Annotated in this window: 115 protein-coding genes, 2 tRNA genes and 1 pseudogene (1 of these 118 running past the window's edge); 48 read left to right on the plus strand and 70 right to left on the minus strand. The window is 62.0% G+C overall.

Features of this window, described 5'->3' with window-relative positions; all coding sequences use genetic code 11:
• Positions 1-261 carry the end of a nucleoside phosphorylase gene (locus P1M51_RS06070; protein WP_369685318.1) on the plus strand. 558 nt of this gene lie to the left of the window's left edge, so 261 of the gene's 819 nt are visible here — the last part of the coding sequence; its start codon lies off the left edge, out of view; its stop codon occupies positions 259-261.
• Between the two features lie 9 nt (positions 262-270).
• On the opposite strand, the gene P1M51_RS06075 is transcribed toward P1M51_RS06070, so the two are convergent.
• The 3 genes from P1M51_RS06075 to P1M51_RS06085 form a co-directional block, all read right to left on the minus strand.
• Complete coding sequence (locus P1M51_RS06075) at positions 271-1,263, minus strand: SMP-30/gluconolactonase/LRE family protein (protein WP_276247289.1); 993 nt, start codon at positions 1,261-1,263, stop codon at positions 271-273.
• A 281-nt stretch (positions 1,264-1,544) separates the two neighbouring features.
• On the minus strand, positions 1,545-2,702 hold the full coding sequence (locus tag P1M51_RS06080) for an NAD(P)/FAD-dependent oxidoreductase (RefSeq protein WP_276247290.1): 1,158 nt from the start codon (positions 2,700-2,702) through the stop codon (positions 1,545-1,547).
• A gap of 142 nt (positions 2,703-2,844) precedes the next feature.
• Positions 2,845-3,378: an Rrf2 family transcriptional regulator gene (locus tag P1M51_RS06085; RefSeq protein ID WP_276247291.1), complete on the minus strand. Its 534-nt coding sequence runs from the start codon at positions 3,376-3,378 to the stop codon at positions 2,845-2,847.
• A 166-nt stretch (positions 3,379-3,544) separates the two neighbouring features.
• Between P1M51_RS06085 and P1M51_RS06090 the strand changes: the two genes are divergently transcribed.
• Both P1M51_RS06090 and rocF read left to right on the plus strand, forming a co-directional pair.
• Complete coding sequence (locus P1M51_RS06090) at positions 3,545-4,462, plus strand: NAD-dependent epimerase/dehydratase family protein (protein ID WP_276247292.1); 918 nt, start codon at positions 3,545-3,547, stop codon at positions 4,460-4,462.
• A gap of 39 nt (positions 4,463-4,501) precedes the next feature.
• Positions 4,502-5,422: an arginase gene (rocF, locus tag P1M51_RS06095; protein WP_276247293.1), complete on the plus strand. Its 921-nt coding sequence runs from the start codon at positions 4,502-4,504 to the stop codon at positions 5,420-5,422.
• Positions 5,423-5,424: 2 nt separating this feature from the next.
• Here the strand turns inward: rocF and P1M51_RS06100 are convergent, their stop codons facing one another.
• The 4 genes from P1M51_RS06100 to gyrB form a co-directional block, all read right to left on the minus strand.
• Positions 5,425-5,919 (minus strand): helix-turn-helix domain-containing protein, encoded by a 495-nt coding sequence (locus tag P1M51_RS06100; protein ID WP_276247294.1) that lies wholly within the window; start codon positions 5,917-5,919, stop codon positions 5,425-5,427.
• A gap of 219 nt (positions 5,920-6,138) precedes the next feature.
• Positions 6,139-7,308: a tryptophan synthase subunit beta gene (gene trpB, locus P1M51_RS06105; protein WP_276274887.1), complete on the minus strand. Its 1,170-nt coding sequence runs from the start codon at positions 7,306-7,308 to the stop codon at positions 6,139-6,141.
• 64 nt (positions 7,309-7,372) lie between these two features.
• The gene (gene gyrA, locus P1M51_RS06110; protein WP_276247296.1) at positions 7,373-9,865 is read right to left on the minus strand and encodes a DNA gyrase subunit A; all 2,493 of its coding nucleotides are present in this window, start codon (positions 9,863-9,865) and stop codon (positions 7,373-7,375) included.
• A complete protein-coding gene (gyrB, locus tag P1M51_RS06115) occupies positions 9,866-11,782 on the minus strand; it encodes a DNA topoisomerase (ATP-hydrolyzing) subunit B (RefSeq protein ID WP_276247297.1) in 1,917 nt (638 codons plus the stop codon).
• Between the two features lie 194 nt (positions 11,783-11,976).
• On the opposite strand from gyrB, the gene P1M51_RS06120 reads away from it, so the two are divergent.
• The gene (locus tag P1M51_RS06120) at positions 11,977-16,077 is read left to right on the plus strand and encodes an ATP-binding protein (protein ID WP_276274888.1); all 4,101 of its coding nucleotides are present in this window, start codon (positions 11,977-11,979) and stop codon (positions 16,075-16,077) included.
• Complete coding sequence (locus P1M51_RS06125; RefSeq protein WP_276247299.1) at positions 16,074-17,168, plus strand: DNA topoisomerase IV subunit A; 1,095 nt, start codon at positions 16,074-16,076, stop codon at positions 17,166-17,168. The genes P1M51_RS06120 and P1M51_RS06125 overlap by 4 nt, the downstream gene beginning before the upstream one ends.
• Here the strand turns inward: P1M51_RS06125 and P1M51_RS06130 are convergent.
• Both P1M51_RS06130 and P1M51_RS06135 read right to left on the minus strand, forming a co-directional pair.
• Positions 17,165-18,049 carry a halocarboxylic acid dehydrogenase DehI family protein gene (locus P1M51_RS06130; RefSeq protein ID WP_276274889.1) on the minus strand — a complete coding sequence of 295 codons (885 nt, stop codon included), beginning with the start codon at positions 18,047-18,049 and terminating at the stop codon, positions 17,165-17,167. The two genes, P1M51_RS06125 and P1M51_RS06130, sit on opposite strands and share 4 nt — an antisense overlap.
• Before the next feature lie 39 nt (positions 18,050-18,088).
• Positions 18,089-18,790: an MBL fold metallo-hydrolase gene (locus P1M51_RS06135; RefSeq protein ID WP_276247301.1), complete on the minus strand. Its 702-nt coding sequence runs from the start codon at positions 18,788-18,790 to the stop codon at positions 18,089-18,091.
• Positions 18,791-18,907: 117 nt separating this feature from the next.
• On the opposite strand from P1M51_RS06135, the gene P1M51_RS06140 reads away from it, so the two are divergent.
• Positions 18,908-19,306 (plus strand): hypothetical protein, encoded by a 399-nt coding sequence (locus P1M51_RS06140; protein WP_276247302.1) that lies wholly within the window; start codon positions 18,908-18,910, stop codon positions 19,304-19,306.
• On the opposite strand, the gene ligA is transcribed toward P1M51_RS06140, so the two are convergent.
• A complete protein-coding gene (ligA, locus tag P1M51_RS06145; protein ID WP_276247303.1) occupies positions 19,300-20,949 on the minus strand; it encodes an ATP-dependent DNA ligase LigA in 1,650 nt (549 codons plus the stop codon). The genes P1M51_RS06140 and ligA overlap by 7 nt on opposite strands.
• Positions 20,950-21,035: 86 nt before the next feature.
• On the opposite strand from ligA, the gene P1M51_RS06150 reads away from it, so the two are divergent.
• Positions 21,036-22,862 (plus strand): SLC13 family permease, encoded by a 1,827-nt coding sequence (locus P1M51_RS06150; protein WP_276247304.1) that lies wholly within the window; start codon positions 21,036-21,038, stop codon positions 22,860-22,862.
• A gap of 64 nt (positions 22,863-22,926) precedes the next feature.
• Positions 22,927-24,480, plus strand: coding sequence for a hypothetical protein (locus tag P1M51_RS06155; protein ID WP_276247305.1), 1,554 nt, complete (start codon positions 22,927-22,929; stop codon positions 24,478-24,480).
• A gap of 2 nt (positions 24,481-24,482) precedes the next feature.
• On the opposite strand, the gene P1M51_RS06160 is transcribed toward P1M51_RS06155, so the two are convergent.
• The 3 genes from P1M51_RS06160 to P1M51_RS06170 form a co-directional block, all read right to left on the minus strand.
• Positions 24,483-25,043 carry a hypothetical protein gene (locus P1M51_RS06160; protein WP_276274890.1) on the minus strand — a complete coding sequence of 187 codons (561 nt, stop codon included), beginning with the start codon at positions 25,041-25,043 and terminating at the stop codon, positions 24,483-24,485.
• 316 nt (positions 25,044-25,359) lie between these two features.
• Positions 25,360-26,085, minus strand: coding sequence for a proteasome subunit beta (locus P1M51_RS06165; protein WP_369685314.1), 726 nt, complete (start codon positions 26,083-26,085; stop codon positions 25,360-25,362).
• 118 nt (positions 26,086-26,203) lie between these two features.
• A complete protein-coding gene (locus tag P1M51_RS06170; protein ID WP_276247307.1) occupies positions 26,204-26,374 on the minus strand; it encodes a hypothetical protein in 171 nt (56 codons plus the stop codon).
• A gap of 278 nt (positions 26,375-26,652) precedes the next feature.
• On the opposite strand from P1M51_RS06170, the gene P1M51_RS06175 reads away from it, so the two are divergent.
• Both P1M51_RS06175 and P1M51_RS06180 read left to right on the plus strand, forming a co-directional pair.
• Positions 26,653-27,012: a DUF555 domain-containing protein gene (locus P1M51_RS06175; protein ID WP_276247308.1), complete on the plus strand. Its 360-nt coding sequence runs from the start codon at positions 26,653-26,655 to the stop codon at positions 27,010-27,012.
• A gap of 72 nt (positions 27,013-27,084) precedes the next feature.
• On the plus strand, positions 27,085-27,630 hold the full coding sequence (locus P1M51_RS06180) for a CBS domain-containing protein (protein ID WP_276247309.1): 546 nt from the start codon (positions 27,085-27,087) through the stop codon (positions 27,628-27,630).
• Here P1M51_RS06180 and P1M51_RS06185 read toward each other — a convergent pair.
• From P1M51_RS06185 to P1M51_RS06205, 5 genes are all read right to left on the minus strand, one after another.
• Positions 27,627-28,523 carry an alpha/beta fold hydrolase gene (locus tag P1M51_RS06185; RefSeq protein WP_276247310.1) on the minus strand — a complete coding sequence of 299 codons (897 nt, stop codon included), beginning with the start codon at positions 28,521-28,523 and terminating at the stop codon, positions 27,627-27,629. The two genes, P1M51_RS06180 and P1M51_RS06185, sit on opposite strands and share 4 nt — an antisense overlap.
• Before the next feature lie 32 nt (positions 28,524-28,555).
• Entirely contained in the window at positions 28,556-29,539 is a 984-nt protein-coding gene (purM, locus tag P1M51_RS06190; protein ID WP_276247311.1) for a phosphoribosylformylglycinamidine cyclo-ligase, read from the minus strand.
• A 51-nt stretch (positions 29,540-29,590) separates the two neighbouring features.
• Positions 29,591-30,187 carry a metalloprotease gene (locus P1M51_RS06195; RefSeq protein WP_276247312.1) on the minus strand — a complete coding sequence of 199 codons (597 nt, stop codon included), beginning with the start codon at positions 30,185-30,187 and terminating at the stop codon, positions 29,591-29,593.
• On the minus strand, positions 30,184-31,470 hold the full coding sequence (locus tag P1M51_RS06200; protein ID WP_276247313.1) for a TraB/GumN family protein: 1,287 nt from the start codon (positions 31,468-31,470) through the stop codon (positions 30,184-30,186). Before P1M51_RS06200 ends, P1M51_RS06195 begins: the two co-directional genes overlap by 4 nt.
• A gap of 100 nt (positions 31,471-31,570) precedes the next feature.
• Positions 31,571-32,119, minus strand: a complete 549-nt coding sequence (locus P1M51_RS06205) for a ribbon-helix-helix protein, CopG family (RefSeq protein WP_276247314.1) — start codon at positions 32,117-32,119, stop codon at positions 31,571-31,573.
• A gap of 113 nt (positions 32,120-32,232) precedes the next feature.
• On the opposite strand from P1M51_RS06205, the gene P1M51_RS06210 reads away from it, so the two are divergent.
• Together P1M51_RS06210 and P1M51_RS06215 are read left to right on the plus strand one after the other, a co-directional pair.
• A complete protein-coding gene (locus P1M51_RS06210; RefSeq protein ID WP_276247315.1) occupies positions 32,233-32,688 on the plus strand; it encodes an acyl-CoA thioesterase in 456 nt (151 codons plus the stop codon).
• 42 nt (positions 32,689-32,730) lie between these two features.
• Complete coding sequence (locus tag P1M51_RS06215) at positions 32,731-33,192, plus strand: hypothetical protein (RefSeq protein ID WP_276247316.1); 462 nt, start codon at positions 32,731-32,733, stop codon at positions 33,190-33,192.
• On the opposite strand, the gene P1M51_RS06220 is transcribed toward P1M51_RS06215, so the two are convergent.
• Positions 33,189-33,755 carry a class I SAM-dependent methyltransferase gene (locus P1M51_RS06220; RefSeq protein WP_276247317.1) on the minus strand — a complete coding sequence of 189 codons (567 nt, stop codon included), beginning with the start codon at positions 33,753-33,755 and terminating at the stop codon, positions 33,189-33,191. The two genes, P1M51_RS06215 and P1M51_RS06220, sit on opposite strands and share 4 nt — an antisense overlap.
• A 42-nt stretch (positions 33,756-33,797) precedes the next feature.
• On the minus strand, positions 33,798-34,802 hold the full coding sequence (locus P1M51_RS06225) for an LLM class flavin-dependent oxidoreductase (RefSeq protein WP_276247318.1): 1,005 nt from the start codon (positions 34,800-34,802) through the stop codon (positions 33,798-33,800).
• Positions 34,803-34,880: 78 nt separating this feature from the next.
• Between P1M51_RS06225 and P1M51_RS06230 the strand changes: the two genes are divergently transcribed.
• Positions 34,881-35,369 (plus strand): GNAT family N-acetyltransferase, encoded by a 489-nt coding sequence (locus P1M51_RS06230; protein WP_276247319.1) that lies wholly within the window; start codon positions 34,881-34,883, stop codon positions 35,367-35,369.
• A gap of 9 nt (positions 35,370-35,378) precedes the next feature.
• Here the strand turns inward: P1M51_RS06230 and P1M51_RS06235 are convergent, their stop codons facing one another.
• Positions 35,379-36,653 (minus strand): M24 family metallopeptidase, encoded by a 1,275-nt coding sequence (locus P1M51_RS06235; protein WP_369685090.1) that lies wholly within the window; start codon positions 36,651-36,653, stop codon positions 35,379-35,381.
• A gap of 60 nt (positions 36,654-36,713) precedes the next feature.
• Positions 36,714-37,550 (minus strand): hypothetical protein, encoded by an 837-nt coding sequence (locus P1M51_RS06240; RefSeq protein ID WP_276247321.1) that lies wholly within the window; start codon positions 37,548-37,550, stop codon positions 36,714-36,716.
• Positions 37,551-37,658: 108 nt separating this feature from the next.
• On the opposite strand from P1M51_RS06240, the gene P1M51_RS06245 reads away from it, so the two are divergent.
• From P1M51_RS06245 to P1M51_RS06255, 3 genes are read left to right on the plus strand one after another with little or no spacing between them, the layout of a single operon-like run.
• Positions 37,659-38,438 carry an EthD domain-containing protein gene (locus tag P1M51_RS06245; RefSeq protein WP_276274891.1) on the plus strand — a complete coding sequence of 260 codons (780 nt, stop codon included), beginning with the start codon at positions 37,659-37,661 and terminating at the stop codon, positions 38,436-38,438.
• Complete coding sequence (locus P1M51_RS06250; RefSeq protein ID WP_369685122.1) at positions 38,435-39,025, plus strand: HD domain-containing protein; 591 nt, start codon at positions 38,435-38,437, stop codon at positions 39,023-39,025. The genes P1M51_RS06245 and P1M51_RS06250 overlap by 4 nt, the downstream gene beginning before the upstream one ends.
• Before the next feature lie 40 nt (positions 39,026-39,065).
• Positions 39,066-39,425: a cupin domain-containing protein gene (locus tag P1M51_RS06255; RefSeq protein ID WP_276247324.1), complete on the plus strand. Its 360-nt coding sequence runs from the start codon at positions 39,066-39,068 to the stop codon at positions 39,423-39,425.
• On the opposite strand, the gene P1M51_RS06260 is transcribed toward P1M51_RS06255, so the two are convergent.
• On the minus strand, positions 39,422-40,378 hold the full coding sequence (locus P1M51_RS06260) for an NAD(P)-dependent oxidoreductase (protein ID WP_276247325.1): 957 nt from the start codon (positions 40,376-40,378) through the stop codon (positions 39,422-39,424). The two genes, P1M51_RS06255 and P1M51_RS06260, sit on opposite strands and share 4 nt — an antisense overlap.
• Positions 40,379-40,461: 83 nt before the next feature.
• Between P1M51_RS06260 and P1M51_RS06265 the strand changes: the two genes are divergently transcribed.
• Positions 40,462-43,011 carry a cation-translocating P-type ATPase gene (locus P1M51_RS06265; protein WP_276274892.1) on the plus strand — a complete coding sequence of 850 codons (2,550 nt, stop codon included), beginning with the start codon at positions 40,462-40,464 and terminating at the stop codon, positions 43,009-43,011.
• On the opposite strand, the gene P1M51_RS06270 is transcribed toward P1M51_RS06265, so the two are convergent.
• Entirely contained in the window at positions 43,002-44,687 is a 1,686-nt protein-coding gene (locus tag P1M51_RS06270; RefSeq protein ID WP_276247327.1) for a thiamine pyrophosphate-binding protein, read from the minus strand. The two genes, P1M51_RS06265 and P1M51_RS06270, sit on opposite strands and share 10 nt — an antisense overlap.
• Before the next feature lie 157 nt (positions 44,688-44,844).
• On the opposite strand from P1M51_RS06270, the gene P1M51_RS06275 reads away from it, so the two are divergent.
• The 4 genes from P1M51_RS06275 (at position 44,845) to P1M51_RS06290 (ending at position 47,232) form a co-directional block, all read left to right on the plus strand.
• Positions 44,845-45,027, plus strand: a complete 183-nt coding sequence (locus P1M51_RS06275; protein ID WP_276247328.1) for an HEWD family protein — start codon at positions 44,845-44,847, stop codon at positions 45,025-45,027.
• A 39-nt stretch (positions 45,028-45,066) separates the two neighbouring features.
• Positions 45,067-45,372: a divalent-cation tolerance protein CutA gene (cutA, locus tag P1M51_RS06280; protein ID WP_276247329.1), complete on the plus strand. Its 306-nt coding sequence runs from the start codon at positions 45,067-45,069 to the stop codon at positions 45,370-45,372.
• 366 nt (positions 45,373-45,738) lie between these two features.
• Positions 45,739-46,857, plus strand: a complete 1,119-nt coding sequence (locus tag P1M51_RS06285; RefSeq protein ID WP_276247330.1) for a pyridoxal phosphate-dependent aminotransferase — start codon at positions 45,739-45,741, stop codon at positions 46,855-46,857.
• A gap of 84 nt (positions 46,858-46,941) precedes the next feature.
• Complete coding sequence (locus P1M51_RS06290) at positions 46,942-47,232, plus strand: PRC-barrel domain-containing protein (RefSeq protein WP_276247331.1); 291 nt, start codon at positions 46,942-46,944, stop codon at positions 47,230-47,232.
• Here the strand turns inward: P1M51_RS06290 and P1M51_RS06295 are convergent.
• Positions 47,229-48,686, minus strand: coding sequence for a DHH family phosphoesterase (locus tag P1M51_RS06295; RefSeq protein ID WP_276247332.1), 1,458 nt, complete (start codon positions 48,684-48,686; stop codon positions 47,229-47,231). The two genes, P1M51_RS06290 and P1M51_RS06295, sit on opposite strands and share 4 nt — an antisense overlap.
• A 255-nt stretch (positions 48,687-48,941) precedes the next feature.
• Between P1M51_RS06295 and P1M51_RS06300 the strand changes: the two genes are divergently transcribed.
• Positions 48,942-49,015 (plus strand) — tRNA-Lys (locus P1M51_RS06300).
• Positions 49,016-49,191: 176 nt separating this feature from the next.
• On the opposite strand, the gene P1M51_RS06305 is transcribed toward P1M51_RS06300, so the two are convergent.
• From P1M51_RS06305 to P1M51_RS06315, 3 genes are all read right to left on the minus strand, one after another.
• A complete protein-coding gene (locus P1M51_RS06305; RefSeq protein WP_276247333.1) occupies positions 49,192-50,256 on the minus strand; it encodes a phosphotransferase family protein in 1,065 nt (354 codons plus the stop codon).
• 164 nt (positions 50,257-50,420) lie between these two features.
• Positions 50,421-52,598 carry an amino acid permease gene (locus P1M51_RS06310; protein WP_276274893.1) on the minus strand — a complete coding sequence of 726 codons (2,178 nt, stop codon included), beginning with the start codon at positions 52,596-52,598 and terminating at the stop codon, positions 50,421-50,423.
• A gap of 42 nt (positions 52,599-52,640) precedes the next feature.
• Entirely contained in the window at positions 52,641-53,348 is a 708-nt protein-coding gene (locus P1M51_RS06315; RefSeq protein ID WP_276274894.1) for a universal stress protein, read from the minus strand.
• A 202-nt stretch (positions 53,349-53,550) separates the two neighbouring features.
• Between P1M51_RS06315 and P1M51_RS06320 the strand changes: the two genes are divergently transcribed.
• Entirely contained in the window at positions 53,551-53,988 is a 438-nt protein-coding gene (locus P1M51_RS06320) for a hypothetical protein (RefSeq protein ID WP_276274895.1), read from the plus strand.
• Positions 53,989-54,415: 427 nt separating this feature from the next.
• Here the strand turns inward: P1M51_RS06320 and P1M51_RS06325 are convergent, their stop codons facing one another.
• The 4 genes and pseudogenes from P1M51_RS06325 to P1M51_RS20110 form a co-directional block, all read right to left on the minus strand.
• The gene (locus P1M51_RS06325; RefSeq protein ID WP_276247337.1) at positions 54,416-54,934 is read right to left on the minus strand and encodes a hypothetical protein; all 519 of its coding nucleotides are present in this window, start codon (positions 54,932-54,934) and stop codon (positions 54,416-54,418) included.
• 61 nt (positions 54,935-54,995) lie between these two features.
• Positions 54,996-55,748, minus strand: a complete 753-nt coding sequence (gene nucS, locus P1M51_RS06330; RefSeq protein ID WP_276247338.1) for an endonuclease NucS — start codon at positions 55,746-55,748, stop codon at positions 54,996-54,998.
• A gap of 114 nt (positions 55,749-55,862) precedes the next feature.
• Positions 55,863-57,014, minus strand: a complete 1,152-nt coding sequence (locus tag P1M51_RS06335; RefSeq protein WP_276274896.1) for an ATPase domain-containing protein — start codon at positions 57,012-57,014, stop codon at positions 55,863-55,865.
• Between the two features lie 133 nt (positions 57,015-57,147).
• Positions 57,148-57,315, minus strand: a pseudogene (locus P1M51_RS20110) (RAD55 family ATPase); the annotation flags it as partial.
• A gap of 111 nt (positions 57,316-57,426) precedes the next feature.
• Between P1M51_RS20110 and P1M51_RS06340 the strand changes: the two are divergent.
• Positions 57,427-57,963: a GNAT family N-acetyltransferase gene (locus P1M51_RS06340; protein WP_276247340.1), complete on the plus strand. Its 537-nt coding sequence runs from the start codon at positions 57,427-57,429 to the stop codon at positions 57,961-57,963.
• Positions 57,964-58,032: 69 nt separating this feature from the next.
• Here P1M51_RS06340 and guaB read toward each other — a convergent pair whose 3' ends face one another.
• A complete protein-coding gene (guaB, locus tag P1M51_RS06345; RefSeq protein WP_276247341.1) occupies positions 58,033-59,526 on the minus strand; it encodes an IMP dehydrogenase in 1,494 nt (497 codons plus the stop codon).
• Positions 59,527-59,999: 473 nt separating this feature from the next.
• Here guaB and P1M51_RS06350 point away from each other — a divergent pair, with 473 nt between their 5' ends.
• Together P1M51_RS06350 and P1M51_RS06355 are read left to right on the plus strand one after the other, a co-directional pair.
• Positions 60,000-60,923, plus strand: coding sequence for a DUF5794 domain-containing protein (locus P1M51_RS06350; RefSeq protein ID WP_276274897.1), 924 nt, complete (start codon positions 60,000-60,002; stop codon positions 60,921-60,923).
• Positions 60,924-60,967: 44 nt separating this feature from the next.
• Positions 60,968-61,198: a DUF5795 family protein gene (locus P1M51_RS06355; protein WP_276247343.1), complete on the plus strand. Its 231-nt coding sequence runs from the start codon at positions 60,968-60,970 to the stop codon at positions 61,196-61,198.
• A 7-nt stretch (positions 61,199-61,205) separates the two neighbouring features.
• Here P1M51_RS06355 and P1M51_RS06360 read toward each other — a convergent pair whose 3' ends face one another.
• On the minus strand, positions 61,206-61,667 hold the full coding sequence (locus tag P1M51_RS06360) for a hypothetical protein (RefSeq protein ID WP_276247344.1): 462 nt from the start codon (positions 61,665-61,667) through the stop codon (positions 61,206-61,208).
• A 142-nt stretch (positions 61,668-61,809) separates the two neighbouring features.
• Between P1M51_RS06360 and P1M51_RS06365 the strand changes: the two genes are divergently transcribed.
• A tRNA-Trp gene (locus P1M51_RS06365) sits at positions 61,810-61,987 on the plus strand.
• Between the two features lie 153 nt (positions 61,988-62,140).
• Here P1M51_RS06365 and P1M51_RS06370 read toward each other — a convergent pair.
• Both P1M51_RS06370 and P1M51_RS06375 read right to left on the minus strand, forming a co-directional pair.
• A complete protein-coding gene (locus P1M51_RS06370; protein WP_276247345.1) occupies positions 62,141-62,380 on the minus strand; it encodes a hypothetical protein in 240 nt (79 codons plus the stop codon).
• 126 nt (positions 62,381-62,506) lie between these two features.
• Complete coding sequence (locus P1M51_RS06375; RefSeq protein ID WP_276247346.1) at positions 62,507-63,214, minus strand: ferritin-like domain-containing protein; 708 nt, start codon at positions 63,212-63,214, stop codon at positions 62,507-62,509.
• A 232-nt stretch (positions 63,215-63,446) separates the two neighbouring features.
• Between P1M51_RS06375 and P1M51_RS06380 the strand changes: the two genes are divergently transcribed.
• A complete protein-coding gene (locus P1M51_RS06380) occupies positions 63,447-64,265 on the plus strand; it encodes a hypothetical protein (protein WP_276247347.1) in 819 nt (272 codons plus the stop codon).
• Positions 64,266-64,268: 3 nt separating this feature from the next.
• On the opposite strand, the gene P1M51_RS06385 is transcribed toward P1M51_RS06380, so the two are convergent.
• The 4 genes from P1M51_RS06385 to P1M51_RS06400 all read right to left on the minus strand — a co-directional run bounded on the left by P1M51_RS06385 (position 64,269) and on the right by P1M51_RS06400 (position 67,338).
• On the minus strand, positions 64,269-64,550 hold the full coding sequence (locus tag P1M51_RS06385; protein WP_276247348.1) for a hypothetical protein: 282 nt from the start codon (positions 64,548-64,550) through the stop codon (positions 64,269-64,271).
• A 58-nt stretch (positions 64,551-64,608) separates the two neighbouring features.
• Positions 64,609-65,286 (minus strand): peroxiredoxin-like family protein, encoded by a 678-nt coding sequence (locus tag P1M51_RS06390; protein ID WP_276247349.1) that lies wholly within the window; start codon positions 65,284-65,286, stop codon positions 64,609-64,611.
• Positions 65,287-65,651: 365 nt separating this feature from the next.
• Positions 65,652-66,452, minus strand: a complete 801-nt coding sequence (locus P1M51_RS06395) for an ABC transporter permease (protein WP_276247350.1) — start codon at positions 66,450-66,452, stop codon at positions 65,652-65,654.
• The gene (locus P1M51_RS06400) at positions 66,445-67,338 is read right to left on the minus strand and encodes an ABC transporter ATP-binding protein (protein WP_276247351.1); all 894 of its coding nucleotides are present in this window, start codon (positions 67,336-67,338) and stop codon (positions 66,445-66,447) included. The genes P1M51_RS06395 and P1M51_RS06400 overlap by 8 nt, the downstream gene beginning before the upstream one ends.
• Before the next feature lie 125 nt (positions 67,339-67,463).
• Here P1M51_RS06400 and P1M51_RS06405 point away from each other — a divergent pair, with 125 nt between their 5' ends.
• The gene (locus P1M51_RS06405; protein ID WP_276247352.1) at positions 67,464-69,065 is read left to right on the plus strand and encodes a COG1361 S-layer family protein; all 1,602 of its coding nucleotides are present in this window, start codon (positions 67,464-67,466) and stop codon (positions 69,063-69,065) included.
• 40 nt (positions 69,066-69,105) lie between these two features.
• On the opposite strand, the gene P1M51_RS06410 is transcribed toward P1M51_RS06405, so the two are convergent.
• Positions 69,106-69,822: a hypothetical protein gene (locus tag P1M51_RS06410; RefSeq protein ID WP_276247353.1), complete on the minus strand. Its 717-nt coding sequence runs from the start codon at positions 69,820-69,822 to the stop codon at positions 69,106-69,108.
• Between the two features lie 457 nt (positions 69,823-70,279).
• Here P1M51_RS06410 and P1M51_RS20115 point away from each other — a divergent pair, with 457 nt between their 5' ends.
• The gene (locus P1M51_RS20115; RefSeq protein WP_369685091.1) at positions 70,280-70,468 is read left to right on the plus strand and encodes a UBP-type zinc finger domain-containing protein; all 189 of its coding nucleotides are present in this window, start codon (positions 70,280-70,282) and stop codon (positions 70,466-70,468) included.
• A gap of 157 nt (positions 70,469-70,625) precedes the next feature.
• Positions 70,626-71,867, plus strand: a complete 1,242-nt coding sequence (gene dinB / locus P1M51_RS06415; RefSeq protein ID WP_276247354.1) for a DNA polymerase IV — start codon at positions 70,626-70,628, stop codon at positions 71,865-71,867.
• Between the two features lie 2 nt (positions 71,868-71,869).
• Here dinB and P1M51_RS06420 read toward each other — a convergent pair whose 3' ends face one another.
• Positions 71,870-72,688: an aldo/keto reductase gene (locus P1M51_RS06420; protein WP_276247355.1), complete on the minus strand. Its 819-nt coding sequence runs from the start codon at positions 72,686-72,688 to the stop codon at positions 71,870-71,872.
• An 80-nt stretch (positions 72,689-72,768) separates the two neighbouring features.
• Between P1M51_RS06420 and P1M51_RS06425 the strand changes: the two genes are divergently transcribed.
• Positions 72,769-73,041 (plus strand): hypothetical protein, encoded by a 273-nt coding sequence (locus tag P1M51_RS06425; protein WP_276247356.1) that lies wholly within the window; start codon positions 72,769-72,771, stop codon positions 73,039-73,041.
• A 65-nt stretch (positions 73,042-73,106) separates the two neighbouring features.
• The gene (locus P1M51_RS06430) at positions 73,107-74,627 is read left to right on the plus strand and encodes a DUF87 domain-containing protein (RefSeq protein ID WP_276247357.1); all 1,521 of its coding nucleotides are present in this window, start codon (positions 73,107-73,109) and stop codon (positions 74,625-74,627) included.
• Here P1M51_RS06430 and tpiA read toward each other — a convergent pair.
• Genes tpiA through hisC form a run of 5 tightly spaced genes read right to left on the minus strand, consistent with a single transcriptional unit; the run spans position 74,624 to position 78,088 of the window.
• Positions 74,624-75,268, minus strand: a complete 645-nt coding sequence (gene tpiA / locus P1M51_RS06435) for a triose-phosphate isomerase (protein WP_276247358.1) — start codon at positions 75,266-75,268, stop codon at positions 74,624-74,626. The genes P1M51_RS06430 and tpiA overlap by 4 nt on opposite strands.
• A 48-nt stretch (positions 75,269-75,316) precedes the next feature.
• Positions 75,317-75,844, minus strand: coding sequence for a multiprotein bridging factor aMBF1 (locus P1M51_RS06440; protein WP_276247359.1), 528 nt, complete (start codon positions 75,842-75,844; stop codon positions 75,317-75,319).
• 59 nt (positions 75,845-75,903) lie between these two features.
• On the minus strand, positions 75,904-76,512 hold the full coding sequence (locus P1M51_RS06445; RefSeq protein ID WP_276248478.1) for a CDP-alcohol phosphatidyltransferase family protein: 609 nt from the start codon (positions 76,510-76,512) through the stop codon (positions 75,904-75,906).
• Positions 76,509-77,018 (minus strand): adenylate kinase family protein, encoded by a 510-nt coding sequence (locus tag P1M51_RS06450; RefSeq protein ID WP_276247360.1) that lies wholly within the window; start codon positions 77,016-77,018, stop codon positions 76,509-76,511. Before P1M51_RS06450 ends, P1M51_RS06445 begins: the two co-directional genes overlap by 4 nt.
• Positions 77,015-78,088 carry a histidinol-phosphate transaminase gene (gene hisC, locus P1M51_RS06455; protein WP_276247361.1) on the minus strand — a complete coding sequence of 358 codons (1,074 nt, stop codon included), beginning with the start codon at positions 78,086-78,088 and terminating at the stop codon, positions 77,015-77,017. The genes P1M51_RS06450 and hisC overlap by 4 nt, the downstream gene beginning before the upstream one ends.
• Before the next feature lie 209 nt (positions 78,089-78,297).
• Between hisC and P1M51_RS06460 the strand changes: the two genes are divergently transcribed.
• The gene (locus tag P1M51_RS06460) at positions 78,298-78,885 is read left to right on the plus strand and encodes a hypothetical protein (RefSeq protein ID WP_276247362.1); all 588 of its coding nucleotides are present in this window, start codon (positions 78,298-78,300) and stop codon (positions 78,883-78,885) included.
• A 3-nt stretch (positions 78,886-78,888) separates the two neighbouring features.
• Here P1M51_RS06460 and P1M51_RS06465 read toward each other — a convergent pair whose 3' ends face one another.
• Together P1M51_RS06465 and P1M51_RS06470 are read right to left on the minus strand one after the other, a co-directional pair.
• The gene (locus P1M51_RS06465) at positions 78,889-80,478 is read right to left on the minus strand and encodes a GMC family oxidoreductase (protein WP_276247363.1); all 1,590 of its coding nucleotides are present in this window, start codon (positions 80,476-80,478) and stop codon (positions 78,889-78,891) included.
• Positions 80,475-80,999 carry a gluconate 2-dehydrogenase subunit 3 family protein gene (locus P1M51_RS06470; RefSeq protein ID WP_276247364.1) on the minus strand — a complete coding sequence of 175 codons (525 nt, stop codon included), beginning with the start codon at positions 80,997-80,999 and terminating at the stop codon, positions 80,475-80,477. Before P1M51_RS06470 ends, P1M51_RS06465 begins: the two co-directional genes overlap by 4 nt.
• Positions 81,000-81,091: 92 nt before the next feature.
• Here P1M51_RS06470 and P1M51_RS06475 point away from each other — a divergent pair, with 92 nt between their 5' ends.
• Complete coding sequence (locus P1M51_RS06475) at positions 81,092-82,009, plus strand: alpha/beta fold hydrolase (protein ID WP_276247365.1); 918 nt, start codon at positions 81,092-81,094, stop codon at positions 82,007-82,009.
• A 109-nt stretch (positions 82,010-82,118) separates the two neighbouring features.
• Positions 82,119-82,688 (plus strand): DoxX family protein, encoded by a 570-nt coding sequence (locus P1M51_RS06480; protein WP_276247366.1) that lies wholly within the window; start codon positions 82,119-82,121, stop codon positions 82,686-82,688.
• A 14-nt stretch (positions 82,689-82,702) separates the two neighbouring features.
• Here the strand turns inward: P1M51_RS06480 and P1M51_RS06485 are convergent, their stop codons facing one another.
• Positions 82,703-82,978: a hypothetical protein gene (locus P1M51_RS06485; protein WP_276247367.1), complete on the minus strand. Its 276-nt coding sequence runs from the start codon at positions 82,976-82,978 to the stop codon at positions 82,703-82,705.
• Positions 82,975-83,349 (minus strand): helix-turn-helix domain-containing protein, encoded by a 375-nt coding sequence (locus tag P1M51_RS06490; protein ID WP_276247368.1) that lies wholly within the window; start codon positions 83,347-83,349, stop codon positions 82,975-82,977. Before P1M51_RS06490 ends, P1M51_RS06485 begins: the two co-directional genes overlap by 4 nt.
• 80 nt (positions 83,350-83,429) lie before the next feature.
• Here P1M51_RS06490 and P1M51_RS06495 point away from each other — a divergent pair, with 80 nt between their 5' ends.
• From P1M51_RS06495 to P1M51_RS06510, 4 genes are all read left to right on the plus strand, one after another.
• Positions 83,430-83,636 carry a hypothetical protein gene (locus P1M51_RS06495; protein WP_276247369.1) on the plus strand — a complete coding sequence of 69 codons (207 nt, stop codon included), beginning with the start codon at positions 83,430-83,432 and terminating at the stop codon, positions 83,634-83,636.
• Positions 83,637-83,690: 54 nt separating this feature from the next.
• Positions 83,691-84,413, plus strand: coding sequence for a metal-dependent hydrolase (locus tag P1M51_RS06500; RefSeq protein WP_276247370.1), 723 nt, complete (start codon positions 83,691-83,693; stop codon positions 84,411-84,413).
• A gap of 81 nt (positions 84,414-84,494) precedes the next feature.
• Entirely contained in the window at positions 84,495-84,920 is a 426-nt protein-coding gene (locus tag P1M51_RS06505; RefSeq protein WP_276247371.1) for an OsmC family peroxiredoxin, read from the plus strand.
• Positions 84,921-84,960: 40 nt separating this feature from the next.
• The gene (locus P1M51_RS06510) at positions 84,961-85,416 is read left to right on the plus strand and encodes a DUF5799 family protein (protein ID WP_276247372.1); all 456 of its coding nucleotides are present in this window, start codon (positions 84,961-84,963) and stop codon (positions 85,414-85,416) included.
• On the opposite strand, the gene P1M51_RS06515 is transcribed toward P1M51_RS06510, so the two are convergent.
• From P1M51_RS06515 to P1M51_RS06555, 9 genes are all read right to left on the minus strand, one after another.
• Entirely contained in the window at positions 85,413-85,562 is a 150-nt protein-coding gene (locus P1M51_RS06515) for a hypothetical protein (protein WP_276247373.1), read from the minus strand. The two genes, P1M51_RS06510 and P1M51_RS06515, sit on opposite strands and share 4 nt — an antisense overlap.
• A gap of 41 nt (positions 85,563-85,603) precedes the next feature.
• The gene (locus P1M51_RS06520) at positions 85,604-86,584 is read right to left on the minus strand and encodes an isocitrate/isopropylmalate dehydrogenase family protein (RefSeq protein ID WP_276274898.1); all 981 of its coding nucleotides are present in this window, start codon (positions 86,582-86,584) and stop codon (positions 85,604-85,606) included.
• The gene (gene leuD, locus P1M51_RS06525; protein ID WP_276247375.1) at positions 86,577-87,188 is read right to left on the minus strand and encodes a 3-isopropylmalate dehydratase small subunit; all 612 of its coding nucleotides are present in this window, start codon (positions 87,186-87,188) and stop codon (positions 86,577-86,579) included. The genes P1M51_RS06520 and leuD overlap by 8 nt, the downstream gene beginning before the upstream one ends.
• Complete coding sequence (gene leuC / locus P1M51_RS06530) at positions 87,185-88,606, minus strand: 3-isopropylmalate dehydratase large subunit (RefSeq protein WP_276247376.1); 1,422 nt, start codon at positions 88,604-88,606, stop codon at positions 87,185-87,187. Before leuC ends, leuD begins: the two co-directional genes overlap by 4 nt.
• Entirely contained in the window at positions 88,599-88,823 is a 225-nt protein-coding gene (locus P1M51_RS06535) for a hypothetical protein (protein WP_276247377.1), read from the minus strand. The genes leuC and P1M51_RS06535 overlap by 8 nt, the downstream gene beginning before the upstream one ends.
• Complete coding sequence (gene ilvC / locus P1M51_RS06540) at positions 88,816-89,871, minus strand: ketol-acid reductoisomerase (RefSeq protein WP_276247378.1); 1,056 nt, start codon at positions 89,869-89,871, stop codon at positions 88,816-88,818. Before ilvC ends, P1M51_RS06535 begins: the two co-directional genes overlap by 8 nt.
• Positions 89,868-90,527: an acetolactate synthase small subunit gene (gene ilvN / locus P1M51_RS06545; RefSeq protein ID WP_276247379.1), complete on the minus strand. Its 660-nt coding sequence runs from the start codon at positions 90,525-90,527 to the stop codon at positions 89,868-89,870. Before ilvN ends, ilvC begins: the two co-directional genes overlap by 4 nt.
• Positions 90,524-92,284, minus strand: a complete 1,761-nt coding sequence (ilvB, locus tag P1M51_RS06550) for a biosynthetic-type acetolactate synthase large subunit (protein WP_276247380.1) — start codon at positions 92,282-92,284, stop codon at positions 90,524-90,526. Before ilvB ends, ilvN begins: the two co-directional genes overlap by 4 nt.
• A 325-nt stretch (positions 92,285-92,609) precedes the next feature.
• Positions 92,610-93,845 (minus strand): LeuA family protein, encoded by a 1,236-nt coding sequence (locus P1M51_RS06555; protein WP_276274992.1) that lies wholly within the window; start codon positions 93,843-93,845, stop codon positions 92,610-92,612.
• Between the two features lie 350 nt (positions 93,846-94,195).
• On the opposite strand from P1M51_RS06555, the gene P1M51_RS06560 reads away from it, so the two are divergent.
• Entirely contained in the window at positions 94,196-94,648 is a 453-nt protein-coding gene (locus tag P1M51_RS06560; protein WP_276247381.1) for a ferritin-like domain-containing protein, read from the plus strand.
• 90 nt (positions 94,649-94,738) lie between these two features.
• On the plus strand, positions 94,739-95,029 hold the full coding sequence (locus tag P1M51_RS06565; protein WP_276247382.1) for a DUF5779 family protein: 291 nt from the start codon (positions 94,739-94,741) through the stop codon (positions 95,027-95,029).
• A gap of 6 nt (positions 95,030-95,035) precedes the next feature.
• On the opposite strand, the gene P1M51_RS06570 is transcribed toward P1M51_RS06565, so the two are convergent.
• Positions 95,036-95,716, minus strand: coding sequence for a VOC family protein (locus P1M51_RS06570; RefSeq protein WP_276247383.1), 681 nt, complete (start codon positions 95,714-95,716; stop codon positions 95,036-95,038).
• Positions 95,717-95,803: 87 nt separating this feature from the next.
• Here P1M51_RS06570 and P1M51_RS06575 point away from each other — a divergent pair, with 87 nt between their 5' ends.
• Both P1M51_RS06575 and P1M51_RS06580 read left to right on the plus strand, forming a co-directional pair.
• Positions 95,804-96,487, plus strand: a complete 684-nt coding sequence (locus P1M51_RS06575) for a hypothetical protein (protein ID WP_276247384.1) — start codon at positions 95,804-95,806, stop codon at positions 96,485-96,487.
• 300 nt (positions 96,488-96,787) lie between these two features.
• Positions 96,788-98,740: a hypothetical protein gene (locus P1M51_RS06580; protein ID WP_276274899.1), complete on the plus strand. Its 1,953-nt coding sequence runs from the start codon at positions 96,788-96,790 to the stop codon at positions 98,738-98,740.
• 51 nt (positions 98,741-98,791) lie between these two features.
• Here the strand turns inward: P1M51_RS06580 and P1M51_RS06585 are convergent, their stop codons facing one another.
• Complete coding sequence (locus tag P1M51_RS06585) at positions 98,792-98,926, minus strand: hypothetical protein (protein WP_276247386.1); 135 nt, start codon at positions 98,924-98,926, stop codon at positions 98,792-98,794.
• A 194-nt stretch (positions 98,927-99,120) separates the two neighbouring features.
• Here P1M51_RS06585 and P1M51_RS06590 point away from each other — a divergent pair, with 194 nt between their 5' ends.
• Positions 99,121-99,534, plus strand: a complete 414-nt coding sequence (locus P1M51_RS06590) for a hypothetical protein (protein WP_276274900.1) — start codon at positions 99,121-99,123, stop codon at positions 99,532-99,534.
• Here P1M51_RS06590 and P1M51_RS06595 read toward each other — a convergent pair whose 3' ends face one another.
• The 6 genes from P1M51_RS06595 to aglG form a co-directional block, all read right to left on the minus strand.
• Entirely contained in the window at positions 99,535-99,744 is a 210-nt protein-coding gene (locus tag P1M51_RS06595; RefSeq protein ID WP_276247388.1) for a CopG family transcriptional regulator, read from the minus strand.
• Between the two features lie 32 nt (positions 99,745-99,776).
• On the minus strand, positions 99,777-100,769 hold the full coding sequence (aglJ, locus tag P1M51_RS06600) for an S-layer glycoprotein N-glycosyltransferase AglJ (RefSeq protein WP_276274901.1): 993 nt from the start codon (positions 100,767-100,769) through the stop codon (positions 99,777-99,779).
• A 72-nt stretch (positions 100,770-100,841) separates the two neighbouring features.
• Positions 100,842-102,371 (minus strand): flippase, encoded by a 1,530-nt coding sequence (locus tag P1M51_RS06605; protein ID WP_276274902.1) that lies wholly within the window; start codon positions 102,369-102,371, stop codon positions 100,842-100,844.
• A gap of 72 nt (positions 102,372-102,443) precedes the next feature.
• On the minus strand, positions 102,444-103,331 hold the full coding sequence (locus P1M51_RS06610; protein WP_276274903.1) for a glycosyltransferase family 2 protein: 888 nt from the start codon (positions 103,329-103,331) through the stop codon (positions 102,444-102,446).
• Positions 103,328-104,335 (minus strand): glycosyltransferase, encoded by a 1,008-nt coding sequence (locus tag P1M51_RS06615; RefSeq protein WP_276274904.1) that lies wholly within the window; start codon positions 104,333-104,335, stop codon positions 103,328-103,330. Before P1M51_RS06615 ends, P1M51_RS06610 begins: the two co-directional genes overlap by 4 nt.
• Entirely contained in the window at positions 104,332-105,252 is a 921-nt protein-coding gene (gene aglG / locus P1M51_RS06620; protein ID WP_276274905.1) for a glucosyl-dolichyl phosphate glucuronosyltransferase, read from the minus strand. The genes P1M51_RS06615 and aglG overlap by 4 nt, the downstream gene beginning before the upstream one ends.
• Before the next feature lie 109 nt (positions 105,253-105,361).
• On the opposite strand from aglG, the gene P1M51_RS06625 reads away from it, so the two are divergent.
• Together P1M51_RS06625 and P1M51_RS06630 are read left to right on the plus strand one after the other, a co-directional pair.
• Entirely contained in the window at positions 105,362-108,397 is a 3,036-nt protein-coding gene (locus P1M51_RS06625) for an oligosaccharyl transferase, archaeosortase A system-associated (protein ID WP_276274906.1), read from the plus strand.
• Between the two features lie 8 nt (positions 108,398-108,405).
• Positions 108,406-109,359 carry a DUF368 domain-containing protein gene (locus P1M51_RS06630; protein WP_276247395.1) on the plus strand — a complete coding sequence of 318 codons (954 nt, stop codon included), beginning with the start codon at positions 108,406-108,408 and terminating at the stop codon, positions 109,357-109,359.
• A gap of 30 nt (positions 109,360-109,389) precedes the next feature.
• On the opposite strand, the gene P1M51_RS06635 is transcribed toward P1M51_RS06630, so the two are convergent.
• Positions 109,390-109,635, minus strand: coding sequence for a hypothetical protein (locus tag P1M51_RS06635; RefSeq protein ID WP_276247396.1), 246 nt, complete (start codon positions 109,633-109,635; stop codon positions 109,390-109,392).
• A 113-nt stretch (positions 109,636-109,748) separates the two neighbouring features.
• Between P1M51_RS06635 and P1M51_RS06640 the strand changes: the two genes are divergently transcribed.
• Positions 109,749-110,219 (plus strand): DUF4330 family protein, encoded by a 471-nt coding sequence (locus tag P1M51_RS06640; protein ID WP_276247397.1) that lies wholly within the window; start codon positions 109,749-109,751, stop codon positions 110,217-110,219.
• Here the strand turns inward: P1M51_RS06640 and P1M51_RS06645 are convergent.
• Positions 110,216-110,647 (minus strand): DCC1-like thiol-disulfide oxidoreductase family protein, encoded by a 432-nt coding sequence (locus P1M51_RS06645; protein WP_276247398.1) that lies wholly within the window; start codon positions 110,645-110,647, stop codon positions 110,216-110,218. The two genes, P1M51_RS06640 and P1M51_RS06645, sit on opposite strands and share 4 nt — an antisense overlap.
• Positions 110,648-110,692: the final 45 nt, after the last annotated feature.

The following is a 110,692-nucleotide window of genomic DNA, read 5'->3' on the forward strand; positions in this document are numbered from 1 at the left end:
ATTCAGGAACTGAAGGACGCGAACGTCAAGAACATCGAGATGGAGGCCGCCGCCATCATGACCATCGCGAACATCTACGGCCTGCGTTCGGGGGCGGTCTGTACGGTGTATGCCAACCGGACGACCGGCGAGTTCCGGACCGAGGGTGAGGGACGCGCCGCGGAGACTGCTTCACTCGCCGTGAAACTGCTCGCGAAGATGGACGAAGCCGCAAACGAGGCCGGTGCCGCCCAGTGGCACCCGGGTCTCGCGCTCGACTGAGCGTCTGGGTTACCCAGTCATCGGGCGTCCGGGCACGCCGACATCGAGTTTTGCCAATCCTGGCTTCTGATTCTCCGGCGTGAGGAACGCGAAGTTCGTGATGAACAGCGATTTCTGGTCACCACCGGTCGTCCCGAAGGCCACGTCAGAGGGCCCGTCGAGCCCGTCCTCGGCAGTCGCCAGCGTATCGACGCTCCGGTCACGATTCACCCGGACGACGGTATTCTGACCGATTACTGCGACGTAGAAGTTGCCCCGATTGTCGAGGGTAATTCCGTCGCCGCCAACCAGCTGTGGGTCTTGGGCGTACACCTCGGGCGTCCCCGCGCTGCCGTCCCGGTTGACCGGAATTCTGGCGAGGTAATCTCGCTCCGTGACGACGACGTAGATAGCGCTATCCCGGCAACTGACGAGGCCGTTGGCTCCGAGCGGGAACCCGAAGTCGAAATCGCCCGTACCCGTGAGGAGGTCTGAGACGACCCATGGGGTGGCATTCCCCTCCGTGACGTACCAGATTGCCCCAGCAGTGGTGTCGGAGACGAGGAACCCGTCTCTGAACGGCGTCAGGTCGTTCGGGAACGTGTCGGTTGGAAGCGCGGCATAGAGCGACTTCGTCCCGTCGCGTTCCACCTGCCAGATGCCGTGCGTGTCGGCTGAGTCGTCACCCTCGCCGACGCCGGTCAACAGACACAGGTGGACGGTTCCCCGAGCGTTCACGTTCACCCCGAGGATACCGAACTGGTCGCCGACCTCGAACGAGGCGAGTACCTCAGGTGTGTCGCTTCCTCGTGCAATTTTCCAGAGCTGGCCAATGGTCGCGATGCCGAGATAGATGGTTCCTCGTGGGTCGATTGCGAGGTTCTCCGGGAACTGCCCCTGCGCGGGGTCGAACTCGAAGAGAATCTTGACGTGTTCTGCCGCCTTCGCACTCCCTATCGCCAGGATGAATCCACCCGCGCCAATCGTTTTGAGAACGGTTCTCCGCGTTGTAGCTGCTGTCATTGTATCCCTCACCTCGTGGCCCCAGCGGCCGCACCAATGCTCACCTGCCCGGCGCGATTCTGGCACCTATGCTAGATGTCGGCACTAGACAGTATTGTTATGACAGGAGCACGCGAGAAACAGGCCGTTAATCGCGAGTGACCGGTTTTTCCGACGATTGCGAGTTGTCGGTCAGAAACGGTGAGAACCGTTCTGAAAGCCGTCTAATATCGAGCCAGTCCTCTATCTTGGAATGGCACTCACGAGTGGAAATAGAACCGGAAAACGTCACTTGCCGAACGTTACATGTCGCCCCAGGCGGACATCGCGCGTCCGACCGAGGTGATGTCTGCAATCCAGCGCGTCGCGATGGACTTCTTCAAAACGCGGGCGGCCGGGCCGCCGAACGTGCCGATTGGGACCATCATGACGTTGTGGGCGACGGCGTCGTCGCCGACGGAGACGACCGTCCCCTTGTCTTTGTAGCTCCAGGAGTTGAGGGCCTGCCCGCGCATCGCACGGGCAACGTTCTCGCCGACGACGCCGCCGGCCTGCCAGGCGGCCTGTGCCGTCGGTGGGGCGGGGCGCTCTGAGTTGAGTTGCTCGACGATAGCCGAGTCACCGAGCGCGAACACGCGCTCGTCGGAGGTCTGGAAGGTCGCGTCTGCATTGACGCGGTTGTGGTTCTTCTCGACGTTTGCCACTTCGAGGGCGTCCTGACCCGTGATGCCGCCAGTCCAGACGAACACGTCGAATTCGAGGGGTTCGCCTTCGTCGAAGTAGATGGTGTCCTCCGCGGCTTCCGTGATTGGGTCGTTCGTGAGGATGTTGATGTCGGCATCGAGGAGGCGCTTGCGGAGTGCGCCCTGGACCTCTGGGTCCTGCCCGGGGAAGATTTCCTCCATCGCCTCGACGAGGTAAATCTCGATTGGAGCGCGGTGCATGTCGCGGAACTCCGCGATTTCGCCCGCGGTCTGGATGCCCGACAGGCCTGCGCCGCCGATGACGATTTTCGCGGGGTCGTTGCGGGAGGCTTCGCGGGCGGCCTCCTTGACCTGGTTGTGGATTTCGAGGGCGTCGTCTAAGCCTTTCAGCGTGAGGGAGTTCTCTTCTAAGCCTGGGATGCCGTAGTAGGCCGTCTTCGACCCGAGGGCGACGACGAGGTAGTCGTATTCGACGGTGGAGTCGTCGTCCAGCGTAATCTCTCGGTCGTCTGTGTCTACGGACTCGACTTCAGCCTTGATGAATCGCGTGCGTGGCGATTTGATGTCCGCGACGGGGAGCGAAATCTTGTCTCGGACGCTCGGGTCGCGGATGCAGCGGTGGACCTCGTGGAGGACGAGGTGGTAGTCCTCCTTCGAAATCCACGTGATATCGGCGTTGTCAACCTCGGCTTCCAGGCTCTGAATCGCGGCAGCACCGGCGTATCCTGCGCCGATGACCACGATGTTCTCGGTCATGGTGGCATCTCGGAAGTCCTGCGATACAAAGGCTTTGGAATCGACACGCCGTTGTAGCCGGGTTTCTGCGAATATTGCCACCATGAACCAGGGTGTCACTACTCACTGGTTGGCGAGAAAGCAAGGAGAGAGAGAGAGAGGGTTACTTCTTCGGTTCGCCGACGGGCGCTTTCATGTCGTCGATGGTCAGGATGAGGACGTTGTCCGTGTCGTCCTTTCCGTCCACGACGCCCTCAATGACGAGTTTCGACAGCGGCGTTGGGCCGACGACGACTTCGTCGCCTTCGTGGAACTCGCGGATGGAGCCACGAAGCGAAATCTCCGCGCGGCAGAGTTCGGGGTGGTGGACGCTCGAGAGGTTAATCTGCGTGACGTTCGCGCCCTCTACGGCCTCACCGTTGTGGAACAGGGGGACCTCTGCTGGCTGGTCCATGTCCTGAATTTCGAGTGCCTCGTAGGCGTTGGCCGTCGGCTTGTAGCCGCCCTTCGGGCCAGGGACGCCCTCTACCAGTTGGAGGGCCTTCAGACTCTGCATCTGGTTACGGATAGTGCCCGGATTGCGGTCGACTTCCGCCGCGATGTCTTCGCCTTTTACAGCATCTTCCGTCTCCCGGTGGAGATTGATCAGGGCAGAAAGGATTCGTTTCTGGCTTGGGGTCAGCTCTATCGATGACATAGACGCCTTTCGTGATAGATTTCCTTAAATGCGGCGGATACTCCGTGATAAATCGGCGATTCACGGGTTGGTTTCTCGACAAGAATTGCCTGCAGGCGATGGGATACCAGTCGAGTAACATGCCGTACCGGTACTTCTTTGAGGACACACATATCTAACTTGTATAATGAACGGCAAGCGCGTTCTCGTCACGGGTGGGGCGGGATTTATCGGTTCGAACCTCGCGAATCATCTCGCGAAACACAACGACGTCGTCGCCATCGACGACCTCTATCTCGGTACGCCCGACAATCTGGATGACGCGGTCGAGTTCGTCGAAGCGAGCGCCGTAGACGACGACCTCCCGACCGACGTGGACGTGGTGTTCCACCTCGCCGCACTCTCCTCGTACGCGATGCACGAGGAGGATCCCGTCAAGGGTGCTCGGGTCAACGTCGAAGGCTTCGTGAACACAGTCGACCAGGCGCGAAACGACGGGTGTGACACCGTCGTCTACGCCTCTACGTCCTCCATCTACGGGAACCGAACGGAACCGTCGCCGGAGTCGATGGACGTCACCGCGCGAACCGGCTACGAGGCGTCGAAACTCGCCCGCGAACGCTACGCCGAGTACTTCGATTACCACTACGACATGCACATGGCCGGGATGCGATTTTTCTCGGTCTACCAGGGCTACGGCGGCGCTGAGGAGCACAAAGGCGAGTACGCGAACCTCATCGCCCAGTTCGCAGACGAACTCGCCCACGGAAACGCGCCGGTCATCTACGGCGACGGCACCCAGACGCGAGATTTCACCCACGTAGACGACATCGTCCGCGGTCTCGAACTCGCCGCAGACCACCAGCTCACCGGCATTTACAACCTTGGCACGGGTGAGAGCTACACCATCAATACCCTCGTCTCGAAACTAAACGAGATTCTCGGTACGGACATCGAGCCCGAGTACATCGAGAATCCCATCGGCGAGGACGTGTACGTCCACGACACGATGGCGGACCCATCGAAGATGCGCGAGGCGACGGACTGGGAACCGGCCATCTCCTTCGAAGACGGCCTCCGACTCGTCTGCGAGCAATATCAGTAATCGCGTCCCTTTTTGCACCCGTCCAGAGTAGTTGTCAGTATGCAGCGTACTGCACGACTTATCGGCGTTCCGATGGACCTCGGTGCGGACCGACGCGGGGTTGACATGGGCCCCTCGGCGATTCGCTACGCGGGGCTCGTCTCACGACTCGCAGACATCGACGTCACCTGCACAGACGCCGGTGACATCCTCGTCCCCCACGCACACGTCAGCGACCCGGAAGCGGGCGAACCGCAAAACAGGAAGGCGAAGTATCTAAACGAAACCGCGACGGTCTGTTCACGACTGGCAGAGGAGGTGGCAGAAACCCTTGAAAACGACGAGTTCCCGCTCGTCCTCGGCGGCGACCACTCTATCGCCATCGGGACGATGTCGGGTGCGGCCCGCGAGGCCGAGATCGGCGTCATCTGGTTCGACGCACACGGCGACTTCAACACGCCGTCTACCTCTCCGAGCGGGAACGTCCACGGGATGCCCCTCGCCGCGGTACTCGGGAACGACGAATTCGAAGGGGCAGACTGGGCGCACACGCCGGCGGTCAGCGAGGAGAACATCGTCATTGTCGGTCTTCGGAGCGTAGACGATATGGAGCGAGAAGCCATCCGCGACAGCGAGATTACGGCGTTCACCATGTCCGATATCGACGAACGTGGCGTCTCCTCGGTGGTCGAAGAGGCCCTCGAAATTGCCAGTGACGGCGTCGACGGCGTCCACGTAAGTCTCGACATGGACTGGCTCGACCCGAAGGAAGCACCCGGCGTCGGCACGCCCGTTCGTGGCGGCGTAAACTACCGTGAAGCGCACGCTGCCCTCGAGATGGTCGCCGCCCACGACAGGAAAACCGGGTTCATGCGGTCGCTCGAAATCGTCGAAGTGAATCCGATTTTAGACGAACACAACGAGACAGCAGAACTCGCGACGGAACTCGCCGCGAGTGCCCTCGGAAAAACGACGCTGTAACGTTAGCTTCGTTTTGCACCCCACTCCTGGCGCGTTTGTGCCTCGTCGGCGTAGCGCTGCAGTGGGTGTTTTGCCGCATCTGGGACGTATTCGGGGAGGAATACGACCTTCTCATTTCCAACCTGGATTCGGTTGATGTTCGACTGGTCTTCCATCTTCGTGAGGAGTCGGCTAACCGACGCTTCAGACCAGCCCGTCGCATCGACAATCTGTTGCTGGCGCATTCGGCCATCGTACTCGCCGAGGAGTTCGATGAGAAGTTCCATCGGCGTCAACCCGGTTTCGAGGACGATGTCAGCTTTGGACTTCGATTCGGCCGATTGCAACTGGTCCAGGGGCGATTCGTCGGCGCGGGGACCTGATTCGGTGGGTTCGTCACGACCACTCGCGTCGTCACTGCCCGAATCATCCTCACCGACGGGCATTTCGATGAAATCCTCTAGAACGTTGTTAAGGTCTCCCCAGAGGTCCTTAAACCGGTCCTTGTCCAGTGGCATTTTCATTACGTAGGTACGATTGCCAGAGACCGTACACCGGCGTCGGTCAGGGACTGGCGCATACTGGCGGTACCTTGAACAGTTCGTCGCAGTCCTACTACAAAAATCAAATGGGTTGCACCTTATCTGACCAACGAATGCGCCGCTGTCTGCCGTATTTCAGCAAATTGGTTAAAAACTATCTCGCAAGTAAACTAACTAGTTAGGGAGCGTGGTCGGTCAATCGCCGAGGTCCAGTAACGACGCGGCCTGCTCCATATCCTTGTCACCGCGTCCACTCAGGTTGACGACGATGGTGTCGTGGTTCTGTGCAACCTGTTTTGCGAGCGCGATGGCGTGACTGCTCTCCAATGCGGGGATGATCCCTTCTGTCTCACTCAGCGTGCGGAACGCGTCGATGGCCTCGTCGTCGGTGATGGCGCGGTACTCACACCGCCCGACCGCGCGGAACATCGCGTGCTCCGGGCCGACGCCGGGGTAATCCAGCCCCGCGGAGACGGAGTGGACCTCCACGTCATCGTCGATGACGCGGGTCGCCATTCCGTGGATGACGCCGTCTTTCCCCGACGCGAGTGGCGCGGCGTGGCGTTTCGAGTCGCCGCCCTCACCGCCACCCTCGCCGCCGTAGAATTTCACGTCATCGTCACGGAACGCGTGGAACAACCCAATCGCGTTTGACCCGCCGCCGACGCAGGCGACCGCGGCGTCCGGGAGGCCGCCGGTCTGCTCCTGAATCTGCTCGCGGGCCTCTTCGCCGATGACTGACTGAAACTCCCGCACCATCCGCGGGAAGGGGTCGGGACCGACCGCAGAGCCAACGAGGTAGTGGGTGTCGTCCATGTTGCCCGCGAAGTCTTCGAGCGCGGCGTCCACCGCGTCGGCGAGGCCTTTCCCACCTCTGGTGACCTCGTTCACCGTCGCGCCCATCAACCGCATCCGGAAGACGTTCATCTTCTGGCGCTCGACGTCTTTTTTCCCCATGTAAATCTCCGTGTCGAGGCCGAACAGCGCCCCGACCATCGCCGTCGCGGTGCCGTGCTGGCCCGCGCCCGTCTCCGCGATGAGTCGCGTCTTGCCGGCCTTCTTCGCGAGGAGCGCCTGCCCGAGGGCGTTGTTTATCTTGTGAGCACCCCCGTGGAGCAGGTCCTCACGCTTCAGGTAGATGTCCGCACCGTATTCTGCAGAGAGATTTTCCGCGTAGTAGAGCGGCGTTTCGCGGCCCGCGTACTTCGTCAACAGGTCGCGGAATTCGGCGCGGAACTCCGGGGACTTCGCAATCTCGTCGAATGCCTCCCCGAGTTGTGCGAGTGGCTCTTCGAGCGGTTCCGGGACGTGACGCCCGCCGAACGCGCCGAACGCTCCCTCGTCGTCGCCAGACTGCTGTGACATAGTAGCCTACCGATGTACAACGATGAACAAAAGTGTATTGCAACACCCAGTGGTTTCCGAGTGCTTACTCGGCGTCGTCGGCTGCGTCGTCGTCCTCTTCTGCCGGTCCCTCGCGTGCCTCAGCAGGTGGAATCACGTCCACGCTCACCACTTTGTCGCCCGCCGTGAGGCGCATCACGATGACGCCCATCGTGTTGCGGCCGACTTCGGAGATGTCGGCGACGCGGGTACGCATAATCTGGCCGTCGTCGCTCATCACGACCACGTCGTCGTCGGCGGTGACGGCCTTCACGGCCGTGACCTTCCCGTTTCGCTCGTTGGTCTTGATGTCGATGAGCCCCTTGCCGTAGCGCGACTGGGTGCGGTACTTGCTGATTGGCGTGCGCTTGCCGTAGCCATTTTCGGTAACGGTGAGCAGGTCGGCCGACTCGTCTGCGGCGATGAGTCCAGCGACGGTGTCGCCGTCAGCGAGTTTGATGCCGTTGACACCGCGAGCGGTTCGGCCCATCGCCCGGGCATCGGTCTCCTTGAACCGGATGGACATCCCGCCAGCCGTCGCGATGAGGAGGTCCTGCTTGCCGTCGGTAATCTCCACGTCCACGAGTTCGTCGCCGTCTTCCAAGCGGATGGCGCGAATGCCCGTAGAGAGGATGTTCGTGAAGTTGTTCGCACCCGTCCGTTTGACGTAGCCGTGTTTCGTCGCGAAGGTGAGGAACTCGTCTTCGCTGAAGTCGTCGGTGTTGACGACGGCGGTAATCTCTTCACCGGCGTCGAGTTTGAGCAGGTTGACGGCGGACTTCCCGCGTGCGGTCCGACTGACCTCGGGAATCTCGTAGGTCTTGAGCTGGTAGACCTGCCCGTGGTTCGTAAAGGCGAGTAGGTAGTCGTGGGTGTTCGCCATGAACACCTTGGAGACGCGGTCGCCTTCCTTGAGATTCGTCCCGATGATGCCCTTCCCGCCGCGACCCTGGGCGTCGAAGCGGTCGACGGGCATCCGTTTGACGTAGTCGTCTTCGGTGATGACGACGAGCACGTCCTCCTGTGGGATGAGGTCCTCGTGGGTGACCGTCCCGTAGTCCTCGACGATGGAGGTGCGACGGTCGTCGTCGTACTTGTCCTTGATGTCGAGCAGCTCTCCCTTGATGACCGCGAGGAGTTCGTCCTCGTCTCCGAGAATCGTCTCTAAGCGCTCGATGGTTTCGAGAACGTCCTCGTATTCCGTCTCTATTTCCTGGGCTTCGAGGGAGGTGAGGCTCCCGAGTTGCATCCGGACGATGTGCTCTGATTGTTTCTCAGAGAGGTCGAAGTTCTCCTGCAGGGCGGTTTTCGCCTTGTCCCGGTCCTCGGAGTTGCGGATGGTCTCGACGACTTCTTCGACGTTTTCGAGCGCGATAAGGCGGCCTTCTAAGATGTGGGCGCGTTCCTCTGCCTCGTTCAACTCGAACTCAGAGCGCCGACGCACCACGTCGCGGCGGTGGTCGAGGTAGTGTTCGAGCATCTCCTTCAGCGTCAGGATGCGCGGTTGGCCGTCCACCAGCGCGAGGTTGATGACGCCGAAGGTGGATTCTAGGTGGTGTTCTAACAACTGGTTGCGAACGATGTCCGTGTTCGCGTTGTGCTTCAGTTCGATGACGACGCGGATGCCTTCGCGGTCTGACTCGTCGCGGAGGTCAGAAATCCCGTCGATGGTGCCGTCGTTTACGTTGTCCGCGATGCGCTCGATGAGCCGCGACTTGTTCTCCTGATACGGAATCTCCGTGATGATGATGCGGTCGCGGCTCTTCTCGTTCTCCTCGACTTCGAACTCGGCGCGGACGCGAAGGCGACCCCGGCCCGTCGTGTAGGCGTTGTAGATGCCCTGTCGGCCGACGATGTTCGCTCCCGTCGGGAAGTCGGGCCCCTGGACGTGGTCCATGAGGTCCTCGATTTCCGCGTCGGGATTCTCGATGAGTTCGACGGTTGCGTCTATCACTTCGCCGAGGTTGTGCGGCGGAATGTTCGTGGACATCCCGACGGCGATTCCCGACGACCCGTTGAGCAGGAGGTTCGGAATCGCTGCGGGCAGCACGTCCGGTTCCTGCAAGCGGTCGTCGTAGTTGCCCGAGAAATCGACGGTGTCCTTCTCGATGTCGGCGAGCAGTTCCTCCGCGATGGAACTCATCCGCGCTTCCGTATAGCGCATCGCGGCCGGCGGGTCGCCGTCGATGGAACCGAAGTTACCCTGTCCGTCGATGAGCGGGTAGCGAAGCGAGAAGTCCTGGGCCATGCGCGCGAGGGCGTCGTAGATTGCCGAGTCGCCGTGCGGATGGTAGTTACCCATCGTCTGCCCGACGATGGAGGAGGACTTGCGGTGACTGGAGCCACTCGACAGGCCCATCTCGTGCATCGCGTAGAGGATGCGGCGGTGGACCGGCTTCAGGCCGTCCTCGACGGCGGGAAGCGCCCGACCCACGATGACGCTCATCGCGTAGTCGATGTAGGACTGCTCCATCTCGTCCTCGATGAGGACGGTGGAGTGAATCTCTGCAGGCTCGTCAGAAGGTGCTTCAGAACTCATTTAGATGTCCACCCATTCTGCGTTCTTCGCATGGTCCTGGATGAATTTCTTGCGCGGACCGACGGAGTCGCCCATCAGGACGGAGAACATGCGGTCTGCGGCGGCGGCGTCTTCGATAGTGATGCGTTTGAGAATCCGATGCTCCGGGTTCATCGTCGTCTGCCAGAGTTGTTCGGGGTTCATCTCGCCGAGGCCCTTGAACCGCTGGACGTTCTCGGCTTTCCCGTCACACTTCTCTTCTACGACCCGTTCGCGCTCTTCTTCGGTCATCACGTCGTACGTGTTGCCCTTGTACCGGATGCGGTAGAGCGGTGGTTGTGCGGCGTAGACGTAGCCCGCCTCGATGAGCGGCTTCATGTGCCGGTAGAGGAACGTGAGCAGGAGCGTCCGAATGTGCGCCCCGTCCACGTCCGCGTCGGTCATCATGATGATTTTGTGGTAGCGAGCCTTGTCGAGGTCGAACTCGTCACCGATGCCCGTCCCGATGGCGGTAATCAGCGCACGAATCTCGTTGTTCTCTAAGATGCGGTCGAGGCGGTGTTTCTCGACGTTGATAATCTTCCCGCGCAGCGGGAGGATGGCCTGGAACTCTGGGTTGCGGCCCTGCTTCGCCGAGCCACCTGCGGAGTCACCCTCCACCACGAACAGTTCTGACTTCTTCGGGTCGCGCGATTGGCAGTCGGCGAGTTTGCCCGGCAGCGACCCGGAGCCGAGTGCGTTCTTGCGGCGGGTGAGCTCTTCTGCCTTCTTCGCGGCCATCCGGGCTTTCGCGGCTTCGACGGCCTTCATCACGATAGCCTGTGCCGTGTCCGGATTTTCCTCGAAGAACGTCGAGAGTTTCTCGTGGGTGATGGACTCGACGATACCGCGGACCTCACTGTTGCCGAGTTTCGTCTTCGTTTGCCCCTCGAACTGCGGGTCGGGGTGTTTGACGCTGATGACGGCGGTGATACCCTCGCGGATGTCGCTGCCCTTCAGATTGTTATCGAGGTCGGAGATGAGGTTGTTCTTGGTCGCGTAGTCGTTCACGACGCGCGTGAGCGCCGTCTTGAACCCGGTGAGGTGGGTTCCGCCCTCGCGCGTGTTGATGTTGTTGGCGAACGCGTGAATGGACTCCTGGAGTTCCTCTGTACCCTGAACGGCAATCTCGACGTGAATGCCGTTCTGTTCGTCCTGATAGTAGATGACGTCGTTGTGGAGGTTGGTTTTCGTCTCGTTTAAGTACTCGACGAATTCGCGGATGCCACCCTCGAACATGAACGTCTCCGTACGTCCATCCTCGCGCTGGTCGACGAGCGTGATTTTGACGCCGGAGTTCAGGAATGCGAGTTCTCGGAGGCGATTTTCGAGCGTCGAGTAGTTGTACTCGTTCGTCTCGAAAATCTCGGAGTCCGGCCAGAACTGGATGGTGGTCCCCGTCTCCTCGTCCGGTTCCATGTCGCGGACGCGTTCGAGTTCCTCGACGGGCGCACCTCGCTCGTAACGCTGGCTCCAGACCGCTCCGTCGCGTTTAACTTCGACTTCGAGCGCCTCTGAAAGCGCGTTCACCACGCTCACACCGACGCCGTGCAGGCCGCCGGACACCTGGTAGGACTTGTTGTCGAACTTGCCACCAGCGTGAAGCACCGTCATGATGACTTCCAGTGCTGGACGGTCGTACTCTGCATGCGTATCGACGGGGATACCGCGTCCGTCGTCAGAGACGCTTACGGAGTTGTCTTCGTGGATGGTTACTTCGATGGTGTCACAGTACCCGGCCAGTGCTTCGTCGATAGAGTTGTCGACGACTTCGTAGACCAGGTGATGTAACCCACGAGCATCTGTCGAACCGATGTACATCGCCGGCCGTTTTTGAACGGCTTCGAGGCCCTCGAGGACCTGAATTTGGCCGGCGCCGTACTCGCCTTCATCGGACATTAGAATCTGTTTCTCGATTGGGATGGAGGGGACATAAACCCCACGCACGCGCGCAGGCGTGAAAGTAAGTTTCGTCGGTCGGTTTTGCACCTAATCTGTCACGAAATTAATCGACCTGTTAGGGGGGCAACACCTGTTCACTTTCACTCTACTATCGCGGGCGTTTTAATGCCCCCACGTCAATCTACCAGTCAATGACCTCGTTCCAATCGACGCTCGGCGAGGGCGAGGGGATCGCAGAGGAGCTGGCCCAGAGTCAGCGCGAGATCTCCATCGCCGAGTTCTTCGAGAAGAACAAGCATATGCTCGGGTTCGACAGCGGTGCCCGCGGTCTGGTCACTGCTGTCAAGGAGGCTGTCGACAACGCCCTCGACGCCACCGAGGAGGCCGGAATCCTTCCCGACATCTACGTAGAGATTGCAGAAGTCGGCGACTACTATCGCCTCATCATCGAGGACAACGGGCCCGGCATCACGGGCGAGCAGATTCCGAAAGTGTTCGGGAAACTGCTCTATGGCTCTCGCTTCCACAAACGCGAGCAATCGCTGACACCGAGTCAACGAATCCTCGTCAACCGAGACGGGACTATCGAGTTCATCCCCATCGGAGTGCTATGTGATGCCTACCTCCCACAGGAAGGAGCAGAGACTGTCCCAGTCTCAGACGACATCACGGTGCCATCGTTCACTCGTGATGATCACACCCTGTCGTGGCAGCCGATAACCCATGTGATTCGACACGAAACTACCGAACAAACCTACAAAATCACGACCGAGAAGGGGCGGACTGTCGAGGTCACGGGGAACCACAGCGTGTTTAGTGTGACTAAGGACGGTAACACGAAGGAGGTGAAAGCCAGCGAACTTGACGCGAGCGACACCATTCTCGCTCCCCGAAAGCTCCCCCGGTTCGGCGAAACTGTCGAGGAAGTGAATCTCCTTGAACACATCACCCGAGAACAGCTCACGGGCCGGAATCTCTACGTCTATGGCTTCGACGAAGAGACCTTACAGGAGCTTCAGACTGGGGATACCGTTCGGCGCAAACCGTCCTCTGACAGTTCTCGAAAGCGGTACTACTACCAGTACAACGGCGTCGAAATTCTCAAAGACAGTCTGGACCAAAACTACATCAGAAAGGGCTATCTGCCAGCTGAAAAAGTGCTTGAGTTAGGGTGGGAACACCGAGCTAGCGACTGTGAACTCAAAACGTACAAAGTCGGTGGGAAAGAGACAACCATTCCGGTGACGATTTCTGTTGACGACGCGTTCGTTGAGTTACTCGCGTACTACATCTCCGAGGGACACGTCGGCCCACGGCAGGTCGGGTTCACGTTCGGTTCGCACGAATCGGAACTGATTCAGCGTACGGAACGAGCAGTTGCAGGACTCACTGGTTCTGCTACGACAGTCGAACGAGAACGAAATTCCACGCGCGTGAAGGCGTTTGGCTCCCCACTCTCGATGTTCTTGCAGGCTGTCTGTGGAGACTCCTCCGCAAGTAAGCGCATCCCTGATTTCGTTTTCCACCTGTCTCCAGAACTTCAACAGCGGTTCATCGCCGCGCTATACGAAGGAGATGGCTCTGACTCCCACCCGGCAGATGAACTCTCACACACGACGACGAGTGAGACACTTGCGCGCCAGCTCTCGGTCCTTTGGAACATGCAAGGGGTAATTGCGAGTTCTGAAACTGTCGAAAACCACCATGGGTACGCCGATGAACCGGCCACGGTGTATCGAACGAAAGTCTACGGAGGGGATGTGAATCTCTCTTCCGTGTTTTCGGAAAAGAAACGAACGGGCGAACAACAATACAAGCGGCTTCCTGTTTCGCTCTTAGCTGACCTTCAGGTCGGACCCGTCACTTCACAAACCGTTCCGGATACCATTCCTGGACTCCTGATGGGTGCAGGTGTGGGCTCAAGCATCGAACACGCAGAAGTGTATCAGGCACTCATCGAAAAGGCGCGTTCGGGCGAATATGTGGATAAGCCACGGTACGTCCACAATCTGAAACAAAAAGGACTGCTCGACGAGGAACATAACCCGACTGCACAGCTAGAAGCGCTCTGGGGGACGATTCAGAACCTCCACGGATTCACTGAGACAGATATGTGTCTGCTCCCGGTGAAATCGGTCGAAAAAACTGAGCCACCAGCGTATGTATACGATATCTCGGTCCCTGGAGTAAGTGGCCACGACGAGAACTTCGTCGTCGCAAACGATGGTGCATTGAGCGTGAAGAACAGTCGCGGGCAGCAGGGTATCGGTATCTCCGCGGCCGTCCTCTACTCGCAACTGACCTCCGGGAAACCCGCGAAAATCACGAGTCGGACGAAGGGGAGTGCCGAGGCGAAGTACTTCGAACTCATCATCGACACCGACACGAACGAACCGGAGATTCAGACCGAACGCACCACGACGTGGGACCGGCCACACGGGACGCGCATCGAACTCGAGATGGAGGCGAACATGCGAGCGCGGGCCAACCTCCACAGCTACATCAAGCACACGGCGGTCGTGAACCCCCACGCCCGCATCGAGATGCGCGAACCCGAGGAGTCGTTCAAGTTCGAACGTGCCACTGACCAGTTGCCCGCAGAGACCGAAGAGATTCGACCCCACCCACACGGCGTGGAACTCGGGACGCTGCTCAAGATGCTCGACAACACCGCTTCTCACTCCGTCTCCGGGTTCCTCCAGGAGGAGTTCACCCGTGTCGGGAAAAAGACCACAGAGAGCATTCTCGCGAATTTCAGCGACCGCCATTTCGGCCGCGAGATGGCGTGGACGCCGCCACAGGCCCACGAACAGGAAACTCTTCACACTGCCATCGAGGAGGCCGTCGTCAACAAAGGCGAAACACCGACCGACTCGTTCGCCACAGAGGTGACGAAGCGAATCTGCGCGATGGACCGCGTCTCCTACTCGAATCTCGTGCGAGTCGTCGGCGACGTGGCCGACGAGACGGAGAACACCTTCGACCCCACATTCGGCAAAACGGTTCGCAAGAACGCCGTCGCCGCGGCGTGGGACGTTCTCACCGAGAATCGCGCTGCAGACCTCTACGGCCTCGTCGACGAGGCGACGACCAGTCGCAAGGACGACGCCGTCGTGCAGACACTCGCAGAGCGCATCGCGGCCAAGTTCGAAGCCGACGACAACGAACGGGACCGCGCGACGTTGAAAACGCTCAAATCCTACGTCGACCGGGCGGCGGACATGACCAAAGAGCGCGAAGACGCGACCGTCGGCGAGACGGCCCGCACCAACATCGTCGAGTCACTCTGGCGGGTGATGAAGCCGGTTCAGGACGACTTACCGAGCGTCAAAGAAGTCGCCGGCAACCGCGATTTCGCCAGTGAACTGCTCGAAGGGATGCGCGAAGCAGACATCATGTCCCCACCGACGACGTGTCTCTCGCCCATCACCGACGATCTGGTGCTTGCCGGACTCAAAAAGGAGTTCGAGGCCGACTTCTACTCTGCGGCGACCCGTGACGCGGATGTCCACGGCGGCGACCCGTTCATCGTCGAGGCCGGTATCGCCTACGGCGGGAACCTGCCCGCCGAGGGAACCGTCGAACTGCTTCGGTTCGCCAACCGCGTCCCGCTGGTCTACCAGCAGGGAGCGTGTACGATTACGGAAGTGACGAAATCCATTGGCTGGCGCAACTACGGCTTGGACCAGCCGGGCGGCAGCGGCCTGCCGAAAGGCCCCGCCGTCATCATGGTGCACGTCGCCTCCACGAACGTGCCGTTCACGAGCGAGTCGAAGGACGCACTCGCGAACGTGCCCGAGATTCACGACGAAATCGAACTCGCCATCCGCGAGGCGGCCCGCGAACTCAAATCCTACCTCAAAAAGCGTCGGTCGCTCCAGAAGCGCCAGCGCAAGCAGGACGTTCTCGCCAGCATCCTCCCGAAGATGGCGACGAAACTCTCCGACGTGACGGGACGCCCGCAACTGGTCATCGACGATTCGATGGCCCGCATCATGAACAACGTCCTCGTCGAGCGGTCGGTCGAAGACGGGACGGTCGAAGTGGTCGTCGAGAACCACTCGAACGTGAACGCGAACCTGGAGATAACGGACATCGTGAACGCAGAACCCACGAACGTCTCGAAAGGCGCGACCGTCATCGAGATGGACGGCGAGTGGTTCGTAAAGTGGGCCCCGGAGGTGAGCGCCGGCGACGACGCCGTGCTCAAATACACGGTGGCCGACGAAGACGCATCGTTCGACCTCAACGTGACCGGGGTCGAGAATGAACGACTAACTGTAAACGCATGAGCCCGAGCAAAAACGACGACGTGGCCCGCGAGCAACTCATCGACCTCGCTGCATCGTTCTACGACCAGTTCGCCGGGGGCGACATCCCGAAGATGAAGATCCCGACGCGGACCAAGAGCAACATCATCTACGACGAGGAGATGGGCGTCTGGGTGTACGGCGACCGAACCAGCACCCGAAGCGCCAACAGCGTCCGCGGCGCGCGCAAACTCCTCAAGGCGGTCTACACCATCGACTTCCTCGCAAAACAGCTCGAAGAAGACCGTTCTTCGACCCTTCGTGAGTTGTACTACCTCTCTGAATCGTGGAACGAGGAGGAAGCCCAGTTCTCGAATCAGGACGAATCGAACCAACTCATTGAGGACTTAGAAATCGTCTCGAACGTCACCCGCGAGGACTTCCACATGCGCCCGGAAGAGTCGGGTGCGACCCTCATGGGACCGCTGTTCCTCCGCGAACAAACCCGCCGCGGCGAACGCGACATCCACTGTCAGGAGGACGTGGGCGAAGGTGGCTACCAGATTCCGAACAACCCGGACACCATCGAGTTCCTCGACCACGACGCCGACTTCATCCTCTGCGTGGAGACCGGTGGTATGCGCGACCGGCTCGTCGAGAACGGCTTCGACGAGAAGTACAACGTCATCGTCGTCCACCTGAAGGGCCAGCCCGCCCGGGCGACCCGGCGCATCACCAAACGCCTGCACAACGAACTGGACCTGCCCGTCGTGGTCTTCACAGACGGCGACCCGTGGTCGTACCGCATCTTTGGCTCCGTCGCGTACGGGTCCATCAAGAGCGCCCATCTCTCTAAGTATCTGGCAACGCCGGACGCACAGTTCATCGGCATCCAGCCAGAGGACATCGTGAAGTACGACCTGCCGACCGACCCGCTCAGCGACTCCGACCGCAACGCCCTCGAAAGCGAACTGGACGACCCGCGATTCCAGTCTGAGTACTGGACCGAGCAAATCGAACTCCAGCTCGATATCGACAAGAAGGCAGAACAGCAGGCACTCGCGGCCCGTGGTCTCGACTTCGTGACCGACACCTACCTGCCAGAACGCCTCGAAGCGATGGGCATCATCTAAGGTCGGTCGCGTTTTCCGTCCGCATTCACCGTCGTCGCGTAGAGTGGCAACGCCGGAATCACCGTCCGAACCGGGCCGGTGTTGAACGACGCGAAGAGGTCCTGTACGTCCTCGATTGTCGCGTTCGAGAATCCCACATCGCTCAACACCGACGCGCTGAGTTGAGGTTGGTAGGCCACTCGCTCGACGAATTCTGTCTTCAGTCGCTCGCTCGAAGAAACAGCGGCCTCGAATTCGGCACTCTCGAACACCGGTTCGAGGTCACGCCACACCGTATCCAGATACGACGGCCACTGGCCGAGACACCGATAGATGCTCGGCAGACCGCCGCTGAAGCCGTGAAACTCGGTCAGGCCGTCGATGGCCGACTGGGCGTCGTTGGGGACGTATCCTTGGGGGAGCATCGTCGGAGCCAGCCCCCTGTCGCGGTCGAGGGCGTCGGGAAACGGAGCACAGGCCGCCTCCTGCTTGTCGGAATTCGTCCCCACGCCACCGCCGTTTAGCCCCCGGTCCACGAGTTCAAATAGGATGGCGAGGCGAGGTGCGACTATGTCGAACGTTGCGACCTGCCCCTGCAACTCCCGAAACTCGGCGGGCGTAAGCCCCACATCTGCCGGCCCGTACCCGGGGAGTTCGTGCCCAGATTCGACTTCCGAGAGGACGGTGTCTCGGTACGCGACGGTGAATTCGGCGAACGCTTCCGTCTCGAAAACGGGCTTCACCTGCCCCCAGGCGTACCGTAAAAATTCGGGTTCGTTCGCCATCGTCGTCCGAAAAATCCAGTTGACGAGCGGCGCGCGGAAGGTGGTCCTGATGTCTTGATACAGCCCTCGTTGCCACCCCGTCGCATCCGCCTCGTACACCTGCGCAGTGGTGTCCATACCTGAGACACGTCCCAGACTGGGATAGTCGTTCCCGCCTCAGCGTTCGTCTAGCACGACCGGAACGCTCCGGGAGGCAACGTCCGCGGCGAAGGCCTGCCCATCCGCCTCGAGTGCCTCGAAGGTGTTGTAGTGAATCGGGCAGACGAGGTCCGGGTCCATGGCTTCTGCGAGGTCTGCGGCTTCGTGGCGGTCCATCGTGTAACTCCCGCCAATTGGGGGCATGAACAGTGACACGTCGAGTTGCTCGTGGCCCTCCAGTACGTCCGTGTCGCCCGGCCAGAACACGTTCACGCCGTTGAGGGTGACGAGGTAGCCGACGCCGGTGCCCTCCTTGTGGAACGGTTCGCCACTCGACTTCGTGTGCGGGCCGTCCGGTTCGTTGTACGCGGCGAACGAGCGGATGATGACGTCACCGACGGCGATGTCGACCTCGTCGTCCACCTTCCGGACCTCGTAGGGCAGGCGATTTACGTCCAGCACATCTCGGTCGATGAACCGGTGGTTCACGTTCTCGAAGATGACGACGGTGGCGTCCTCCTTCGCCACGCGCTCGATGCCGTCAGAATCGTAGTGGTGGTTGTGGGTGACGCAAACCACGTCGCCGTCGCGGGCGTTGTAGTCGTCCAGCACGCCGTAGCGACCGGGGTCGAAGTAGACGACGGTGCCGTCCTGAGCTTCGAGCCGGACGGTCGCGTAGCCGAGCCAATCGACGAGTAGGCCATCGTGGCGGAAGGTCATAGCAGAGGGTACGAAAGCGATGACAAAGAAGGTGGCTTAATCAAAAACCCAACAATTGATAGCAGATTAAATTAAATATGAATTATGTATAATGTTTCTCGAAGATTTCTTTTTAAAATGAGTGCCGTTGGCAGCAGTAGTCTCCTTGCTGGGTGCTCATCGATTCTATCGACTGAATTCCCCCTGACCATCGATGTTTACAATTCTGACTCCAGTGCTCACCGGCTCGACATTGAAATTTGGAAAGAAGAAGAAAACGCGCTCGTGAGTACTCCTGTGGTCGATATCGAATCTGGGGCTGTGGGAGATTCAACCCACCAGCAAATTGAAGAAACGATTGAACGAACGCCACATCTGATTCGCGTGAGCCTGAATAATGGTCCCACAGAGCATTTTCACTTCGTCCCTTCGTGTGGTGATTCAGACCGCACACAAGATGGAATACGAATCGGAATCGAACCGCATGATGGTCGTCCAACCCTCTTTTTCGACCAGAGCACCTGTACCGGCTATTGAGATCCCGCAAGCCGCTCCACGCGCTCCAACGAATCCGCATCGTTCACCGTCTTGTCCTCCCGCACGGAGAGGAATCGCGGGAATCTAAGCGCGTACCCGGACGAATAGGTCGGCGAGGTCTGAATCTCCTCGTAGCCCACCTCGAAGACGACCTTCGGCTGGAGGGTTACCTTCTGGCCCTGCTGGGTCTCGATTAGCGGTTCGAGCAGTTCGCTCAATTCGGCCAATTGCTCGTCCGTAATGCCAGTTGCCACCTTCCCAATGGTCTCGAACCCGTCGTCGGTTCGGGCAGAGAGCAGAAACGTGCCGAGGAACTTCGCCCGGCGACCTTCGCCCCACTCTGCGCCGGTTACCACGAGGTCGAGCGTTTCAACGTCCGGCTTGCGCTTGAGCCAGTTCTTCCCGCGACGGCCGGGAGAGTACGTCGAATCAGGGTTCTTGAGCATGATTCCTTCGTGGCCGTCTTCGAGCGCATCTGCTTCGATTTCTGCGATTTCGTCTGCGTCGCCGGTGACCCACAGTTCCGAGACGCCCTCGTCGAGCAGGTCGATGAGCCGCGAGTGGCGTTCGGTGAGTGGCGATTCCAGTAGGTCATCACCGTCTGCGTGGAGGCAATCGAAGGCGTAGAGCGAAAGTTCGACTTCTTCCCGGGCGCGGGCCACGTCGTGCTTGCGTCGGAAGCGTTTGAGGACTTCCTGGAAGGGAAGCGGCCGGCCGTCGTCGCCAATCGCCACGACTTCGCCGTCGAGGATGGCGGGGGCGTCGAGGTGCTCGCGGACGAACTCGACAGTTTCGGGGAGCGGGTCGGTCACGTCCTCCATGTTTCGCGAGAAGATGCTGACGTCCTCGCCGTCTGAGTGAATCTGGACGCGCGCCCCGTCGAATTTGACCTCGACTGCGGCTTCGTCCCACGAGTCGAGGGCGTCTGCGACGGTTCCGGCCTGCGCGAGCATCGCCTGTACGGGCCGCCCGATTTCGAGGGTCATCTCTGCGAGTCCGTCCGCGCCCTCGTCGCGGGCAGTGACGGCGACCAGTCCGTAATCGTTCGAAACTTGCAGGGCGCGTTCGACGGCTTCGGTTTCCAAGTCGAACGCCTGGGCGATGGCGTCCCTGACTGACCCCTCGCCGACGCCAATGCGCATCTCCGAGAGGACGAGACGGGCGAGGTAGCGCGCTTCTTCCGGGTCGGTTCGATTGAATAGACCAAAGAGGATGTCCAGTTTTCGGTCCTGGCTGCCCGACCCGTCCGCGGCGGCGACCCGCCTGAGTTCTTCGTCCACCTCGGCGACGGTGAGCGCTTGCGTGCCGCCGGTTCCGAACGCGGCGAGGCCTTGCTGGCCGCCGAAATTGTAGCTTGCGGCGACCGCGCCGATTTCCCCGAGGTCGGCGAGGCGGTCTTCGACGTCCCCGGCGGAGACGTTCTGCCCCGCCGCACGGGCGATTGCCTCGTAAAGCAGGCGTGGACCGATGTCCAGCGTGGTCGAGTCGTGTGCCGGAAACACTCGCCCCTGGACGAACCGGGCGATGGTGTCGAGGTCTGTGTCGGCGTCGCGAAACAACTCGGTGACGAGGTCAACGATCGCCAGGTCTGCGGGCTCGGCTTCGATGGCGGCGGCGCGGGCGGCGAACGCGGCGAACTCCATTACCTGAGCGTTGTCGCCGTGAGGAATAAACACCCCGAACGAGTGTCGGGGTAATGGTGATATCATATCCGTGTGAATGACTGACTATGGCAATTCCGCCCCCGTCCACTGGTGTGCTCGTGGTGTTCGCGCTCATCGTCGTCACGGTGGTGCTGTTCATTACCGAGCGCCTCCCCGCGGACATCACGGCCATCGCCCTGCTGGTCACGATGGTCGTCCTCCAGCCGTGGACGCAAATCTCCGCACAGGAAGCGATCTCTGGGTTCTCGAACGCGGCGACCATCACCATCGTCGCGATGTACATCCTCAGTGCGGGTATCGAAGAGACTGGCCTCGTCCAGCAACTGGGAAGTCGGGTCGGCGAGTACACCGCCGGCAGTCAAACGAAACTCCTCGCGGCGACCATCGGCCTCACTGGCCCAGTTGCGGGCTTCATCAACAACACGCCGGTCGTGGCCGTGTTCATCCCGATGGTGACCGACCTCGCAGACCAGAGTCGCATCTCGCCGTCGAAACTCCTGATTCCGCTCTCCTACGCCGCGATGCTCGGGGGCACGCTCACGCTCATCGGCACGGCGACCAACATCCTCGCCTCCGACATCTCCGCGGACCTCATCGGCCACCCCTTCTCGATGTTCGAGTTCACGCCCCTCGGCATCCTCGTCCTCCTCGTCGGCGCACTCTACCTGATGACCGTCGGTCAGTACCTCCTGCCAGAGCGCATCCTCGCGGCGGACCTCACCGACGAGTTCGAACTGGAAGACTACCTGGTGAAGGTGACCGTCAGCCAGAACTCCCCGCTCGTCGGCCAGACAATCAGTGACGCGCTTTCAGAGCGCGTCTACGACGTGGACGTCATCCAGATTGTCCGCGGCGAGCGCCTCTACCTCGCCGAAGACACCGACCAGGAAATCGAGGTCAGAGACGTACTCACGGTTCGCGGTGACGAGAATGCCATTAGCGCCTTCGCCGCGGGAGAGTCGCTGCGCATCCTTCGCAAGGCCCCGGTGACGGAACTCGAACTCGCGCCGATGGACGGGCCGGGCACGCTCGTCGAAACCATCATCCCAGCTGAATCCTCGCTCATCGGGCAGAATCTCGCGACGGCCCGACTCCGCGAACGCTACGCGGTGACCGTGCTCGCCATCCGTCGCGGTGAAGAAATCTTCCACGACCACCTCTCGGGGCCGACGCTGCAGGAGGGTGACGGCTTCCTGCTCCACGCGACCGACGAGGCTGTCGAAATCCTCGAAGAACGCGGCGAACTGCTCATCACGGAACTCGCCCACTCCAGTCGCCTCACCGAACCGGAACCGCTTGACCGCAGACAGGTCGGCCTCGCCCTCGGCATCATCGCGGCCGTCGTGGCCGTGGCGGCGTTGAATCTACTCCCCATCGTCATCGCGGCGCTCGGCGGTGTCGTGGCGATGGTCGTGACCGACGTGATTCGCCCCTCGGAGGCGTACGACGCCGTCAACTGGGAGGTCATCTTCCTGCTCGCGGGCATCATCCCGCTCGGACTCGCGATGCAGGAGACGGGCGGGGCGACGTTCCTCGGGAGCATCATCGTCGAGTACGGCGGCGTGTTGCCCGCAATCGTCGTGCTCGCGCTGTTCTACCTCCTGACTGGGCTGCTCGCAGACGTCATCACGCCCGTCGCGAGCGTGGTCCTGACTATGCCAATCGCCGTGGACGCAGCGCTTAGAATTGGCGCGGAACCGTTCGCGTTCGTCCTCGCGGTGACGTTCGCCGCCTCGACGGCGTTCATGACGCCCGTTGGCTACCAGACCAACCTGATGGTGTACTCGCCGGGTGGCTACCGGTTTATTGACTACGTGAAAATCGGCGCTCCCCTGCAGTTGTTGCTCACGGTCGTGACGACGCTCGGAATCGCGGCCCTGTGGGGCGTTTGACAACGCGTACCGAATCGGAACTGTGGCCAAGAGATTTTATAGTATCGACCGCTGAGCCTCGGGCATGGACCTAGACCTTGCTGCGCAGGTCGACGACGTCCTCTCGGTTGACGCGGAAGCGTTCCAGAACCAGGTGGAGGAAGACGCTTCGGTCATCAAGGAGGAAGTCGCAGCAGGCACGTTCGACAATCCGCAAGCCATCATCGGCTTCGAGTACGAGTTCTACGCCGTCGCCGACGAACACGGTCGACACGACGATGGCGGGGGTGGGGGCGCACTCATGCGGGTCCCCCGTCGACTCCTCGAATTCATCGGCTTCGAGAAGGAACTCGGCCTCCACAACGCCGAGATGTCGACGAGCCCACAGCCACTCAACGAGTATGGCCTCGCCGCACAGGAGGCGGAAGTCCGCGCCCGCCTCCAGACCGCCCAGGAGTGCGTCGGCTCCGAAGGGATGCGCCTCGTGAGTGACGGGATGTGGACCATTCCGCCGGAGGGAGAAACGGCCACTGAGTACCTCACGAACAGCATCACCGACGAGAGCATCACCATCGCGACCAACATGTCCGACTCCGTGCGGTATCACGCCATGGCCAACCGCACCGATGGCCTCAATGCAGGAATGCGACTCGACGTGCCACACGTCTCCCTCGAGACGGACACGGTGATGCCGGAGAGCCTCATCACCTCGATTCAGCCCCACTACCAGGTCGCCCAGGCGCGTGACTTGCCCCGCCACTTCCGGTACGCGCTGCGCTTTGCCGGCCCGCTGCTCGCCCTCGGCGTGAACGCTCCATTCTTCCCGGCTGACCTCTACGACGACGACGCGTCGCCAGAGGACATCCTCACCGACGCCTGGATGGAGAACCGAATTAGCGTCTTCGAGACGGCGCTCAACCCGGCCACCGGCGAGAAGGGGAAGGTACGCTTCCCGCGTGACGTAGAGAGCGTAGAGGAGGCTATCGACAACATCGCGGAGGACGCGACGCTCGTCCCGATGCCGGTTTCGGCGTCCGACCGCTTCGACGACAAGTTCGCTCACTTCCGAATGAAACACGGCACGTACTGGCGATGGGTTCGACCGGTCTTCGGCGGCCCAACGCGCTCTGCGGCGAACGCTCGCATCGAATTCCGTCCGATTCCCGCTCAGCCAACCGTCCGCGACTCCATCGCGTTCCAGGCGATGTTCGCCGGCCTGATGGAAAGCCTTCCGCGCCGCGAACACCCGGTCGCCGACTTAGACTGGCAGTTTGCAGAGGAGAACTTCTACGCCGCCGTCCGCGACGGCCTCGACGCCGACCTGCGGTGGATAACGAACGACGGTCGCGAAACCACCCGCACCGACGACATCTACGAGGACATCTTCGCCCACGCCAAAGACGGCCTGAAACTCCGCGGACTCTCCGACGAGGAGGCTGCGAAGTATCTCTGGCCGCTTCGCATGCGAGCACGTCACCGATACACGCCAGCCCAGTGGAAAATCGACGACGTTAGCGAGCGCCTCGACGCTGGCGACTCGTTCGAGGACGCCCTCGCCGGGATGCAACGAAAATACATCCGCAAGCAGTCCGACACGCTCATCGAGGGCACCTTCGCGAAGTGGAGCGAAGGCGAGTAAGGTCAGACCCGGTCTTCTTCGCGTTCCCGCTCGACGAACAGCGCCGCCACGTCCCAGAGCGACGTAATCGGTTGGCGTCGTCGCCGGTCGGTCACCCAGTCGGGACGCCACTCGCCCGCAGCAGTTAGCCGAATTGGGACTGACTTGCCAATGATGTCGCCGACGTCCGCCGGGCTCGCGTCGAGGTACGACAGGAAGCGTTCGAACGACGAGGTTCCGTCGAGCGCGGCAGGCGTCCTGAACCAGAGGTTCGTGACCGTCTCGGTGGGTGTCGGGATGGCGATGACGACCTGAATGCCGGGTATCGGCGGCCCGTGAACGAGCCACTTCTTCGGTCGGCGGGCAGCCTCGAACACGTCGACAATCGTCCCCGAACGGATGTGCCGGGCGCTTTCGAGGAGGTCGAGGCGGTCCTGGAGCCGACTCAGTCGGTCACGCTCTCGCTCGCGCTGGGCGACCGAATGTGTGTGGAGCGCGTAGGCGACGTACGCGACGCTCCCGAAGATTACCGCGAGCGGTATCAGAAATGCCAGTGCGACCAATGCGACTTCGAGACTTACCATGTACTTCTCCCACGCGCCCCGTCTGCGTGAGAGACGTTTGCACCCAACCCAGATAATGATTCGCGGCGCAGTCTGCTGATTTTCTGGATAGTCTCGCGGGGAGGAATACAATTACGCAGCCAGAAACGCAGTTCTCCCGAAGATTCCGTTGTGTTCTCGCGGTGCTGTGTTTAGCTGCCCGTAGGCCACGGGCCGCCCGTGCTGTCCGCGGTGCCCGCGCTGCCCCGTTCAGGCGCACCGCGCCTGAACGGCCTTTTTCATGCAAGTTTTTCAAGGAGCGGTGCGCTTCGCGCACCCGACGCAGAAAAAGTTGCGTTTAGAGGACCTCGTCGAAGTCCTTGTGCCCGTGGATGTCGACGCCCTCCTGGGTAATCTCGGCGATGTAGACGCCGTTGCCGGAGCCGGTGTCGCGTTCGACGGCAGCTTTCACACCTGCTGCGGCGACGCCGATTGCTTCTTCGTTCGAGAGTCCCGGTTCGTAGAGGCGTTCGAGGGTCCCGTAGGCGACGGTCAGACCGGAGCCGGTGACCGTGTAGTCGTCTTTCATGACGCCGCCGGCTGGGTCGATGCTGTAGACGTGGTGGCCTTCGTCGTCGACGCCGCCGAGGATTGGCGTCGTCGGGAGGCCGCGGCACATGTGACCGGCGAGTGTGGAGAGTGCCTGCATCGACATTTCCTCGCCGCGACGCGACTGGTAGAGATTCGCCTCTGCGCGAAGTGCCCGGATGAGCGCCTGCGCACCGCCGACAGAGCCGACGAGCGTGAGTGCCCCCCGTGGGTGAATCTGCTCTACCTTCTGGACGTCTTTGTTGGAGACGAACCGGCCGCCAAGGGAGGCGCGCATGTCGGTTGCAATGATGACGCCGTCTGTCGTCGTGAGGCCGATGGTCGTCGTCCCGGTGCTGTTGACCATGTCGTTGTCGATTTTACTGGCATCGAAATCGGGAACCGGACCGAAGGAGGACGCGTATGGGTTCGTGTCCTGGGGGGCAAAGCGGTCCAGGTTCCGAGAGAACTCCGAGCCAAACATTGGGTCTCGCATTGGTGCTCCGTAGTTGCCGAGTACTGATAAAACCACCTCTTCAGGGTGAAATCACCCGGTGGCTTCCGGTTTAGCGGCGGCGCTCACCGTGAGGGCTATTAAAAAGGCGTCCGGGTCCTTACTCGTCGCTCGTGCTGTCGTAGGCCGCTCCCAGCCGGTCGATGACGCGGTGGATGGGAAGCGGGATGCCCACGCGGCGCGCGGCGAGGGCGAGTGGCAGGAGGAGGATGCCGGTGAAGATACTCAGGTTGTACAGGGCCAACAGACTTGCGCGATACAGGCGGTTCATTTCGTCTTCGGTCGATGGTGCCGATATGGGTGTATATAAACTTTCTCCACGGATTGGAACTGCTTTGTGGGGTGTGTGCACGGGCCACTGGAACGCCTGCATGCGATTCAATCTAACTTGATTTCGAACCAACAAAATTGGGTCACACGACCGAGATTTCTATCGCGGAGTCGTGAGCAATCTCGGCCCTATCCATAAGTTATGAGAATTATCTCGGTAGCGTGCGCGGGCCGCGAGGAAATCATAACCCTTCAAACCCCTCGGGACGGAGTACGGGTATGAGCGATTATTTGGTCGCGATGGAAGCAGCCTGGTTGGTCAGAGACGTCCAGCAGATCGACGACGCCATCGGCGTCGCGGTCAGCGAAGCCGGTAAGCGACTGAACCAGAAGAACATGGACTACGTCGAGGTCGAGGTCGGCGTGACCGGGTGTCCGGCCTGTGACGAGCCGTTCGATTCGGCGTTCGTCGCCGCGAACACGGCACTCGTCGGACTCCTCCTCGAGATGAAGGTGTTCAACGCGGACAGCGTCGAACACGCCCAGCGCATCGCCAAAAGCGAAGTCGGCGGTGCCCTCCGCGACGTTCCACTCAACGTCATCGAGACGTTCGAACTGGATACCGAAGACGAACAGTAATCCCTTCTCAGCGCAGTTTTCACCCCTGTTGATAACCGAAGGTTTTTCTCATAACCCATAGTAATTTCTCGTATGGAACTGCCGACCCCAGCGGACCTCCGGGAACGACGCACCGGACTGGGCCTCACGCAAAGCGAACTCGCGAACCGGGCCGGGGTGTCACAGCCACTCATCGCGCGCATCGAAGGCGGGGACGTAGACCCTCGCCTCTCGACCCTGCGTCGCATCGTCAACGCCCTGCAGGAAGCAGAGGGTGGCATCCTCCGTGCGGCGGACCTGATGCACGAGGACGTCATCAGCATCGGCCCCGACGACAGCGTCCGCAACGCGATCGAACGCATGATCGAAGCCGGCTTCTCACAGCTGCCCGTCATTCGCGACGGCTACCCGGTTGGCCTCATCAGCAACTCCGACATCCGCAAGTTCGGCGACACCGATAATGCCGCAGACCTCCCCGTCTCCGAGGTCATGCGCGAGTCCATCACCACCGTGACGCCGGACGCGACGCTCGACGAAATCGACAACCACCTCAACCACCACGACGCCGTCATCGTCATCGACTCCGGGCAGATGGTCGGCATCGTCACCGAAGCCGACATCGCCGCTCACCTGAGCTAAGCGCGCTCTTTTCCCAGGTGGGCGAGCAGCGCCTCGTTTACACCTGCAGGGTCGTCCCAGTGGACCCAGTGGCTCCCCGACGGGAACCGCCGCAGGTCGCCATCGACGCAGTACTGGAGGCTTTCTGTCGCTAATTCCGGGTCCAGCGCGATGTCCTGCTCACCCCAGCAAAGAAGGGTCGGCGGCCGAATCGACGCCTGTGAAGGAAGACCGCCCTCTAGAGGCATCGCCCGATACCAGTTCAACATCGCCGTGAGCGCCCGTGGTCTACTCCACGCCTCGTGATAGTGGTCGAGGGCGTCTGGATGGACGGATTCGGGATTCGCACTGCTGATGAGAATGCGTCCGAGGTTCTCCTGGCCGCGACGCACCAGCGCATGCTCCGGGAGGCCCGGGAGGAGGAAGGCGAAGATGTACCAACTTCGGGCCAACTGGCGCGGGTTCGTGAGCCACGACATCGCGAACACCCGTGGATGGGGCGCGTTGATAATCGAGAGGGTCTCTACGGACTCTGGATGGCGGGCGGCGAGTTCCCAGGCGACGCCACCGCCCCAGTCGTGGCCGACGACGTGGGCCGCGTCCGCGCCCGCAGAGCGAACAAGCGCCATCGCGTCGGCGACGAGTTCGGAGACGACGTACTGGCGGGACCCGCGGGGTTTTTCGCTCAAATTGTACCCGCGCTGGTCGGGAACGAGGACGCGGTAGCCGGCATCGACGAGCGCAGGAATCTGTTCGCGCCACCCGTACCAGAAGTCGGGAAAGCCGTGGAGGAGGAGAACGTGCGGGCCGTCTTCCGGTCCGGCGGTGACGATGTGCAACTGGACGCCGTTTACGTCGCGGAACTCGGAGGAGAGGGAGGGAACCGATGGGAGCAGCGAGGCATCTGTAGCCATCGTGAGAACAAACGCGACGTTGGCGGAAGAACCTAGTCGAGCGTCAGTCCGCGAATCGAGACGGTTCCCTCACCCGCTTCGACGTGGCCGATGATGCGGCCGTCCTCGGTGGCTTCGACGAGGGTTTCTGCGTCTTCCTCGGCGAGCGCGACGACGAATCCAGTCCCCATGTTGAACGTCTTGTACATTTCTTCGTCTGCGACCTTGCCCTCCTTCTGGATGAATTCGAACACCGGCTGTGGGTCGAAATCGTCCGTGATTTCGTAGTGGTGGTCACCCATCCGCGTCAGGTTCGTCCACCCGCCACCGGTGACGTGGGCCGCGGCGTGGGTGTGGTTCTCGCGAAGTGCGGGGAGGATGTCGGCGTAGATGCGCGTCGGCGTGAGCAGAACCTCGCCCACGGACTTCGATTCGTCGCCGGGGAAGGGGTCCGCGTAGTCGTGGCGGCGGGTCGCCGCCGTCCGGGCGAGGGTGAGTCCGTTCGAGTGGACGCCCGAGGAGGGGAAGCCGACGAGCGCGTCGCCGACTTCGGCTTCGCCGGGGAACATCGCGTCTTTCGATGCGAGGCCGGCGCAGGTTCCGGCGAGGTCCAGGCCCTTGATGACGTCGGGCATCACGGCGGTTTCGCCGCCGACGAGCGCCACGCCCGCCTGTTTCGCGCCTTCGGCGAGGCCGCGTCCGATCTGTTCTGCAATCTCGTCGTCGGGCACGTCGATGGCGAGATAATCGACGAATGCGACGGGTTCGATGCCCGCGGCCACGAGGTCGTTCGCGTTCATGGCCATGCAGTCGATGCCGATGGTGGAGTAATCGCCGAGCACCTCCGCGACGAGGAGTTTCGTCCCTACGCCGTCAGTGGCGAGGCCGAGATAGCGGTCGCCGATGTCGACGACGCCGGCGTAGTCGCCGGCCATGTCGCCCACTGCGCCGATGAGGGCCGCTGTCGCCTGTTCGCTCGCGTCGATGTCCACGCCCGCCTTCGAGTACGTGAGTTGGTCGTCGTCCTCGTCGGTCATGCCTGAGAGCGGGTTAGATGGAAGGAAAAGGACTCCGGTTCTTCTGCCCGGTCAGGTCAGGCCAAAGCGGAACAGCGCGAGGAGCGCGAGCGCAGCACTCGGCAGGAAGAACACGATGAAGACGATTTTGCTCCAGCGAAAGACGCTCTTGCCGTCGAGTGGACCGAAGGGCAGCATGTTGAACCCCGCAAGCAGGAGGTTGATGGTCAGGCCGAGTTGGCCGACGTAGCCGAGCGCGCCCGAGAGACCGAAGGCGAGCGGGGCGAACACTGCCGCGAGCAGGAGGTTCGTCACCGGCCCGGCGAGCGCGATGAGGCCGTTTTCGCGTTTCGTGATGTTTCGCCCGCCGTGATACACCGCACCCGGCGCGGCGAACAGGAAGCCCGCGAGGCCCGCGCCCACCGCGAGCAAGAGCATCCCGTAATCGGCACGGAACTCGGCGACCTGCCCGAACCGAATGGCCGTCACCTTGTGGGCGAGTTCGTGGAGCAGGAAGCCGATGCCCACGGTCAGCATGCTCACCCCAATGACGACCAGCAGTTGTGGCGACTGGACGATTCCCGGCCCTGCGAGGAAGAACGTAAACGCCACGCCGAGGGCGATCCATGCGACGACGAGGTCCTGGACTTCTTTCGTGCTGAATTTCATGTAAACTGTCTCACGATGAGGTCTGCGCTGTTCTGTGCGCCCTGTACCATCAACTGCACGACGCCGTCGATGCCGCCCACGTCAGCCGCCATGTACGGCAGGATGACGAAGGCGAACAGTCCGCTCGCAATCATGCTCCCGATGTTCGTCATCGCCACGATGAGGATGAGCCTGAAGAGCGGGACGGCCCGCATCCGGTCCCAGAGGTCGCCGAGTGGACTCTCCTCGTCTGCGAGAATCTCGTTCAATTTGCCGATGTCGCTGATGTTGACTGAAGTGTAGCGCAGTTCGACGTAGCCGGCGAACCACCCAGGAGCGAGCAGCGGGTTGATGCTCGTCATCCACGCGACCGCGCCGCCGACGGTCGCGCTCGACCAGTGTGCGCCCGCGATCTTCGCGAGGGCGAACGAGAAGATGCCGTTCACGAGGAAGAAGGCGACGAACAGTTCGAGCAGGAAGTCGTTTCGCACCCCGGCCATCGCGAGCAGGAGGAAGAACACGAGGAAGCCGAGGGTGAACAGGTAGCCGAACAGCTTGTAGACCGAGAATCGCTTCTTCTGGGTTCCGACGAGGCTCTCCATCGGTGGAAGCGTTCCCGGATTTTCGAGGTAGCCGAGGATGCCTTCGCGGTGGCCCGCGCCGACGATTGCGACCACGTCGAAGCCCTGCTGGCGAAGGGCCACGAGGCGGTGAGCGATGAAGGCGTCGCGCTCGTCGATGAGCGCCTCGGCCCCGCCCGGCGAGAACCGGCGGAACTCGGCCATCATCGCGGAGACGACGTCCGCGTTCGTCAGGTCGTTCATGTCGATGTCGTCCGCTTCCTCGCCGAAGCCGGCGAGCCCGATAGTCAACTGCCAGAGCATCTTTAGTTTCTCGAAGAAGGTCATCCGCGCCCAGAAGCGCTGGATGGTGACCTGGATGTCGCGGTCGACGAGCGCGACGTTGATGCCCAGCGACTCCGCCGTCTCGACTGCGGCCATCATGTCCGCGCCGGGCTTGATGTCGAAGCGTTCGCCCATCCGGGTCTGAATGTACGAAAGGAGCCAGTAGGCGAGAAATTGAAACACCGTGTTGCCGTGCAGGAGGTCGCTCGCGTCCAGGTCGTCGGGCGTTTCGCCCTTGAGCTGGCGATAGCGTCCCTCGTCGAGTTCGACGGCGACCACGTCGGGTCGCTCCTCGTCGATGACCTCCCGAACTTCGTCTACGCTGTCGGCGGAGACGTGGGCGGTCCCCACGACGCGCACGCTGCCCTCCGTGGGAGCCGACTCCGCGGTCTCACTCATCACCGCAGATACAGGGGCGTAGCTTTTACCGTTGTCGGACTTTTCGACGCAGCAGCAGAGAATACAGGGCGACGTCGGTCGCCACAGCGAGTCGAGGTGTTCACTTGGGTGTTTCTGTCATCAGTACTTTGGTCAGTCCCTCCTCTATCTCGATGGAGAACGGGAGGTTGACGCTGCTCCGTTCGACGAACCGTGTCATGAACCAACGGAGCTGTTCGGATGGGTAGACGACGTGGTAGGTGTTCTCTTCGCTGCGACGTACCGTGAGAAATCCACAGAGCGACAGCCATTCGAGCAGTTCGCCGAGGTCGTCGAACTTTCCCACGTATTCGTGGGCGTGGTAATCTGAGACCCTGTCTGCGTCTGCGAGAAACTCTGGGTCGGGTTCTCCGTTTTCTTCCTCGACGTAGTCGAGAAAGCAGTGCAGGAAGTCGATGTCGAGCAGCGCGTGTTCACCACCAGCGAGCATCTTGTGATAATCCTGTAGGTTCGCACTCGTGTCCATCGTCGCGACCTGAAAATTCGCCGCGTAGAAGGTAAGCGCCCGTCGAACAACCTCACTCTGTCCCACACCGGTGCGACTGGTCAAGTCCTCTAACGCCGCCCGGGCGTCGGTGTCCAGCGAAACTGTCACCCTGTCATGTGACATACACGCACACTCGCGGCGGAGTGCGGTAAAGGTCACGGCTCGTGTCAATACCCTGAATTCACGCCGTGTGCCCAGACAGCAGACTCTTTTTCCTGCCCCAGAAACTGGCGACTATGCCCACGTTGATGGAAACCTACATCGAGAATCGCGAACTCATCCTCCCGAACCACACCAACAACTACGAAATCGCCCACGGGGGGAACGTCATGAAGTGGATGGACGAAGTCGGCGCGATGTCCGCGATGCGCTTCGCCGGCGAAACGTGCGTTACCGCCCGCATGGACCAGGTGAACTTCCACCGGCCGATTCCCCTCGGCGAAACCGCGCTCATCCGCGCCTACGTTTACAAGGCCGGGCGAACCAGCGTCCGGGTCCGCCTTCGGGCCTACCGGGAAGACCCCCTCACCGGCGAGACGGAACTCACCACAGAGTCGTTCTTCGTCTACGTCGCCATCGACGACCACCATACGCCGACGGAAGTGCCGAAACTGGAGGTAGCGACCACGGATGGCGAACGCCTGCTCGAAGAGGCGCTCAACGCCGAAGCCGAGATGAACGCGAGCACCTAGGAGGCCTGCGGTTTTATCGGTCTCTCTGCCATATCTCTCCCTATGAGTCTCGACATCGACGCCCCACCCGCTCCCCGCATCGTCTCGAACACCGACGTCGAGAGTTACGAAGACGTCGAAGTGTTCGGGTCACAGGACTACCGCCGCGAGGAGTTACAGGAGTTCTTAGACGAAGGCGCGTGGGAACGGTCGTTCAACGAATGGGCCGAGCACACGGATGTCAGCAGCAAACAATTCGGCATCGTCGAGGACTTAGACCTCATCGCTGATTTCGATTTCTTCTGGGACGATTTTGCCAACAGAGTCGGCTACCACGCACCCGGCCTGCCGGAGAACTGGAAGGAACGAAAGCTCCACCCCAACCTTACCTCGTGGGGTGACGTGTCTGCGATAAACGCGGGACTCACCGAACTCGGGCAAATCGTGAGCGACGTACTCAAAGACGAGTACGTAGATTGGGAGGCAGAATACGAAGCGCCCGAAGACCTCCCCGACTTCAGCTAGTTCTTCTTTTTCTTCGTCGCGACGAACACGAACGTCTCGATTCGCTCACTCGCGAACGGGAGGTCGAATCCGGCGGCTTCGAGGTGTTCCTTCGCGTCGGCGAGCGAGTAGCGCTCGCCGACCGGCGGGCCGTCTGTGCCCTCCCCGCTCGCGCTCCAGTCTGCGACGACGAACTTCCCGTCGGGGCGGAGCACGCGGTGAACTTCCGCGAGCGCCGCGTCGTCTGCGAACTCGTGGTAGGTCATCGTCGAGAACGCCACGTCGAGCAGTTCGTCGTCGAACGGCAGGTCCGCGATTTCAGCCGTGACGAACTCCACGTTTTTCGGCGCACCTTTCTCACGGTAGATGTCGTGCATCGCCTCCTGGACGTCCACGGCGTACACCTTCCCGACGTAGGGCGCGACGTGGTCGGTGTAGAAGCCGGTGCCGCTGCCGAGGTCGGCGACGACCATCTTCGAACTCGGGTCGATCATGCCGAGCAGTTCCTCGACCGAGACGTATCGATAGCGCGAGTCGTCTTCGAGCGCGTCAGCGCGGTCTACGTCGTAGGTGTGAAACCCCATGGACGACCTACGAGCGGCGAGCGCAAAAGGCTAGGTGCGCGGTCAGGCGAAGTGGGGCACGACCTCGTCCCCGAGGCGCTCTACGCACTCGACCATCGCGTCGGTCCCGATGCCGGGATAGTACGTTCGGAAGATAAAGTGCACGTCGTCGCCGAGCGCCTCGCGGTACGGTTCGAGCTGGTCTATCACGTCCGCGGGCGTGCCGAAGATGGCCTGTGCTTTGAGTTTCTCTACGCGGGCTGCTGGCAGTTCTGGAATGGACTCCCCGGACCCCCATTCGGCGTACTTGCGCTGGAGGTAGAGGTAGCCGTCTTTCATCGTCTCCCACGCTTCTTCTTTCGAGTCGGCGACGAACCCGTGCTGGATGAGGTAGGTCGTGAACTCGCCATCAATCCCCTCTTTCTCACGGATTTCGTGGATGTCCTGCTGACGGACGCGCACTCCGTCGATGGAGAGCGAGGAGGGGGCAATCCAGCCGTCGGCGATGCGCGCCGCTCGCCTGACGGCCGGTTTCGCCTTCCCGCCGAGCAAGATGGGCGGTTGGGATTCCGGTTTCGGCGTCACCAGCGTATCGGCGGGCGCATCGTGAAATTCCGGCTCGAAGTCGAGTGGCCCCTCGGACCACGCCCCGCGCAGGACCCGAACGGCGTCTTCGAGGCGGGCGGTCCGCTCTTCTTTCGGTACGCCAAAGCGGTCGAACTCGTCGTCTACGTAGCCGACGGCCATCCCGAGCGAGAGACGACCGCCAGAAAGCAGCGAGACGGTGGCCGCGTCTTCCGCGAGTCGAACCGAGTCGTAGAGCGGCGCGAGGGCAATGCAGGTTCCGATGTCGATGGATTCGGTGGTTGCAGCGAGCGCGCCGAGCGCTGGCATCGTTCCTGAGAGGTACCCGTCGTCGGTGAAATGGTGTTCCGAGACCCACGCGCTCGCGAGACCCGCGTCCTCGATGGCGCGTCCGAGCGTGAGCAGCTCCTGATAGAGGTCGCGTCGAGACCGGTCGTCGTCGGGGCGGTGCTGGCAGGTGAACAGGCCCGTGCCAATCTGCATACGCCGACCCACGCGAGCGACCCACATAGGTGTGGCTTCGACGAAACACCTAATCGGCCACCAGTGGTATGCACACACATGACAGTACGGGCGGCGATGCCGGACGACACCGAGGGGATACTGGCAGTCGCACAGGCCTCCTGGGAGACGGATTATCCGACGATTCTGAGCCGTGAGACGGTCAGCGCAGGCGTGGCCGACTGGTACGACCCCGCCACCATCAGGGGCGAACTGGAGCGGACAGATACGGTGATGCTGGTGAAGACGGACGACGGGGCGGTCGAAGGCTTCGTCCACGCGCTCTGGAACCACGACGAGGGTGACATCCTCCGGCTGTACGTTCATCCTGACGCCCGCCGGAGCGGCGTGGGCACGGCCCTCCTCCAGAGCGCCGTCAACGAACTGTTCGACCGAGGGGTGGACCTCGTGCGAGCGATGGTGCTCAAGGACAACAACCTCGGAAACTCGTTCTACGAAGATTACGGCTTCAGCCTCGAAAGCGAGAGCGAGACGTACATCGGCGGGGAGCCGTACCCCGAATCCGTCTACGTCCTCCACCGCCACTGAGTTGGCGTCTCAGTAGTCGATGACGGTAATTTCGTCAGACGGCCATTGACTCAGAATCTCGACGCCGTCTTCTCTGACGACGACCATCTCCTCTAGGCGCACGCCCTGGCGCTCGGCCGGTTCCTGCGTTTCGACTGCCATCGTCATACCCTCTTCGAGTTCGATGGGGTGGTCTTCGGAGATGCCCCGCCAGATGAGTGGCACTTCGTAGAGTTGGAGGCCGAGACCGTGAGCCCAGTGGTTCGTCGTCATTTGCCAGTGGTCGGTCGCGCCGTACCAGTCTGCGTGCTCGCCTTCCATGTCGGGGAAACCCTTGCACACCTCGTCTGTGGTCGCGCCGGGTTCGATGCGGTCTAAGACGGCGTAGAGGTTCGACCGCGCGAGTTCGTAGGCCTCCTCCTGTTTCTTCGTCGGTTCCCCGAGCGAGAACGTCCGGTAGTAACACGACCGGTAGCCGAGATAGCCGATGTTGTAGAAATCGGCGTACACGAGGTCGCCAGGCCGGAGGATGCGGTCGGTGGTGTTCGCCTGGTGTTTCGGCCAGGTGTTCGGCCCGGAGGTCAGGTAACCCCCGCCGACGAACGCGCCGTGTCGCCAGAGTTCGCGGACCGCCTCGCCCCACACTTCGGATTCGCGCATCCCGGGGCGAGCGACCTCCTTGATTTTCTGGAAGCCAGCCTCGCAGATGGCTGCGACCTGTCGCAGACACTCGATTTCGTCTTTCGTCTTCGTCTTCCGGGCCGTTTCCATCGCCCGGGCGCACTTCTCGGCTTCCACCTGCACGTCGCGGTCCTCGAACGCGGCAACGAGGCCGCCATTTGCCACGTCGATACCCATCGGCTGGTCTGCGACGCCGTACTCTTCCATCGCCTCCACGACGGTTTCCGCCATGGTGTCGAGCAAGAATCGGCGGGCCGAGGGACTGCCCGAGGCACGCGGAACGTTCCCGAGGCCGGGGCAGGCGTAGCGGATGTCGTCCAACCACGAGCAGTTGAACCGCTGGTTGCTCGCGTGGTCTGCGGTGTCCCAGTGGACGACCGACCCGTCCTCGGTGAGGAGCGTGTAGTGGTCTGCACCGCTGCCGCCCGTCATGGCGAGGCCGGTCACGTACCGGACGTTCGGGTCGTCGATGAGCAGCATGCTCCCGAGTCCGGCTTCGTTGAGTTGCTCGACGGCGCGCGCGTGGCGCTCTTCACGCAGTCGCTGGGTGTTGATGCGGTCTTCCCAATCGACGGCTTGCGTGCCGCGGGTCCCCTCCATAAAATCTCGACGGTAACGCGTCATACTGCATCAAACACCAACGACCGTGAAGAAACTTCGCGCCGGACAGGTGGCACGTCCCTTTCAGTTGTTCCGCGCTCGGTCGGTCCAGTCGGGTTCCGCGACGGTGGTCTCGCCGACACCCGTAATCGTCGAAGTGACGAAGATGCGTCCCTGCCCATCGTCGTCCTCGACTTCGAAGACGATTTCGAGATACCGAACGATGCCGTCTTCGTCGACCAGCAACACCGCCTCTGCGTTCGTGAACGTCTGGTTCGTCGATGGGTCGACGTCCTCTTGCAGGTCGCGGAAACTCTCGACGCCACGCGCCTCGTAGCGCGTGACGGAGACGCCGCCGAACTCCTCTACGCCCTGCTGGGTCCACGTCGCGCCATCGACGGTATCTCGAACGATTTCGAGTTGCATCGCCTCAGATACGTTGACCGGGTCTGGTCCTTCGGGGTCGTCGTAGGGGTCACTGCCCTGCCCGTATTCGGTCACCTCAGAGTCGTTCGACAGGAAGTAGTTCCGCTCGAAGGAACGGTTACCCGTCGTGTACACCGCCGTCTCGATGACGAATTCCTCGAACACGAGACGGTTCGTCCGGAGGGCCTGCTCCGCCGTCAGGTCGGCCCGCGTCGTCGTCCAGAGGTCGAGATTGCCGTCGGTCGTCTCGAGCGTGATGTTGAGCTGGTTGGTGAAACTCCCAGCGTCGGTCAACGCCGTCTCATGGTCGGAGACGAGCGTTGCGGCGTCCAGTTCGTCGCCCGATGCCGTGTACGGGTCCCCCAGTTGCGTCGTCGTCGCTGTCGTGGTGTCACCGTTTCCCCCAGTCGTCTGCCCGTCGATAATGCCCCCAGAACACCCTCCAAGAACCATCAGCAGGCCAAGGAGGACCGACAGGTACGCAGAACGGCTCATATCCCGATATTCGATGGGCAGGGGCTTAACCGTAGAACCCACGGCATCCACACCCAGTCGCGGCCAGTACCTCACGTTTTATTGTGATAACCCGAGTCTGCTGTGCGTATGTACAAACACGTCGCGTTGCTCGTCCGGAAAGCGGGGATGACCCACGAGGAGTTCGTCGATTACTGGCAGACGAACCACGTCCCCATCGCCCGCGAAATCGAAGGCGTCGTGAAGTACGCCACCGTGCTCCCCGTCACGCCCGAAGCCGCCGAGTTCGACGGCCTCGCAGAACTCTACTTCGAGGATTTAAACGCTCTCCACGACGCCCTCGGGAGCGAGGGTTCGCGGGATTACGACCCGGCGAAAGGTAAAGCGAAGGAAGCCCGACAGGACGTTCACGAGACTCCAGTAGGGTCTCGTGAGCCAATCGGAATCTACGATTCCGATGACGCGGACAACTTCCTCAACATCCACCGTCGCCCGCGGTTCATCGGCGAGGTCGTCACCCAGCGAGACGACGTTGGGGGCGACACAGACGGCCTCTACAAGCACTCTGCGTTCCTCGTGCGCAAAGACGGGATGACCCACGAGGAGTTCGTCGACCACTGGCAGAACAACCACACGCCAATTGCCCGGGAGATTGAGGGCGTCGTCAAGTACGACACCATCCTGCCGACCGACCCCGAGAACGCCGAATTCGACGGCGTGGCTGAACTTTATTTCGACGACCTCGACGCCCTCCACGACGCCCTCGGCAGCGAAGGCTCGCGGGACTACGACCCGGCGAAGGGGAAGGCAAAAGAAGCGCGTGAGGACGTGAACAACTTCCTCTCGATTGGCGACCGCCCGCGCTTCATCGGCAAAGAGACGGTCCAGAAAGACGAGACGAGGGACTGACGATGGACCGCGAGGCGCAGGTCAGGGAGGCGTTCCCGGAGGTGGCGGAGATTCTGGACGAAGACCTCCGCCAGAAAGTGGTCGAAGCGTGGTCTCGGGGCTTAGAACGCGGCGGGTGGCGCGACATCGACGACCTCCCCTACGCGTGGAACATCCACGAGGTGAGCAACGTCGACCACACCCGCGGCGTGGTCAAAATCGCCGTCGCGAGCGCGGAAATACAGCGGGATTTCCACGACGCAGACCCCGACTTCGACGTGATTCGCGCCGCCTGCCTGCTCCACGACGTGGGCAAGTGCTACGAGTACGTCGCGCACGTGGACGACGACCTGACCGACCCCGACCCCACCTACGTCACCGAGGAGATTCCACACTCGATGTCCGGGTACGCGCTGGCCCACGAAGTCGGCGTCCCACTCGAGGTGCAACGAGCCATCCCGCACTTCATCGGCGAAATTCCAAAGCGGACGATGGAGGCCGAACTCGTCAAAAGCGCGAATTCGGCGTCCTCGAACGCCATCACGCAGGCGGAGATGGGGATTAGTCTCAAAGAGTGGGTCAAGCAGTACTCCCAGACTCAGGAGTAGCGGGCACGATTTTTTGGCGGAAGGCGGCGAAGGAGTGGGTATGCACGCGAAGGTCAACCTCGACGAAATCGACGTCCGTGAGGTCGGCGAAGAATCCCCTCGCCTGAAAGCCGTCGGCTACGAACTTCGTCCCCAGAAGATGCGCCCGAACGTCTGGGTGTTCGAGCAGGGCGACTGGCTGAACCGTCACAAGCAGAAGACCCAAGAGGAACTCTACCACGTCCTGAGCGGGACGTTCGAGATGCGCTACGAAACGGAGACGGAGGAACTGAATGCGGGCGACATCGTCGTCGTCTCACCCGAAGAAATCCGCCAACTCGTTTGCGTGAAACCCGGTGAAGTGTTCATCGTCGGTGCGCCGAACGTCAAAGACGACGGAATCGTGTTGAACGAAGATTAGAGCGGTTCCAGCCCCTCTTCCTCGCGCAGCACGTTCACGTACTCTCGAATCCCGGTTTCGAGGTCGTACTCGGGGTCGTAGCCGAGGTCCTGCTGGGCTTTGGTCATGTCCAGCACTTGCGTCCACGGCAGTTCGCCCTCGTCTGAGACAGAGAGGTCTGCGTCCGGAATGACCGTCTTCACCACGTCTGCTGCCTCGCGAATCGTGGCGAGTTGCCCGCGGACGTTGTAGACGCGCTGAGTGAGGTCTTCGTCCGGCGCAAACGCGGCGAGTCTGAAGGCTTGGGCGATGTCGCGAACGTACTGCCAGTCGATTATTTGGTCGCCGTATTCGACCGCGAAGGACTTACCGAGGGCGGGGCGCTCTATCATCTGCGCGAGGAACGCAGAGCCACCGGTTTCGCGGTAGGGACCGTAGGCCACCGTCGGGCGCAGGGCGACGTGCGAGACGCCGAACCCCTCCAGATACACCTTCGCCTGGTGTTCGTTGTACGCCTTCGTCGCGCCGTAGAGGGTGTCGGGGTAAATGAGGTCGTCTTCGGTCACCCACTCGCCGTAGTTGCTCGGCGGAGCGTAGGCAGCGGCGCTGGAGGCCCACGCGACGCGCTCGACCTGGTCTGAGAGCGTGCGAGCGGCCTCGAAGATGTTGTTCGTCCCCTGGATGTTCACGTCCATCGCGGCGCGCGGGTCGGCCTCCGCGGCCGTCGTGAGCAGCGCGGCGAGGTGGACGATGCGGGTCGCGCCCGACTCTTTGACCGCTCGGACCACAGCGGTCGGGTCGGTCACGTCGCCGCGAACCACCGTCACGTCGTCTGCGACGCCGAGTTTTGCGAGACGAGTCGTGTCTGTCGAGAGGTCGTACGCGACCACGTCGTGGCCTGCGTGGACGAGGTCCTGGGCGACGTACGCCCCGATGAAGCCGGTGCCGCCGGTGACGAGTACCGTTTCTGCCATTGTCACGAACGATGTACGGAATTGCGAAAAACGTTGCCGTGGCCGACGCTACGCCTATCTATCAGTCTGACGAACAGTAGTGTGTGGTGGGCCACGATTCGACGGTCGAGGAAACGCTCTCTGCCCTCGATGGCAGGTCGACGGGGTTAGCGAGCGAGGAGGCCGCGCGCCGACTCACGTCTCATGGCCCGAACCGCCTCGTAGATACGTCGGGGCGAGCGCCACTCACGATTCTCCTCGCGCAGTTTCGAAGCCCGCTCATTCTCGTTTTGCTCCTCGCGGCGGCGTTGTCAGCGGCCATCGGAAATGCCATCGACGCCCTGCTCATCGCCATCATCGTCGGGGCCAACGGTGTGTTTGGGTTCGCTCAGGACTATCGCGCAGAACAGAGTTTGCTTGCACTTCGTGAGTTGGCCGCACCGGACGCCGTCGTGCGCCGGGACGGAGCAGTAACGCAGATTGCGGCCTCCGACGTCGTCCCCGGCGACGTGCTCCTGCTGGCCCAGGGAGACGCCGTTACCGCGGACGCCCGCCTGATTGCTGCACAGGCACTCGCCTGCGACGAGGCCGCGCTGACCGGCGAAAGCCTGCCCGTGGAGAAATCGACGGCCGCACTTCCCGCCGCCACGCCCCTCGCAGAACGGTCGAACATGGTCTATCGAGGGACGACCGTCACTCGCGGCCGGGCCGAGGCCGTCGTCGTCGCGACGGGGATGGAAACCGAAGTCGGCCAGATTGCGGGGTCGCTCGCGACTGCCGTCGAGCCACAGACGCCACTCCAGCGCGACCTGGACGAACTCGGTCGTCGTCTCGGCCTCGGCATCCTGCTGGTGTCGTCGCTGCTCGCCCCGCTGCTCGTGGTGCTCGCGGGAACGGGACTCGTCCAGGCGGGGCTCACGGCGGTGTCCCTCGCGGTGGCCGCCATCCCGGAGGGATTGCCAGCAGTCGTGACCCTCACCCTCACCCTCGCGCTCGGCGTTCGGCGGATGGCGGGCGAATCCGCGCTCGTCCGGTCGCTTCCCGCAGTGGAAGCGCTCGGAACGGTCGACGTCATCTGTACGGACAAGACGGGCACGGTCACCGAGGGTGAGATGACCGTCAGTCGAGTCTGGGTACCGGACCGCGTCGTCGACCTTTCTGAACCTGCCGTCACGGATTCGCAACTCACCCAGTTGTTCGAAATCGGCGTCGTCTGCAACGACGCGACGGAGACGGTGGGCGACCCAACCGAACAGGCACTGCTCGCTGCGGCCCAGTGGTACGGTCTCGACCCCGATGCGGTCAGGGAAGCCCATCCGAGAGTGGACGAACAGCCATTCTCCGCCGAAACTCAGCAGATGATGACGGTCCACGACGACGTGGCGTTCGTCAAGGGGGCACCCCGCATGGTCCTCGACCGGGCGTCACACGTCCGCACCGAGGCCGGTATCGTCACCCTCGACGAACCGATGCGAGCGCGTATCCTCGAACAGACAGAGGCGTTCGCCGCACAGGCACTTCGCGTGCTGGCTTTCGCCGCTCGAACGAACGACGGTCCGCTCGTATTCGTCGGATTACAGGGGATGCTCGACCCACCCAGAGCGGAAGTGAGCGCAGCGGTGGCCGACTGTCAGCGGGCGGGCATCGACGTGAAACTCGTGACGGGGGACAACCGGACGACGGCAACGGTCATCGCAAAGCAGATTGGGCTCCGAGGGGCGACGCTCGACGGGACGGAACTCGACGCACTCTCGGACGAAGCACTCGCCGAGCGAATCGACGACGTCGCCGTCTTCGCTCGGGCGACGCCCACCCACAAGGTTCGCATCCTCGAAGCCCTGCAAGCGCGGGGGCACGTCGTCGCCATGACCGGTGACGGCGTCAACGACGCACCCGCGCTCAAACGGGCTGACGTGGGCGTTGCGATGGGAATCCGTGGAACCGACGTGGCCGCCCAGAGCAGCGACATCGTCCTGCTCGACGACAACTTCGCCACGATTCGCACCGCGATTCGAAACGGGAGGGCCGTCTTCGACAACATCTGGAAGTTCGTCGCCTACCTCCTCTCGGCCAATTTCGCGGAGGTGGTGCTGGTGTTCGTCGCGTCGCTCGCGGGCTATCTCATTCTCCCCGCCGTCCAGTTGCTGTGGATCAACCTCCTCACCGACGGCCTGCCCGCACTCGCTCTCGGCGTCGACGAACCCGGTGAGGACGTGATGGACCGGACACCACGGGCGAGTGCGACCGGCATCGTAGACCGGCCGCTTCTCGGTTTCCTCGGCGGGGCGGGCCTCGCCGCGGCGCTCGTCATGCTCGCGCTCATGGTGGTCGTCCTCGATGGCGCACCCACCGTCACCCCCTACGCGCTTACGATGGTGTTCACGGGATTCGTCCTTCTCGAATTCGTGAAACTGTTCGTCGTCCGCTGGTTGCGCGAGACACCGTTCGTGAACCTCTGGCTCTTCCTCGCCGTAGCAGGGTCACTTCTCGCACAACTCGCCGTCGTCTACTCCCCGCTTCGCACGTACTTTGGGACGGTCCGGCTCACAATTGCGGATTGGCGGCTCCTCGCTGTCACCGTCGCGGGGGGTGGCGTCCTGTTCGTCCTCGTCGCGCTCCTCGTCAAGCGATTCGACGCGCGGACTCACTCGTGAAGACCGCCGACACTGGCGTAGAACGACGACTGGAGCGTGTCGGCCATCCGTTCCTCGCGGTCGATGCGCACGTCCACGACGGTCGGGCGGTCGGCCGCTCGTCCGGCTTCCAGTCCCGCTCTGAGTTCCGCGGGCGTCGTTGCGCGAATCCCGTTCCCGCCGAGAGCGTCGGCGACGGCGACGAAATTGGTGTCCTGGAACTCGACACCGGGCATCGCTGGGTCCATCTCCCGGACCATGCCGAGGCTCGTGTCGTTGAGCACGACGTAGGTGGGCGCGACGCCGTACTCGACGGCCGTCTCGATGGAGGTCATCGTCATGGCGAACCCGCCGTCTCCGGCGACGGCGACGACGTGCTTGTCCGTCGCGAGCGCGGCACTCACGGCTGCCGGCCCGGCCCAGCCCATGCCGCCGACGCCACCGCTCCCGAAGTAGGTGCGCGGTGCGGGCGTCTGTAGGTAATTGAGCAACCAGAAGCGGTTGTTCCCCGAATCCGCGGTGACGATGGTGTCCGCGTCCACGACACGTTCGATTTCTTTGACCGCCCGCTGGGGTTTGATGGGAGAGGCATCCGACTCGCACTTGGGGGCGGTAAAGTCGCGTCTCGCTTCTTCCGCACGCTCCAGTGCCCACCCGGCGGTTGCTTCCCCGCGTGCGGCGAGCGCGGCGAGCGTCTCCTTCGCGTCCCCGATGAGGCCCACGTCCGCGGGATACACCCAGCCGGCGTTTCGCGTGTCCGCGTCGGCGTGGATGATGGTCTGTTCGTCGGGGCGGATGAAGTCCGGGGCCTGCCAGTTCGAGTCCATCGGATTCAGCCGCGAGCCAACGACGAGCAGGACGTCCGCCTCGCTTACGACACGGTTGGCTCCCTCGTGGCCGAACGACCCGATGACCCCGGCGGCCCGCGGGTGGGTCTCGGCGATGGTCGATTTCCCGAGATAGGAGGTGGTGACCGCGCAGTCGTATCGGTCGGCGACGGTGACGAGTTCCTCGTAGGCGTTTGCGGCGTGGACGCCGTTTCCGGCGACGATGACCGGTCTGTCTGCCCCTTCGAGCGCCGAGACGGCATCGTCAAGGTCCGCGTCCGTGGGCTGTGATTTCCACGTCTTCGTCTGCTCGACTGCATCCCAGAGCGGTGGAACGGGGTCGTCGGGAACCTCCTTCGAAACTGCCCCTCCGTCCAGAATGACGGCCGTCGGACCGGGTCGGCCGCTCGTCGCGTGTTTGAACGCTAGTTGGACGCTCCGCAGCGTTTCTACCGGGGTTCGGGGGAACCAGTGTTCTTTCGTAATCGCGCCGAGGATGTCGGGCAGCGAGAGGCCGCCGTAGTCCCCGCGGGCCTGCTGGTAGGGCGCGAGCGTCGAGTACTCACCACGCTCTGAGGCCTCCGTGAGGACGACCATCGGCGAGGACCCGAGTCTGGCCTCCATCTGCCCGATGGCTCCGAGGCTGCCAATCCACGGTCCCTGCCCGGCGAGGACGCCTGGCTTTCGAGTGAGACGGCCGTACATCTCTGCCATCACGCTGGCTTCGCGTTCGTCGCGGGGGCGAACGACGTCGATGGGCGCGTCTCCGAGTTCCTCGAACAGTTCGATGACGCGGCCACCCGGATAGCCAAAGACGAATTCGACGTCCAGTTCGGCGAGGGTTTCGACGATGTGAGTTGCGGTGTTCATTCGGCGAGTGAAAGTGGTGGTTCGTGGGCGAACGGTCGGACCAGTGGTCGCATGGGATGTGAGTCACCCGCACGTCACTTTGTGCTTTCGGTGGGGTGGGACGGACAGACTGGACGACAGCGAGGGATTCATTACGTCTCGTGGACTGTTACCACGCATGCCAGAAACGATAGTTCCCCCGCGCGAACGCACCTGCGAGCGGTGCGGTCGCCACGACGTGTGGGACGACGCGACGGAGAACTGGCGAATCGCGACGGTAGACGGAACGAAGGCGGCCGGAAACGCCCACTGCATCCACGAGTGGGACATAAACGGCACGTACAATCCGTTCGGCACGTAGCCCGAACGCTCATTTTGGTGCCCGCGAATAAAAATCTCGATGCCGACCGTGTACATCACCGCGCCGCCCGACGCGGCCGGAGACATCGCCCGAGTGCTGGTCGAAGAGCGCCTCGCAGCGTGCGTAAACCGGTTGCCCTGTCAGTCGGTGTATCACTGGGAGGGGACGGTTCACGAGGACGACGAAGTCGTCATGTTCGCGAAGACGACCGGCGCACGCTACGACGACCTCGTCTCGCGGGTCGTGGAACTCCATCCCTACGACGTGCCGTGTATAGAGCGGTTCGACGAAGACGGAATTCTCGACGCGTACGCTCGCTGGCGTGACGACGTCGTGAGTAAATAGCGGCGGGGAGAGTTAGTATATCGGCCCCGGGGGCGTGCCTGCCCCCAGGTCCCACCCCACCTGTCACAGAACCGCCGGTACAAGCGAGTAACGGTCGGTTTCTGTGACGAAAGTGAAACCGGGTATGGCAGCCCCGGGCAAAGCTGCCATACCGGTCATTGCCGGTTTGTCAGAGGCACCCGGCATCTGTTCATTTGCTGGCGTACCTATTTACTTCATTGCCTGCATACCTGGTCACAGGGTGAACAGGAATATATAAGAGTTTTCGTTGTTTATTAACAATTATCGACCCTGTTCGACATGTTCGCGCAGTGAAACTCCCGCTAGCGACGGAAAACTAACATTGAACCGTGACACAGGTGAGGTATGTTCCCCGTCATCTCGTATCTCGACTGGATTGCCGGTAAACCGGCACAGGTCACCCACGACCTGGGGTCGAGTGACCTGCGGTCGAGCAACCCGTCTTACACCCGCGTCACACCCGCTGTCCTCTCTGGCCTCGACGACCCGCCCGAGGACGTCACCCTCGAATCACAGATTGCCGCTGCCTACGGCGTCGAACCAGAGCGCGTCCTCCTTACCGCCGGGGCCTCGCATGCGAACTTCCTCGCCGTCGCGACGACGGTCTCAGCAGACGGAACGCCCGAGGAAGCGGCCGACGAGACTGCTCGCGACCAGCGCATCCTCGTCGAGAAGCCGGGTTACGAGCCACTGGTAGCGATGCCAACCGCCCTCGACATCCAGACCGACCGCTTTCTCCGAACCGACGAGACTGACTTCCAGCTCGACCCCGCGCGGGTCGAAGCCGCGCTCACCGAAGAGACGGACCTCGCGATCGTCACCAATCGACACAATCCGTCCGGCGTGCTGAGCAGTCGTGAATCCCTCGCGGACGTCGCTCGCCTCTGTGGAGAGTTCGACGCCCGATTGCTCGTAGATGAGGTGTACGGGTCGTTCGTCCAGGACGCGGTCGGCGACGCGGCGTTTGGCGGCGTGACGGCCGCGGGCCTCGAACACACCGTCGTCACGGGGTCGGTCACGAAGTTCTTCGGGCTCGGCGAACTGCGGGTCGGCTGGCTCATCGCGGACGAACCGTTCATAGAACGCGCCCGCCACATCTGCCAGTACGTCCCGGCAGTTGCCGGGCCGAGTGTCGCCCTCGCGCGTCGGGCGTTCCACAATGCAGAGACGCTCGCGGACCAGGCACACGCCCGCCTCGCGACGAACCACGCACAACTCAGCAGCTTCGTCGCCGACCGACCTGACCTCCGAGGGACGATTCAGCCGGGGTGTACCTACGGCCTCCTCCAACACGAGGCGCTCGACGGCGACGAACTGGCCGAGGCGGCGTGGGAGGCAGATATTCTCATCGTTCCCGGCCGATTCTTTGGCGTCCCCGAAGGCTTCAGACTCGCCGCTTCGCGGGCTCCGGAGGACGTCGAAGTCGGACTTTCAGCCTTCGGGTCGCTGCTCGACGACCTCTGACTCGCGCTGGAACACGCCCCCGGCGTCGTCGCTGCGTCAGACGCTCAGCCAAGAGTTAAGGCCCCGTGGACTGACCTCGAACATATGGACGCAATGCCGCAAGAAATTACGAGCCTTGTCGGCCGTGAAGTTTACTCCAACAACGGAGTGTTCGTGGGCGAAATCGAGGACATCCGACTCGACTTAGACCAGGAGGTCGTCACGGGGCTCGCGCTGAGCCAGCTCAACAACGACCTGTTCCGGAGCAAACTCGACGGCCACCGGGGCGTCATCATCCCCTACCGCTGGGTCCGTGCCGTCGGCGACGTAGTGCTCATCAACGACATCGTAGAGCGCCTGCGCCAGCCGGAAGAAGACGAAGAAATCGCCGCTTAATTTCCGTTTCCGCTTTCGCTGCTGCCACTTTCGACGCCCATCGCCTGGAACAGCTTCCGGCGCACCGCTTCTTCGACGAGCTGGAGCAGCGTATCCCGGTTGCTCTCTGTTGCCTCGATACCCGTGAAGATACCGAGTGGAATCGCTACGCTCGCGTCCGTCGAGTGGCCCGTGGCCTCTCCGAGTTCGCCGAAGGCGTCCTGCAGGACGTTTCGGATGTTGAGGCGAATGTCCTTCGACCGGGCTGCGAGATAGATGGTATCGTCGTCAAGGGCGAACACGGCCGTCGTCGTGATGCCCTCCAAGTTCAGGAGGTGCTGGGCGGCCTGCGTGAGGGCATCGCGGTCCCGGATGAATCCCGCATTCGAGACGAGGTGACTCCCCTTCACATCGCGGTTGCGAATCGCTTCGGCGAGCACGTCGAGCGTTTCGGGGCTCATCGACGGCGATTCGACCTGTTCGAGTGTGTCGTGGTCCGCGAACGGATAGAGGTACGCCGCCGCCGTCAGGTCCGCGGGCGTCGTGTCGCGCTTGAAGTCGAGCGTCTCTGCGCGAATGCCGTACAGCAACGCCGTGGCAACCTCCTTGCCGAGGCTCAGGTCGAATTCCTGGACGTACTTCGTGAGAATCGTCGACGTAGAGGAGACGTTCGGGCGCACGTCCATGAACGCCGCGTCGTAGTCCGGGTCCGGTTCGTAGTGGTCGATGAAGATGTCCGCGTTCAGTTGAACCGCGTTCTCCGCGGCTTTTGCGTGGTCAACGAGCGCGATGGTGTCGTAATCGTCGAGTTTCACGTCGTCCTGCGAGACGAGGTCGATGCCGAGGAGGTTCACGAACGCGCGATTCTCCTGATGGCCGATTTCCCCGTCGTAGAGGATGTCGGCCTCGACGCCGCGGGCGCTAGCGATGGCCTGCAACGCCACCGCGCTCGCGATGGAGTCCGGACCCGGGTTGTCGTGGGTTATGATGGCCATCTTCGACTGCGTGTCGTCGATGACCTCGGCCAGTTGTTCGGCCTTGTATTCGAGTTCACCGCTTTCCAGTGCGCGGAGGGCGGAATCGGCGATGACCGACGACGGGTTGATGACCACGTCTGCGCCGGCCTTCGTGAGTTCGTCAGCGGAAACGGGGTCAGATGCCCGGACGACGATAAATTGCTCCCCGCCGCGCTCGCGGATGTTCTCTACGGCCTCGCGATTCGCGGCGACGTCAGAAGAGAGAATCAGGATGACGTCCGTCTGGTCTAGGTCTGCGATGACGTCCTCCTCGCGGATGTCCGCCGTCTTCGCGTTCAGGTCCTGGTCGCGAAGGGCCTCTACGCGTCCGGGGTCCTGATCGAGAATGAGGACCTCTTTCCCCTCGCCCACCAGCTCCTCGGCGACGGCGTGCCCGACGCTACCACAGCCAAGAATCGCGTAGGACGACATCGAAGCCATCGTGATGCCTGTACTCATCGTAATCGGAATATCCAGCGGACGATACTTATAATACCCACCTTTTGTCGCTCACAGGTGACGGTTTCGTCGCCCGAGAATACTCTGATTCTCGGTTCGCGCCCCGAGTAAATCCCTCTGTCGGCGAACCGTTATAACCCCCCTCGAAAACGGTTCACGTCAGCTGAGTAACCGGCTCGCTGTCATGGGACGCCGTGGCGCTCTCTACTCGAAACACAACCTATATTAATCAACCGCCGTAAGGTGAATTTGCGTGGGCCGGTAGCTCAGTTAGGCAGAGCGTCTGACTCTTAATCAGACGGTCGCGTGTTCAAATCGCGCCCGGCCCGCTACATTCTATCGCGAGCAACTCCGCGAGCGATTGCTGTGCGGAACCGAAGCGATTTGAACTAGTCGAGTCGCAGCGGCGAGCGAAGCGAGCCGACCGTCTCGGCGTAGTTCAAATTCCGAGGAGACTCCGTCTCCTCGATGGCACACGCGGCGCGTGTGCCTCGCGTCCGGCCTCTCACTCCTCCAAAATCGCCCGTACATCGGCCCGAATCCAGTCCATCACGTCCGCCTCGAACTCGTCGGGGTGGGCGAGGTGGCGAAAGTCGTTCATGATGCGGACCATGGCGAGGAGCTCGTACAGTGGGTTCAGTTCTCGAACTTTTGCGACGCCGCTGGGTGCGGCAGACTCGTACCCGGCGAGCATCGCGTCTCGGACCAACGCCCGGCGGTCCGAAACCTCGGGGAGTCCGGCGAGGTAGGCTCCGCTGGTCAGGTACACGGCAAACTCGAAGTCGAAGGGGGCGGGGACGGCGAGCGTGTAGGCCCAGTCGAGCATCGCGGTGAGTGCGCCCGTCTCCGTGTCGATGAGGAGGTTGTGCAGGCCGTGGTCGTTGCGCCCGATAACGGAGTCGAACGGCCCGGAAAGGGCGTCGATGCCCGCGTCGAAGTGGGATTGGAGGTCGGGCGTCAGGTCGGAGAACCGAGAGTCTGCGTGTCGGTCGAGTTCGCTCTCGACGCGCTCGCGGAGGTACGTCGGCCAGTCAGAACGTGGGTTGGCGACGGTGAGGCTGTCGAGGTCGCCGCTCGGGCGGTCGTTGGTCAACTCGGGGCCACCGACTCGAACGTGGCCGAAGCCATCGACCGCGGGCAGCGAGTGCAGTTCCCCGAGGCAGGCACCCAGTTCGCGGGCCAGTCGTCGGAGGGCGTCGTCGCTCATCCGAGTGACGTGTTCGTAGGCGACGTCTTCGCCGGGCAGGGGGCGCATGAAGAAGTACGGGGTCGGGAAGGTGTCGTGGTCGTCCGTGGCCCACAGCACTTCGGGGACGGGAATCGACGTGTGCGACGTGAGCAGCGCCTGAATTCGGGCTTCGGTCGGGATGCCCCACGTCTGCCCGTCGGGTGAGATTTTCACGTACGCGACTCGCTCCGTCTCGTTCTGCGAGATAGTGGCCCGATAGACCGAGCAGAAACCCCGTTCGGCAGGCGTCGCGGTCTCGAATTCCACCCCCGACATCGCGGCGTGAACCATCTCCGCGAGCGTCGCGTCGGAAACGTCGCGGGCGTCGGGGACGTCGTCCATGCGTGAGATAACTTGTTGTCAAGTAGATAACTTTCGGAACGAACGCGGTGAGTCGACGGATTCGGTCACGGAGGCCCCGGTTCGTTCGCATGGTCGGCACTGAAGTTTTTATACGAAACCGAGGCAACGCCTGGGTATGCCCGCGAAAACGAGCGCGAAACGATCTACGACCCGCGAATCATGGCCACGTTTCCCGAGGCGTGGCTGACGACCTGCTCGGTAATCACCCCGTAAACGATTCGTGCGCCGTCGGTTCGCTGTGAGAGGCCCACGCAGACCGTTTCGAAGTCAGCGATGGCATCGAGAATCGCCGCGTCGATGTCATCTGAAACGACGACGGACGCGTCGTACTCGTCCGGTTCGAGCCCCGCCTGTGCCGCGATATCGTCGATGGCGGCCCGGCCACGGCGCTCGGCCGATGCAGGGTCGCCGCGAGGCGGGCGGACAGTGAGCAGCGTCGGCTTCGTCCCGCTGAGAGTCGCGAACTCGGCTGCACGGCGGGCGATGACCGGCGCGTTCGGGCCGGGTGCGACGAGTGCGACGGGTCGTCCAATATGCCCGTCTCTGAGCGTAACGAGCGACACGTCGCAGGGTGCGTCAGTGACAATCGGGTCGAGGACGGGGCCGAAGACGAACTGGCCGTCGTCGAGCGTCCCGTCCCAGCCGAGGAGCACCTGCGCCGCGGCTTCCGCGCTGAGCACGTCGAGAATTTCGACGGCGGTGTCCGGGGCGACGATAGCCCGCGTCCGCAGGTGAACGTTCATCGCTGTGGCGATGTCGTGGGCCGCTTCGAGCAACTCTCGTTGGTGGTCCACCCGGTCGGCTTCGACGTTCTGGAGCGGGGATGGGTCGTCTTCGATGACGTTCACGGCGACCAGTTCCGGCTCGCCATGGTCGTCGTTCGCGTGGGCACTCGCTGCGGCGAGCCTGAGAAGTCCGCCCTGCGTCTCGGGGTTTGCCACGGGAACGACGACGCGATACACGGACGCGGGGACCGTCCGGATCGCCTCACGGAGCAGTCCCTCGCCCACGACGCGCCCCCGCGCGTAGGCGAAGTACCACATTATGCCGAGGAGGATGATTCCAGAGCCGATGAGAATGATGACGGGGGCCATCTGCGAAACGACGACGGCGGCGAGAACCACTCCGAGGATGGGGACGACCGGGTACACCGGGAACGGAAGCCTGAACGAGGGGTCGTACTCGTCCGGGTCGGCCCGTCGAAACACGATGAGCGAGAGGTGGACGAGCGAGTAGGAGACGAGGAAACTGAAACTTGCCGCTTCCGCGAGGAGGGCAATGATGGCTTCGACGCGGAGGCCGAGCAGAATCAACCCGGCGGTGAGGACGCCAGTCGCGACGATGGCCCGGTGTGGCGTGCGGAATCGGTCGTGGCTCACGTTCAGCCACTCGGTGACGAGGCCGTCGCGGCCCATGGCGTAGACGACGCGGGAGGCAGCGAGAATCGAGGAGTTCGAACTCGAGATGGCGGCGATGACGGCCGCGAAGACGATGCCGAAGACGCCGGCGACACCGAGGTAGACGGCAGCCACGTCGGAGACGGGAATCGGAGAGTCTCGCAGTGTTTCGTAGGGAACCACGCCGGTGCTCACGAGCATGACGAGCACGTAGAGGATGGTCACGAGAACGACAGAGAGGAGCATCGACAAGGGAATCGTGCGACTCGGATTCTTGATTTCGCCCGCCACGGTAGCGATGATTTCGAAGCCGAGAAACGAGATGAACACGACGCCAGTGGTCGCAATGATGCCGCTCGGTCCGGTGGGAGCGAATGGTTCCAGGTTCACCGGGTCGATAAAAAAGATGCCGACGGCGACGAAGACCACGATGACCGCCGTCTCGGCGCCAATCATGAGGTTCTGGAGAGAGCTCGACTCTTCGGTGCCGTAGTAGTTGACGCCGATGAGAAACAGCAAGCCGAGGAGGCCGAGCGCGATGACGAAAACACGCCCATCAATGCCTGGCAGTGGTGCGACGATGTACTGGCCGAAGCCGACCATGTAAAAGGCACTCGCGAACATCAGGCCGGTCCACATCCCCCAGCCGACGATTGCGCCGAACAGGCTCCCGAGCGCACGGTTGACGTAGTGATAACTGCCGCCCGCAATCGGCATGCCGGTCGCCAACTCCGAGAGCGAGAGTGCGGCGAGCAGGGCGACGAAACCGGCGATGGCGTACGAGACGGCACTCGCCGGCCCAGCAAGTTCGGCGGCAATGCCCGGCAGGATGAAGATGCCTGCGCCAATCATCGTGCCCCCGCCGAGGGTCATGGCCTCGAGGAAGCCAAGTGTCCGTTCTAACTCGCCGCTGCCGTCAGTCATGGCCCCTCCACGCCCTCCGCGTGACGGGCGTCTGTGTCGCCATCAGGCCACGTCCCGGACGATGAGCGCTGGAATCTCGATGTCCTCGATAATCCGTGAGGGCACGTCACCGATGATGCGCTCGCGAAGCGAGGGTTCTGTCTCGCCCAGGATGACGAGGTCGAACTCGCTCCCGAGCGCGATGATTTCGGCCACGGGGTCGCCGCCCTCAGACAGCCGTCGGTGTATTCGGTCGGTTTCCACCCCGAAATCGGCGATTCGGTCGCTCGCCCCCCGGAGCAAGAACTCGCCCTGACTTGGGTCTGTGTCTTCTGGGATTGCGTGAAAGAGCGTGACCGTCGCCTCGCTCGCGAGCAGGAGGTCTGCAACTACCGAGACGATTCGTTCGAGGTTAACGTCGCCGCGCAGCGGAACCAGGATGCGGCCGATAGCAGTCGTGTCACCGCCGGCAAGCACCGCGTCGCAGTCGTACTCGTCGGCGATTCGGTCGATGGTCGCGGTACGGTCGTGGGTAAACACGAGCACGTCGGTTACGCGCTGCCTGCCAGCGACAATGTCCGCGAGACGGCGCGTCGATTCCGCCCCGTACTCGTCTTTGATGAGTGCGGGTTCGGCCTGGCTCGGCACCGGGAAGTAGCCGAGCAGGACCACGTCGATCGGGCCGAGCAGGTCGAGAATCGAGAGCGACGGCGTCTCCGAGGCGGAGATATCGACCGGCACCAGAATCGTCAGGTCACGGGACAGAACCATCGTATGGTATCTATTCGCATACAACTGGTATCAATTCATCGTGGCGACAGCACGGCAGGGAGCGTGATTTCACGGGCGAACTGCCCGAACACAAGAATCTAACCAACAATGTATGTAGAACCGCTACTGCCTTCACGCCGTTTGGTTCTCGTAGGTGCTTCGGTTCTGAGTGGGTCGGTCGTGAGTGCTCGGATTCGACCACGTGGCTTCGTGGGGACCCGTCTGGCAGAAAGCCATCGACGTCGCCTACGGACCACCAAACGACCGGGTACGCACTGGATTGGCCCACCAGACTCTCGGGACCACCGAGAAGCAGTACGTTGAGGTTCCCTACCAGTACGACGACGCATACGAACCGCCGGCATCGTTCAGCGTCTCCCAGGCCCTCCACGACAAGCTACAGGCTGATTTCTGGAACGTCAGCTACCGCCTTGAGATTCAGGGCGGCGAGACGCTCGAGGGTGACCACCTCGGTGGCATCGTCTCCCGAAAGACGTTCAACAGGGTTGGGATTCACGACCGGGCACAGGTTTACGAGTGGGATGGACAGGTACACACGCTCCGAACCGCGGACCGAACGCCGAAGTTCGAGGAAACAGAGTTGTCCAGGTACGACGCAGAAGCACTGCCCGGACGCTAACACTCGTTTTTTCGTTCGATGGGCAGCATCGACGCCAAATTTCGCGAGTCTACACGGTTCGAGGCAGAATACCACGGGTCACCGGACCCGTGGGTGAATGCCGACCCATAGTTTCACAAACAATCAAGTCGAATAGGGTGATAGTGATGGCGACTACTACCAAACCGCGTAAAAAGACCTTTTACGCACCGCCATCACGTTGCGATACTGAGAATGCGGTACCTCTCAAAACCCATTCAACGAGACTGGTAAGACGGGTACTGTCGGGTCGTGGTGGAGCGACCGACCCTCACGGACCACGCAGTGGTTCGGGTGTTACTCTCGAAGACACGAGGACGCACGTCCGAGTGCGAGGGGAATTAAAGTCCGTTGCCGTGGCGGTGCAGACGTAGACACGGACGCCACGGGTCACCCGACCCGTGGTACTTCACAGCAGGTATCGAGAGACGAAGATGGCAGCGAAGACGATGGCGGGGACGGTGCTGAAGCCGGTCAAAAAGAGTACGACCAGCCGTCGTCCGGGCCGCCGAACACGAGTAGAGAGGAACGCCCCGAACGACAGGACGGCCGTCGGGAAGAGAAATTGCACGGCGTTGTCCGCGAGAAGGTAGACGTCGTTCGGTCCAGCGATACCGGGTTGGACGTACGGCCCGGTGGTCCCGAGGACGAACAGAAACCCGGCGAAGAGGCCGAATATCGAGGCGGCGAGGCTGACGGTGGCCACGACGGCAAACCACGTCTGGTCACCCGGTCTCGAAAAGGCGTAGAAGACGCCGAGTGCGACGATTGCCGGTCCGAGAGCGAGCGCGTAAACCGCTGCCTGTACGTGCTCTCCCCCGAGCGCGTATCCCGGAACGGCCGTCGCGATGGTGACCAGACACAGTACGGCGAACGTGACCGTCACCCAGAGCGGTCGCCGTGCGAGTAGCTGAAGGGCGATGTTCATGTCAGCATTTCACGAGGAATTCGCATAAGTATACCCTGCCTAACGCTCCCCACGGTCCCCGTTAAAAGTCGGTCAGCTTCGCCTCCGTCGCCCCTTTTGCGTCACGACCAAACTCCGAGAGCGCGACGAACTCTAGGCCGTTGTCGTGGAGGGCGCGTTTCACGCGCGTCGAGGCCGAAGGTGCGACGAGCATCCCGCGGACGTTCTCGTTGGTCTCTTCGTAGAGCGAGACGTACCGCTGGAGCTGGTCGAAGTGGTTGAGCGTCGCCTGAATCCGTTTCACCTCGATGACGACGGGGACACCCGCGTCGTCTACAGCGTAGAAGTCGATAAACCCGTACTTCGACTCGCGTTCGTGTTCGACGATGCGGATGTTGTCGCCAAGCACGTCCGGGTTCGATTTGATGAACTCGTGCATCTCTGCTTCCGTGCCCGACTCCTCGTAGGTCGCGCCGTCTACGGCATCGAAGCGGGTGAGTCCGTAGGCCTCCTCGATTCTGACTTCGACGCGTTCGCTCGGGTTCGTCCGCCGGGCGAGGAGGACCGCGTCACCGTCGCTGAGGCGCGCGGAGACGCTGCCGCCGCCGGGCATCCAGTTTACCGGCTTGTGGCCGGTTGGCTGGTGAACGAGAAACGTCCCGTCCGGCTTGGCGACGAGAATGCGGTCGCCAGCGGCCAGAGAGCCGCTCGTCCGCCCCTCGTAGGTGACTTCGCAGCGTGCCTGAACGGTGAGCATCGACCCGTCGCGGGCGGCCGCCTTCGCGGCGTCGACCACCGCCGCCGCGTCTGGAGATTCGAGTTGCGAGATGGGCATTCGTCTCGCATCTACGCTGCCGGACAGTCATTAAGGGTGGAGATTCCACCGTGCGTAGAATGTCCCGACCGGCGGTGCGCTGCTGAGTTCGACACGTTGACTCGACAGGCTCCGCTAAAAGCTGTTTCTCGTCGACTGTACGCGGACGAAGGGGTAGTGGTCGAGGTACTCGACGAGGCGCGTGCTCCCGAGGTACCCACTTGGGGACTTCTCCAGTTCGATGTACTGGAGGCCATCTTTGAGGTACGTAGAGATCACCTGACGGGAGGTGTCTTCGAGGTAGGCGACGAACTGGTCTGAGACGAGTCGGGGGTTCATCACGTACGAGATGACGTCCTGTTCGCTGATGAGGTTCGCCTGCGACCACGTTCGCAGATTCCTGAGTTCCTGCTCGCCAATCGATTCGAAAAACGAGTGAGCGTGAACGGTCGCGAACAGCGGTCGATACCCCTTTCGGTCGAAGATCTCCTGGATTGCTTCCGTGGGTTCGTACTCACCGTCCTGGTAGACGAGGTGATTCTCGTGGATGGGATCGCGTTCGCTAATCATGTCCAGGATGAACAGGCGGTCTTCTGCCAGTAACGTGTCTACGTCGCCGATTTGTCGGTCGAACAGGGAACACAGACGGTCGACGTCCAGTTCGAGCGGCGGGATGACCGCGACTGCATAGCCCTCCTCGACCGCTTGCGTCTGGAGATTCGCGAGAAACGACCGGATGGTCGCGAGGCCGTCCGTTTTGAGTAGATTCACGCCGCCTTTTGGCACGCCGCCGCCGGTGAGGTCGTCGAGGCCGATGACTCCGGTCGAGAGCAGGTCGATGTCGAGGTAAGTGTTCGCGACGGTTTCGAGACGTGGGATGGTACGCAAACCTGTAGAAGTGAACTCAGTCGCGAACGTTCGCCGGTCGTGGTCCACCCCGCGCAGTTTGTTGATTTTCGTGAACAGGTGGTCTTCGCCGCCGACCATATCTCGCCACAGCGAAATGACGCCGTGGGTCTTGTACTGGATGCCGAGGTCCGTGTTCTCTGGATTGCGCTCTGCGGTCAACAGCGTCGTCGCCTCGAACTCGTTTGTAAAGAGGTGAATGAGGTCGAGAACCGCCCGTGAGAACAGCGCGTCGCCGTCGATAATCGGCCGAAGTGCGGTTATCGAGTCGAAGGCGACACGGTCTGCAGGACCAAAGTCGCGGAGATAGTTCGCGACGTGAGCGTTTTCGAACGGCACGGGAATTCCCTCCGTGACGTTCTCTCCGGCGAGCGTCGTCAACCGTAACGCGTCTGCGTTCTCGATGGTGCCCCCCAGGTTGGGTGTGGAGTGTTCCGATGGTCAATCCCTCGTGGTCGAGGTCGAATTCGAACGGTGCGAACGAATCCGCGATTTCGTCTAACGTCTGCTCGGTGCTGACGTAGACACACTGTTCTCCATCTCGGAGCCCTGTCTGGAGGTACTGCATCGCGAGCGTGCTCTTGCCGACACCGGGTTCGCCGGTGAGCAACACCGCTCGATTCTCTGGAATTCCCCCGCCCAGCGCCCTGTCTAACTCGACATCACCGATAGAAACAAGCATGGCCAACAATTACCCCGGCGTAGCATAATGTTAGCTATTGTGACACTCACGATTGTTGGAAAATTGCTGTAGCAACGAAGCTTTTTGACCCACGGCGGAGTGCTTCGATGCATGCCAGGGGCTATCGTCCTCGAAGGGAAACGCGTCTCGCTCGCAACCGTAGAGGAAGACGACCTGGAGTTCCTGCGCGACAACGTAAACCATCCGTCAGTGCGCGTGCCAGTGGGCCAGCAACTCCCAACCAACGGCTATCAGGAACGCCAGTACTTCGAGGAGATGAGTACGGACACGAGCATCGTCCAACTGCTCATCGTGAGCAACGACCGGCGCGTGGGCGTCGTCGAACTCGACCCCATCGACCGAGAGACAGGACAGGCGGAACTCGCCTACTGGCTCGTCCCCGACTATCAGGGGGAGGGTTATGCGAAGGCCGCAGTCGAACTGACCGTCGAATACGTCTTCGAGCAGCTGCGGATGCACCGCATTCAGGCCGCCGTGTTTTCGTTCAACGAAGCGTCGATGGGCCTACTCAAACGGCTCGGGTTCACCGAGGAGGGTGTTCACCGCGAGGACGTGTTCGTAAACGGCGCGTACCACGACACCCACTACTTCGGTCTGCTCGAAGACGAGTGGCGAGCCGGACGCTGAGTCAGCGAGTCGTCTTGTCTTCGCGTCGCAACTCCTCGTCCGGCGTCGAAAGAACGTTCCCGGTGTGGGTTACTGCTGTGGGCTGTAGTTTGGCGCTTCGTCCGTAATCATCACGTCGTGTGGGTGGCCCTCGGTCTGTCCGGCCGAGGAGATACGGACGAATTCGGCGCGTTCTTTGAACTCCGGAATCGTGGAGGCTCCAACGTAGCCCATCCCGCTTTTCATGCCGCCGACGAGTTGGTGGAGTTCGCTCGCGAGACTACCCTTGTACGGCGTCGCCGCCTCGACACCTTCGGGGACGTATTCGTCTTCACCCTCAGGTTCGCCCTTCAGATAGCGGTCGCCGCCACCAGAGCGCATCGCGCCGACGCTGCCCATGCCGCGGTACTGCTTGTACTTCTTGCCGTTCATCGTGATGACGCGGCCCGGAGCCTCGTCGGTCCCGGCGAAATACGACCCGAGCATGACGGCGTCTGCGCCTGCGGCGAGCGCCTTGATGGCGTCACCAGAGTAGCGAATCCCGCCGTCTGCGATGACGGGGACGCCCTCGGGTGCGGCGACGTCTGCGACCTGCGCGATGGCCGTAATCTGTGGCATTCCCGCACCCGTGACGACGCGGGTCGTACAGATACTGCCAGGGCCGATGCCGACCTTGATGCCATCTGCGAAGTCGACGATGGCCTCCGCGGCCTCTCGGGTACCGATGTTCCCGACGACGACGTCCGCCGATACGGACTCCTGAATCTCGCGGGCGCTGTCGATGACGTTCAGGTTGTGCGCGTGTGCGCAGTCGATGAAGAGCACGTCCGCGCCGGCCTCGTCTGCGGCCGCTGCGCGGTCGAGTTCGAACGGGCCGACGGCCACGCCGACGACGAGGCTGCCGGTCTCGTCTCGGGCGGCGTTGTCGTACTCACGACGCTGGAGGATGCCCTGCATCGTCACGAGGCCGATGAGTTTGTTGTCGTCGTCCACGATTGGGACGCGCTCGATTTTGTGCTCGTACATGAGTTCGAGCGCCTCGCGTGCGGTGACGGCCTCCGTGGCGGTGATGACCTCGTCGGTCATCGCCTCGCGGACCTCGTCGCCCTCACCGACTTCGAGGTACGGGCGGACGTCCGTCGCGCTGATGATGCCGAGCACACAGTTCTCGTCGTCTACGACCGGTGCGCCACTGACTCCGCGCTGTTCCATGAGCTGGTCGACGGAGCGGATGGTCATGTCGGGATTCGCCGTGACGACTTCGCGGATGATGAGGTCGTCTGCGGCCTTGACGCGGTGTATCTCCTCGACCATCGTCTCGACGTCCATGTTTCGGTGGAGGACGCCGATGCCACCCTGTCGCGCCATCGCCGTCGCGAGGTCGCTTTCGGTGACCGTGTCCATCGCCGCGGAGAGCACGGGTACGTTGAGGGTGACGTTCTTCGATACGTGCGTTGCCACGTCCGCGTCGTCAGGTTCGACCCGACTCTCTTTGGGTCTAAGCAGGACGTCGTCGAACGTGAGCGCCTCTGGGACGCGTAACTTCTGGGAGAAAGGTTCGTCTTCGGGAACGTCGTTCGCCATATAAATCGTCAGCAATCGTCCCTCAAAAGCGTTGCGAGATTTACCCTCCATGCGGCCCCTACCCACGACGCCGACACCGCACAGCCTTTGATAAACCGCTCGGGCAACGGAACGGAGTTTACGCCAACAGATAGACGAACGTCCACTAATTCTCCGAGAACGCGTGGGTTTGACTATCTTGAGAACGTCTCACGTTCGATTTTCGAGCGGCGTGGAACCATCTCTCACACAATATTTATGACTATCACGATTGTGGGTAGCGTATGGACGCTGCCAGTCCCATCGCACGGAGTACGGCCGGTCAGAACAACGACAGTTCCGGCACCTTTACACTCATTAATGCGATGAAATCCATTTTTACACTGGCAGGATTCCCATCGGTTGGACTCTGGCGAAAACGCGACAGCGTTGATCGCCGGTATCGTCCTTCATATCGCCGTTTGGCCTATGGTGACGGCCACCAGTAGTCCGAAATGAGTAGTTCCCAACACCCAATCGCACTACGGTTAGAGCGGCAGGTGGGCGGCGCAGCCAAGTTACTCGTCACGGTGATGGCGCTGCCGCTCATCGATGGTATCTTTCCTGCACTCGTGCTCGCGGGAGCACTCGACAGTGTGACGGGCATCCTCGAAGTCGGTTTGCTCGTCTTCGGTGGCTCTGCGACCGTCGCGGTCATCCTCGCAGAAATGGACGGAACCCCGCGTGAACAGGCACAGACGATTCTCATCGTCGGGATTCCGCTCATCGCACTGGCTGCCCTCGAAGCAGCTCTCGCACCGACCATCAAGAGCGTACTCATGCTCGACACCTTCGAGCGCTTCGCCGCGCTCGTCATCCTCGCCATCGCGGCGAAGACGGCGAGTGCCACCATCGGCGAGTACCTGCCACGGCCGGGGGTCATCATCGGCCTCGGCCTCCTCGCCAGCCTCAACGTCTCCGGGTTCGAGTTCGCGCTCGCGCTGAACCCGGACCTCATCGTCCGGGCCGCGGCCGCCGCCGGCGTCGGCGTCGGATTTGCGCTCTCCATCGCGCTGCTCGGCCCGTGGCTGCGCGGCGTCGTGGACATCGACCGCTTCCGCTTCGGGAGCGCCGTCGCCCTCGGGATGCTACCACTCTCCATCCTGCACGTGCCCGGCGTCCCATCCGACGCACCAATCGCGCTCGCTGTCCTCGGCATCGCGACCATCCTCGCGTTCGACCCGGACAACGCGACGATTCCAAAGCGCACCAAGACCACCGCGCCACCGGAAACGGAACCGGAGCCAGCACCCGAACCGACCGCCACCCGTCCACAGCCTGTCCACTCGCAGGCGGTCACCGACGGCGGCGACGACGAAGACGACTCGGGGGCCTACGGCTATCCCGGCGAATCCGAAAACCGGGCTCCGTGGCTCTGACCGAGAGCGCTAACACTTAGGGGCACGCGCCCCACCGCTTTTCTATGGCTGATAATCGTGTCGTGCAGGGTCGCATGGTCACGCCCAAACGACTCGCCGCACTCATCGAAGGCGACGACGTCATGGACGCAGAACCGATTCGCGACGCAGACCGCGAGTGCCCCGACTGCGGCGGCAACGTCCTCGAAGTGGGCTACATGCCCTCCGTCATGGAGTTCGTTACGGGCTGGAAGTGCCAGGACTGCGACTGGGCGGCAGACGACCGCGACGACTGAACCGGCGCTACTCCTCGATAAACACTAACTCCTGGTCCGCCGGCGGCGCGAGATACCCCGCCACGAGGCCGACCAGCGCGATGGTCACCCCGCCGAAGACGCTCCAGCCGACGACGAGCCACAGCCCCCCGTCGCGCAACATGAGTTCCGGAAACGGGACTGTCGTCGCCATGACGTACCCGACGCTCCAGTAGGCTCCCTCGATGAGTCCAGGCGTCGTCTTGAGCAGATAGAAGGTGAGCGCGAAGACGGCCCCGCCACAGAGGCCGCTCGCGAAGCCGTGGCTCGTCCGGTCGAACCCGTGTTCGCCGGCCAACCGCCCGGCGATGACCCCCCCGATAACGCCCGTGAGCGCCACGAGCACGAGGCTCTGGAGAAGTTGCCCACGGAGCGGCCAGGCGGCGTAGAGCACTCCGAGATAACTCGTCTGTGCGAGCGCCCCGAGGCCGATGGCACGGTAGTCGGGCATTGGAGGCGATAGCAACCGCGGAGTGAAATATCATCCGCAGATTTCTCAGGTAGCCGACGACGGAAATCCCGCGCACGCGGCGTGTTTTTCCGCCACTGAATCGAAACCACTTTAGGTGCCATTGTCCAACGGTGAGATGCGCGGGGTCGTGGCCAAGCCCGGCATGGCGACTGACTCCAGAGGTAACACGCTCGGTGACGACACTCCAGAACTGATATACAGAGCGCCCGACTGATCATCAGGCGCGTTGACGACCCTCTGGAGTACCGAGGCGTACCGGAGATATCAGTCGATCGGGGGTTCAAATCCCTCCGACCCCACTCGCGCTTTTACCGGACTCAAATCGACAGACAGCGGAGCTTTTGTAATACTCTTTATCGAAATTCGCCGTTTGATGAAGCCGAAGCAATCTGTGCTCCCCGTCGTGTTGGGATAAGGGTTCGCAATTTGCGGTCCGGTGCGCGGTTCTGGTCTTACTGTGCGGGGACGCCGTACGGGACGGTCCGCTTCGGCTTGCGCTTTCTCAGGTAGAACGCGAGGACGAGGAGGCCACCGATGATGGGCGGAATGAAAAACCCGATGAAGAAGCCCACGGCCCACATGTCGGCGGTGTCCATGTTGCGACCTCGACCGTCTCGGTAGATGAGGAACGCGCCGACCAGGGCAACCGCGAGGGCGACCGGTCCAGAGAGGGAGATGTGTATACCAGCCATACGATTCATACCCCGAAATGCGGTATAAGTTTTGTTCAATCAGTTAACATACCGGGTGCTGGTGACGAAGCCGTCGCTGTGCGGTTTGCTTGCTAAAAAATGGAACCACGCGAGGGAGGAACCGAGTTATTCCTGGACGATGAAGCCGCCTGCGGCCTCCAGAATCTCGTCCTTCGATTTCGCTTCGTCGAAGGCGGCGGGGAAGGGGTCTGCGCCGTTCAAGAGGTTCAGGTAGGAGGCGTGACGGGCTTCGACGGTCGCGATGGTTGCGCCAGCGGTGACCAGTTCTTTGTTCTCGATTTTGTTGATTGCACCGTCGTAGGCGGAGACGCCGGTGTTTTCGAGGACTTGCGCGATGGCGAGAAACTCTTCAGGGGTTTCGAAGCCGAATTCGTATTCGAGTTCGGGGACGGGGTCGCCGCCGAGGTCGGTGATGACCTGCGTGAGGACTTCAGTGTGGGTCGATTCGTGGTCGCCGATGTCCACGATGTTGTTGTAGACGTCCTTGCGGACGCGGGCGCTGAAGCCGTTCAGGGTCTTGCAACGCTCGAAGTCCGTACTACAGAACTGCTCTACGCCGCGGCGGTAGAACACGTCTTCTAAGTGTTCGAGCGTGAGAGCGAAGTTGAGCACGTCCACGTCGGTTGGTGCGTCTTCGTCCTCCTCCTGTGCGCCTGCGGTCCCGACTGCGCTGCCACCCATACCGAGGAGGACAACGCCTGCGGCCGTCCCCTTCGTGAGGAAATCACGGCGGGAGGTGAGTCGGTCGTTTACTGCGCTAATCGCGTGCTGCATCGCGGAGACACCGTCGTTCTCGGCTGGATTGGTAGCCATTGTCTGTAACTCCGCTCGAATCGATGGCGAAGCGCTTGAAAGGAATTTGCCAGACTCTCACCCAAATTCCACACAAATGTCTCCAAACGGGCCGAATATATGCACAAAATATTTTGAATTACCATATTTTTTGTGTTTCGCGGTTGGAATACACGTTCCCCGCCTCTGTGCGGAATCGTGCCTCCGACCGCCCATACATACAAAGCCTCAGTAATCGTATCTCCGATACTACATGCGGGCGCTGGGTTACCGCACAGCAGTCGTCGTCGCAGACCTCGCAGCCCTCGCTTCGGTGGCTGGCGTCCTCGTCGCGGCGTATCTATTCCTTCCAGTTGCCATCCAAGAGCAGTTGACGCTGACTCACGACGCGATTCGACCAGTGGCGTTGCTCACAGCGTCGTACGTCCACCTCTCGGCTGCCCACCTCTGGAACAACGTCGTCGGGTTCGCGAGCGTGTCCGTGGTCGTCTATCTCACGTGCCTCCTCCTTCGAAGACGCCGATGGTTCTGGACGACGTCGCTCTGTTTCCTGGTCGCCGTTCCGATACTCGTCTCACTGTCGAGCTACGCGCTGCTCGCCACCGCACATCCCGGTGCAGTCCGTATCGAGAGCAAAGGATTCTCCGGCGTCGTCGCCGCTTTCGGTGGATTCCTGTTCGTGACGCTCCTCGTCTGGGTGCGGACTCACTACTCGCGCGAACAGGCGCTCTACGTCGGCCAAATCGTTGCAATCGTGTTGCTCGCAGAACTCCTCATCATCTACGCCAGCACGCTCTCGATACTCGAACTCGGGTTGGTGAGTCTCGGCATCGGGTTGCCCCTCGGGGCACTTGGTTACCGAACGCTCGGGCCGACGGCGGCAATTCGCACGCGCCACACCGTTTTCGACGTCGGATTCGTCGTCCTCGTCTGCGCGATGCTCGCGGCGCTCGTCTACGGACTGTTTCCGGCCCAGATCGTCGCTTCCGGGGCTGTGACGAACGTGTACGCCCACTTCGCCGGATTCGTCTGGGGTGTGCTGTTCGCGTGGCTGCTCGAAAAAGTGGCGTGAACGTTAGGCGGCGGGAATCGGTTTGCGCTCTTTCACCGGTCGCTCCGGCATCGTGTGGATGACGACCTTCGCGTCGGTGGCGTTTCGTTCTGCTGGGAGGACGGAGATGGGTTCGGGAATCAACGCCGCTAACTCCTCGATGGAATCGACCGTAATCACCCAGATGTTGCGGTAGACGGTGGTTTTCAGGTGGGCGCGACACGACATAGTCGCCCCGGGGACGATTGGTTCGTCACCAGCTACCGGTGAGCGCGTCGCGTCCTCGCGTTCGATTTCTACGTACATGGGTTTCGTCGCTGCGTGTGGTACACGCAGGAATGTCGAATATAGGCGCGCAAGCGGCTTAGCTTTCGCTCTGGTGTCTGGCGATTTCTCGAAGCGTCGTCGTGTGGACGCGCGGGTCGGGGAAGTCCTCGCAGTACTGATAGCGGTAGGCCAGTTGGATGACACCGTCGCTATCAACGATGAACTCTCCGGGGAGTTGCCAGCCGTTATCCACGAGCGGGCGGCCCGATTGATGGCGGGTTTCCGCGAGTTCGGCACCGGCCTCGGGGTCACGGCGAATCAACTCGGGTGACGCGTCGTAGAACACCTGGGTTGGAATTCCCTCAAGGAGGCCGTAATCGACGTACGTCTTCAGCTCGACGTCACAGAGAATCGGACACGAGATACCGTGTTCTTTGACGTACGCGGCGGCACGCACTGGCTCACCCTGGCCGACAATCACCACCGACGCGCCCGCATCGACGTACGCTGCGATTTCTTCCTTCAGCCGGGCGGCCCGTTCGACGCCACAGCCACAGCCGAACTGACGCCAGAAGAGGATGAGCGCAGGGTCGCCAGTCCAGAACTCGCTCAGCGTTCGGGAGTTCCCCATGTGGTCTTGTAAGGTCACATCCGGCGCGGGGTCGCCAACTTGCACCGGGAGCACCGTCCATCGCGTGCGGGTTGGCCCCCGTTCGAACCCTGTTCGCCACTCGTGTTCCGCATCGTCTAGCTGCCGACCGAATTCACTGCTCATGCGCATCATCTACGTCCCAGTGGGACACAGAGTGACTAGGACGCGCTCTGCGTGGAAAATGATGACTCTACCGACTCGATGGTGAGACTGTTTAAAATATCTGAATATCGGCTACTCGTTTCGCTCTGTATCTCGCTTTCGTCCACGACTCCAAACATTTGTTACGGATTCGCCTGTTGGAGGGGTGTGGTCTACGTCTTTCATGGTCTGCCGGCGGCTGCGTTTTGGCATAGTGATACTGTGTAACATACCACATCTACTTAACCATTTCTTCGACGTGGTAATAACACATTATAGCATATTAAACACCTTAAATATCGCGTTGGTCGCCGTCTCCGTCGGTACAGCCACGGTCCGACCGACGGTCACCCGTTGATATCTTTGTCTTCGAACAGTTCAGCGGCGAGCATCACGAGGCCGAGCGTGACCGCGAGGAGGACCGCCGCGCCGAGCCAGTCGATTTCCCCGAGCGAGAGCACGTCTGCGGGGTCCAGATAGCGGGCGAACGAGAACTGGCCGGCCCACTCATAGTCGGTGCCGCGAGTGAGCGAGTCGAGGAAGTAGGTGGCGAACAGCAACCCGATGGCGACGCCCTGTGCCCGACGTACATCGTCGAACACGACGGAGGCGACCAGGCCGAGCGCGGAGCACGCGGCAAGATAGAGAACGAACAACACGTGGAGTGCCACGAGGTCCGCGAGCGGTACGGACTCGCCGACAAATTGGATGCCGAAGTAGACGGCCAGGAGGGAAACGGCGTTGACGGCGACGTTCACTGGCAGGAGTGCGAGAAACTTCTCGACGACGAATCGCGTTCGGGAGATGGGGTTCACGAGCAACAAGTCTATCGAGCGATTTTCTACCTCGGCTGAGACGAGCGAGGCGGCGGCGTACGCGAAGTAGATGCCGAGGATGAGTAACCAGACGAGCACGTACAACTGGGAAACGAGATAGCCGTCGATGGTCGAAAGCGAGGTGACGCTTCCGACGAAACTCTGGCGGAGCTCCGGTGAGAGCGTGTCGAGGTAGGCGTCTAAATCCACGTCAGACTCCGAGATAGATGGAAAGAGACCGACCGTCAGCGCGATGAGCGCGAGGACGAGAATCGTGAGGGCGGTGGCACCCCGGAGTCGCCTGCGCGCCTCGAACCGGGCGATTTCAAGCACCGGTATCACCGTCGTAAAAGTGCATGAACACGTCCTCTACGGACGTCTCTCTGATGTCGAGGTCGCGGACGGTGTACCTGGCGAGTTCGTCGATGAGACCATCGTAATTCTCGGTGACGATGAGGCGAAGATAGCCCTCCTCGTCGAGTTCGGTGCGGGCGATGCCCGGCATCAAGAACTCGCTGGGGTCGACGGATTCTTCGAGCGAGACGCGGACGACTTTTCCGCTCTTGGCCAGAAGCGCGTCGATGTCTTCGAGCGCCACGAGGCGGCCGTCGCGGATGATGGCGACCTCCTCACAGATTTTCCGCACCTCGCTCAGGATGTGTGTCGAGAAGAAGGTGGTGACCCCCGCGGCCTGTTCTTCGCGCAGAAAGTCGTAGAACCTCTCCTGGACGAGCGGATCGAGCCCGGAGGTCGGTTCGTCCATGATGACGAGTCGGGGGTTGTGCATGAACGCCTGGACGATGGCGAGTTTCTGGCGGTTCCCCCGCGAGTAGGTCTTCACCTTCCTGTCTTCTGGTATCGGAAAGAGCGAGAGGAGTTCCTCCCTTCGGTCGTCCCCGCGCAGGCGAGCGAAGTAGTCGAGCATCCGCGTGCCGGTCGTGTTCCGGTAGAAGCGAAAGTCCCCGGGGATGTGGCCAATCGCCTGTTTCGCCGCGGTCAATGCCGCTGTGTCGGTTACGTCGTGACCGAGGATGCGCGCCGTCCCGCTCGACGGGTGGAGGAGGCCTAGAAGCGTTCTAATAGTCGTGCTCTTTCCCGCGCCGTTCGGGCCTAAGAACCCGAATATCGTCCCCTCGTCCACCGAGAACGTCAGGTCTTCGATGCCCCTGACCTCGCCGTAGTACTTGGTGAGCCCATCGGTTTCGATAAGCGCAGTCACGAGTGGACATAAGCCGGCTGAACATATAGAATCGCTGGCGAGTTGGTGAACCGGAGGACTGGACCGAAACTAGCCCCAACATACCAGTACACACGGTTATCTATCTTCTAAGCATATTTACAGGTATGCACATCGTACGGGCCGTGCTGGTGGTGGTGCTCCTTCTCACGAGCAGCGTCGGCTCCGTCGTCGGGTTTCAGGAGGATACGAGCGTTTCGGGGCGGCCGGAGTTCACCGCGTACATCCCCGAAAACCGCATCGCTCCCGGCACCGACGGCACCGTTTCGTTGTTCCTCGTGAACACGGGGAAAATTCTGGTTTCGGGTGCCGACGAGTTCGAACAACTCGTCCAGACTGCCCGCGCGACGACGGTTTCAGTGACCGCCCCCGAATCGAATCCGATTTCGATACGCACAGGAACGACGCCGGTCGGGACGCTCCCCGAAGGCGTGGCCGGGCCGTATCCGATACGAGTCGTCGTGCCGGACGATACGACGCCTGGCACCTACGAACTGACTGTCACCGTCGAGTTCGAACACACCGCGAAAGTCATCACCAGTCCGGACGGGTCGGTCCGGTTCACCGAGCGGTCGCGCACCGAAGAACTGCCCGTGACCGTCGTCGTCGAAGACCAGGCACAGTTCTCGATTCGCACCGTCGAGTCCGCCGTCGCCGTCGGCGGCACGGGCACCGTCACGCTCGACGTGACCAACGACGGCACGGAACCGGCCCGCGACGCCACGCTTCTGGTCCAATCTGCAGACCCGGAACTCACCTTCGGTGCGGGCGCGGCCAGTGCCGAGAACTTCCTCGGCACGCTGGCTCCGGGGGCCACCACGCGCGTGACCGTCCGGGCTGGACTGGCCACGGACGCGCTGGTTCGTAACTACGCCGCCACCGCCACCGTCCAGTATAAGGATGCAGCAGGCCTAGAACAGCAGTCCGGAACCACCTCGCTCGGTATCCAGCCTCAATCGGGCCAGCCTTTCAGCATCGAGAACGTGACCAGCACGCTCCGCGTGGGCGGCGACGGGACGGTTTCGGGCAGCGTCGTCAACACTGGGGGCGTGGCCGTGACGGACGTGGTCGTGATGCTCGAACCGGTCGCCCCGCCGCTCGTCGCTCAGAACACCGCGATTCCTGTGGGGGACCTCGAACCGGGTGAGCGCGCCGCGTTCGAATATACGGTCGCCGTCGTCCCGAACGCCACCGCCGGGACGCGCCGCCTCTCAGCGACGGTGGAGTACCGCTCCCCGGCCGGGAAACAGGTGACTGCACCGTTCTCGCTCGCGATTCCCGTCGCACAGAAACGCGACCAGTTCAGCGTCACGCCGGTAAACGCAACGTTCGAAGTCGATTCGAGCGGCATCCTCGTCGTTCGACTCACGAACGAAGGCGACACCCAGGTCACCGACGTCACCGCCCAGCTACAGCCCGTCGAACCGCTTTCGAGCGCCGACGCCACGACGTTCGTCTCGCGGCTCGACGCTGGTGAATCGGCAACCCTGCGCTTCGACCTCGACGTTTCCGACGACGCCATCCCGAAGACGCAGGTCGCAACGCTCGCTCTCAGCTACGAGTCCGCAACTAGAACCGCACGGGTCGAATCGCAACCGATTCCGGTCACGGTCGTGGCGGGTGAACCACAGTCGATTCCAGTCGAAGCGGTCGGACTCGTCGTGGTTGCCGTCGTGGTCGCCTCGGTCTGGTGGTACAGACGCCGGTAGCGTTGCCACTCACCGGGTCGAAAAAGGGAAAAGGACCGGATTAGTCGTCGTCAGCGGGGGTTTCGCCACCCGTCATCGGACCTTCCGAGTCCGGTCTGATACCCCGGGCGGAACTCATCCAGCCGGCGATGTTCTGTGCGACGTAGTCCTTGCCACCCCAGCCGAGGGCGATACCCACGCCGAGTGCGAGTGCGACGGCGATGCCGCCCGCAAACGCGGTCGCGAGGATGTAGAGCAGTTCGACGTCCACGCCCATCGTGTCGAGACCGATGACGACGACGGTGAAGTACAGGAACAGGCGCACGCCCGTGGCGAACCAGCTCGTGTACGCCGTCTCCGTCGCGGCGCGCGTCCGCTGAATCGCGTCACCGATGAAGTCAGCGACGACGAACCCCAACACGATGATGAGGAGCCCGGCGATGAGCGACGGCAGGTACGTGACGGCCTCCGAAATCCACTGGCTTAACAGCGGAACGGCGAGTGCGTCCGCGGCCGCGAGCACGGCCACGGCCAGCACGAAGACGTAGGCGAGCAGCCCAAACGAGTGAGATACTGCCTTTTCTGTCCCACCCAATATGTCGCCGAGCGGCGTCGAAAGAACGACGCGGTCGAGTTCGATGCGGTCTGCGATGAATTCGACGACGCGCATCGCGGCGCGTGCGACGATCCACCCGATGAGCAGGATGAGCAGGGCACCGACCAGGTTCGGGATAAACGCAATCACGTCGTTTATCAACGCAGTCAGTGAGTCCTGCAACGATCCAACTTGAAGTATGATAAGGTCTCCCCTCACGGTTTCACACCACTCCGTATAATGTTGCTATCAGAGCATATCTGTTTCGTAAGTTAGGAACTGCTTACGAAGCCGACTGATACTGATTATGGATGCTGTTTTCAGATTTATCCACCCAATATATCAAAATTAATAAGTAATACTTGGTTCGGAGATAGTCGCCACAGCCCGGCGGTTCACCAACGGTCCTGAACCGACCGACAGCTGGGTTATGACGTGCCTGCCGCCGAAACCGGGAAACTCGCCATATTTTGAACGTCCGAGAATTATCACGTTATATGGTCATTCGGAAACCCATTCACGATAAGATTGTAAAATTTACACAATTCGATGGTAGTCTGTCAATAACCAAGCGCAACTGTAGATACATTTAATAGGTCATCCAACCATGCAATGAAGGTTGCAAGGGGGGTAAGTTAGCATGAAGCAATGTTCCAACTGTGGGGGGTTCGTTACGCCAGACTTCGTCCGTGTGTTCGGCATAAACAACAACGAAGTATGGGCGTGTTTGAATTGTACGACAATCACTGACTTAGAAAAGTACGCGGGGACGATGTACGGCCACGCAGAACACTCGTCAGGCGTCCGGTGGACCAACACCACCTCGTAGACACACGCCATTCATTTTTTCACCGGTCAACCAGCATGCCCGTAGACGTGGATTTCCAGGTAGAACGTCCACACAAGCCTACACATCCGCCTGGTCGTGTAACAGGGGCACCCACCCGCTTCAGGAACCTTAACACGGTGGAGTGAGTAGGGTTTCCATGGGCAATTCAGGTGGTGCACGCTTGCCCGGCGTCTCCCACGAAACGGGACCCGAGCGCATCATCTTGCACGTCGATATGGACTGTTTTTACGCGGCGTGCGAACGACTTCGCGAACCCACGCTCCGCGGACAACCCGTCGTCGTCGGGATGGGCTACGAACCCGGCGAAGCCATCGGCGCGGTGGCCACAGCGAGTTACGAGGCGCGTGCCTTCGGCGTCGAGAGCGCCCAACCCATCTCGAAGGCGCTCGAACTCCTCCCCCGCATCGACGACGCAGACGACGGCGAGGCAGGCGGCTACTACCGCCCGGTGGACATCTCCTTCTACAAGGAGGTGAGTGCAGAGGTGAAAACCATCCTTCGAGACTGCGCCGACACCCTGCGAGAGGTGAGCATCGACGAAGCCTACCTCGACGTCACAGACCGCACGGCGTGGGAGAAAACCCCGGACGGAACCCGGACGCTCGCAGAGGGGTACGCCCGCTACGTCAAACAGCGCATCGCCCGCAAGGTGGGCGTGACCGCGAGTATCGGCGTCGCGCCGAACATGAGCGCGGCGAAAGTCGCGAGCGATTTCGAGAAACCTGACGGCCTCACCGTCGTCGAACCCGGGACGGTCCGGGAGTTTCTCGCACCGCTCGACATCGAGTTCGTCCACGGCATCGGCCCGGTCACGGCGCGGAAACTGCGGGAGATGGACATCGAGACGGCGGGCGACCTTGCCAGCGCGGACCGCCAGCAACTAGTCGACCGATTCGGCGAACGAGGCCGAGAGATGCACGACCGGGCGAACGGCGACGACGCTCGCGAGGTCGAACCGGTGGGCAAGCCAAAGAGTTTCTCGCGGGAGTCTGCCTTCCCGCAGACGGCCGACGCGGACCAGCACCGCAAGACGGTGCGTCGACTCGCCAAGGCGGTCGCCGAACGCGCAGACCGCGAGGGAGCCCTCTACCAGACGATTGGCATCAAGGTAGTGACGCCACCGTTCGACGTGAACACCCGCGCAACGTCGCTATCCGGCCCGGTACAGGACGCTTCGCTCGTCGAATCCGTAGCGCTCTCCTTGCTCACCGAATTCGAAGGGGAGACGGCGAGAAAACTCGGCGTTCGCGTGTCGAAACTCTCGTTCGCGGCAGAAGACCAGGCCAGCCTCGATAGCTGGGGCAGCGATGGCGGCGAGCAATCCACCCCGGAAAACCACGCTCGCCGCGGCCAGCGGTCGCTGTCAGAATTCGACTGAGCCTACCACGGGGCAAATTGCGGGTCACCGAGACGACGTTCTTGCTGAATGCCGTCGATGAGCGCCACGTCCTCGGCGTCGAGGTCGAGAAATTGACTCTTCCAATTCTGTTCGATGTGCGCCCGGCCCGTCGCCTTCGGGATGGGGACCACGCCTTTTTCGAGGAGCCACGCGAGCGTCACCTGCTCGGGCGTCGTCTCGTGTTTTGCTGCGACTTCGCGTACCTGTGGAACCTCTTCGACGTCACCGTGCATGAGCGGGGAGTACGCGACGAGCGCGATGTCGTGGCGTGCGCAGTACTCGCGCAGTTCGGGCTGCTGGAGCAGCGGGTGCATCTCGACCTGATTCGCGCTGATGGGGGCGTCACAGGTCTCACGAGCCTCGGAGAGGAGTTCGGGCGTGAAATTGCTCACGCCGATGTGTGAGACCAGACCGTCGTCTCTGAGGGCTGCGAAGGCAGCGAGCGTCTCTTCCGGGTCGTATTCGTCTGCAGGCCAGTGGACGTACATCATATCAACCGACTCGACCCTGAGGCGGTCGAGACTGGCCTTCGTCGTCCGAATCACGTCCTCGTAGGCGAGATTGTCGAACCAGACCTTCGAGGCGAGGAAGATGTCTTTTCGAGGAACCGTCGAGGTGCGAATTCCCTCGCCGACGGCCTCCTCGTTCCCGTAGTACTGGGCCGTGTCGATGTGGCGATACCCTACGTCGAGCGCGTGGCGGACACTCCCAACGCACGCGCCGAAATCCGTGTTCTTCCACGTCCCGAGGCCGAGAGCTGGAATCCCATGGACCGGTGGGTGGGTCACAGCGTCATCCATGCAGTCTGTGACCTGTTGGGATACAATAATGTTTGGGAACCGTGAGAGCGTTTTTATCGCCGGGCGGTCTCGGTCTGTGCATGAACAAACTCGCGGGTGCAGGCGCGGGACGCTGGGAACTCGCTCCGCACGCCTACATCATCGTTTACGAGGCTCCCGCCGGCGACGAACTCATCACCATCTACGACTGCGGGGCGGCACAGAAACCGCCGTCCGCGCAGTTCATCGGTCACCTCGTCCGGGTGGACGCAAACTGCGACGTCAGTCAGACACAGACCGGGTACATCGTGCGGATGCACGAGTCCGCCCACCTCGAAGAACAGGACGACGACCACTGGGTCATTCGCGCCTGATGCTGGATCGAGGGTGACAGCCAACACTATATAATGCATGCCTGCGACCATGTGGATACGAGCACATGGCAGACGTAGAAACTATCACAGTCGCAGAAGTGAGCGACGGGCCGGGGGGAGAGGGCACGGTCGGGGCGGAAATCACGCTTCCGGTCGTCGAAGTGCTCACCGGCCGTGGGTTCATCACGGGCAAATCCGGGTCGGGGAAGTCGAACACGGCGAGCGTCGTCGCCGAAAAACTGCTCTCTAACAACTTTCCCATCCTCATCGTGGACACCGACGGCGAGTACTACGGCCTCAAAGAGAAATTCGAGTTACTCCACGTCGGCGCGGACGAGGAGTGTGACATCGTGGTCGGGCCGGAACACGCAGAGAAAATCGCCTCGCTCGCCCTCGAAGGGAACGTCCCCATCATCCTCGACGTGTCTGGCTACCTCGACGAGAACGAGGCGAAAGACCTGCTGACCGCCGTCTCGAAACAACTGTTCGCCAAAGAGAAGAAACTCAAGAAGCCGTTTTTGATGCTCGTAGAGGAGGTCCACGAGTATCTCCCCGAAGGCCCGGGTCTCGACGAGTGCGGACGAATGCTCATCAAAATCGGCAAGCGCGGGCGCAAACACGGCCTCGGCGTCACGGGCATCAGCCAGCGACCCGCCGACGTGAAAAAGGACTTCATCACACAGTGTGACTGGCTCGTCTGGCACCGCCTGACCTGGGGCAACGACACGAAAGTCGTCAAACGCGTCCTCGGAACCGAGTACGCGAACGCCATCGAGAGCATGGGCGACGGCGAGGCGTTCTTGATGACCGACTGGGCCGAAACCATCCGCCGAGTCCAGTTCCAGCGCAAGACCACCTTCGACGCTGGGGCCACACCCGGTCTGGACGACTTCGAACGTCCCGACCTGAAGTCGGTGAGCGACTCGCTCGTCTCCGAGTTGAAGGAGATTACCGACAAGCGCGAACACCACGAAAACGAAGTCGAGCGGCTCGAAGCCAAACTCAAGAAGAAAGACGACCGAATTGCCCAGCTCGAATCCGAACTTGCAGACGCCCGCGACATGAGCCGGATGGCAGACCAGTTCGCCCAGGCGATGCTCGACAACACCCAGCCCTCGCGGATGCGGCCCGAGGAACAATCCGGCCTCGACCAGTATGACCAGCCGACGGCGAACGGCGAAGCCAAATCACAACCCCAAGAAGCTGAAGACGCCGTTCCAGAGCCCTCCTTCGAAGAACTCCCAATCGGCGAGAATCGGCCACTCGTAAAGCAACTCAGAGGGGCGATTTCGGACCTCGACCCGATTGCCCGGGGAATGCTCGCCTACTACTGTGAATCAGGGCCGGCAGAGCCGATGGACGCCTACGTCGCCGCCGGTGGGGAGGCAGACCGCCCCATCGCTTACAACCACAACGGGATACTCGTCCGGGCGGGTGTGGTAACGCACGTCGGGCGCGGCCTGTACGACTACTGCGTCCCGGAGTTCGTCGAAGCCGCACACGACGGCCGTCTCAGCGACGCGGAGTTCGAAGAAATCATCGAGGCCATCGAAACGCAGTTCCTCGCGGACGCGGGCCTGGTCTAAAGCCCGGACACGAGGTCGCGCAGCGCGGCCACCGGGTCGTCTGCTTTTGCGACGCCGCTCGCGAGCAGGACACCTTCTGCGCCGAGGTTGCGCGAGGCGACGACGTCTTCTCCAGTCGAGATGCCCGCGCCACAGAGAACGGACACCGAGTCATCGACGGCGGTCGCGGCCTCGACTGCGCCGGTCACGATGTCCGGGTCCGCCTTGCTCACGGGCGTTCCCGTCCCGATGAGTTCCGGGGGTTCGACGGCGACGGCGTCCGGGCCGAGGGCCGCGGCGGCCCCGACCTGTGCGGGGTTGTTCGCACAGACGATGGTCTCCAGGTCGGTACGTTCTGCGGCGCGGACGCTTGCGTCGATGTCGGCGAGTTTCAGCCGCTTTTCGGAGTGATTGATGAGCGTGCCGACCGCACCGGCGTCGGCGACGGCTTCTGCCAGCGTACTCCCCGTGTTGGAACCGTACTCGACGGGACTGACGTGCTGGGCCCACGTCTCGACGCCCGTCTCAGCAACGGCGGCGAGGTGCGCAGCTTGTGGGGCGACGGCGATTCGCGTGTCAGACTCCTCGGCGACGGTCGCTGCGGCCTCCGCGATGGCGACGGGGTCGCACGGGTAGGCCTTCAGGTTTACGAGAACGAACATACCGGGAGGCGATTCCCCGGCGACAAATAGATTGCGAGACGACTCGCGTCAGTTGTCCTTGCGCTTTACCACGTCGCCGAGGGTTGTCGTCGTCGAGGCGCTGCCGTCCCACTCAGAGTCCGTGTCGGCGCTCTCAGAGAGGCTGATGCCCAGCGAGCGTTCGAGTTTCTTCTGGACGGAGTCGCTCGGCAGGATGTCACCGCGTTCGAGTTTGCGGATGAGACTCGCCTTCTCGTTCAGTTTCTTCGCGAGGTCTTCCTGACTCAGCCCCTTTTTCTCGCGTGCGCTTCGGATGCGGTCGTCGTAGTCCGTGGCGACTTCTTCCATGTCGTCGAACATGTCCCGACGCCGCCGCGAGGACCCGCCCGAGGAACTCGACGTGCTACTGGAGGAAGATGACGACGTCCCGGAAGAACTGCTTGTCGAGTACTTCGTGGACGAACTGGAAGACGATTCCTGCGTTCGAACCTCCGTCCCGAACTGCGAGCAGCTGTCGCAAAGCTGGAGTTCTGCCCCCTCTACCTTCACGGTCTTGAGGGAACCAGACTCGGCTCCGCACATCTCACATTGAGCCATAGCCCCATTTAGCAAGGGTCGTGTATAAATGGCACGCCGGGTGGCCGCCCGCCTGCGGTTTAGGCCAGCGCGCGCATCGAGTAATAAAATCGCTGGAGAGCCGTGATGTGCCCGATGACCGCGAAGAACGCGAGCAGCGCCCCGATGAGCGAGAGGTCCGCGACCTGCACCTGCGTGAACGCGGCGACGACGGTCACGATGCCGATGATGGCTAATCGGTCGGCACGTCCGACGAGACCACCGTAGACGCGGTCTAGGCCGACGGCCTGCGCCTGCGTCCCGAGGTACGAGGTCATGAGCACGCCCGTGATGGCCGCGAAGCCGAGGGCGTACTGTTCGATACCCGCCATCAAGCCGGCGATGACGAGGATGTCCGCGTAGCGGTCGAGGACGTGGTCGAGCAGGTCACCGGCGCGAGAGGCGACGTTCAGTTTGCGAGCGAGCGCGCCGTCGAGTAGGTCGAGCCACCCGTTCAGGAAGACGAGGACGGCCCCGACGAGGTAGTAGATTGGTGTCTGCCCGGCGAGGTAGTAGGCGACACCGGCGGCGATGGCGAGGACGAACGCGACGACGCTCATCCCGTCGGGCGTGAGGCCCATACGGGCGGCAGCGGTCACGAAGGGCGAGAGCGCGCGGTCGGCGAGCGGTCTGAGTTTGTCGAGCATTATAGGTAGTCGATGAAGGAGACCGCACCCGCGGACGGCTCGCGGTCGCCCGCGATGACCGCTTCGATGTCGGCGGCGACCGCCTCGGGTCGTCGGTCGGTGGTGTCGATTTCGTACACTGCGTCGAGACCGTGGGCGGAGACGGCCTCCGAGAGAATCACGTCGAGGGCTTCGCTCTCTGCGTTCTCGCGGGCCTTCGCGTTCGGTTCGCCGCGGTCGCGCAGGCGCTGTTCGAGCAGGTCGGGCCGACAGCGAAGCACGACGACTTTGTCGGCGTCCAGGTGGTGTGCCAGGTGGGAATCGACCAGCACGTCGTCGCGGTCGCCCAGCCACTCGCGAACGGCGTCTAAGTCGGCGACGAGGCTGTCGCGTTCTTCGTCGACCTCCGAGTAGAGACCGTCCTCCTCGCGAATCACGTCGTTCAGGTGGACGACGTCGAGGTCCGTGTCGAGCAGGTCCGTCGCCGTCGTCTTGCCGGTTCCGGGCGTGCCGGTGACGACGACTCTCACTGCGCGAGCACCTCGTTTAGCACCGCAACGGCGCGTTTGGTCGTCTCCGTGGTCCCGCATGTGATGCGGATACACTCAGGCAGACCGAAACTCGAACAGTCTCGGACGATGATGCCCTCGCGCTGGGCGGCACGGGTAACTTTCGAGCCGTCGCCCACCTCCGCGAGGACGAAGTTGCCGGCACTCTCCCACGTCGGGGCATCGAGGTGCTCGTAGATGTACTCGCGTGCCCACACTGCTGTCTCGACGGATTTCTCGACGTGTTCGTCGTCGGAGAGCGCCGCGAGGCCGGCCCGACAGGCGAGTTCGCTCGCGGCGAAGGGCGTGTTCACTCGCGCGTAGGCGTCGGCCCACGCGTCGGGAACGACGGCGTAGCCAAGTCGCAGGCCAGCGATGCCGTAGGCCTTCGAGAACGTTCGGAGGACAGCGATGTCGTCACGTTCTGCGAGTAACGAGACGGCGCTTTGCGTCTCGGAGAACTCACCGTAAGCCTCGTCCACGACGACGAGCGTCTGGTCGTCGGTTCCCGCTGCGACCTTCTCGACTTCTGAGAGCGGCATCTCTGAACCGGTCGGGTTGTGCGGACTCGTGAGGTAGATGATGCGCTCGCCGTCGTAGTGGTCGAGGACGTCGGTCGCCGTCTGCTCGAAGTCGGCGTCCTTCTGGAGGGGATATTCGTTGACCTCACCGTGGTGGTACCGGGCGCTCATGCCGTAGTAGGCGAAGCCCGGTTTCGTGACGAGGACTTCGTCGCCCGGTTCGAGCATCGCCCGGGAGAGGTAGTCGAGCGCCCCGTCGCCACCGTTCGCGAGCCAAATCTGGTCCCCGGACACGCCCCACTTCTCCGCGAGGGCGTCGGTCAGGTCCGCGGCGGACGTCTTCGGGTAGGTGTGAATCGTCGGTGCCGCGTCGCGGACCGCCTGTGCTGCCTTCGGGCTTGGCCCGTGTGGGTTCTCGTTCGAGGAGAGTTTCACCAGCTTCTGGGGGTCGAGGCCCAGTTCGCGTGCGACCTCCTCGATGCCGCGCCCCGCGCGGTAGGCGGTGTGCGAGGAGAGGTCCCGTGGTTGCATACCTGTGTGCTATCGGCGGGCCGCCTTAAACACACCCACCTCGAGTGGTAGACTGGCATTTCTTCCGACGAGGTGACCTAACTCCAGCGGTAGGCTGGCATTTCATCCGATGGCGCGACCTAACCCCAGCGGTAGTCAAACATTGAAAAAACCTAGCAAGATAGTAACAAAGTACGGTGGCGCGAACTTTCCAGTTGGGTGTATTACACATGACTGAAATGCGTACTTCACGACGAAAATTACTGAAACACGGCGCGCTCCTCGCGGGCGCTGCCTCGATTGGCATTCCGGGAACGGCAGCGGCTGCCGGGTGTGGAACGGTCTGCGCTCGCTCTCAGGGCTACTGGAAGAACCACCCAGAGGCGTGGCCGGTTCAAACGCTCAAAATCGGTGGTGTCGAAAAGAGCCGCGACTTCTGGATCGAGAACGTCCTCGAACAACCCGTCAGCGGTGACAAGGCGCTCATCCTCGCGAAGCAACTCATTGCTGCAAAACTCAACCAATACGCAGGTGCCGAGGATTCGTGCATCCGCTATGCCGGGTCTGCAGACCGCTGCATCGGTGGCGGACGCTGCTATGCGGGCGTGCCGTACGTCGCTGACCGCTGGTTAGCTACCTCCGGATTCATGAAAATTGGAACCGACCAGTACGAACCACAGCGCCAGTGGGAACTCAAAGTTGAACTATTCAACAAGTGCACGGAGAAACGCGATACGGTGCGCGTAAACGGCGAGTGCCTCTACGACATCCTCGACGCCTACAACAACGGCAAGTTGTGCGCGTGCAAGGCTGACTAACCCTCATTCCTGTTTTAGCGATTCGTCTACGAAGTCCGCCGCTCGGAGCGCGAGCGCCGCGATTGTGAGCGTCGGATTCATCGCCCCTGAGGTCACGAACACGCTGCTCGACGCGATGGTGAGATTCGACACGTCGTGGGTTCGCAGGCGCGAATCGACGACGCTCGTTTCGGGGTTTGCGCCCATTCGGGTCGTACCCATGTGATGGTAGGCCGGGCCGGTGTTGTCCGGGCCGACGACCCAGCCCACGTCCACGCCGAGTTCGTCGAAAATGGCGCGTTGAATTTCGTTGGCACGGGCGAGGGTTCGGCGCTCTGCCTCGCCGATGCGCCAATGCACGTCCGGGACGGGGTTGCCGTGGTCGTCGGTCTTCGAGGTGTCGAGGCCGACGTAGTTCTCCTTGCGAGGTGGCTGCCCGACGAGGGCACCGATGCCGAGGTCGTGCCCGTAGGCCGACCGGAGTGAATCGAGCAGGTCGTCGCCGAACTCTGCCGAGTGCATCGCCAATTCGACCGGCGAGGGGCCGGCGTAGTTCAGGAATTCGAGTTTTATCGGACCGACGTCGTCGTCGGTGTCGTAGAACTGGTGGCTCTCGGTCGTATTGAAGCCGACGTGGTTCTGCCGGGTTTTCTTGGCCGGGAGGCGACCACCCATCCCCGCGAAGAGGTGGTCCATGAAGTAGCGCCCGATCACGCCGCTCGAATTGGCGAGGCCCTCCGGGTGCTGGTCGGACGCAGAGAGCAGGAGCAGCCGGGGAATCTCGACGCCGCCGGCCGCGAGGACGAACTGGCTTGCCTTTTGCCTTCGCTCCTCGCCGTCTTTGACGTAGACGGCTGCCTCGACGGTGGTCCCCGAGCTGTCAGTTTCGAGGCGCTGAACAGGGGCCTCCGTGACGACGTTGACCCCCTTTTCCTCGGCCTTTCGGATGGTCACGTCCGCTGAATACTTCGCGCCGGAGGGACACACCGGCTTGCAGGTGCCGTACCCGACACAGGCAGAGCGTCCGTCGTAGGTCTCCGAGTTCCGGGCGTTGCCGACGGCGTGGGTGGCGATGCCGAGTTTCTCACACGCTTCTGCGAAAATCGAATCGGAGTGCGACGGCGCGAATGCTGGCATCGGGTAGGGTTCGTCGCGCGGCGGTTCGAACGGATTATCCGAGGCTCCCGCGACGCCGAGTTCGCGTTCCGCTTTCGTGTAGTGCGATCGCAAGTCGTCGTAATCGAGGGGCCAGCGCCCCCCGTCGGGACCGGTCGCCTCGAAGTCGGATTTGGGCATCCGCATCACCATTCCCTGCCAGTGGAGCGTGCTCCCGCCGACGCCCTTCACTCGGGAGTGATTGAGTGGGTAGAAGTTTTCGCCGGTGGCTGAATAGGCGTCACGCGGGCCGCCCATCCCCCATACCGAGCGGTCGTCGTCACCGGGCCGAATCGACTGCTCCATCTGCCTGGTTCGGTTTTCGGGGTCGAACCGCGGGCCTGCTTCGAGGACGACCACCTCGTGGCCCGCCTCCGCGAGCGAATCTGCAAGCAGCGCACCGGCGGGTCCAGCCCCGACGATGCAGACGTCCGTTCGGGGAAGCTGGGCCTCGGTCATGGGTGCTCTGCGTACGTCAGGCCGCCGGGGTAGCCCTGTGGATTTTCGATGCCGACGAGTTTCCCGCCGGTCGGCGAGGTGTAGAGGGCATACTGGAGTTCGTTCCAAACGTAGTATCGTAGGCGTCTCGCCGTGGTTTCCTTTGGGTCGTTACTCGCCTCCGCCTCGGGGATGCCCATCTCGGTCAACAGCGCGATTCTCGTCTCCATGTCCAACTCGGCAAATTGAGCGTCGTACCATGCCATCGCCGTCTCGTTCAGGTCCGCACAGGCGCGTTCGAGTTCGTCGCGGTAGGCCTCGCGGTCTGCAACCCGCCCCATCGCGTAGGTCTTGACGAACTCCTCGATACCTGTCACCCCGGACGGATAGAGTATCTCGGCCACAGCGACCATCGTCTCGGTCGATTCTTCGAGCGACGTGTCGAGTTCCTCGTCACCGCTCGCGAGGAGAGCCGCCCCGCCCCCGGCGGCGAGGCCGACACCGGCTAGCGCGGCAATCGCGTCTCGACGCGTCAGTTCCATCGTGCGACGAGGATTAGGTAAGCCTAAATTTATGCGTTGTCCTTCCGTTCGCTCGGCGGTAGGGTTATACGTGGGTACTCCTACGTGCGACCATGACTGTTCTCTCTCGCGACGTGAAACTACCAAATGGCGAGCGAATCGCCTACCGTGAACGCGAGGGCGAGACCGCACCCCTCCTGTTCATCCACGCGAATTTCTCTGCGGCCAGTCACTGGAACCGGCTGTTCGAAACGCTGGACTCGCACTTTCACCTCCTCGCACCCGACCTTCGTGGCTGTGGCGGGTCGTCCTACGAATCGCAGGTAGACGCTGTCGCCGACTACTCCCGGGACCTCGTGGCTTTGGTCGAAACGCTCGACCTCGGACCGGTACACGTCGTCGCCTGGTCTGGCGGGTCCACCATCGCGATGCAATTGGAACTTCTGGCTCCGGAGCTCGTTCGTTCCCAGACGTTCATCTCGCCGGTCAGTACACGGGGCTATCCGGTCCTGCAGAAAGACGAGTCAGGGGCGGTCACGGAACCCGAACCGCTTAGGAGCCGCGAACAACTGGCGAACGACGCCTTGCAAGTCGCACCGCTCAAAATTGCAATGGAGACGGAGAACGTCGCGGCCGTCCGGGAGTACTTCGAAACCGTCGTCTTCGCCGATACCGTCCCGGAGGCGTTCGATTTGGACGCCCACATGGCCGACGTGTTCACCCAGGAAGGGTTCATCGACTTCGTCTACGCCAACGCCCACTTCAACATTTCGCCGTACGACAATGGCGTCAACGCCGGCACCGACGAGGCTCGCGACCTCGAAGCGCCGACGCTCGTCCTCTACGGGGACGCAGACCAGGTCATCCTGGAGAAGATGATAGACCAGACGCTCACCGACCTGGGCACGGACGCCGCCCTTATCGTCCTGCCGGACGTCGGTCACGCGGCGGCTATCGAGGCTCCAGAGCGCGTCGCGAAGGAACTTACGACGTTTCTCTCCCCGCTCGAAGCAGGTATGCGGATTGATTGAGGAGGGTACTGCATACCCGGTGGGCACAGGCTGTCGATTCTCACCCGGTGGGATTCGGCTGTCATTTATATACTATCAATCTGCGTACTGAGACCTGTAGGTGAACAACATGGCAACTAACACTCCCCTCACCGGAGCCAACACGTTCGAAAGCCGTCTCGGTGGCATTACCGTTCGGAGCGAAGCCTCGAGCCTGAGCGCGTGGTTCGTCCTCGCGCTTCGACTCATGATGGGCATCGCGTTCCTCAATGCGGGCATCGAGAAGGTTCTCGTAGCCGGCTGGAGCGCGCAGGGCTACCTGCTCAACGTCGCGGCGACTAACGGGAACCCGCTCGAAAGCATGTTCCTCTGGATGGGCCAGACCGCCTGGTTCGTTGACTTCCTCGCCATCGCTGTCCCGTGGGGTGAAGTGTTCATCGGCCTCGGCCTCATCGTCGGCGCGCTGACCCGCCTCGCGGCGTTCTTCGGCGCGTTCATGATGCTCATGTTCTACTTCGGCAACTGGAGCATCGAACACGGCGTCATCAACGGCGACTTCGCGTACATGCTGGTCTTCCTCGCGGTGGCCGCGTTCGGTGCGGGTCGCATCCTCGGCCTCGACACATACTTAGAGCGCATCGAAATCGGCGGCGTGCCGCTGGTCGAACGCTACCCGCGCCTGCAGTACATCTTCGGCTAAATCCCAGCTTTTTCTTACTCGACGTACAGCGCGTAGACCAGCACTGCGAAGCCAATCGTCGTGAGTAAACTCTCGATGAGCGCGACTGTCGTCGCGTCGAATCTGAGGACCTGGTCTGCAAATCCCGCCATCAGCGCTCCCAGCGTGACGATGGCGAATCCGACGGTGAGCGCCCGAAGTGCGGGCGACTCCGTCCGACGGTAGGCTTTGTATGCGTAGTATGTGATGAGACCGCCTAAGACCAGCGTGAGTGTCTTCAGGACGACGAGTGCGGTGACGGAAATGGTCACGTTCCCTTCCGCACCTCCTGCCAGAGCGCAGAGAGACGCTCGTCCGGCGTCTGTGGCGGTCGCACGATAGAGAGGATCAACTCGCGGTCGTCGTCCAGTCGGAACGTCACCTCCTCGAAGGCGAGGCGATACCGCGTCGTGTGATGACCGTCCATCCGCATCTCGACGAGCGGCTCGACGAGCGAGGCTTCCTCCAGTTGGTTTATCTTCCGATAGGTCGTCGAACGGGGCACGCCCGCCTCCGCGGCGAGTTCTTGGACGGTCTTGGGTTCAGCGAGGTGTTGGAACAGCGATCGACTCACCGGGTCGTCGAGTGTGTCGAGAACGGCCTGTATCCCCGGGCCCGTCCGCCGCCAGGAGTCCCGAACCATATACCCGAGACGTGTCGCTCACGAATAATAACTACTCCGCCCATGCAAACGTTTAGGTTCCAGTCTCGTGATTCGTGGGTATGCGCCGTTTCGTCGTCACCACGGTTCTTTGCGTCGCCTGGACGATGAGCGTCGGTCTCGCCGTCGGGCAATCGACCACGAATGGCACCACCACTGCTGCTGAAGCGACGAATGTGACGACGGCGTCCCCCTTCAGCGGGTTTACGCTCGGAGCAGCCCTCCTCGCCGCGCTCGTCGCCGGTGGCTACGTCCTCTTTTTCCGGTAAGGCACTGGGCCGCCCTCAGCCATTAAGTGCTATCCGCCGTAAGGTGAACCTGCGATGAAACTCACCTGGTACGGTCACTCGACGTGGTACGTGGAAGTGGCGGAAACGAGTCTGCTCATCGACCCGTTTTTCGACAATCCGAAAACCGAGAAATCACCTGAAGACATCCCGGAACCGGAGTATCTGTTGCTCACACACGGGCACGCAGACCACATCGCGGACGCCGGGTCCTTTACGAACTCCACGGTCGTCGCGACGCCCGAACTCGCCGAGTTCGTTTCCGACGAGTTCGGCCACGAAGACACCATCGGGATGAACATCGGCGGAACCGTCGAGTGCGGTGACGCCTACGTAACGATGCACCGCGCAGACCACACGAACGGCATCATGACCGACTACTCGAACTCCGGCGGGATGCCCGGTGGATTCATCATCAGTGACACGAAGCCAACGCAGGTGTCCGACTCGGAGAGCAACACCTTCTACCACGCTGGCGACACCGGCCTGATGACCGAGATGCGCGACGTCATCGGCCCGTACCTCGAACCGGACGCCGTCGCCCTGCCAATCGGCGACCACTTCACGATGGGGCCGTGGCAGGCCGCCATCGCGACCGACTGGCTCGACGCAGACTACGCCTTCCCGATGCACTACGACACCTTCCCACCAATCGAACAGGACCCGGAGGACTTCAAGAAGGAAGTGACGGCGACCGGCAGCGGCACAGAAGTCGTCGTTTTGGACGGCGACGAGACGTTCGACCTCGCAGACCAGTAATCGAAACTCTCCGTTTTTGCGCTCGTGGGTCGATGACGCAGCACAGTTATCCCAGTGTGTTGCGAATACAACGGACGTACCATGCCAGTACGTTCAACCGAGGCCGTGTGGGAGGGAACGCTCCGTGAGGGTAGTGGAACCATCAAATCCGAGTCCGGACACATCGACGCGCCGTATACCTGGAAAGCCCGGTTCGAGGAGGGCGACGAGACGAACCCAGAAGAGTTGCTCGGTGCGGCCCACGCTGCCTGCTTCGCCATGCAGGTCGCCGCGAACCTCCAGCGAGCCGGCTTCGACCCACAGCGGATGAAAGCGACCGCCAACGTCCACATGGAGAAGGTGGACGGAGCGCAAACGATTACCAAAATCGTCCTCGACCTCGAAGGGGAGGCCCCCGACGTGTCAGAAGACGAGTTCCTCGAGGCTGCTACCGCCGCGAAGGAAAACTGCATCATCTCCCGGGCGCTCGCCGCCGTCGAGACGGAGATGAACGCAAAACTCGTCTGACGGGGAAACCCTGATACGTCCGCTTATTTTACCCATACGTATGTCAGAGCGCCCGTGGAGAGACCGAATCGTCGGCGCACGCATGACGGTCGATAACTTGTTCGCAGACCGCATCGCAGAGGCACAACTCACCCGCCAGGAGTGGGGCCTCATCATGATGGCCGTGGAACTCGAAATCGAGCATCCAGAGGATCCAGACCAGGCGCGACTCGTCGCCAATACCGAGAAACTCCCGGACATCGTCCCCGAACTCGATAACATCCGCCAGCAGATGGAAGGCGGCATGGGCGGGCCACCGCAGAAAAAGCAATCCGGGGGGATGATGAAGTCGGTCAAAAGCGCGCTCGGACTCGGCAGCAACGAGCCTGACGTGGACGAAGCCGAAATTCGTAACGCAGAGCGGCTCGCTCAGGAGTACGCAGACATGCTCCAGAAACACTTACAGGAGAACGGGCGCTGGGACGACGTTCGGCGGGTCGCCGCAGAACAGGACTAGAGTTCTTCGCCAGTGTAGTGAAGCGACAGTTCTTCGGCCTGATAGATATTGATGAGCTCGTTGATGATTTCGTCGTAGGACTCATCTTCTTGGCGGAGGCCGTCCAGCCGGTCGAGCGTCTTCTCGTCTAAGTGCACGCGAGGCATACGAACCGGTAGCACTCGACGGGTGATAAAATCAGGGGCCCTCAGAGGCGTTCGACGATGGCCGCCGTCACGTCCTCCGTGGACGCATCGCCGCCGAGGTCCGGCGTGTGCGGGCCGGATTCGAGTATCGATTCGACGGCACTGCGCACCCGTCGCGCCTCTTCGCCGTAGCCGAGGTGGTCTAGCAACATCGCACCCGAGAGAATCGTCGCCGTCGGGTTCGCGATACCCTGACCGGCGATGTCCGGGGCGCTCCCGTGAACCGGTTCGAACAGCGCGTTCTCCGGCCCGACGTTGGCACTCGGGAGCAAGCCGAGGCCGCCGACGAGGCCAGCAGAGAGGTCAGAGAGCATGTCGCCTGCCAGATTCGGGCAGATGACGACGCCGTACTCCTCCGGGCGGAGGATGAGGTGCATCGCCAGCGCGTCCATGAGCGCGGTGTCGTAGTCCACGCCGCGCTCGTCTCCCACCTGCTTCGCCGTCTTGAGGAACAGGCCATCGGTCTGGCGCATCACGTTCGCCTTGTGGGCGATGGTGACCTTGTCGTAGCCGTTCTGTTCGGCGTAGTCGAAGCCGAATTCTGCGATGTTCCGCGAGGCGTCCTCGGTGATGACGCGGGTGAGCGTCCGAACGCCGGGAGCGACTTCTGACTCGATGCCCTTGTAGACACCCTCCGTGTTCTCGCGGATGAACACGAGATCAGTCTCCGGCTTGAGCGCCTCGATGCCGGGGTACGCCGTCGCCGGACGGACGTTTGCGAACGATTGGACGACGCCGCGAAGCGGGAGAATCACGTCCGCGGCCGTTTCGCCCGCTGCGCCGAACAGCGTGGCGTCTGCCGCTGCGGCGAGTTGCCGCGTCGCTTCTGGAAGTGCTTCGCCGGTTTCTGCTTTCACGGCGTCGCCCGCGTCGCCCTTCACGAACTCGAAACCGAGGTCGAGCGCGTCAAGGACGTCCACGGCTGCGGGGGTGACTTCCTGGCCGATTCCGTCGCCCGGAATCACGGCGATTTTCTCAGTCATCGCTCTCCATGTACGGCAGTGCGTTTGCGGTCTCTGCAACGGCAGTCGCATTCGATTTCAGCAACGCAGTGGTGTCCCACTCGCCCTCGACGAGGGCCTGGCGCTGGGCGTCGTCTACGGTCACGGAGACCGTCTCGTCGCCGTAGGTGACGGTTTCTGCGGCCACGTCCACGTCGAGTTGCTCGTCGGGGTTCGCCTCGACCCAGTTTTGAATCTCGGCGACCGTCTCGTGGTCTGCGGTCACGGTTGGAATCCCGAGTGCGAGGCAGTTACCCGCGAAAATCTCGGCGAACGATTCGCCGACGATGGCGTCGATGCCCCAGCGCATGAGCGCTTGCGGGGCGTGTTCGCGAGAGGACCCACAGCCGAAGTTGCTGTTCACGACCAGGACGGACGCGCCCTGATACTGCGTCTCGTTGAACGGGTGGTCTTTCTGGTCGTCGTGTTCGTCGAATCGCTGGTCGAAGAACGCGAACTCTCCGAGCCCTTCGAAGGTGACCACCTTCATGAACCGCGCCGGGATGATTTGGTCGGTGTCGATGTCGTTACCGCGAACGGGAATCCCCGTCCCGGAGACGAACTTGACGCTCGGCACGTCGGTCATACTTCAGCCACCTCCTTTAAATCGCGAACGTCAGTGACCTCGCCGGTCACCGCCGCTGCCACGACCATCTCGGGGCTCATGAGGACGGTCCGCCCGTCCTTGCTCCCCTGTCGACCGATGAAGTTCCGGTTCGACGACGAGGCGGAGGCTTCGTCGCCCTCCAGTTGGTCGTCGTTCATCCCGAGACACATCGAACAGCCAGCCTGCCGCCATTCGAAGCCGGCCTCGCGGAAGATTTCGTCCAAGCCTTCGGCCTCGGCCGCGGTTTTCACGCGCTGGCTGCCGGGGACGACCATCGCCCGGACGTCCGGGTGCACCTGCCGACCCTCGACAATTTTCGCCGCCGCGCGCAGATCGGGCAGGCGGGCGTTCGTACAGCTACCGAGGAAGGCCACGTCGATTTTGTAGCCTTCCATCGTCTCACCGGGTTCGACGCCCATGTGCGCCTGACTCATCCGAGCCGTGTCCTGCTTGTCCGCAGGCAGGTCCTCGGGGGCGGGAACTGGCTGTTTGATGCCGACGCCTTGACCGGGGGTGGTCCCCCACGTCACGGTCGGTTCGATTTCCGAGCCGTCGATGGTGACCACGTCGTCGTACTCGGCGTCGTCGTCGGAGCGAATCGCCTCCCAGTACTGCTTCAGGCGCTCGAACTTCTCCGGATTATCTGCGAAGGCGTCCGTCTCGCGCAGGTACTCGTAGGTGGTCTCGTCGGGATTGACGTACCCCGCACGCGCACCGCCCTCGATGGACATGTTGCAGACGCTCATCCGTCCCTCCATGTCGAGGCTCTCGATGGCCTCGCCCGCGTACTCGTAGACGTAGCCGACGCCGCCGTCGGTGCCGAGTTCGCTGATGATGGTGAGGACGACGTCCTTCGCGGTGACGCTCTCGCCGAGTTCGCCGGTGACCTCGACCTTCCGCACCTTCTTTTTCTCCATCGCCACGGTCTGGGTGGCGAGTACGTCGCGAATCTGCGAGGTGCCAATACCGAACGCCAGTGCACCGAACGCACCGTGCGTGGACGTGTGGCTGTCACCGCAGACAATGGTCGTTCCGGGCTGGGTGAGTCCCTGCTCCGGCCCGATGACGTGGACGATGCCCTGGTTCCCGGAGTTCGGGTCTGCGAACTGGATGCCAGCGTCGCGGACGTTTTCCTCCAGTTCGCTCATCATCTCCTCTGCGGCGTCGTCGGCGAACGGCCGCGACTGGTCCGCCGTCGGGACGATGTGGTCAACCGTCGCGTAGGTGCGCTCCGGGTAGGCGACCTCGAGGTCGCGTTCTCTGAGCATGCCGAATGCCTGCGGACTCGTCACCTCGTGGATGAGGTGGAGGCCGACGAACAACTGGTCTTGTCCGTTGGGCAGCGTCGTCACCTTGTGGCGGTCCCACACCTTGTCGTACAGCGTTCCCTCACTCATCGTCGTCTACGTCGGGTCCGCGCTCGAAGACGGGGTTGGCCCCCTCTCCGTTCGGCGGTTCGTGGTCTACGTCTTTCATCTTCTCCGGCTCCTCCTCGCGTTCCGGGTCGTGCCCGCCGTCGGTGATGACGACGCCTCGTCGGTACACCATCCCCTCGCCGAACGATTTGCCGGTGTAGGGGTTCGTGTGACTGATCTCCTTCATCGTCTTACGCATCTGTCTTCACCCGTTTTTTCTCCGTCTCGTCTTCCTGTTCCTGCTCACTCCACGCGAACAGGTCGCGCAGGCGTGCGCCGACCTGCTCGATTTCGTGGTTCTTCTCTGCGTGGCGCAGCTGGTTGTAGCTCGGGCGACCCGCCTGGTTCTCGACGATCCATTCGCGGGCGAACGTGCCGTTCTGGACGCGCTCTAAGACGTCCTCCATGCGCTCGCGGGCGTGTTCGTCCACGATTTCGTCGCCGCGGGTCAGTCCGCCGAACTCCGCCGTGTCGGAGACGGAGTCCCACATGCCGCCGAGGCCATCTTCGTACATCAGGTCGACGATGAGTTTGAGTTCGTTCAGGCACTCGAAGTACGCCATCTCGGGGCTGTAGCCCGCATCGACCAGCGTCTCGTAGCCCTGCTTGACGAGGCTCGTGACCCCGCCACAGAGGACGGCCTGTTCGCCGAACAGGTCAGTCTCCGTCTCCTCGCGGAAGGTCGTCTCGATGACGCCAGCGCGAGTACAGCCGATTGCCTTCGCGTAGGCGAGCGCCTCTTCTTTGGCCTCACCGGTCGCATCCTGGTGGACGGCGACGAGTCCGGGCGTCCCCTGTCCGGCCTCGTAGTTGCGGCGCACGAGGTGGCCGGGACTCTTCGGCGCGACGAGCGTCACGCTGATATCCTCGCTTGGCTCGATTTGGCTGTAGTGGATGTTGAAGCCGTGGGCGAACTGGAGGGTGTTACCCGGTTCCAGTTCGTCCTTGATTTGCTCGTAGACGGCTGGCTGGACGGTGTCCGGGACGAGTACGGAGACGATGTCTGCCTCTGCTGCCGCCTGCACCGGGTTCGTGACGCGCAGGCCGTCTTCCTCTGCGGCTTTGCGAGAGGAAGAGTTCTTTCGCAGGCCGACGACCACGTCGACCCCGCTCTCTGCGAGGTTCTGTGCGTGGGCGTGGCCCTGACTGCCGTAGCCGAGGACGGCGACGGTCTTGCCCTGTAACTGTGAGTCGTCTGCGTCGTTGTCGTAGTATACGGTCGTGGTGAATTCGTCTTCGTCTGTCATTGGTCTGAATTTGGGGTGGAGTTTGCTGGTGCGGTGCTCTCTGCTGAGGCGGCGGGCGACTCACCCGGAGTCGTCGGGGTGTCGCCGCGCGCCAGTGCGGTCTGGCCCGTCCGGGCGATTTCGATGATGCCGAACTGACGGAACGCATCGACGGCGTCGTCGATTTTCCGCTGGTCGCCAGTTATCTGGACGGTGATGGTTCGGGGACCGGCGTCTAACGTCTGACCCTCGTACATCTGGGTGATGGCGTGGACCTTGTCCGGTTCGTGGCCTTGGACTTTGAGCAAGACCAGTTCCGCGCGGACGGCGTCCGTGCCGAGTTCGCCGACGGCGATGGATGGTTTCAGCTTCGCCAGTTGCTTCTTTATCTGGTCGATGCCCGCGTCCGTCTCCTCGACGACGAGGGTGATGCGGGCGTGGCCGTCGACCGTCGTCGGGCCGACGGTCAGGCTCTCGATGTTGAACTGGCGGCGGCTGAACAGCCCGGAGACGAGCGACAGCACGCCGGGTTCGTGTTCGACGAGCGCGGAGACGGTCGCCTGTCGCGTCTCCTGTGCTGCCTCCGCAACCGGGTCGATACGCTCGCCCTGGGCGTTGCGTCTGCCGTCTGGGTGCGGTCGTTCCTCTGGTCGTGGGCCTTGCAGTCCTTGCGTCATAGCTGGTCCTCCGAGAGGGCGAACAGGCCGTTCGCACCGCCGCTCGCGACCATTGGGTAGACGTTCGCGCCGGGGTCGATGTGGAAGTCGATGACCGAGGGGCCGTCGTAATCAAGGGCAGCCTCGATGGTGTCCGCGACTTCGTCGTATTCGTCGACGCGGAAGCCTTTCGCGCCGAACGCCTCTGCCAGTTTGTCGAACTCGGGACACCAGCCGTAGTCGGAGGCTGAGTGGCGACCTTCGAAGAAGGCGTCCTGCCACTGGCGGACCATGCCGATGTACTTGTTGTTGAGCACACAGACGGTGATGTCCATGTTGTCACGGACGGCCACCGAGAGTTCCTGGAGCGTCATCAGGAAGGAGCCGTCTCCCTCGAAACTGACGACGGCCTGGTCCTCGCGGGCGGCTAGTCGCGCGCCGATGGCGGCGGGCAGGCCGTAGCCCATCGTGCCGAGGCCGTGGGAGGAAACCCACGTCCGCGGTTCCGTGTAGGTCCAGTACTGGACGGCCCACATTTGGTGCTGGCCGACGCCGGTGGTGACGATGGTGTCCGCGTCCGTCGCGGCGTCCATCGCCTCGACGACGAACTGCGGTTTGAGCGGTTCGTCGTCTGGCGTCCCGTAGTCCATCGGATACTCGGTTTTCCAGGTCTGACACTGTTCGCGCCACTCGTCTGCGTCCGGTTCGCCCGGTATCGCTTCGTGGAGTCGCGAGAGCGCGGTCCCCGCGTCACCGATGACGGGGTAGTCCGCGTAGACGTTCTTCGAGATTTCCGCCGGGTCGATGTCGATGTGGATGATTTCGGCCTCGGGGGCGAACGTGTCCACGCCACCGGTCAGACGGTCGTCGAAGCGCGTCCCGACGGCGAGCATCACGTCGCAGTGGGTGATGGCCATGTTGGCGTAGCCAGTGCCGTGCATCCCGGCCATCTCCATCGAAAGTTCGTGGTCCTCGGGGAACGCGCCCACGGCGGGCATCGTCGTGACGACTGGAATCTCGTGGGCGATTGCGAACTCGCGCAACTCCGCCGTTGCGTTCGCCTTGATGACGCCGCCACCGGCGAGGATGACGGGTTTCTCGGCGTTCGCGAGCGCTGTCGCAGCAGTCTCGACTGCTTCGTCGTCCGGGTCCGTCCGGGGATTGTAGGTCGATGGCGTGCGCGCAGGGCCGGGCTCGCGGTCGGTCGGCGCGTTCGTCACGTCTTTCGGGAGGTCGACGAGCGTCGGCCCCTGTCGGCCCGTCGCGGCCATGGCGAACGCTTCGCCGACCACGTCGCCGACGGTGTCCGTGTCCGAGGCGAAGTAGTTCGCCTTGGTGATGGGCGCGGTGACGCCCGTGGTGTCCGTCTCCTGGAAGGCGTCTGAGCCGACCATGTCGGACGGAACCTGTCCCGTGAGCGCAATCATCGGGTCGGAGTCCATGCTGGCGTCCGCGATGCCGGTGACGAGGTTCGTCGCGCCGGGGCCGGAGGTGGCGAGACACACGCCGGGTTTCCCGGAGACGATGCCGTAGGCGTCCGCGGCGTGGGCCGCAGACTGCTCGTGGGCCATCATCACGTGCGTCATCTCTGAGTCGTACAACGCGTCGTAGACGGGCATGATTGCGCCGCCCTGGACGCCGAACAGGTGCGTGACGCCGGCGTTTTCGAGCGCCCGAACGACGGATTGTGCGCCGTTCGTGACGGGTTTTTGCTTCGATTGCTCTGGTGGCTGTTCCTCGGTCGGTTCCTGATACGAGGAGGTTGCACGTTCGCTCATGTGTGGGCCTCCTGTGGTGGTGTCGGTCGTCGGTTCATCTGTCGTGTCGTGGTCGCAGGGGTCATCGGGATAGCGAGTGCTGGTGCTTCGAAGTCAGTGCAAAAATCGGTGGAAATGGGGGTAGGTAGGGGAGCTAGACCCCTACAATAATGAGCTGGACCGCAGCACCGCTCGTCGCCTGCGATTGCGTGGTGGCGGCGAGTGCCTGCATTAGTAGACCGATATGTGACGCTCCCATTATAACTGTTGTGCGTTGTGCAAACCTTGCTCACTTTACGGTCGTTCACGCGACGCTCGACAGCAGCAAAATCGCAGGCGGGCATGGTCAGGCTCTGACCTCCGACTGTTCTTTGACGCCCACCTCACGGGCGAACCGAATCAGCACGTCGTCGGTGACCTGCTGTTTCTCCGCGCCGAAGTCCTTGACCTTTCGCGTGACCGCTCGCACCTGCTCGTCGGTCGGGTCGAACCCTTCCTCGTGCAGGCGCTTGCGGACGGAGTGGGTCCCGGTGTGTTTCCCCATCACCAGTTCGCGCGTCGCGCCGACCATCTCCGGCGTCATCACGCCGGGTTCGAACGTCGAGGCGTTCTCGATGACGCCCGCGGCGTGAATGCCACTCTCGTGGGCGAAGGCGTTCTTGCCCACGACGGGTTTGTTCGCCGGTATCGGCACGTCGCTGCACTCTTCTACGATTTTCGCAATTTTCGTAATCTGCCTGGTGTCGATGCCGGTATCGACTCCGTACAGGCTCTCTGCGGCCATGACGACTTCTTCGTAGGCGGCGTTCCCGGCGCGTTCGCCGATGCCGTTGACGGAGACCTGCGCCTGGTGGGCACCGGCCTCGAACCCGGCGATGGCGTTCGCCGTCGCCAACCCGAAGTCGTCGTGGGTGTGGACATCCACGCGGGCGTCCGTGTGGGCGACCACGTCGGCAACCAAATTGGCCATCCGCGTGGGCGTCGCCACCCCACAGGTGTCGGGAATGTTAATCCAGTCAGTGCCAGCCTCGCTCACAGCTTCCACGACCTCGATGAGGAAGTCGTGGTTCGTTCGCGTCGCGTCCATCGGTGAGTACATCACCGTGACGCCGGCCTCCTTCGCACGCTCGACCGCGTCGACGGAGCGCTGTTTGGCTTCCGCGCGAGTGGCGTGCATGGAGTCTTCGAGCTGGATGTCGCTGGTCGACGAGAAGACGTGAACCATCTCCACGCCTGCGTCCAGCGCAGCCTCGATATCTTTGTCGACGACCCGCGCCAGTCCACACGTCGTTGTGCGCGTGCTCTCTGCGATGTCGCGGACGGCCTCGAACTCTGCGTCCGAGTTGACCGGGAAGCCCGTCTCGATGACGTGGGTTCCCATGTCGTCCAACGCCGCCGCTATCTCGCGTTTGTCATCGTACGAGAAGGACGTGCGTGGAGTCTGCTCTCCATCGCGGAGCGTGGTGTCGAAAATCCGTACCGTGTCTATCTCGGGGGCGGAGGTGTTAGTTAACGTGCCCTCGAAGAACTCGACCCGCCGTCTGAGACGACGTTTCCTCGGTATGTCGGTGAGACATTGTATCGCAACCAACAACCCACCGAGTATATAATACTTACGCTAAGACAGCTCACTTTCGAGAGTTGACACGAATAAGAGATGCGGCAAAACTTGAAAATCGACAGCAAGCGGCGTGTGAATACACTCAAAATGTCCTTATACACTGGGGTATGCTACCCCTTCAACGCACGCTTTAAATAATCGTGCAATAGTAAATTTTCAACCAAAACTGGCGGAATTTTCGTTGGGCGCGCTCTCGGGGCACCGCAACTGAACGGATGGTCGCCAGTGTGAGATTGGCTCGCACAGCAAAAAGCAGCAACCGAACGTGTTGGCCCGAGAAAATATGAGGCTCGCGCCCGTCTCTTTACTCGATGTCAGACGAAGTCACCGAACTCCTCCGTCGTGCGTATTCAGACGAGATCGAGACGGTCATGAACTACCTGACGAACGCCATCGTCCTCGATGGGGTTCGCGCCGCAGAAATCAAAGAGAGTCTCGATACGGACATCGACGAAGAACTCAGCCACGCGCGCCTGCTCGGTGAGCGTCTCAAGCAACTCGACGAGCGACCGCCGAGTTCCTACGACTTCGAAGCCCGCCAGCAGAACCTCCAGCCACCCGAGGATTCGACGGACGTGCTCGCGGTCATCGAGGGCGTCCTCGAAGCCGAGAACGATGCCATCGACACCTACCGGAAACTCATCAAGGCCGCAGAGAAAGCCGACGACCCAGTGACTGAGGACCTTGCCGTGACGATTCTCGCCGACGAGGAAGCCCACCGGACGGAGTTCCGCGGCTACCGCAAAGAGTACCGAAACGACTAGGGTCGGGCCGGCGGTTCCACAGTCCGAACTCACAGCGCTGACAGTCCCGCTCAACAGTATATTTTTCCCGCCCGCATCCCAGATGGGGATATGGGCGATTTCGACCTCGATTTGCGGGCCGCAGAGAGTGAACTTGAAGAAGAGGGGCAGGGGACCGGGGAGATAGTCCTCGGCGTACTCGACGGTGGGACGCCACCCGAAGAGTGGGTCGAAGCTGTCCGCGAGGGCAAGACGCTGTTCCTCGCCATCGAAGGCGACCTGAACCAACTGGCCGCGGGATTCGCCCGCGACGTCCGTGAACTCGATGGCGAGCTTATGCACTTCCGCGAGTTCCTCATCGTCACCCCGCCCGGCGTCGGCATCAACACAGACCGACTCTGACCGTCCTCACCCAATCGTCAGATAGTGGCCGTCCGGGTCTTTCACGACGAATTCTCCATCCCGTTCACGAACCGCGAGCGCCTGGTCCGCCACCTGTGCTACCTTCTCCGCAGGGTTCGAGGCCGTGACGCCGATATCGACGTGAACGCCACCCCGGGCGTCTGCGAGGCCGAGTTGCGGTTCCCAGAGTTCGATGTCGAAGGGACCCGCGTCGAGGCGTACCCGGCGGCGCTGGTCACCGCGGTCACGAACCTGTAAGCCGAGGTCGGTGTAGAAGGAAACTGCGCGCTCCAGGTCCTCTACTTCGAGGACGATTTCGAAAATACCCGTGATACCCGCGCCCTCGTCGTCCGATTGGCCGATTTCCACGCAGTTGCCCTCACCGTCGTAGAAGTACAGCGACTTCGCCGCGCCGAACTGGACCTCCTCCAACTCGAACGTCTCGCCGAGCGTGTTCCACCAGTCGTCGTACTCCGCTGCCGGGGTCGAAAAGGCGTAGTGCGTATGAAGCCCGCCGCGTGGAACCGTACTCGGCGCACGAAGAATCAGGTCCGTCTCGCCTGCGCCAAGCGCGACCTCGTTTTCACCTTCTCGACGGACGGGGAGCGCAAGGTGCTCGCGGTAGAACGACACCGCCGGGCCGAGGTACTTCACTTCGAGGGCTAACCAGCGCAGTGACGAGAACATATGGTCCGCTACGACGGGGGCGTCCTTAAGCGGTTCCCGAACGGGATAGGGAGTCTGTTTATCCGGCTTGCGTGCGTTTCTGTGAGTATGTCGATGAAAGCCACTGGCGTCGCCAGGGACCCCGAAATTATTGACGAGTGGGACGGCGGGTTCGGGTGGATTGCCCACCCAGAAGAACGAATGCAACGTGCGAGTCACGCCCTCGTTAGCGATGCGGGTCTCTGGCTCGTGGACCCCGTCGATTTCGACGGCCTCGACGACCACCTCGCCGCACGCGGGCCGGTCGCTGGCGTCGTACTGTTGCTCGACCGCCACAAGCGAGACGCCGCCAAAATCGCACGTCGTCACGACGTTCCCGTGTACCTTCCGCGATGGATGGACTCGGTCGAAGACGACCTCGAAGCTGCCGTCGAAGTGTTCAGCGGGGAACTGCCCGACACGGGCTACCGACTGCTCAAGGTCTACAACAACCCCTTCTGGCGCGAAGGGGCGTTGTTCCACGAAGAGACCGCCACGCTCGTCGTTTCGGAGGCCCTCGGGACCGTCCCCTACTATCTTGCCAGCGGCGAACGACTCGGTGTCCACCCCGCAGTCCGATTGACTCCGCCGCGCTCTCAGTTCGGGTCACTTCGCCCACAGCGGGTTCTGGTCGGTCACGGCGCCGGAATCGACACCGACGCGAGCGGCGCACTGGCGGCGGCGCTCTCGGGGTCGGTCAAACACACGCCAAAATTGTACCTACAAAATCTTCGCGCTTTTATTCCAGTTTGAGTAACCGCGGATTCTCACACACAGAACTTATGCAGAACGAATGACAGGCGAGAACTTCTCTATTCCCTGTGATTTCCGTTTGAACAGGTTTCTCCGACGATACTTTTTTATTAAATCATTCTGTAAGAGTGGTATACGTATGTGTGCCGTCTTCGGGCACCGGCATTCGATACGGGAGGTGCGGTCCTAATGCACGTTACAATCGAAGCGTGTGCGGATAACCGGGGCCTACGCATTACAGACCCGATCGAACGCAGACAGTGTGCTCTCAGCAGTGCGAGCGAATTGGCGCCGAGACCGGTGGGTACTGAACGGTTTACGTTTCCGGTAGACACTGCTGTCGCTGTCGAAGCCGCTGAACTAACCCTCGAGCAGTACGTGGCAACGCACGTTCGAGATGCCGAGGGTGAACTGCTCGCGGTATCAGAGCCATTTAGCACCCACGATTTGGGCACGGGAACATACAGCATCGAGTTCAATGCGCCCATCAAGATGTACATCCGGGTTGAGGGTTCACTCGAGGTCACCGCCGGCGCGACGGAGATGACCTTCGACTTCGGGGACGAAACGACGATTCTCGTCGGGGCGCGTTCGTATCACGACAATCCTGCGACGACGATAACCACAACCGCTGACCCAGCGGACATGATGAAGGCAGTCTCCGCACTCGGGTCTGCGTTGAAAACGACCAGCTGTGAGCGGTCGTACCCGACGCTGCGCGGTCATCCTCCGATGATCGAACTGGGCGACGAGCTCGATATTCCGGAGACACTCGACACGCCGGAGACGGGTGTCACGATAGAGGTCCGGCCGTCACTCGAGGAGATATTTGTCGTCGCATCACTCGCCTACTATCTCGGCGCGACAATTAAACCGGGCGAGGAAGCACGAATCATCACTGACAATGGGTACGTCCACCCACTCGGAGAAGGAACGGCGTTCGAACGCGAAGTTGAACGCGTTCTCAAGCAAACGTTCTTCCTCGATTGCCTCACGAGCACCGAGGGGCACTACCTCGACTCCCTCTACGAACGAATCGTCGTCGAAGACCGGATTCAATTCGACTTCAGCGAACGCTACGCGCGGTCAATCAGCGACCAGCTTGAAATTGATTTACAGGTCCCATTCGACACCCTCGAACCGGATATGCCACAGTGGAAGCTGACGACGCACATCTCTCAGTCGCCCGAGAACGTCGAAATACTCCCGTTTCTCGTAAACGACCTCGCGGTGATTCGGACGCCCGCAGCGCATACGGTGACTCCCTCCCACGCTCAGACGGCCGCCGTCGACGAGTTCATGCGCGACGAATTCACGCGGTCGTCTGCTGGTGGCGCGAGTCAACAGATCTCTGTCGTCCAGCCAGAATCGACCGATTCGCTCGAACAGGCGTGGGTCGGCGAAGACGCACCGATCGGTGCGACGAAAGCCACCGTCTCTGCATTTCGAAATCGACTCCATCGCGACGTTAAATACGAAGATATCGACATCACCGTCGTCTGTAACGACGAGGCGATGGTCGATGAACACAATGTCGCCGCGGACGTGTACGGGTCACGCGAAGAACTCCCGTTTACCGTCAACCTCGAGACGAACCTTACCGTCGAAGCGCTCCAGGAAATCCTCGAATCAGATACAGATTTCTTCCATTACATCGGTCACATCGACAACGATGGGTTCCAGTGTACGGATGGGCGGTTGGATGCAGCGACCCTGGATTCGGTCGGTGTCGACGCCTTCTTGCTGAATGCGTGTCGCTCCTACAACCAGGGGATGCACCTCATCGAAGGAGGGAGTATCGGAGGTGTCGTGACGCTCGACGACGTAATCGACAGTGGTGCGTTCCGCATCGGAAGCACGATGGCCCGGCTGCTCAACCGTGGCTTCCCACTGCGTGCAGCGCTGACTATCGCCTCAGACCAAACTGTCATCGGGAGCCAGTATCTCGTCATCGGTGACGGGAGTGTCGACATTGCCCATGCAGAGAGCCTCATGCCATACCTCTGTGACATTCGGTCTCGCGAGGGCACCTACGACGTGAGTATTCGCACCTACCCGACGAAGTGTATGGGACTCGGGTCGGTGTTCCGACCGTATATCGGCGACAATCAACTTCACTTCCTGAGCTCAGGACACCTCAAGACGTTCACCGTCGATACGCAGACTCTCCAGGAGTTCCTCGCCCTCGAGGAGGTTCCAGTGGTACTCGATGGAATGTTCATGTGGAGTACTGACGTCGAGTTAACCGCCTAACTGCACGCTCTGGCGTTTTAGAAATAGTCGTTTTTGGGTCGATACCGTTACTTATGGGCCAGTCCCTGGACCGCCGCCCCCGGCAATGACGTTACCTGCCTGGAAGAGGAGTAGCATCAGCGTGAACAGGACACCGACCATTCGTGGGTGCTCAGCAAGGTACTGCTTCAGTGAATCGTTGGACATTACGACTCAAAGATATACTTCGACACTCATATAAATTTTGATATAAATGTGATACAAATTTTCGAGAATTCGCAGCAATAATCCCGTGCTATGAGATGTCACATCGTACTCCGTCCTCATTATTCCTTCGCAAGAGAGGTTCGGAGCGGACGAGCTCCCAATGGCTTAACCGGACGGCGATGCAGAGGATGACCATGGTGTACATTACACGCGGACTCGCGACTGTCCTCCTCGAATATGCCGCGGAGGCAGCCCCTGAAGGGGTTACGTTCGCACTTTCTGTGTCACCCGCGGGCGAACTGGAGGGGCACACAAAGCTCGACCCCAAAACGCCTGTATTCACCCACTTCTACCTCGCGGACGCCGGGAAATCTGTCTCTGCTGTGTTCGGCGTCGACCTCGGCACACCCGCTGGCCAGACGCAGGGCCGATTCGTCTCCCATCCCGACGGCTTCGACGAACTCGCCATCACGGACGACCTCCATGGCACAGTGTTCGTCGCCACGCCGCCGTGGGACGAAGACGGTCTCCGTGCGTTCGACCGCAGCGGCGTCGAGCAATCGCTGACCGTTCTCGATGCAGAACCGCCAGAAGACGTCCTCGCCTAACTACTTCAGGTAGCCGAGTTCGCGCAATTGCCGGGTGACTTCTTCGAACTCCGCCTCCGTGAGTTCACCCTTTCGCTGGTGTTGGACCACGATGCTCCGAAGGAGAAATCGGACGAGGTCGCCAGTACTGGAAAAACTCGTCCCCTCGATGGTCTCTTCGACTTTGTCGGCGAGTTCCTTCGAGATAGACACCGACGTGTACTTGGTCATGTGTGGCGCGAGGGGTTCGCTCAAAATATGTATTACGCCCGTTTGTCCCGACTCGTCGTCGCGGACTCGACCTGACGGGAATCCGATACGTCATCCATCGGTTCGCGCCGATAGCGGGCAATCTCCTCCAGCCGGCGGGTCTGCTCCCGGTTGAGTGTGACGATGAGGTCAGAGAGTACCCCGAACATCAGCAACTGCATCCCAAACAGCAAGAAGAACGCGGAGACGACGGCGAGTGCCTCGTGTGAGATGCCCAGGGTGAAATATTCGACCCCGACGTAGGCGGCAATCACGAGTCCCACGACCGAACTCAACCCGGCCACGCTTCCGAAGTAAAATAGCGGATTGTTCGTCTTCGCGAGTTTGTACAACGTCATCAAAATGACGCCCCCGTCGCGCAACGGGTGGAGGTTCGTGTCCGACGCGTCCGGACGCGCTCCGTAGTGGATGTCCACTACCGTCGTCGTGACGCCGTGTTTGACACACTCGACGGCGAGTTCGGTTTCGATACCGAACCCGTCCGCGAACAGGCCAAGCGACTCGACTGACTCTCGCGTAAACGCTCGATACCCGCTCAGAATGTCGCGCAGGTCGCGCCCGTGGATGAATTCGAATGCCCGGTTGATGATTCGATTTCCGGTTCGGTTCAGCCGCGACATGGCATTTTGCTCCATGCTCGCGAACCGGTCGCCGATGACGTGTTCTGCGGCCCCCGCGAACAACGGTTCGAGCATCGTCGGCGCGTCCGACGGGCGATACGTTCCGTCACCGTCCACCATCAGGACGTACCGGGCGTCGATGTTGCGAATACCCTCGCGGACGGCCTGGCCCTTCCCGCTGCCCGATTGTACGACGACGCGAGCGCCGTGGTCTGCGGCGATTTCGCGGGTTCCGTCAGAAGAGTGACCATCGACGACGAGGACGTTCCTGAGTCCCTCTGCGTGAAATCCATCGATGACCGACCCGATGGTTGCGGCTTCGTCGAGAGTCGGAATCAGCACGCACACGTCCTCGCGGGAATCCATTGTATGCTGGTCGTCTCTGGGTCTGCAAAAGCCTTCTCCTCGGTGAATCCGTGGTGACGACTGCGCTCGGTTTTACCGGCTGAACCGAGTGACGAACGCCCTGAGTCGTCCGAGGTCGAGCCCGAACCGTGACTCGACGCTATCGAGCAACACGAGTTCCTCAGGCCCGACTCCGAATCGGAGAACGGCGAGCAAATACCCGCCTGCGACAGCAAGACTCACGGCTCCCGTTGCAACCACGTCGCCTCCTAACTGGTCGGTCACCAGTACGTACCCGATGAGACTCAGAACGAGCGCCGACCCGGCAAGTCTGAGGAGCGACTCCGTGAACGGCTGGATGCCTGTCTCGCGATATAGCTGGTACGAATAGAGCGCGTTGAGCAACACGTACGCGACGGCGGTGGCGACGGCGGCCCCGAGGACGCCGTATCGTGGAATGAGCAACACGTTGAGGACGAAATTCACCGCCGCCACGAGGGTGTTGTCGTACATGATGAGTCGCGTTCGGCCGAGCGACGTCAGCGCGTCGCTGTTCGGCCCGGCGATTGCATGGCTGAAGAACGCGACAGAGAGGACGCTCAGCGCGAGCGCCCCTGAGACGTACTGCTCGCCGAAGGTAACGCGAATGCTCTGCTCGGGGAACAGTGCCACGACGACGAACAGCGGGACCGTCACCGTGAATATCCACTTCGTAACGACCTGATAGAGGGTTCGCATGCTCTCCGTATCACCATCTGCGTACAGTTCCGCGATGACGGGCATGAAGATGAACCCGAAGGAGCTCAACATCGTCGTCAGGAGCAGGGCAATCGGATAGATGGTGTTGTACACGCCCACGTCGCCAGTCGAGGAGAAGTAGCCGAGCATGAACGTATCCATGTCCGCGAAGACGAACGTCATCACCGTGGAGACGACCAGCGGAGCGGAGAACAACAGGAGGTCGCTGTGCATCGGTTCGTACCGGCTGGTGCGGTCGAACAATGTGGTTCGTGTATAGAGGAAGTAGACACCAAGGGTCGCTGCTCCGAGGTAGGAAAAGACGTACGCCCACGCGACGCCAGTCGCACCGAATCCAATCGAGAGCACCGCGAGGATGCCGACGAATCGGAGGGTCGGCAGCGAGATGTTCTGGATGTACACCTTCGGGAGCGAGAGTTTGAGCCCCTGGACGCTTCCGACGGCCAGTTTCATCACGGCGGCGAGTGGAATCGCGAGCGCGAAGATTCTGAGGACCGGCGCAGTCGCCGGGTCGGTGAACACCACCCGGGCGATGGTCGGCGCGAACACGACGATGAGCAAGCTCGCGAGAAGCGAAAGCGGGACCCCAACCTGGAACGCGGAGACGAGGACGCCACGACGACGGGCGTCGTCCGAAAACGTCGGGAGATAGCGTCCGATGCCCGTATTCAAGCCGAGGAGCACGACGGTCGAGACAATCGTCGCCGTCGTGATACCGAGCGAAACCGCCCCGTAGTTTACCGGCCCGAGCACACGGGCGATGACTAACTTCGCGACGAACGAGATGGCGAGTTCGACGAAGAGTCCGACGAAGAGAATCCCTCCGCCTTTGAACAACGTTCTAAGGGCGGCGTTCGTAGACACGCTTACACCGCCTCGTTCGTGCTGACTGACGTATTAGTTGTGGATTTCACGGTCGCTGAGTTCCGTCGTAGCTTAATCAGAGGATGCGGTGGATGGATTCGAAGACCGTTCGCTCCGGGTTTCGTGGGCCACGGCGTACTGGGCCAGTTCTGGTGGGATTTCGACCACGATGTCCTCGTAGGTCGGGCGGGCACTCATCTCGAAAATCTCTCGCCAGTTTTTCTTTCGAGCGGTGTACACCCGCCCGTCGAGCACACCCGCGAGGATGCCTGCCGCGAATATCGGCACTCCGGCAACCGCGATGTGTGGCGGGTGCTTTCGGAGCAGAAACTGGAAGATTTGCGTCGGTGAGAAGCCAATCTGGTACAGTCCCTTCGCCGAGCGAAACGACCGCCGAGCCCGCCGACGCGCGCTCGGTTTCGAGGACGTGACGTTTTGCGTGTTCTTCACCGGAAGGTAGCGCAGCACGCCCCGGTCTTCGAGACGGTCTGTCAATTCGTGGTCCTCGCCGCGCATGAGGGGACTGTAGCCACCGACAGAGCGGAGTAATTCTCGCGGTGCGATGAACAGGTTTCCGGCGGTACGGAGGGCGATGTCGCCCTCTGCTTCGAGAAGGTCGTGATAGACTTCCAGGATGCCCGCGAGGAGGGTGTCGTAGGTCTGGTCTAAATCGTAGTTGGCGATGATGTGCGCTCCGCGAGCGATTTCGAGAGCAAGCTGTCGCCCCTCCCCTCGATTACACCCTGGTTCGACGTGGAGTCGAATCGCGTCGTGGGCTGCGGCGAACGACCGGAGGATCGAGAGACTTCCATCGTTGCTCCCGGCGTCCACGATGACGATCTCGGAATCGGCGGGTCGCTCTTGGAGGATGCTCTCCAGACTCGACCGTAGCGTCGCCCCCTGATTGTAGTGGGTGATGCAGATCGAGTACGTCCACTGGCGGTCCCGCGATTCGCTCATTGCTGGTCTGTCACGATGGTTCGTAACGCCGACTCATAGACCTGTCCTATCGACGCCCAATCGTAGCGCTTGCTCGCCGCTCGCATTGCCGCCGTATCGGTCGTCTCTTTTGCAGTCTGAATCGCCTCGGCGATGGCAGCTGGGTCGAGTGAGCAGAACGTCGCGAGGCCGGAGAACCGTCCCTCAGCGTGGCCACGGAGTTGGACGACAGGGAGTCCTACTGACCCGTATTCGAGTACTTTGAGCGTATGAGCGTCGTCCACGAGCGAGATACCGACGTCCGCCGCGTGCAGGTAGCCGGGAACGTCGTCGTGGGGAACAGTTCCGAGATACACCACGTTCTCTCGGGCAGTGGCCGCGGTGCTGACCTGTGATTCGAGGCCCCCCGTGCCGAGGACGACGAGCGTCCAGTCCGACAGGTAGGTCATTGCTTCGAGTAGGTGCTCGATGTTGTAAATCGGCTCGAGTCCGCCAACGTAGATGACGACGTTCCCGGCGACACCCTCGTCGTCGAGCCGTCGCTGGGCCCGATTCAGGGTCTCATCGGACGGGTTCGCAAACCGGTCGAACGAGACCCCGAGGTCAGTCTGCGTGGCCAGCCGGGCGTACCGACGAACTCGCTGTGCCTCTTCGTCGTAGACGTAGAGAACGTGGTCTGCGAGGGCGAACGACACGTTTTCTAACAGCCGAACGGGCAGCGAGAGCCACCGGGGATGCGTTTCCGAGAACTGTCTGATTGGGTCGATGTGGTCTACGAGCAGGGGCTTCGAGAAGACAACGGAGAGAAGCGTCCCGGCGATGGCCCCCGCTCTGGTCGTCCCGACGACGACATCGTACGAATTTCGCTCACGCATTGACTGGACGAGCGTCCGAGGAGTGGTTCCCCGGAGCGTCACGTCGAACCCCTGCGTCATGAGATACTCGGCGATTTTCCGCCGCCCCACACTGATGTCCTCGGGTTTGTCCGGCGTCAACCAGAGGACGCGAATCGGCGACTCGCTCATCTCCACTTCGTCATCCCGTAGCCATACCCGAGTCCGACCACTCCGGTGAACACGAACAGCATCACCAGCTGCACCAGTCCCGACAGCGACGGGTGAAAGAGGAGCCGTTTGGCTCGGCGTGGCGCGAACTCCGTGAGCAATCGCCCGAGGAAGTCGGATTCTTCGCCGCTCGATTCAGGCACCAGCACTTCCATCCCGCGTTTCGAGTAGCCCTGCCAGAACGCCCGCCGCAGGAGCCACTTCGGGTCGGTTCGGTAGGCGAACACCTTGTGGGCGACGCAAGCGTCGGGGGTGTAGTAGACGCCTCGACCGTACTCGTTGCGTAGGCGGGCACAGAGTTCCGTCTCGCCGCCCTGGAGGTGTTTGTCGCCCTTCCGACCGCCGATGTCGGTGTCGAACCCCTCCAGTTCGGAGAAGATGTCGCGTCTGAACGAGATGTTGGAGCCGAAGGTGTTTCGCACCTCGCCGGGGGCGTCTGCGAAGCCGCGATGGGTGACGCCGACGAGCCAGTAGAACTCCGCGGGCAAGAAGTCGGGTTTGCCGGCCACCCAGTCTGCGGTCATCGTGCCACCCGCGGCGAGTGCGTCGTGTTGGTCGTAGACGGCGACGAGTTCTTCGAGCCAGTCGGGTTCTGCCACGGCATCGTCGTCGATGAAGGCGACCACGTCACCGTCTGCGAGTTCCGCGCCGGTGTTTCGGCTTGCAAGGAGGCCGCGATTCTCGCTGTTCAGGTGGATGCGAACGTCCTCGTGCGGGCCGTAGTCTTCGAGGACGCGCTCGTAAACGTCGGGCGTGCCGTCGACCACGACGACGAGTTCGCGGTCTGTGTGGGTCTGGGCGAGGACGCTCGCTGCGGCCTCGCGGAAGGCGTCGTAAAGGTCGAGTGAATACGTACAGAGGACGACTGAAACCCGCATTTCACTGACATCGGCGGCGTTCGTCCAAAGGCGTTTTCCTTTCGGTTCATTGCTGGCGCTGACAACCAGATAACAAGGTTTATGCGCGTTTTCCTAGTCAAGACAGACAATGAGTAGACGTACGAAACAGCCGTCGACTTCGGGCCGAAGGTCCGAGTCGGTGGCAGGCCTCATCGAGGACTGGTATCACGTCCCCGTATTGCTCCTCCTCCTCGGTGTGATGTTTTACACCCGGGTGCAGGGTTGGAAGAACTTCGTCATCGGTGACAAGGTCTTTTTCTCCGGTAACGACGCCTGGTATCACCTCCGGCAGGTGACCTACACCGTCCGCAACTGGCCAAGCACGATGCCGTTCGACCCGTGGACGCACTTCCCGGTCGGCACGAGCGTCGGTCAGTTCGGGACCCTCTACGACCAGATCGTCGCGACGGTCGCCCTCATCGTCGGACTGGGGAGCCCCGACCAGCACACGATTGGCCTCACGCTCCTCTTCGCCCCTGCCGTCTTCGGGACGCTCGTCGCGATTCCAGCCTACTTCATCGGCAAGCGCCTCGGCGGACGCTTCGGTGGCGTCGTTGCCGTCCTCATCCTCGCGCTCGCGCCGAGTGAATTCCTCCGACGCAGCCTCGTCGGCTTCTCCGACCACCACGTCGCGGAAGCGTTCTTCCAGTCTATCGCCGTGCTCGCGGTCATGGTCGCCGTCTCCGTCGCAGAGCGCGAGAAACCCGTCTACGAACAGTTCCAAGAACGCGACTGGGACAACCTGCGAAGCCCGGTCGGCTGGGCTGCGCTCGCTGGTGTCGCTATCTCGCTCTACATCTGGACCTGGCCGCCGGGCGTCCTCCTCGTGGGCATCCTCGGCCTCTTCTTTACGATTACCCTGACGCTCGTCTACGTCCGCGGCGAGAGCCCAGAGCACCTCGCAATCGCGGGAGCGGTGATGATGTCCGTCGTCGGCATCCTCTCGCTGCTCGCGTTCGACAGTTTCGCGCTCAGTCCGACGCAGTTTACGCTCATCCAACCCGCACTCGCCTTCGCGGTGGCGGCTGGCTGTCTGTTCCTCGCCTTCCTCGCGCGCAAACTCGACGAGACTGACTACTCGCCGTACGTCTATCCCGGCATCATCGCGAGCATCATCTCTGCGACCGCGCTCGTCCTGATGCTCGCCGCGCCGGACGTCTTCGACTTCTTCGTCGCCCAGTTCGCCCGGGTTGCCGGCTTCGGGTCTTCGGCGACGGCTCAGACGGTCGGTGAGGCCCAACCGCTCCGCCTTTCTGACGCTCAGAACTACCTCACGTTCTCCTACGGCCTGACGTTCTACACCGGTGTCGTCGGCGCGGTCGTCATGCTCGTCCAGTATTTCTACGCGGGCGAACGTCGCGCTGAGTACCTCTTCGTCCTGACGTGGGCCGTGGTCATGACGATGGCCGCGTTCACGCAGGTTCGGTTCAACTACTACCTCATCGTCGCCATCGCCGCGATGAACGCCTTCCTCGCGGGCGGCATCCTGCGCTACGTGAGCCCTGACAGGGCAGTACGCTCGGTGCGCGACATCGAACTCTATCAGGTGCTCACCGTCGTCGCAGTCCTCCTCGTCGTCACGGGACCGCTCACGCTCGGCGGAACGAACGCCATCGCCTACGGGGGACAGGTCTCCCAGCCGGGCGAGGTCACCGAGTGGGACGACAGCCTCGAATGGCTCTCGAACGAGACGCCAGAGGAGGGCACCTATGGCGGCGCACAGAACGAGATGGAGCTGTACGGTCAGTTCCAGCAGACCGAGAACTACGAGTATCCAGACGGAGCCTACGGCGTGATGTCGTGGTGGGACTACGGCCACTTCATCACGGTGAAAGGCGAGCGCATCCCTGATGCGAACCCGTTCCAGCAGAGCGCGACGAAGGCCGCAAACTACCTGCTCGCGACGAACGAGACGCAGGCGAACGACCTGCTCGTGAGCGAACAGGGCGAGGAGACACGCTACGTCATGATCGACTGGAAACTCGCAGACCCGAGTTCCAACAAGTACTCCGCGCCGACGGTGTTCTACGACCGAGAAAATCTGACCTCACGCGACATGCTCACGCCGGTGTTCAATCAACAGGGCTCGCGGCTGGTCACGACGGTCCAGTCCCAGCGCCACTACGACAGCATGCGCACCCGCCTGTACTACCACCACGGAAGTTCCATCGAGGTGGAACCGGTCGTCTCCGATTGGGAGACCGCGACCATCAACACTCAGCGGGGCCCCATCTCCTTCCCCGCCATGCCGAGTAGCGCGAACACCTCCGCGGTGAAACGCTTCGAAACGATGGAGGAGGCCCAGGCTTACGTCGAGAGCGACCCGACCTCACAAATTGGCGGCATCGGGCCGTACCCGAGCGAACGGGTGCCAGCACTCCAGCACTACCGCCTCGTGAAGGTGTCTAACACCTCTGCGCTCTCGTCGCCAACCTTCCAGCAGTCGTTCTTCGTCCGAGCACAGTTGCTCGGCCAGGCGGGACTCTCCACTGGTGAACTGTTCCGCACACCACCGTCGTGGGTGAAGACCTTCGAGAAGGTCCCCGGCGCGACCGTCGAGGGCACCGGTCCGGCGAACACGACCATCACGGCGGCTGTCCAGATGCGAATGCCGACCACGAACTCGACGTTCACCTACACCCAACAGGCCCAGACCGACGAGAACGGGCAGTTCACGATGACGCTCCCGTACTCGACGACCGGCTACGACGAGTATGGCCTCGACGCGGGCTACACGAACGTGAGCGTCCAGGCAAACGGCCCGTACACGTTCACCTCGCCACTCGAACGCGATAGCAACCTGACCGGTACGCAGTGGCGCGGAACTGCTGACGTGAGCGAGGGCCAGGTGCTCGGTGAAGAAGAGAGCGCCGTGGAAGTCACACTCTCCGAGGAAACCGTTGACATCCCCGAAGGTGCTCAGAACGGCACCGACGACGGGAACGCAACCAACGGGACCGACGGCAACGTGACCACCCCACCGAACGGGACGAACACGACCGACGGAAACGAGACGAACACGACCACGGGCACCAACAACACGACAGCACAGTCGCTCACCGCCAGTTCGTGGCAGGCGACTGACGGGCTGGCCGCAGCCACTATGCTGGTCGCCCTCCCATGAGCCGCCTAATGAGTAGCTCTCGCGTCCCCGGCGGCGAACTGCTGTCGGTGTACCTGAAAGGCTTCTTCATGGGCGCGGCAGACACGGTTCCCGGCGTCTCTGGTGGTACCATCGCCCTGATTACGGGCATCTACGAACGCCTGATTACCGCCATCACGGAGTTCGACCTCGGCGTGGTGCAGAACGTGTTCCGACTGCACACAGCCGAGGGTCGGGCCGCCTTCCGCGAGGACCTCCTGCGGATGGACGTGTTCTTCCTCGCTGCCCTCGGAGCCGGTATTCTCACCGCCATCATCACGCTCTCGCGTATCGTCGAGGCGGCGCTCCACAACTATCCGGCGTTCACCTTCGCGTTCTTCTTTGGACTCATCGCGGCCTCCGCAATCGTCCTCTACAGGCACGTGAACGTGGCGACCCCGGGCCGACTCGCCGTTGGCGTCGCTGGCTTTACCTTCGCCTTCCTCATCTCAGGAGCATCGTCGAGCGGTGGGCTGCCCAACACGCTCCCCTTCGCGTTCGTCGCCGGCGCAATCGCCATCACCGCGATGATTCTGCCCGGCATCTCGGGGTCGTTCCTCCTGTTGCTCATGGGCCAGTACCAGTTCATGCTCGGCACGCTGCGCGCGTTCGTCGACGGCCTCATCAACGTCGCCCGCGGCGGAGCGATTGACCCGGTCGTCGAACCCGCCACGACCGTCGTCGTCTTCGGCGTTGGCGCGGTGGTCGGCCTGCTCACCATCGCCCACGTCATCCGATGGGCGCTGTCCAATTACCGCGCGGCGACGCTCACCTTCCTCGTGAGCCTCATGGTCGGCGCACTCCGCCTGCCCGCAGAAGAGGTACTCGCGAACGGGACGTTCGACTCAGCGGTCTCAGTCGCCACCGTCGTCGTCATCGCCGTCGTCGGCGGGGCCGCGGTGCTCATGCTCGACTGGTACACCGACGACTTAGAATACGCCTGATTGCGAGGCTTTTTTGCGACCGAATTCAGCTTATGCAGCCTTCCCCTCGGCGTAGCCGTATCGCCACGCCACGTACCCGTGTTTGAGGATTCGATAACTGCCGACGAGGATGCGGGTCGTGAGTATGAGCATCCCGAGTCCGGCGAGCACGTCCCCGAGTCCGATTCCGGCGAGTTCGAGCGTCTGTGGGGTGGCGATTCCGACGGCCCACAGCGCGAGGCCAATCCAGAAGGCTTCGTCACGCTGGGAGAGGCCGGTGAGCGTCGATTCGTCCATGACCGAGTGTTGGTTTTCTAACATATAAGCCTTCTCTGTAAATTGAAGGTGTCGCGCTCGACGCATCGGAGCAATCGGAATTTTTGTAATGGCGCTCGCCGACGTGCTGAACAATGCCTATCCTCGACGACGATGGCCGACTGTTCGGCGTCGTCAACATCATCGACGCGCTGGTCGTGCTCCTCGTGCTCGCGGTGGTCGCCGCCGGAGCCGCGCTCGTCCTCGGCCCAGACGAACCGGCGAGCCCCGCGTCGAACAACAATACGACAACGACACCAGCCGCAAACGAGACGATGACCGAGAACATGACCATCGTCTACCGCCTCGAAAACGTCCCACGATACATGATCGACCCCATCGAGGAAGGTCCGGTTCCGGCCTCGCCATCGCTCGTCACCGTAGAAGAAGTCGCCATTCTCGAATCGGACAACGATACGGTCACCGCGGAGCTGACTGTGGAAACCACGGTCACCCGCGAAAACGAACTGACCTACTACAACGGAAACCGCATCTACGTCGGCAAAACGGTCACCCTCGATTTCGGTGATGTCGTGGTGAAACCGACGGTCGTCCGCTTCGCTTAGGCGTCTATCTCTGCCGGCCGCTCGTCTGCCGCTTCTGCGAGAGTCGAGAATTCTGCGGCCGCGTCGTCGCGTAAGTCGTAGCGTTCGTGATAATCGTCCGGGTCGCGCCCGCGCCCGCTGGCTCGGCCGACGAGGTCAGCGATGGTCTCGTAGTTGTCGCGCACGAGACTCCCGGCGAGTTGCGGGACGCCGGCGCGCGTCGCGAGTTCCTCTGCTGCGGCCTTGCCCGCGTACACTCGCTTTTCCGCTCGGTCGACGAGCACCATCGCGAAGGGTGTCGCACCGAACTGCGCTTCGAGGAAGCGCTGGGCGGCGTCGTCGTACCACGAAATCGCGTCGATGTCGTCGAGACGTTTCAGTGCCACCGCGGCTATCGAACAGTACGGACACTCGCCGTCGTAGATGAGTACCGCGTCAGGTGTGTCCACGCTCGTCATAGGGGCCCGAGCCCAAAATACTGTCCGCAACCGGTT

It is taken from the genome of Haladaptatus sp. QDMS2 (assembly GCF_029338295.1).
Taxonomy (GTDB): Archaea; Halobacteriota; Halobacteria; order Halobacteriales; family Halococcaceae; genus QDMS2.

Bases quoted from the DNA above. Each gene is read 5' to 3' on its own strand.
- P1M51_RS06075 (WP_276247289.1), bottom strand. From the start codon at position 1,263: ATGACAGCAGCTACAACGCGGAGAACCGTTCTCAAAACGATTGGCGCG.
- P1M51_RS06080 (WP_276247290.1), bottom strand. From the start codon at position 2,702: ATGACCGAGAACATCGTGGTCATCGGCGCAGGATACGCCGGTGCTGCC.
- P1M51_RS06085 (WP_276247291.1), bottom strand. From the start codon at position 3,378: ATGTCATCGATAGAGCTGACCCCAAGCCAGAAACGAATCCTTTCTGCC.
- P1M51_RS06090 (WP_276247292.1), top strand. From the start codon at position 3,545: ATGAACGGCAAGCGCGTTCTCGTCACGGGTGGGGCGGGATTTATCGGT.
- rocF (WP_276247293.1), top strand. From the start codon at position 4,502: ATGCAGCGTACTGCACGACTTATCGGCGTTCCGATGGACCTCGGTGCG.
- P1M51_RS06100 (WP_276247294.1), bottom strand. From the start codon at position 5,919: ATGCCACTGGACAAGGACCGGTTTAAGGACCTCTGGGGAGACCTTAAC.
- trpB (WP_276274887.1), bottom strand. From the start codon at position 7,308: ATGTCACAGCAGTCTGGCGACGACGAGGGAGCGTTCGGCGCGTTCGGC.
- gyrA (WP_276247296.1), bottom strand. From the start codon at position 9,865: ATGAGTTCTGAAGCACCTTCTGACGAGCCTGCAGAGATTCACTCCACC.
- gyrB (WP_276247297.1), bottom strand. From the start codon at position 11,782: ATGTCCGATGAAGGCGAGTACGGCGCCGGCCAAATTCAGGTCCTCGAG.
- P1M51_RS06120 (WP_276274888.1), top strand. From the start codon at position 11,977: ATGACCTCGTTCCAATCGACGCTCGGCGAGGGCGAGGGGATCGCAGAG.
- P1M51_RS06125 (WP_276247299.1), top strand. From the start codon at position 16,074: ATGAGCCCGAGCAAAAACGACGACGTGGCCCGCGAGCAACTCATCGAC.
- P1M51_RS06130 (WP_276274889.1), bottom strand. From the start codon at position 18,049: ATGGACACCACTGCGCAGGTGTACGAGGCGGATGCGACGGGGTGGCAA.
- P1M51_RS06135 (WP_276247301.1), bottom strand. From the start codon at position 18,790: ATGACCTTCCGCCACGATGGCCTACTCGTCGATTGGCTCGGCTACGCG.
- P1M51_RS06140 (WP_276247302.1), top strand. From the start codon at position 18,908: ATGAGTGCCGTTGGCAGCAGTAGTCTCCTTGCTGGGTGCTCATCGATT.
- ligA (WP_276247303.1), bottom strand. From the start codon at position 20,949: ATGGAGTTCGCCGCGTTCGCCGCCCGCGCCGCCGCCATCGAAGCCGAG.
- P1M51_RS06150 (WP_276247304.1), top strand. From the start codon at position 21,036: ATGGCAATTCCGCCCCCGTCCACTGGTGTGCTCGTGGTGTTCGCGCTC.
- P1M51_RS06155 (WP_276247305.1), top strand. From the start codon at position 22,927: ATGGACCTAGACCTTGCTGCGCAGGTCGACGACGTCCTCTCGGTTGAC.
- P1M51_RS06160 (WP_276274890.1), bottom strand. From the start codon at position 25,043: ATGGTAAGTCTCGAAGTCGCATTGGTCGCACTGGCATTTCTGATACCG.
- P1M51_RS06165 (WP_369685314.1), bottom strand. From the start codon at position 26,085: ATGCGAGACCCAATGTTTGGCTCGGAGTTCTCTCGGAACCTGGACCGC.
- P1M51_RS06170 (WP_276247307.1), bottom strand. From the start codon at position 26,374: ATGAACCGCCTGTATCGCGCAAGTCTGTTGGCCCTGTACAACCTGAGT.
- P1M51_RS06175 (WP_276247308.1), top strand. From the start codon at position 26,653: ATGAGCGATTATTTGGTCGCGATGGAAGCAGCCTGGTTGGTCAGAGAC.
- P1M51_RS06180 (WP_276247309.1), top strand. From the start codon at position 27,085: ATGGAACTGCCGACCCCAGCGGACCTCCGGGAACGACGCACCGGACTG.
- P1M51_RS06185 (WP_276247310.1), bottom strand. From the start codon at position 28,523: ATGGCTACAGATGCCTCGCTGCTCCCATCGGTTCCCTCCCTCTCCTCC.
- purM (WP_276247311.1), bottom strand. From the start codon at position 29,539: ATGACCGACGAGGACGACGACCAACTCACGTACTCGAAGGCGGGCGTG.
- P1M51_RS06195 (WP_276247312.1), bottom strand. From the start codon at position 30,187: ATGAAATTCAGCACGAAAGAAGTCCAGGACCTCGTCGTCGCATGGATC.
- P1M51_RS06200 (WP_276247313.1), bottom strand. From the start codon at position 31,470: ATGAGTGAGACCGCGGAGTCGGCTCCCACGGAGGGCAGCGTGCGCGTC.
- P1M51_RS06205 (WP_276247314.1), bottom strand. From the start codon at position 32,119: ATGTCACATGACAGGGTGACAGTTTCGCTGGACACCGACGCCCGGGCG.
- P1M51_RS06210 (WP_276247315.1), top strand. From the start codon at position 32,233: ATGCCCACGTTGATGGAAACCTACATCGAGAATCGCGAACTCATCCTC.
- P1M51_RS06215 (WP_276247316.1), top strand. From the start codon at position 32,731: ATGAGTCTCGACATCGACGCCCCACCCGCTCCCCGCATCGTCTCGAAC.
- P1M51_RS06220 (WP_276247317.1), bottom strand. From the start codon at position 33,755: ATGGGGTTTCACACCTACGACGTAGACCGCGCTGACGCGCTCGAAGAC.
- P1M51_RS06225 (WP_276247318.1), bottom strand. From the start codon at position 34,802: ATGCAGATTGGCACGGGCCTGTTCACCTGCCAGCACCGCCCCGACGAC.
- P1M51_RS06230 (WP_276247319.1), top strand. From the start codon at position 34,881: ATGACAGTACGGGCGGCGATGCCGGACGACACCGAGGGGATACTGGCA.
- P1M51_RS06235 (WP_369685090.1), bottom strand. From the start codon at position 36,653: ATGACGCGTTACCGTCGAGATTTTATGGAGGGGACCCGCGGCACGCAA.
- P1M51_RS06240 (WP_276247321.1), bottom strand. From the start codon at position 37,550: ATGAGCCGTTCTGCGTACCTGTCGGTCCTCCTTGGCCTGCTGATGGTT.
- P1M51_RS06245 (WP_276274891.1), top strand. From the start codon at position 37,659: ATGTACAAACACGTCGCGTTGCTCGTCCGGAAAGCGGGGATGACCCAC.
- P1M51_RS06255 (WP_276247324.1), top strand. From the start codon at position 39,066: ATGCACGCGAAGGTCAACCTCGACGAAATCGACGTCCGTGAGGTCGGC.
- P1M51_RS06260 (WP_276247325.1), bottom strand. From the start codon at position 40,378: ATGGCAGAAACGGTACTCGTCACCGGCGGCACCGGCTTCATCGGGGCG.
- P1M51_RS06270 (WP_276247327.1), bottom strand. From the start codon at position 44,687: ATGAACACCGCAACTCACATCGTCGAAACCCTCGCCGAACTGGACGTC.
- P1M51_RS06275 (WP_276247328.1), top strand. From the start codon at position 44,845: ATGCCAGAAACGATAGTTCCCCCGCGCGAACGCACCTGCGAGCGGTGC.
- cutA (WP_276247329.1), top strand. From the start codon at position 45,067: ATGCCGACCGTGTACATCACCGCGCCGCCCGACGCGGCCGGAGACATC.
- P1M51_RS06285 (WP_276247330.1), top strand. From the start codon at position 45,739: ATGTTCCCCGTCATCTCGTATCTCGACTGGATTGCCGGTAAACCGGCA.
- P1M51_RS06290 (WP_276247331.1), top strand. From the start codon at position 46,942: ATGGACGCAATGCCGCAAGAAATTACGAGCCTTGTCGGCCGTGAAGTT.
- P1M51_RS06295 (WP_276247332.1), bottom strand. From the start codon at position 48,686: ATGAGTACAGGCATCACGATGGCTTCGATGTCGTCCTACGCGATTCTT.
- P1M51_RS06305 (WP_276247333.1), bottom strand. From the start codon at position 50,256: ATGGACGACGTCCCCGACGCCCGCGACGTTTCCGACGCGACGCTCGCG.
- P1M51_RS06310 (WP_276274893.1), bottom strand. From the start codon at position 52,598: ATGACTGACGGCAGCGGCGAGTTAGAACGGACACTTGGCTTCCTCGAG.
- P1M51_RS06315 (WP_276274894.1), bottom strand. From the start codon at position 53,348: ATGGTTCTGTCCCGTGACCTGACGATTCTGGTGCCGGTCGATATCTCC.
- P1M51_RS06325 (WP_276247337.1), bottom strand. From the start codon at position 54,934: ATGAACATCGCCCTTCAGCTACTCGCACGGCGACCGCTCTGGGTGACG.
- nucS (WP_276247338.1), bottom strand. From the start codon at position 55,748: ATGCCCATCTCGCAACTCGAATCTCCAGACGCGGCGGCGGTGGTCGAC.
- P1M51_RS06340 (WP_276247340.1), top strand. From the start codon at position 57,427: ATGCCAGGGGCTATCGTCCTCGAAGGGAAACGCGTCTCGCTCGCAACC.
- guaB (WP_276247341.1), bottom strand. From the start codon at position 59,526: ATGGCGAACGACGTTCCCGAAGACGAACCTTTCTCCCAGAAGTTACGC.
- P1M51_RS06350 (WP_276274897.1), top strand. From the start codon at position 60,000: ATGAGTAGTTCCCAACACCCAATCGCACTACGGTTAGAGCGGCAGGTG.
- P1M51_RS06355 (WP_276247343.1), top strand. From the start codon at position 60,968: ATGGCTGATAATCGTGTCGTGCAGGGTCGCATGGTCACGCCCAAACGA.
- P1M51_RS06360 (WP_276247344.1), bottom strand. From the start codon at position 61,667: ATGCCCGACTACCGTGCCATCGGCCTCGGGGCGCTCGCACAGACGAGT.
- P1M51_RS06370 (WP_276247345.1), bottom strand. From the start codon at position 62,380: ATGGCTGGTATACACATCTCCCTCTCTGGACCGGTCGCCCTCGCGGTT.
- P1M51_RS06375 (WP_276247346.1), bottom strand. From the start codon at position 63,214: ATGGCTACCAATCCAGCCGAGAACGACGGTGTCTCCGCGATGCAGCAC.
- P1M51_RS06380 (WP_276247347.1), top strand. From the start codon at position 63,447: ATGCGGGCGCTGGGTTACCGCACAGCAGTCGTCGTCGCAGACCTCGCA.
- P1M51_RS06385 (WP_276247348.1), bottom strand. From the start codon at position 64,550: ATGTACGTAGAAATCGAACGCGAGGACGCGACGCGCTCACCGGTAGCT.
- P1M51_RS06390 (WP_276247349.1), bottom strand. From the start codon at position 65,286: ATGAGCAGTGAATTCGGTCGGCAGCTAGACGATGCGGAACACGAGTGG.
- P1M51_RS06405 (WP_276247352.1), top strand. From the start codon at position 67,464: ATGCACATCGTACGGGCCGTGCTGGTGGTGGTGCTCCTTCTCACGAGC.
- P1M51_RS20115 (WP_369685091.1), top strand. From the start codon at position 70,280: ATGAAGCAATGTTCCAACTGTGGGGGGTTCGTTACGCCAGACTTCGTC.
- dinB (WP_276247354.1), top strand. From the start codon at position 70,626: ATGGGCAATTCAGGTGGTGCACGCTTGCCCGGCGTCTCCCACGAAACG.
- P1M51_RS06420 (WP_276247355.1), bottom strand. From the start codon at position 72,688: ATGGATGACGCTGTGACCCACCCACCGGTCCATGGGATTCCAGCTCTC.
- P1M51_RS06425 (WP_276247356.1), top strand. From the start codon at position 72,769: ATGAACAAACTCGCGGGTGCAGGCGCGGGACGCTGGGAACTCGCTCCG.
- P1M51_RS06430 (WP_276247357.1), top strand. From the start codon at position 73,107: ATGGCAGACGTAGAAACTATCACAGTCGCAGAAGTGAGCGACGGGCCG.
- tpiA (WP_276247358.1), bottom strand. From the start codon at position 75,268: ATGTTCGTTCTCGTAAACCTGAAGGCCTACCCGTGCGACCCCGTCGCC.
- P1M51_RS06440 (WP_276247359.1), bottom strand. From the start codon at position 75,844: ATGGCTCAATGTGAGATGTGCGGAGCCGAGTCTGGTTCCCTCAAGACC.
- hisC (WP_276247361.1), bottom strand. From the start codon at position 78,088: ATGCAACCACGGGACCTCTCCTCGCACACCGCCTACCGCGCGGGGCGC.
- P1M51_RS06460 (WP_276247362.1), top strand. From the start codon at position 78,298: ATGACTGAAATGCGTACTTCACGACGAAAATTACTGAAACACGGCGCG.
- P1M51_RS06465 (WP_276247363.1), bottom strand. From the start codon at position 80,478: ATGACCGAGGCCCAGCTTCCCCGAACGGACGTCTGCATCGTCGGGGCT.
- P1M51_RS06470 (WP_276247364.1), bottom strand. From the start codon at position 80,999: ATGGAACTGACGCGTCGAGACGCGATTGCCGCGCTAGCCGGTGTCGGC.
- P1M51_RS06475 (WP_276247365.1), top strand. From the start codon at position 81,092: ATGACTGTTCTCTCTCGCGACGTGAAACTACCAAATGGCGAGCGAATC.
- P1M51_RS06480 (WP_276247366.1), top strand. From the start codon at position 82,119: ATGGCAACTAACACTCCCCTCACCGGAGCCAACACGTTCGAAAGCCGT.
- P1M51_RS06490 (WP_276247368.1), bottom strand. From the start codon at position 83,349: ATGGTTCGGGACTCCTGGCGGCGGACGGGCCCGGGGATACAGGCCGTT.
- P1M51_RS06495 (WP_276247369.1), top strand. From the start codon at position 83,430: ATGCGCCGTTTCGTCGTCACCACGGTTCTTTGCGTCGCCTGGACGATG.
- P1M51_RS06500 (WP_276247370.1), top strand. From the start codon at position 83,691: ATGAAACTCACCTGGTACGGTCACTCGACGTGGTACGTGGAAGTGGCG.
- P1M51_RS06505 (WP_276247371.1), top strand. From the start codon at position 84,495: ATGCCAGTACGTTCAACCGAGGCCGTGTGGGAGGGAACGCTCCGTGAG.
- P1M51_RS06510 (WP_276247372.1), top strand. From the start codon at position 84,961: ATGTCAGAGCGCCCGTGGAGAGACCGAATCGTCGGCGCACGCATGACG.
- P1M51_RS06515 (WP_276247373.1), bottom strand. From the start codon at position 85,562: ATGCCTCGCGTGCACTTAGACGAGAAGACGCTCGACCGGCTGGACGGC.
- P1M51_RS06520 (WP_276274898.1), bottom strand. From the start codon at position 86,584: ATGACTGAGAAAATCGCCGTGATTCCGGGCGACGGAATCGGCCAGGAA.
- leuD (WP_276247375.1), bottom strand. From the start codon at position 87,188: ATGACCGACGTGCCGAGCGTCAAGTTCGTCTCCGGGACGGGGATTCCC.
- leuC (WP_276247376.1), bottom strand. From the start codon at position 88,606: ATGAGTGAGGGAACGCTGTACGACAAGGTGTGGGACCGCCACAAGGTG.
- P1M51_RS06535 (WP_276247377.1), bottom strand. From the start codon at position 88,823: ATGCGTAAGACGATGAAGGAGATCAGTCACACGAACCCCTACACCGGC.
- ilvC (WP_276247378.1), bottom strand. From the start codon at position 89,871: ATGACAGACGAAGACGAATTCACCACGACCGTATACTACGACAACGAC.
- ilvN (WP_276247379.1), bottom strand. From the start codon at position 90,527: ATGACGCAAGGACTGCAAGGCCCACGACCAGAGGAACGACCGCACCCA.
- ilvB (WP_276247380.1), bottom strand. From the start codon at position 92,284: ATGAGCGAACGTGCAACCTCCTCGTATCAGGAACCGACCGAGGAACAG.
- P1M51_RS06560 (WP_276247381.1), top strand. From the start codon at position 94,196: ATGTCAGACGAAGTCACCGAACTCCTCCGTCGTGCGTATTCAGACGAG.
- P1M51_RS06565 (WP_276247382.1), top strand. From the start codon at position 94,739: ATGGGCGATTTCGACCTCGATTTGCGGGCCGCAGAGAGTGAACTTGAA.
- P1M51_RS06570 (WP_276247383.1), bottom strand. From the start codon at position 95,716: ATGTTCTCGTCACTGCGCTGGTTAGCCCTCGAAGTGAAGTACCTCGGC.
- P1M51_RS06575 (WP_276247384.1), top strand. From the start codon at position 95,804: ATGTCGATGAAAGCCACTGGCGTCGCCAGGGACCCCGAAATTATTGAC.
- P1M51_RS06585 (WP_276247386.1), bottom strand. From the start codon at position 98,926: ATGTCCAACGATTCACTGAAGCAGTACCTTGCTGAGCACCCACGAATG.
- P1M51_RS06590 (WP_276274900.1), top strand. From the start codon at position 99,121: ATGGTGTACATTACACGCGGACTCGCGACTGTCCTCCTCGAATATGCC.
- P1M51_RS06595 (WP_276247388.1), bottom strand. From the start codon at position 99,744: ATGACCAAGTACACGTCGGTGTCTATCTCGAAGGAACTCGCCGACAAA.
- aglJ (WP_276274901.1), bottom strand. From the start codon at position 100,769: ATGGATTCCCGCGAGGACGTGTGCGTGCTGATTCCGACTCTCGACGAA.
- P1M51_RS06610 (WP_276274903.1), bottom strand. From the start codon at position 103,331: ATGAGCGAATCGCGGGACCGCCAGTGGACGTACTCGATCTGCATCACC.
- P1M51_RS06615 (WP_276274904.1), bottom strand. From the start codon at position 104,335: ATGAGCGAGTCGCCGATTCGCGTCCTCTGGTTGACGCCGGACAAACCC.
- aglG (WP_276274905.1), bottom strand. From the start codon at position 105,252: ATGCGGGTTTCAGTCGTCCTCTGTACGTATTCACTCGACCTTTACGAC.
- P1M51_RS06625 (WP_276274906.1), top strand. From the start codon at position 105,362: ATGAGTAGACGTACGAAACAGCCGTCGACTTCGGGCCGAAGGTCCGAG.
- P1M51_RS06630 (WP_276247395.1), top strand. From the start codon at position 108,406: ATGAGTAGCTCTCGCGTCCCCGGCGGCGAACTGCTGTCGGTGTACCTG.
- P1M51_RS06635 (WP_276247396.1), bottom strand. From the start codon at position 109,635: ATGGACGAATCGACGCTCACCGGCCTCTCCCAGCGTGACGAAGCCTTC.
- P1M51_RS06640 (WP_276247397.1), top strand. From the start codon at position 109,749: ATGCCTATCCTCGACGACGATGGCCGACTGTTCGGCGTCGTCAACATC.